The sequence below is a fragment of the Caldimonas caldifontis genome (genome assembly GCF_002930615.1).
Taxonomy (GTDB): domain Bacteria; phylum Pseudomonadota; class Gammaproteobacteria; order Burkholderiales; family Burkholderiaceae_C; genus Caldimonas; species Caldimonas caldifontis.
This window is the reverse complement of record NZ_PSNX01000011.1, coordinates 56,888-165,897: the sequence shown is the minus strand read 5'-3', so window position 1 is coordinate 165,897 and position 109,010 is coordinate 56,888. Positions and strand designations below refer to the sequence as shown.

Below are 109,010 nucleotides of genomic sequence, written 5' to 3'. Positions count from 1 at the left end.
CCTTTCGGGCGAGATCACCATTTCGGGCGCCAAGAATGCGGCCTTGCCCGAGCTCTGCGCGGCCCTGCTCACGGCGGAACCCGTCACGCTGGACAACGTGCCCGCGCTGCAGGACGTGGCCACCATGCTCAAGCTGCTGCGCAACATGGGCGCCAAGGCCGAGCGCGACGCTGACCGCCCCGACCGCATCCGGCTCGACGCCGGCAGCGTCACCTCGCCCGAAGCCCCCTACGACCTGGTCAAGACCATGAGAGCCTCCATCCTGGCTCTGGGGCCGCTGCTGGCGCGCTTCGGCGAGGCCACGGTGTCGCTGCCCGGTGGTTGCGCGATCGGCTCGCGCCCGGTGGACCAGCACATCAAGGGTTTGCAGGCCATGGGCGCCGACATCCGTGTCGAGCATGGCTACATCCTGGCCAAGGCGCCGACCGGCGGCCTGCGCGGTGCGCGCATCACCACCGACATGGTCACCGTCACTGGGACGGAGAACCTGATGATGGCCGCTGCATTGGCTCGCGGTGAGACGGTGCTGGAGAACGCCGCGCAGGAGCCCGAGATCCCCGACCTGGCCGAGATGCTGATCGCCATGGGCGCGAAGATCGAGGGCCATGGCACGAGCAAGATCCGCATCCAGGGCGTGGAGCGCCTGGGGGGCGTGAACCATCGCACCATTCCGGACCGCATCGAGACCGGCACCTTCCTGTGCGCGGTGGCGGCCACGGGGGGCGAGGTGCTGCTGCGCCATGCCCGCGCCGACCACCTCGACGCGGTGATCGACAAGCTGCGTGAGGCCGGCGCCCGCATCGAAGCCGGAACCGACTGGATCCGCGTGGCCGCCTCGGGGCGCCTGAAGGCCCAGTCCTTCCGCACCAGCGAGTACCCCGCCTTCCCCACCGACATGCAGGCCCAGTTCATGGCACTGGACTGCGTGGCCGAGGGCACGGCCAGGATCACCGAGACCATCTTCGAGAACCGCTTCATGCACGTCAACGAACTCGTGCGCCTGGGCGCGCGCATCGAGGTGGACGGCCACACGGCGGTCGTGCAGGGGGTCGAGAAGCTCTCGGGCGCCACCGTGATGGCCACCGACCTGCGCGCCTCGGCCAGCCTGGTGATCGCCGGCCTGGTGGCCGAGGGCGAAACGGTGGTCGACCGCATCTACCACCTCGACCGCGGTTATGACCACATGGAAGCCAAGCTGCGGGCCGTGGGCGCCGACATCGAAAGAATCAAATGACGCAGGACGCCTCCCTGATCACGCTGGCTCTCTCGAAGGGCCGCATCTTCGACGAGACCCTGCCGCTGCTGAAGGCTGCGGGCATCGAGGTCGCGGAAGACCCGGAGAAATCGCGCAAGCTCATCCTGGGCACCAACCGGCCTGACGTGCGCGTGGTGCTGGTGCGTGCCACCGACGTGCCCACCTATGTGCAGTACGGCGGTGCCGACCTGGGCGTGGCGGGCAAGGACGTGCTGCTCGAACATGGCGGCCAGGGCCTGTACCAGCCGCTGGACCTGAACATCGCCCGCTGCCGCATGAGCGTGGCCGTGCGCGACGACTTCGACTACGCCGCCGCCGTGAAGCAGGGCTCGCGCATCCGCGTGGCCACCAAGTACACCACGGTGGCGCGCCAGCACTTCGCCGACAAGGGCGTGCACGTCGACCTCATCAAGCTCTACGGCTCGATGGAGCTGGCGCCGCTCACCGGCCTGGCCGACGCCATCGTCGACCTGGTTTCCACCGGCAGCACCCTCAAGGCCAACCACCTCGTCGAGGTCGAGCACATCATGCCGATTGCCTCGCGCCTCGTGGTCAACCAGGCCGCGCTCAAGCTCAAGCGCGCCACCCTGCGCCCCCTCATCGACGCCTTTGCCACCGCCATCCCGAAGGAGTGAATGATGTCCGTCCAGATCCGCCAGCTCGCCACCACCACGCCGGACTTCGAAGCCGAGTTCCAGCGCGTGCTGCATTGGGCGGCGGAGACGGATCATGCGATCGAGACCCGCGTGGCCGAGATCCTGGCCGACGTGCGCGCGCGCGGTGACGCGGCCGTCCTGGAATACACCGCCCGATTCGACGGGCTGAACGCCGCGTCCGTGGCGGCCCTGGAGCTGAGCCCGGCCGAACTGAAGGCCGCCTTCGAGGCCATTCCGGCTTCGCAGCGCGAGGCCCTGCAGGCCGCCGCGCAGCGCGTGCGGGCCTATCACGAGCGCCAGCTCGAGGCCTGCGGCCGCTCATGGTCCTACCGCGACGAGGACGGCACCCTGCTGGGCCAGAAGGTCACGCCGCTCGACCGCGTCGGCATCTACGTGCCCGGCGGCAAGGCGGCCTATCCCTCATCGGTGTTGATGAACGCCATTCCCGCCCATGTGGCGGGAGTGAGCGAGATCATCATGGTGGTGCCCACGCCGAAAGGTGAAAAGAACCTGCTCGTGCTGGCCGCCGCCCACGTGGCCGGTGTGAGCCGTGCCTTCACCGTCGGCGGAGCCCAGGCCGTGGCCGCCCTGGCCTACGGCACGGCCACCATCCCGAAGGTGGACAAGATCACCGGCCCGGGCAACGCCTACGTGGCCAGCGCCAAGAAGCATGTCTTCGGCACCGTGGGCATCGACATGATCGCCGGGCCCAGCGAGATCCTGGTGCTGGCCGACGGCAGCACGCCGGCCGACTGGGTGGCCATGGACCTCTTCAGCCAGGCCGAACACGACGAGCTGGCCCAGAGCATCCTGCTCTGCCCCGACGCCGGCTACATCGCGCAGGTGAAGGCCGCGATCGACCGCCTGCTGCCCGACATGCCCCGCAAGGACGTCATCCGCGCCTCGCTGGAAGGCCGCGGCGCGCTGATCCTCACGCGCAGCATGGAAGAAGCCTGCGAGATCAGCAACCGCATCGCGCCCGAGCACCTGGAGGTGTCGTCGCAGGAGCCCAGCCGCTGGGAGCCGCTGCTGCGTCACGCCGGGGCCATCTTCCTGGGCGCCTACACCAGCGAAAGCCTGGGCGACTATTGCGCCGGCCCCAACCACGTCCTGCCCACCTCGGGCACCGCGCGTTTCTCGTCGCCGCTGGGCGTGTACGACTTCCAGAAACGTTCCAGCCTGATCGAGGTGAGCGAGCAGGGGGCCCAGGTGCTGGGCACCATCGCCGCCGAACTGGCCTATGGGGAGGGGCTGCAGGCCCACGCCCGAGCGGCCGAGTTCCGCCTGAAGGGAGGCACACGATGAGCCGCCTCGACACCGTGATGGCGCGCTGGCTGCGCCAGGACGTGCAGGGCATGCACGCCTATGCCGTGCAGGACAGCACCGGCATGATCAAGCTCGACGCGATGGAGAACCCGTTCCGTTTGCCGCCCGCGCTGCAGCAGGCCCTGGGCGAACGCCTGGGCGCCGTGGCGATCAACCGCTACCCCGGTGCACGCATCGACACGCTGCGAGAAGCGCTGGCGCGCCATGCCGGCCTGCCGGAAGGCCGTGCGCTGATGCTGGGCAATGGCTCCGATGAGCTCATCAGCCTGCTGGCCATGGCCTGCGACGTGCCGGGGGCCACCATCGTGGCGCCGTTGCCCGGCTTCGTGATGTACCAGATGTCGGCGCAGCTGCAAGGCCTGAATTTCGTGGGCGTGCCGCTCACGGCCGACTTCGAACTCGACGAGGCGGCCATGCTGGCCGCGCTGGAGGCGCATCAGCCGGCGCTGCTCTACATCGCCTACCCGAACAACCCCACGGCCAACCTCTTCGACGACCGCATCGTCGAGCGGTTGATCGAGGCCGCGCCGGGCCTGGTGGTGATCGACGAGGCCTACCAGCCCTTTGCCAGCCGCAGCTACATCGACCGCCTGGCCCGCCATGAGCACGTGCTGCTGATGCGCACGATGAGCAAGTTCGGCCTGGCCGGCGTGCGCATCGGCTACATGATGGGCGCCGAGCGCCTGATCGCCCAGATCGACAAGGTGCGTCCGCCCTACAACATCAGTGTGCTCAATGCCGAGGCGGCGCTGTTTGCGCTGGAGCACGCCGACGAGTTCGCCCGCCAGGCCGCCGTGCTGCGCGAGGAGCGCGCCCGGCTGATCGAGGCCCTGAAGGGCCTGCCCGGCGTGACCCCCTTCCCCAGCGAGGCCAACATGGTGCTCGTGCGTGTGCCCGATGCCGACCGGGCCTTTGCCGGCCTGAAGCAGCGCGGCGTGCTGGTGAAGAACGTTTCTAGAATGCATCCATTGCTCGCCGCCTGCCTGCGCCTGACCGTGGGCACACCCGACGAGAACCAGCGCATGATCGCCGCCCTGCGGGAAAGCCTCTGAACCATGAGCACCACTGCCACGCCGCGCGTCGCCGACGTCACGCGCAACACCAACGAAACGAAGATCCGCGTGGCCGTCAACCTTGACGGCTGCGGCCAGGCCAAGCTGAACACCGGCATCGGCTTCTTCGACCACATGCTCGACCAGATCGCCCGCCATGGGCTGATCGACCTCGAAATCGAGTGCCAGGGCGACCTGCACATCGACGGCCACCACACGGTGGAGGACGTGGGCATCACCCTGGGTCAGGCCTTCGCCAAGGCCGTGGGCGACAAGAAGGGCATCCGTCGCTACGGCCACGCCTATGTGCCGCTGGACGAGGCGCTGTCGCGCGTCGTGATCGACTTCTCCGGCCGGCCGGGGCTGCACATGGAGGTGCCCTTCACGGCCGGCATGATCGGCGGCTTCGACACCCAGCTCACCTTCGAGTTTTTCCAGGGCTTTGCCAACCATGCCCTGGTGACGCTGCACATCGACAACCTCAAGGGCGTGAACGCGCACCATCAGTGCGAGACGGTCTTCAAGGCCTTCGCGCGTGCCCTGCGCGCGGCGCTCGAACTCGACCCGCGCAGCGCCGGCGTCATCCCGTCCACCAAAGGCTCCCTCTGAGCACGCGCACCATGGCCACCGTTGCTGTCGTCGACTACGGCATGGGCAACCTGCGATCGGTGTCGCAGGCGGTGCTCCATGTGGCGCAGGGCTGCGGCCTGGAGGTGATCGTCACCTCGCGCCCCGAAGAGGTGTACGCCGCCGAGCGCGTCGTGCTGCCCGGCCAGGGCGCCATGCCCGACTGCATGCGCGAGCTGCGTGAGTCCGGCCTGCAGGAGGCCGTGCTGCACGCGGCCGCCCACAAGCCGCTGATGGGCGTGTGCGTGGGCATGCAGATGCTGCTGTCGCGCAGCGAGGAGGGGCCCACCGACGGCCTGGGATTGATTCCCGGCGAAGTGGTGCGCTTCCAGCTCGAGGGCCGGATCCAGCCCGATGGCAGCCGCTACAAGGTGCCGCAGATGGGCTGGAACCAGGTGCTGCAGGCCCGGCCCCACCCGATGTGGGCCGGCGTGCCCGACGGCGCCTGGTTCTACTTCGTGCACAGCTTCTATGCACGCCCGGCCGATGCGGCCCACAGCACCGGGGAAACCGAGTACGGGGTGCGCTTTACCTGTGCGGTGGCCCGGGATAATATTTTCGCGACGCAATTCCACCCCGAGAAAAGCGCCGACCACGGCCTGGCCCTGTACCGCAACTTCCTGAGCTGGAAGCCCTGACACCGCCCGAGACCGTTTCCGTCGCACGTGCATCCCCCCGGTGCCCGCGCCCTCATCCTCCCGCGCCATCCCGCCTCCACCCCACCCACTCGACCTCGGCTATGTTGCTGATCCCCGCCATCGATCTCAAAGACGGCCAGTGCGTGCGCCTCAAGCAAGGCGACATGAACGATTCCACCACCTTCGGCGAAGACCCGGCCGCGATGGCGCGCCGCTGGCTCGATGCCGGAGCGCGCCGCCTCCATCTGGTGGACCTGAACGGTGCCTTCGCCGGCAAGCCGGTCAACGAGCCCGCCATCAAGGCCATCCTGGCCGAGGTGGGGGACGAGATCCCCGTGCAACTGGGCGGCGGCATCCGCGACCTCGACACCATCGAGCGCTACCTCGACGACGGCCTGAGCTACGTCATCATCGGCACGGCCGCGGTGAAGAACCCCGGCTTCCTGAAGGACGCCTGCAGCGCCTTCGGTGGCCACATCATCGTGGGCCTGGACGCCAAGGACGGCAAGGTGGCCACCGACGGCTGGTCCAAGCTCTCGGGCCATGAGGTGATCGATCTGGCGAAGAAGTTCGAGGACTATGGTGTCGAGGCGGTGATCTACACCGATATCGGCCGCGACGGGATGCTCACCGGCATCAACATCGACGCCACCGTCAAGCTGGCCCAGGCCCTGAGCATCCCGGTGATCGCTTCGGGGGGGCTGAGCAACCTGGCCGACATCGAGAGGCTGTGCGCGGTCGAGGACGAGGGCGTCGAGGGGGTGATCTGCGGCCGGGCCATCTACAGCGGCGAGCTGGATTTTGCGCAGGCCCAGAAGCGCGCCGACGAACTCAACGGCGGCGCCTGAAGCACAGACCCATGCTGGCCAAACGCATCATCCCCTGCCTGGACGTCACCGGCGGGCGCGTCGTCAAGGGCGTCAATTTCGTCGAACTGCGCGATGCCGGCGACCCGGTCGAGATCGCGGCGCGCTACAACGAGCAGGGCGCCGACGAACTTACCTTCCTCGACATCACCGCCACCAGCGATGGCCGCGACCTCATCCTGCACATCATCGAGGCGGTGGCCGCCCAGGTCTTCATCCCGCTCACGGTGGGCGGCGGCGTGCGCACGGTGGACGATGTGCGCCGCCTGCTCAATGCCGGGGCCGACAAGGTCAGCTTCAACTCGGCGGCCGTGGCCAACCCCCAGGTCATCCGCGACGCCTCGGCCAAGTACGGGGCGCAGTGCATCGTGGTGGCCATCGATGCCAAGGCTCGGGCCGATGGCAACGGCTGGGACGTCTACACCCATGGCGGACGCAAGAACACCGGCCTGGACGCCGTGGCCTGGGCACGGCAGATGGCCGAGCACGGCGCTGGCGAGATCCTGCTCACCAGCATGGACCGCGACGGCACCAAGAGTGGCTTCGACCTCGCGCTGACGCGGGCCGTGAGCGACGCGGTGAGTGTGCCGGTGATCGCCTCGGGCGGCGTGGGCCATCTCGAGCACCTGGCCGACGGCATCCAGAAAGGCGGGGCCGACGCGGTGCTGGCGGCCAGCATCTTCCACTACGGCGAGTACACGGTGGGCCAGGCCAAGGCCCTGATGGCATCACGGGGAATCCCGGTCCGTCTCTAGGCTCGCACCGGTGTCATCCCCGGTTGCTACACTGTCCTGATGAACTGGCTCGACAACGTGAAATGGGACCGGGACGGCCTCGTGCCGGTGATCGCCCAGGAGGCGCACACCAAGGACGTCCTGATGTTCGCCTTCATGAACCGCGAGGCGCTGGCCGAGACGGCACGCCGCGGCGAGGCCGTCTACTGGAGCCGCTCGCGCGGGCGGCTGTGGCACAAGGGCGAGGAATCCGGCCACATCCAGAAGGTGCATGAGATCCGCCTGGACTGCGATGCCGATGTCGTGCTGCTCAGCGTCACCCAGCTGGGGCACGAGCCGGGCATCGCCTGCCATACCGGCCGGCACTCGTGCTTCTTCCAGGTTTTGCGCGACGATGCCTGGGTCAGCGTCGATCCGGTCTTGAAAGACCCGGCAAGCATCTACAAATGAGTGCGATGAACGCCCCGTCTGCCCCGGCCTCTGCCTTGTCCCAGGATGTGCTCGCGCGCCTGGCCGAAGTCATCGAGTCGCGCCGCGGCGGCGATCCCGACGCCTCGTATGTGGCGCGCCTGTTCCACAAGGGCACCGATGCCATCCTGAAGAAGGTGGGCGAGGAAGCGACCGAAACTGTGATGGCGGCCAAGGACGGCGATGCGCAGAAGATCGTCTACGAGGTGGCCGACCTGTGGTTCCACTCCATGGTGGCGCTGGCGCAGTTCGGACTCAAGCCGTCCGACGTGCTGGCCGAACTGCAGCGCCGCGAGGGCCTGTCGGGCCTGGAGGAATTCGCGGCGCGTCGTGCCCGCGAACGAGAGGAGTCCGGCACATGAGCTCCCCGTCCGACCCCCGCGAGCATTCACCCATGAGCGAGATCTTCGGCGTCGCTGACCGCAACGACGATTCGCTGCGCACCATCGGCCACATCAGCTACGCGCTGCACGCCATCGTGGCCGTGGGGGCAGTGATCCCGTCCTTCCAGCCCAGTGTGCTGCTGCTGGTGGCGGCTTTCATCCTCGACCTCATCAAGCGCAACGATGCGGCCGGCACCTGGCAGGCGTCGCATTTCCGCTGGCGCATCCGCAGCGTGCTGTGGGCGGCGGGCCTGTACCTCGTCACGGCGCCGCTGTGGTTGCTGTTCCTGGTGCCGGGCTGGATCGCCTGGTGCGTGATCTCCATCTGGTTCCTCTATCGCGTGGTGCGGGGCTGGCTGGCCCTGAACGACCGCAAGCCCATGCCCCTGCCGACCTGATCCCATGAGTCACGACCCCCACTGCATCTTCTGCAAGATCGTTGCCGGCCAGATCCCCTCGAAGAAGGTCTACGAGGACGAAGAGTTGCTGGCCTTCCACGACATCCGGCCGCATGCCCCCATCCATTTCCTGATCATCCCCAAGCTGCACGTGCCCTCGCTGTGGGAGGTGGGGCCCGAGCACCAGGCCCTGCTGGGCCGCATGCTGACGCTGGCGCCGCGCCTGGCCCAGGAACAAGGGGCCGGCAACGGGTTCAAAACCCTGATCAACACCGGCGCGGATGGCGGCCAGGAGGTTTATCACCTCCATGTCCATATCCTGGGCGGCCCTCGCCCATGGCGTACGGGCTGAGGCCGTAGAATCAAGTTTCCCCTCTAGGAGTACATCATGGGTACCTTCAGCATCTGGCACTGGTTGGTCGTGCTGTTGATCGTCGTGCTGGTGTTCGGCACCAAGAAGCTCAAGAACATCGGCTCTGACCTGGGCAGCGCGGTCAAGGGCTTCAAGGATGGCATGCGTGACGGCAGCAGCGGTGAGGCCGCCGCGCCGTCTCAGCAGGTCACGGCCGAAAAGACCCAGGACGCCGGCACCATCGACGTCGAAGCCAAGACCAAGTCCTGAAATCAGCCCCTGCGGGTGTCGTGACGGCTTGCGTCCATGATTGATTTCGGCTTCGACAAACTGGCCCTGATCGGGGCGGTGGCGCTCATCGTCATCGGCCCCGAGCGGCTGCCCAAGGTCGCCCGCACGGTGGGCCACCTGCTGGGCAAGGCGCAGCGCTATGTGGCCGATGTGAAAGCCGAGGTCAATCGCTCGATCGAGCTCGAAGAGCTCAAGAAGATGAAGACCGAGTTCGAGGACGCGGCCCGCAACATGGAGCAGACGGTCTCGCAGGAAGTCAATGCCGTCTCTGGCGAGTTTGACAAAGCCTGGTCCGAGGCCACGTCCGCGGCGGGTGGCAGTTCGTCCCCGGGCGTCGGCTGGGAAGCGCCGCCGCCGCAGTACAAGCATCCCGGCAAGAACTGGCGTGTCAAGCGCGGCGCCGTGCCTCAGTGGTACCGCCAGCGCCACGGCGTGCGCACCAGGGTACAGTCCGGCGCGGCGCGCGTGGCCCGCTTCCGGCCTCCGCGTGTTTCCTCCAAGGCAGGCCCGTGAGCCAGGATCCCAAGCAGGACCGTCCCGACGAACTGGACGGGACCGAGCAACCGTTTGTTTCCCACCTGATCGAGCTGCGCGACCGACTGATCCGTTCGCTCATCGCGGTGGGCATCGTGTTCGGCGTGCTCTTTTTCTGGCCCAGCCCTTCGGGCCTGTACGACATGCTCGCCGCCCCGCTGGTGGCGCATCTGCCCCAGGGCTCGACGATGATCGCCACCAACGTGATCTCGCCGTTCATCGTGCCGCTGAAGATCACGATGATGACGGCCTTCCTGATCGCGCTGCCGTACGTCCTCTATCAGGTCTGGGCCTTCGTGGCGCCGGGGCTGTACTCGCACGAGAAGAAGCTCGTGCTGCCGCTGGTGGTCTCCAGCACCTTGCTTTTCCTGCTGGGTGTGGCCTTTTGCTACTTCTTCGTGTTCGGGCAGGTCTTCAGCTTCATCCAGAGCTTTGCGCCCAAGAGCATCACGGCGGCGCCCGACATCGAGGCCTATCTGAGCTTCGTGCTGACGATGTTCCTGGCCTTCGGTTTGACCTTCGAGGTGCCTATCGTCGTGGTGGTGCTGGTGCGCATGGGCGTGGTCTCGATCGAGAAGCTCAGGAGCTTCCGCAGCTACTTCATCGTGCTGGCCTTCATCATCGCGGCCATCGTCACGCCACCTGATGTGATTTCTCAGCTGGCTCTGGCCATCCCGATGTGCCTGCTTTACGAGGCCGGGCTGTGGGCGGCTCAGTTCTTTGCCAAGCACACCCGCGCGCCCGACGCGGAAGAAGACCTCGCCGCCAAATAGCGTGCGTCAGCGGGAGCCGCGGGTGCGTTGCAAGGCCGGCCGCTGCGCCACCTGCACCTGCAGCTCGAGGCGCTCGTTGGCGCGCTGCACCGTGATCGTGGCCGTGCTTTCCGGACGCAGGGCCGCCACGGCATTGAGCAGCTGCGCGGTGTTGGCCACCGCCTGACCCGCCACGGCCACCACCACATCGCCCGGACGCACCCCTGCCTGCTGGGCCGGTCCTCCCTGCAGCACGCCGGTGATGAGCACGCCTTCGCGGATCGGCAGATTGAACGTCTGCGCAAGCTCTGCCGTGAGATCCTGGGGTTCCACCCCGATCCAGCCCCGCGTGACGCGTCCATCGCGGATCAGGCTTTCCATCACTTGCCGCGCCGTGGTGGCAGGGATGGCGAAGCCAATGCCCATGCTGCCGCCGGAGCGTGAGTAGATGGCCGTGTTGATGCCCATCAGGTTGCCTGCCACATCCACCAGGGCACCGCCGGAGTTGCCGGGGTTGATGGCGGCGTCGGTCTGGATGAAGTTCTCGAAGGTGTTGATGCCCAGCTGGTTGCGCCCCAGGGCACTGACGATGCCCGAGGTGACCGTCTGGCCCACGCCGAAGGGGTTGCCGATGGCCAAGACCACGTCACCCACTTGCAGGGCCGAGGCATCTCCGAAACTGATGGCCGGCAGGTCCGGCAGGTCGATCTTGAGCACCGCCAGATCCGTGTCCGGGTCGGTGCCCACGACCTGGGCGCTGGCCTTGCGGCCATCGGCCAGGCTCACCTCGATGTCATCGGCGCCTTCGACCACGTGGTTGTTGGTGAGCAGGTAGCCCTCGGGGGCGACGATCACGCCCGAGCCCAGGCCCGTCTGGGGCTGGTTGTCGGCCTGGTCGCCGAAGAAGAAGCGGAACCACGGGTCGTTGAAGTGCGGATTGCGCGTCGGTGCCTTGCTCGTGGCAATGTTGACCACCGAGGGCGAGGCACGCTTGGCTGCGGGTGCCAGGCTGCCAGGGGCGTGATCCTGGCCCAGGATGACCGGGGTCTCGGTGATGGTGATGGTGGGGATGACACTGCCAGGGGATCGCCGCAGCCATTCAGGCTTGAGGGTGGCCACGACGAAGAGCACGGCCACCGCGACCGTGACGGCTTGCGAGAAAATCAGCCAGGTTCTGCGCATACAGTGAGTGAAGGACACCCCGGGGCCCCGGGGTGGGAAGGGGAGGCCAGCGAGATGATCCACCGCGACGAGTTGAGCACACAGCTTCAGGTCCTGCTGGAGGCGGATCGCTTCCGTGATTATGGGCCGAACGGTCTCCAAGTTGAGGGCCGCAGCGAGATTCGCAAGATCGTCAGCGGCGTGACCGCCAGCCTGGCACTGATCGAAGCGGCCGCCGAGGCTGGGGCCGATGCCATCCTCGTGCATCACGGCCTGTTCTGGCGCGGTCAGGACGGGCGCGTCACCGGCTGGATGAAGCGCCGCCTGCAACGGCTGCTGGCCCAGGAGATCAACCTCTATGCCTACCACCTGCCGCTGGATGCCCATCCCGAATGGGGCAACAACGCCCAGCTGGGGCTGAAGCTCAAGCTCACACCGGACGGCCGCTTCGGCGACCAGGATCTGGGCTTCCTGGGCGCACCCGCCCAGCCGCTCACGGTCGCGGCGCTCACGGCCTTGCTGCAATACCGCCTGGGCCGCGCGCCGGTGGTGGTGGAAGGGGATGGGCGACCCATCCGCCGCGTGGCCTGGTGCACCGGCGGGGCCCAGGGCTTCTTCGAGGCGGCCATCGCAGCCGGTGCCGATGCCTTCCTCACCGGCGAGATTTCGGAACCCCAGGCCCACTACGCCCGGGAAACCGGGGTGGCTTATTTCGCCTGCGGCCACCACGCCACCGAGCGCTATGGCGTGGCGGCCCTCGGGGCTGCGGTGGCCGAACGCTTTGCGCTGGACCATCAGTTCATCGACATCGACAACCCGGCTTGAATCAGGGTTTTCCGAACGAATGTGCGTTTGACGCACCGATCGGCGGGGGAACCTGTGAACTGGCGCACACCTTCGCCCCTGATTCTTGGGGGTGCGTCCTGGGTTCGCACAGAACCCAAGGGTTAACCCTGATCTCCTCCTAGAATCCGCGCGCTTTGCCGGCACGACTGGCGGGCGTGTTGTGGTTCCTCACCCGGGAGAGTTTCAGATGAGCAGCAAGCGTTGGATGGTGCGCGGCCTGGCCGCGCTGGGTCTGTGGGCGGCCGCAGCGGCCAGCCAGGCCCAGATCGTGGTAGGCCAGGTGGCCCCGTTCAGTGGGCCGCAGGCCGTCACCGGCCGGGCGATTCATGCCGGAGCCAAGCTCTACATCGATGCGGTCAACGCGCGTGGGGGCGTCAAGGGCCAGCGCATCCGCTTCGTGACCCGTGACGACGCCCAGAAGGCCGAGGACACGGTGCGCCTGGTCAAGGCGATGATCGCCGAAGATGCGCCGGTGGCCCTGCTGGGCACGGTGGGAACGACCAACCTGGAGGCCCTGGCGAAGGATGGGGTGCTCGTGCGCAGCCGCACCGCCATGGTGGGTGGCGTGTCAGGCGCCGCATCGGTGGCCCAGGCCCAGGGCATCCATGTGGTGAAGGCCAGCTACCACGATGAGATCGGCCGGCTGTTCCGCCAGCTGTCTCAGGTGGGCGTGAGCCGCGTGGGCCTGGTTTATCAGGACGACGGCCTGGGCCAGGACGTGCTGACGGGCGCACAGGCCGCAGCTCGCACGCATGGCATCACCCTCGTGGCGCAGGCGTCCTACCCGCGCAACACCACGGACGTGGGCGCGGCGGTGCAGCAGCTGGTCAAGGCCAATCCTCAGGCGATCTTTCTGGGGGCGACGACGGCTGCGGCCATCCAGTTCGTCAAGCAGTATGGCGAGGCAGGAGGGCAGGGCACGATGTACGGCATGTCCATCATCGACACCGATGCGCTGCTGAAGGCCCTGGGGCCGGATCGCGCGCGCGGCTACGCGTTCTCGGTCGTGCTGCCACTGGTCAGCCGCAATGACCGCGCGGTGGTGCGCGAGTACCTGAGCCTGCGCGAAGCGTCGAAGGACCCGGATCTCTCGGCCCGCTCCATCGAAGGGTTCATTGCCGCCAAGGCCCTGGTGCGTGCCTTGGAGCGCAGCCCCCGCCTGACAGCCGAGGCCGTGAGCGCCACGCTGGCCAGCCTGAACGACCTGGACGTGGGGGGCTATGTGCTCGATTTCAGCCAGGACGGGCGCACCGGCTCACGCTATGTGGACTTCGCGATGATCGGAGCCGGCGGGAAGCTGGTGCAGTGAGGCAGCTCAGAGGCGCCCGACGCAATTCGGTGCGCCACATCGGCACACCATGCCACCCGCATGGTGGGTCTCGACATAGTTGGCGGTGAGTTCCTCGCCTGGGGCAATGGCCCGCAGCGCGTAGAACTCGACCCGGCCCTGACGGATGCGCAGCACCGTGTTGGGCTGGCAGGAGTGGTTGGTGAAGCGCATCGGGTCGCTGGAGGTCGAGGCGTCGATCGCCTTGCGGTCCGACACCTCCACCATCATGATGCGCTGCAGGCCGCGCACGCGGCGCCGCGCTTCCGACACGCTGATCGACTCACCGCGCAGCTCCCCGATCTTCTTGTAGGGTGGGATGGGCTCGGCGGCAAAGACACCGCGACCGTCGATGCGGCTGGCCGCGACGATCACGGCGTACTTCTGGGCGTTGTGCATGGCTCAGTGGGGTTCCAGGGTCTCGGCGATGCGTCGTGTGACCCGTGGGGGCTGATCACCAAGATGGAAAGCCAGGCGCCGCTCGCGCAGATGCACATCTGCCGCCGTGACGCGGTCAAAACGGCGCAGATGTTCCACCCAGGACTCGTCGATGAAGTACTCCGTATAGCGGCCCGGATCGTTCACGTCACGGAACAGCTCCCAGGCCAGGGCCCCATGGCGCAGGCGGCTGCGGCGGCTTTCCTGCATCACCGCACGGAAGGCCTCGGCCCGGGCGGGGTCGATCTGGTATTCGATGGTCACGAGCACCGGCCCGGCATCGGGATCGATGGGCGTGGCGGTCACCGGGGGCTTCCAGGCCTGCGAGGGGGTGAGGTCCTCCTCGGCGCCGCCTTCGATGAGCATGCGCCGCGCCCAGACCAGCAGGGCCTGCCCGATGACGGCCGCCGCGATCAGGCTGATGGGCACGCTGGTCCAGCTGGCCACCTGGCCCCACAAGGCGGCCGAGGCGCCGGCGCTGCCCATCAAGGCCATCTGGTAGATCGACATGCCACGGGCGCGCACCCAGTCGGGCAAGGCGAGCTGCGCGGCCACGGTGAGGGTGTTGGCCACGGTGATCCAGGCCATGCCACTGATGAACATCGCGGGCACGGCCACCCAGACGTTGGGCGCGAACGCGAGGATCACGGTCGCCGCAGCCTGCACCACCGAGCCACGGTTGACGAGCTGGTCGCGGTTGAAACGGGCGCGCAGCCGGGGCAGCTGGGCGGCCGCCACCACCGCGCCGCTGCCCATGGCGGCCAGCAGCAGGGTGAAGGTGCCTGCCCCGCCGTCGTCGAGGCCACGCGCCACGAGGGGCAGCAGGGCCAGCACCGCGGTGGACTGCAGGAAGAACAGGGCGATGCGCACCAGCACCGCATGCATGCGGGTGGACTGGCGCACGTACTGCCAGCCCACGCGGATGGCACCCACGAAGCGCTCGCCGGGCAGGGCGCTGACGGTGCGCTCGCGCTTCCACTTGAAGATCACGAAACCCGCGGCCACGGACAGCAGCGCATTGAGCACGAACACATAGGCGCTGCCCAGGCTTGCGATGATGGCCCCGGCCAGCAGCGGGCCGATGATGCGCGAGCCGTTCATCGCGATCCCGTTGAGCGCCAGGGCCGCCGGCAGCTGCAGGCGCGGCACCAGCTCGGGCACGATGGCCGCGAACACCGGCCAGCGCATCGCCAGGCCGATGCCGTTGGCGAAGGTGAGCGCCAGCAGCAAGGCCGGTGTCATCCCGCCGCCCAGCACCAGCAGGCAGGTGACCACCGCCACGCCGGCCACCCAGAACTGGGTGACCATGAAAAAGAGCCGCCGATCGAGGATGTCGGCCAGCGCCCCGCTGGGCAGCCCCAGCAGGAAGACGGGCAGCATGGACGCCGTCTGCACCAGGGCCACCAGCGCAGGCGAGGTTGTGAGCGTGGTCATCAGCCAGGCCGCGGCCACGTCGTTCATCCACATGCAGGTGTTGGCCACCAGCCAGGTGACCCACAGCATGCGAAAGACGGGCTGGGACAGGGGGGCCCAGGCGGAGGCCGACACCACGGGTGTGGCCGGGGCAGCAGGCGGAGGAGGGGCGTTGGGCGGATTCAAGGCAAACCCGATGATGCCCCAATCCGGCCCGGCGTGCGTGGCCCGGGCCGGAGCCTCGCACAAGGGCGGTCGGTCTTTCAGCCGGTGCGTGCGTTGGCGTCGGCCACCGCGAGCGCGGTGATGTTGACGATGCGGCGCACCGTGGCCGAGGGCGTGAGGATGTGGGCCGGCGCGGCGGCACCCAGCAGGATGGGGCCCACCGTCACGCCCTGGCCGCCGGTCATCTTCAGCACGTTGAAGAGGATGTTGGCGGCATCGAGGTTGGGCAGCACCAGCACGTTGGCTGCACCGTGCAGCGTGGAGCCGGGCAGGTAGCCCTCGCGCACCGACTCGCTCAGGGCGGCGTCGCCATGCATCTCGCCGTCGGCTTCCACGTCCGGGCGGCGCTGCACGAAGAGGTCGCGTGCCGCGCGCATCTTGCGGGCCGAGGGGCGCGTGCTGGAGCCGAACATCGAGTGCGACAGGAAGGCCACACGCGGCGGCAGGCCGAAGCGGCGCACGGCATCGGCGGCCTGCACGGCGATGTCGGCCAGCGTGGCGGCGTCCGGGTCCTCGTTGACGAAGGTGTCAGCGATGAACAGGGTGTGCTTGTCCAGCATCAGCGCATTCATCGCGGCAAAGCCGCTGGCGCCGGGTTTCAGGCCGATGAGGTCGCGCACGTGCTCCAGGTGGGCCTCGTAGCGGCCCACCAGGCCGCAGACCATGCCGTCGGCATCGCCCAGGTGCACCATCATGGCCGAGATCAGCGTGTTGGAGCGCCGCAGGGCCACCTTGGCCATCTCGGGCGTCACACCGTCGCGCGCCTTGAGGCGGTGGTAGGTCTCCCAGTACTGGCGGAAGCGGGGGTCGTCCTCGGGGTTGACCACCTCGAAGTCGCGGCCGGCCTGCAGGCGCAGGCCCGCGCGCTCCAGGCGCATCTGGATCACGTGCGGTCGGCCCACGAGGATGGGCTGCACCAGCCTTTCGTCCAGCGCCACCTGCACCGCGCGCAGCACCCGCTCGTCTTCGCCTTCGGCGTAGGCGATGCGCCGGGGCGCGGCCTTGGCGGCCTGGAAGACGGGGCGCATGAAGAGCCCGGTGTGGGTCACGAAGCGCGTGAGCGATTCGCGGTAGGCGTCCAGGTCGGTGATGGGGCGGGTGGCCACGCCGGAGTCGGCCGCCGCCTGGGCCACTGCCGGCGCGATGCGCAGGATGAGGCGGGCATCGAAGGGGGTGGGGATGAGGTAGTCGGGCCCGAAGCGCAGCTCACGCCCGGCATAGGCCGAGGCCACCTCGTCGCTGATCTCGGCCTTGGCCAGGTCGGCGATCTGGCGCACGCAGGCCACCTTCATCGCCTCGGTGATGCGCGTGGCGCCGCTGTCGAGCGCGCCGCGGAAGATGTAGGGGAAGCACAGGACGTTGTTGACCTGATTGGGGTAGTCCGAGCGCCCTGTTGCGATGATGCAGTCGGGCCGCGCCGCCTTGGCCACTTCCGGGCGGATCTCGGGCTCGGGGTTGGCCAGGGCCAGGATGATGGGCTTGTCGGCCATGGTCTTCACCATCTCGGCCGTGAGCACGCCGGGGGCCGAGCAGCCGAGGAAGACGTCGGCACCCCGCACCGCATCGGCCAGGGTGCGCGCCTCGGTCTTCTGCACGTAGCGCTGCTTGGACGCGTCGAGCTTGTCTTCGCGCCGGTCATGGATCACGCCCTTAGAGTCGCACACGAAGATGTGCTCGCGCTTCACGCCCAGTTCCACCATCAGGTCCAGGCAGGCGATGGCCGCCGCCCCTGCGCCCGAGACGGCCAGCTTCACCTCGCCGATGCGCTTGCCCACCAGCTCCAGGCCGTTGAGCAGGGCAGCGGCCGAGATGATGGCCGTGCCATGCTGGTCGTCGTGGAAGACGGGGATGTTCATGCGTTCGCGCAGCTTCTTCTCGATGTAGAAGCACTCGGGCGCCTTGATGTCCTCAAGGTTGACACCACCCAGCGTGGGCTCGAGCGCGGCGATGATGTCCACCAGCTTGTCCGGGTCGCGCTCGGCCAGCTCGATGTCGAAGACGTCGATGCCGGCGAACTTCTTGAACAGGCAGCCCTTGCCTTCCATCACCGGCTTGCCTGCCAGCGGGCCGATGTCGCCCAGGCCCAGCACCGCGGTGCCGTTGGTGACCACGCCGACGAGGTTGCCGCGCGAGGTGTACTCGGCGGCCAGTGTCGGGTCCTCCTCGATGGCCAGGCAGGCATAGGCCACGCCGGGCGAGTAGGCGAGCGACAGGTCGCGCTGGTTGGACAGCGGCTTGGTGGGCGCGACGGCAATCTTGCCGCGCACCGGGCTGCGGTGGTATTCCAGCGCGGCGTCGCGCAGGGCCTGTTCAGCGGGCGACAGCGGGGTCTTGGGCGCCATGAGGTTCTCCTTCGTTCGGGTGCATGCATCGATGCACCGGGGGCGTGAGCGTACGCCGGTGGCGGGCGGCCATCCCTGCAAAAAAAGTTGCAGGTGTTTTGCAGCCCGGCTGTCCACTCAGCGGTTGACGTCCACCACCGTGCGGCCGCGCACCTGACCCTCCAGCAAGCGAGGGCAGAAGTCGATCACCTCGGACAGGCCGATCTCCTGCGTCATCCCTTCGAGCCGTTCGGCCGGCACATGGTTCGCCAGCAAAGCCCAGGCCTGGCGGCGGGTGTCGTTGTCGATGAAGACGCTGTTGATGCCGTACAGCGTCACGCCCCGCAGGATGAAGGGCATCACCGTGCCGGCAAAGTCGGCGCCCTGGGCCAGGCCGCAGGCGGCCACGGCGCCATGGAAGCGGGTCGAGGCGCAGGCATTCACCAGCGTGTGGCTGCCCACGGTGTCGACCACGCCGGCCCAGCGTTCGCTCTGCAGCGGCTTGCCGGGCTGGGTGAACTCTTGGCGATCGACGCAGCGTGCGGCGCCCAGGCCGAGCAGGTAGTCGGCTTCCTGGGGGCGGCCGGTCGAGGCGACCACGGTGTAGCCCAGGCTGCCCAGCAGGGCCACCGCCACCGAGCCCACGCCGCCGGCCGCGCCCGTGACCAGCACCTCGCCGTCACCGGGCCGCAGGCCATGGCGTTGCAGGGCCATCACGCACAGCGCGGCGGTGAAGCCGGCGGTGGCGATCGCCATCGACTGCCGCGCGGTGTAGGCCTCGGGACGACGCAGCAGCCAGCCGGCCTTCAGTCGGGCCATCTGCGCCAGGCCACCCCAGTGGGTCTCGCCCAGCCCCCAGCCGGTCACGACGACCGGATCCCCGGGCTTCCAGGCGGGGTTGCTGCTGGCCTCTACCGTGCCGGCCAGGTCGATGCCGGGCACCATGGGCCAGGTGCGCACGATGGCGCCACGGCCGGTCACGGCCAGGGCGTCCTTGTAGTTCAGGGTCGAGTACTCGATGCGGACGGTGACCTCGCCCTCGGGCAGTTGCGAGTCGTCCAGATCGGTCAGCGCAGCACGGGTCTGCTTGTTCTCCTGGGTCAGCAGCAGGGCCTTGAACATCGGGGGTCTCCTCGTGTGGAGTCCCGATCTTCGCCCAAACCGTGGCTCAGTGCGTCACGGGCTCGAGCACCCCCACCAGGGCCAGGCGGTAGCGGTCGGCATGCGAGCGCCAGGCGGCACCGCAGGCGGGCACCTCCACCTGCACGGGTTCGGTGTGCTCCTGCCACTCCAGCGCTTCTTCCAGCAGACTCTGGCCGCCCTGGCCCAAGGCCATGGCACCTTGCCACAGCCGCGCCATGCGCTCGGACGGCGCGCAGCCATGCTGGGCGCGATGGGCGCGTTCGTAGCGGTCGCGGCAGCCCGGTCCCTGGACGTGGCAGTGCTCCCAGTCGCCAGTGATCTCCGGCATGGGACGCACCAGAGAAGGCATGACGCTGTCGGCACGGGCGTCGTACAGGCCCAGCAGGGTCAGGCCATCCGGGAAGCGGATGCGGGCAAGGTGGCTGTGGTCAGGCATGGTCGGAACATCGTGGACAGGAGAACGCCTTGCGGCGATCAGGCGCCGCTGGCATGGGCGTCAGACGGAAGTGCAGATGGGACCACAAAACCCCCTGTCAAGTTGCTCCCCCCTAAGGGGGGGGCGGCGTGCTGCATCGCACAACTCCCATGCTGTTTCCGGCGGCGGTTCACAATGCGGACATGTCCAGCCGTGATCTCCACCCCCTGCGACCCCTGGCCCTGACGCTGGGCGACCCCTGTGGTATCGGCCCGGAGATCCTGGCCATGGCGTTGACGCGTGGTGCCGTGCCTGGCGGCTTCGTGGTGGGGGATGTGGCGGTGATGCGCCGGGCCCTGGCGTGCATCGGATGCAGCGTGCCCGTGGTGCAGATCGAGCGTCCGGGCGAAGCGGTCACGATGCCACCCGGGGGGGTGCCCGTGCTGCAGCCCCAGGGGCTGCCCGAGGGCCTGGCGAGCCTGCCGATGGGGCGTGTGGATGCGAAAGCTGGCGCTGCGGCTGCGCGATGCGTGCGCGAAGCCATGGCCTGGGCTCGGCGCGGCGAGGTGGTGGCCCTGGTGACCGCCCCTTTGCACAAGGAGGCGCTGGCGGCGGCCGGCGAACCCTATCCCGGGCACACCGAGCTTCTGCAGGCCGAAGCGGCCGGCCCCGGCGAGCCGCCGCCCCCCGTGCGCATGATGCTCGCCAACGACGAAATCAGGACCGTGCTCGTGAGCATCCATGTGCCCCTGCGCGAGGCCATCGAGCGGGTCACGATGCCATCGGTGCTGGAGACGATCCGCATCGCGCATCGCAGCGCGGCGCTGTGGGGGCAACCGCAGCCTCGCATCGCCGTGGCTGGCCTCAACCCGCACGCCGGCGAGGGGGGGCTGTTCGGCGACGAGGAGATCCGCCACATCGCGCCGGCCATCGAGGCGGCGCGCGCCGAAGGCATCGATGCCCGCGGCCCCTGCGCGCCCGACACGGTCTTCATGCGGGCCCGCCATGCACCGGGGCATCCGGGCGAGTTCGATGTCGTGGTGGCGATGTACCACGACCAGGGCCTGATCCCGGTGAAGTATCTCGGGGTGGAGCAGGGCGTGAACGTGACGCTGGGCCTGCCCTTCATCCGCACCAGCCCCGACCATGGCACGGCCTTCGATCTGGCCGGCACGGGGCGGGCCGACCCCTCCAGCCTGATCGCGGCGGCCCGGATGGCGCGCCGGCTCAGCGCTGGCTGTTCGCGGTGAGTTCGGCGAGCTGCTTGCGCGCGCGCGCCACGGCGCGCTCGATCAGATAGGCCTGCTCAAAGGCGCGGAAGCGGCCCGTCTCGCACATCTTGGTCAGCATGCGCCCGGTCATCGAGACGATGGTCTGGTGCTTTTTCCCGTGGCTGAAGATGAAGAAGGTCCGTCCCGGGCTCACCCAGTTCAGGCGCACCTTCTTCCACTGGCCGTCCATGTGCATCTGGTAGGCCACGCCGGCCTGCACATGCTGCACCAGCGCGATGCCCTGGGTGGGCTGCTCGGGACGCATCTCGGGCTCCAGGCCATCGAGATTGATGTCCAGGTCGGACTGGGCGGCGGGGTCGCTCCCGGCGGCGCTCAGGTCGATGTCGATCTTTCCGTCCCAGTCGATGGCCTCTTCGGCCACCAGACCGATCTGCTGGGCCTCGGCGGGTGAGAAATTCGTTTCCGGGGCTGCCACGGCAGCCGGCATCTCGGTGGCCGGCACGTCCTCCGCGGTAGGCACCACCAGCTTGTCCAGCGCCTGCAGGTGCGTGTCGAGCTGGCGCATCTGGAAGTCGGTGAGGGGCTGGCCCTTGAGCGACTGGGCATGCAGCGGCAGCAGCTCGCCGAAGAAGGCCTTCTTCTGATCCTCGGGATGGTGGATCAGCGCCAGGCCCTCGTTCAGCGTCTTCATCATCTGGGGCAGGGCCAGGATGAACTGCTTGCGATCGGCCGGTGTGGCCTTGGGCTGCACCGACATCACCAGCTCGCGCCCGGCGCGGCGGATGCGCTTGGTGGTGTCGGCCTGGGCGCCGTAGCGCATCGTCGCCTCCACCTCCACCTGGCTCCACACCTTCACGAGGAAGTCGCGGATGAAGTCGTGCACGCCGATGGATGCGAGGGCCCCCTGAACCTGCATCTCGTGCCGGTGCACGATGCGCAGCTGGGCTTCCTTGTTGGCCAGCAGTGCGACGGCTTCGGCATGGGCCTGGGCTTCGTCCTGAGCCTGTTCCTGCACGAAGGCTTCGAGGGCTCGCAGCTTGCCCTCGTAGAGATCCATCTGATCGAAGTCACCTTCGACGATCTGCTGCACGAGCTCGCGCACCAGGCTCATGAAGCGCTTGCCGGAGCCTTCGTCGAAGTCGTCGAAGGCACAGGCCACCGAGGCCATGCGGTTGACGAACTTGCGCACCGGGTGGCTGCGCGAGGAGAAGAACTGCACGTCCTTCAGCGCCACCCGCAGCACCGGCAGCTGCAGGCGAGCGATCTGGCGCGCCATCTGCGGCGGCACCTTCGGGTCCGACAGAATCTGGTCGAACAGCGAGGCCACGATGTCGATCACCATGTGATCGAGCGCCCCGGTGCTGGCACGCATCAATTCGTCGCGATGCGCGCGGATCAGATTCACCGCCATCAAGCCGCTCAGACCCGAATGCAGCCCGCCCGGCGCCGTTGAAGTCCCCATGCCGCCGGCCGCTCCCGCCGGCATCCCGCTGGCACTCCAGCCCCCGGGGCCTGAGGCGGGGCCCTCCAACCCCCCCGGGCCGCTGGTGAGGTAGGCCAGGCGCCGGATCACGTCGAGCATCTGCGCATCGGCGGCGGGTGACGCCGGTGCCGGGCGGCCGCCCGGCGCGGGGGCGCGGCTTAACTGGTCGAGCGTGCTGGCCAGCCCGCCGGCTCCGCTGCCCAGCGATCCCGGGCCGCTGGGGCCGAAGCCTGCGGGCGTGGGCATGCCGAACAGGGCGCTCAGCGCCTGGGCGGCCTGTCGCTGGTCGGTCAGAGCCCCGGGCCCGGTGTTGCGCAGTGGGACCCCGGGAGACGTCACGCCACCCGTGCCCGAGATGGCATGGCTGCGGACGGCCAGACCGACCGGCTGGATGCCCCGTGCGCTGAAATCGGCCACGATGGCTCCGTAGCACTGACGCATGGACTTGGCCAAGCCGTGCCCGAGTTCACCAGCCAGCGTCTTGCGCACGGCGGCCTCGGGGGTCACCGCCTCGATGCTGCGGAACAGGGCCTTGCCGATGATGTCCGGGCGGATGGGATTGCGCTCCGGATCGGGCCGGCCCAGACCGAGCAGCGATCCCATGTAGGCATCCAGCTCGCGCAACTCCCACTCGCATTCGTGCTCGATCTCCAGGCCGAGGCGGTGGGCCGTGACCTCCTCCTCGACCTCGCTGTCACCCACCAGGCTCAGCGTGGACCAGTCGGTGCTCGCCAGACTGCGCCCGCTCACCCGCGGGGTGATTTCCTGCGCCACCTTTTCATTGAGGACCGACGTGAAGGTCATGTTGAAGGCCGAGAGCTTGCGCTGCAGGTCGAACTGCGCCGACATGTAGGCCTGACGTTGCGCATTGCTCTTGGCCGACAGCGCGAGCATGCCCAACGCGTCGACCACCCGGCTGGCGGTGGACGACGCGGTGTTGAGAATCCTCTGGACAGCCGCCTGCATGGCGGCGTGGAGTCGCGGGTCGGGCAGAGTCATGGGGCCTGCTGTTGCACGTGGAAACAGTATGGCCCGAAAACCGCCTCCCAAGGCCAGGCCGTGGGCCGGGAGTCGCCCGGACCGGGCCCGCGCCGGGAGGGCGTGCGGAAAAAAGCACAGGCGCCGCCCCGGCGCCTGGATTTCGAGCCAACGCGCCCGCAACGGCGCGTAACTTTTGGTTACTTCTTCAACGCGTCCCGGATCTCACGCAGCAACACGATGTCCTCGGGCGGGGCGGCCGGTGCTGGGGGCGGGGGTGGGCTTTGGCGCTTGAGGCGATTGATCTGTTTGATCATCAAAAAGATGATGAAGGCCAGGATCAGAAAGTTCAGCGCCACCGTGATGAAGCTGCCATAGGCAAAGACGGCGCCGGCCTTCTTGGCCTCGACCAGTGTTTCGGCTGTCTGGCCTGCCAGAGGGATGAAGTAGTTGGAGAAGTCCAGGCCGCCGAAGACGGTGCTCACCACAGGCATGATGATGTCGCTCACGATGGAATCGACGATCTTGCCGAAGGCCCCTCCGATGATCACCCCGACGGCCAGATCGATGACATTGCCCTTGACGGCAAACTCCCTGAACTCAGACATGAACCCCATGTGTGTCTCCCGGTTGGGTGTGCGCTCAGACCCAGTATGCCTTTGACCCCCTCAAAGGCCAAGTGTGCGGCCGCTTCAATCGGCCTGCGCGGCTGGCGCACGCCGGCGCGGCCCTGGGGGCTGGCTGGGGCGCAGTCCAGTCCGCTAGAATCGCGGGTTGCCCCCAACCAAGAAGTGCTATCCGAGGATCCCCCATGAGTGATCAGCAAGTGGACAAAAGCCGCCGCACCTGGGTTGCCATTGCCTGTGGCGCCGGTGCCGTCGGTGGTGTGGCCACCGCCATCCCGTTCGTCAGCACCTTCCAGCCGTCCGAGCGCGCGCGCGCCGCTGGCGCTGCGGTGGAAGTGGACATCAGCACCCTGCAGCCGGGCGAGATGATCACCGTGGAATGGCGCGGCAAGCCGGTGTGGATCATGCGTCGCACGCCTGAGCAGCTGGCCTCCCTGGACCACACGGAGAGCCAGGTGGCTGATCCGCAGTCGCTTCGCACCCAGTACCCCACACCCGAGTACGCGCGCAACCAGCATCGCTCGATCAAGCCTGAGATCTTCGTGGGCGTGGGCATCTGCTCGCACCTGGGTTGCTCGCCCATCTCCAAGCTGACACCGGGTGCCCAGCCCTCGCTGCCTGACGACTGGCAGGGAGGCTTCCTGTGCCCTTGCCATGGCTCGACGTTCGACGTCGCCGGGCGTGTGTTCAAGAACAAACCCGCCCCGGACAACCTGGAAGTGCCGCCGCACATGTACCTGTCGGACTCCAAGCTGTTGATCGGCGAGGACAAGCAGGCCTGAGCCCCCGACGGACGTACAAGCACTAGGTGACACCCCATGGCTGAATACAAAGAAGCTCCCGCCGACGCCACCGCCGCCCAGAAGCTGCTGAACTGGGTCGACAACCGCTTCCCGCTCTCCAAGCTCTACAACGAGCACGTCGGGGAGTACTACGCGCCCAAGAACTTCAATTTCTGGTACGTGTTCGGTTCGCTGGCCCTCGTGGTGCTGGTGATCCAGATCGTCACCGGCATCTTCCTCGTGATGCACTACAAGCCCGATGCCGAACTCGCGTTCGCGTCGGTCGAGTACATCATGCGCGACGTGCCCTGGGGCTGGCTGATCCGCTACATGCACTCCACCGGGGCCTCGGCCTTCTTCGTGGTGGTGTACCTGCACATGTTTCGCGGCCTGCTCTACGGCTCTTACCGCAAGCCGCGCGAGCTGGTGTGGATCTTCGGCTGCGCGATCTTCCTGTGCCTGATGGCCGAGGCCTTCTTCGGCTACCTGCTGCCCTGGGGCCAGATGTCCTACTGGGGGGCTCAGGTCATCGTCAACCTGTTCGCCGCTGTGCCTTTCGTCGGTCCTGACCTGGCCCTGCTGATCCGCGGCGACTATGTCGTGTCCGATGCCACGCTGAACCGCTTCTTCAGCTTCCACGTCATCGCCATTCCGCTGGTGCTGCTGGGTCTGGTGGTGGCGCACATCATCGCGCTGCACGAAGTGGGCTCGAACAACCCCGATGGTGTCGAGATCAAGGCCAAGAAGGATGAGAAGGGGCGTCCGCTGGACGGCATTCCCTTCCACCCGTACTACACGGTCCATGACATCTACGCTCTGAGCGTCTTCCTGCTGCTGTTCTCGGCCGTGGTGTTCTTTGCGCCCGAGTTCGGTGGCTACTTCCTGGAGTACAACAACTTCATCCCGGCCGATCCGCTCAAGACGCCCGCGCACATCGCCCCGGTGTGGTATTTCACGCCCTACTACTCGATGCTGCGTGCCACCACCGATGTGATGGTGAACGTGCTGGTTGGTCTGATCGCCATCGGTGCCATCCTGGCCGTGCTCAAGGGGGGCTTGAGCGGCAAGGGCAAGCTGGCGGTGATCGTCGGCGCGCTGGTGGCCGCCGGCCTGCTCAAGGCTTTCGACGCCAAGTTCTGGGGCGTGGTCGTGATGGGTGGCGCGGTGGTCATCATGTTCTTCCTGCCCTGGCTCGACCGCAGCCCGGCCAAGTCCATCCGCTACCGTCCCGACTGGCACAAGTACGTCTACGGCTTCTTCGTGTTCGGCTTCCTGGTCCTGGGCTACCTCGGCGTGAAGCCGCCCGGTGTGTGGGGCACGCCCCAGGTCATGGGCATGGCGGTCGACATCGCGGCCGTCACGTCGCAGATCCTCACGCTGAGCTACTTCGCCTTCTTCCTGCTCATGCCTTGGTGGTCGCGCATGGGTGAGTTCAAGCCGGTGCCTGAGCGTGTGACCTTCGCCGCCCACTGAGCCCGCTGGAGTCCGCCAACATGAAAAAGATGATCCAAACGCTGCTGGCTGCGCTGGCTCTGAGCTTCGGTCTGTCCTCGGCCCATGCGGCCGGTGGCGGCATCCCCTGGGACAAGTTCCCCAAGGAACGTGTCACGGACATGGCCGCACTGCAGAATGGCGCCAAGCTCTTCGTGAACTACTGCCTGAACTGCCACTCGGCGGCCTTCATGCGCTACAACCGACTGCGCGACATCGGCCTCACCGAAGAGCAGATCAAGAACAACCTGATGTTCACCACCGATCGGGTGGGCGACACCATGAAGGCCGCCATCGACCCCAAGCTGGCCAAGGAGTGGTTCGGTGCCAACCCGCCGGACCTGACCCTGATCGCCCGCTCACGTTCGGCGCCTGGTCAGGGCAGCGGGGCTGACTACCTCTACACCTACCTGCGCACCTACTACCGCGACGAGACCAAGGCCACCGGCTGGAACAACCTCGCCTTCCCCAGTGTGGGCATGCCCCACGCGATGTGGGAGCTGCAGGGCCAGCGTGCCGCTCGCTACACCGAGCAGCCCGACCCGCACGATCCCACCAAGACCGTGCAGGTCTTTGCCGGTTTCGAGCAGATCACGCCGGGCAAGATGACCGAGGCCGAGTTCAACGTGGCCATCGCCGATCTCGTGGCCTTCCTGCAATGGATGGGGGAGCCCGTGCAGAACCAGCGCGTCCGTCTCGGCGTGTGGGTGCTCATTTTCCTGGCAGGCTTCACCTTCATTGCCTGGCGCCTGAACGCTGCGTACTGGAAAGACGTGAAATGACCCTGGGGTGAGACGCTGGCCGCCGCAGCGGCCCGTCACATCCACCGGAGTGGGCCCGCCAATGCGTCCCACTCCTTTCGTTTTTTATCTCTCGACCCACGAGGAGCTCACCACCATGATGGTGCTTTACTCCGGAACGACCTGCCCCTACTCCCACCGCTGCCGCTTCGTGCTGTTCGAGAAGGGGATGGATTTCGAGATCCGCGATGTCGACCTCTTTGCCAAGCCCGAAGACATCGCGCTGATGAACCCGTACAACGAGGTGCCCATCCTGGTGGAGCGCGACCTCATCCTGTACGAGTCGAACATCATCAACGAGTACATCGACGAGCGCTTCCCCCACCCGCAGCTCATGCCCGGGGATCCGGTGGCACGCGCCCGCGTGCGCCTGTTCCTGCTCAACTTCGAGAAGGAACTGTTCGCCCACGTCAACGTGCTGGAGTCGCGTGGCATCAAGCCCACCGACAAGCAGCTCGAGCGCGCGCGTGCCCAGATCCGCGACCGACTGACCCAGCTGGCCCCCATCTTCCTGAAGAACAAGTACATGCTGGGCGAGGACTTCTCCATGCTCGACGTGGCCATTGCGCCCCTGCTGTGGCGCCTGGACTATTACGGCATCGACCTGTCCAAGAACGCCATGCCGCTGCTCAAGTACGCCGAGCGCATCTTCTCGCGTCCGGCCTACATCGAGGCGCTGACCCCGTCCGAGAAGGTCATGCGCAAGTGATGACGCGATGAGCGATCCGACCCCGCCCGACAGCACCGAGGTCGCCTCGACGCGGCCCTACCTGATCCGTGCCCTGCACGACTGGTGCACCGACAACGGCTTCACGCCCTACCTGGCGGTGTATGTGGACGAGTCGGTGCAGGTCCCGCGCGAGTATGTGAAGAACCACGAGATCGTGCTCAACGTCAGCTTCGACGCGACCAGCGGCCTGAAGCTCGGCAATGACCTGATCGAGTTCCGGGCCCGCTTTGGCGGCGTCTCGCGCGACATCCTGCTCCCGGTGGATCACGTGATCGCCATCTATGCCCGCGAAAACGGCCAGGGCATGGCCTTCCCCGTGCCGCTGGCGACAGGCGCCGGTGCGGCGGATGCTGGTGAAGCCGAACCGTCCACCCGGCCTGCGACCTCCTCTCGTGCGGCACCCGGCACCCTGAAGCTCGCCCCTGGCCCCGCGGGCAGCGAATCCACGACGGCGCCTCCCACCGAGGAGCCCCCTGAGCCCACACCGCCCGCAGGGGGGCGCCCCGCCCTCAAGCGGGTGAAGTGAGCGCCTTAGAATCTGTACCCGATGCCGCCCCGGCGGCCTCGCCGGCTTAGCTCAGTTGGTAGAGCAACCGCCTTGTAAGCGGTAGGTCATCCGTTCGAGTCGGATAGCCGGCACCACCCCTCTGAAACCCCCAGACAGGGATGGAAGCTGGCCTGCATGGCAGAACAAGAGGCCCTCGGTGTGACACGTGCACGCCGCGTTACCCCCGGTTGCCGTTCCCTGGGTCAGGCCGATTGAACCTTCACCCTGATTGCGCTAACCTGCCACCCCTGTTGGCGTAAGGCCGCTTCCAGGCGGGGTTGCAGCTGTCGCAGCTTGGCCGCCGCCGCCGCGTTCGGTGCCAGCAGAGTCCACCCCTGTTCATCGACAGGCCCAGCTTTGACATGGGCCGCGAGCGCGGGGGGCAGGAGGGGGCGAATACCGTCGAGGCGCGACTGCGAGTCGCGCAACAGGAGTTGTAGCCGCTCCAGCATGCTGTGGCGGCTCATGGCCTCGTGGATGGGCAGGGTCCGGTCCGCGCGGGGCTTCATGGGCAGGAGTGTAGCGATGCAGATCATGATCACCCACAGCCGGTTCACGCGAACGCGTGTGCTGACGCTCAGCCGTTGGCAGCTGGCCGCGCTGATGTCGGGTGGTCTGAGCCTCCTGCTGGTGCTGTCGGGCCTGATCTACCACTTCATCTTCCTGAAAGCCGCCCGTGAGGGCTGGCCGGTCGTCAGCCAGATCGTGCGCCTGGTCGTGAAGGACGAGTTCGCGCAGCGCGACCGCTTCCTGCGCGAGAACCTCGATGCCATGGCCCGCAAGGTGGGCGAGATGCAGGCCCGGCTCGTGCAGCTCGAGGCCGTGGGTGAGCGGGTGTCGGACATGGTGGGTCTCAAGCCCGACGAGATCAAGGCCGCGGTCCCCGACGGACCCAAGGGCGGCCCGTATGTGCCCACGGGGCAACCCTCGTTCGAGCAGCTCAATCGCCTCATGGACGAGCTCGACCAGGCGGCGGCTCTGAACGCCGATATGTTCACCCTCATCGAGTCCCAGTTGTTCGAGCAGCGCGTGCAGGCGCTGATGATCCCGAACAGCCGCCCCGTGGACGCACCCACCAGTTCGGGCTTCGGTTTCCGGGAAGATCCGTTCTCTGGCCGCCAGGCCCTGCACACCGGTCTGGACTTTCCGGCGCCCACGGGCACGCCCATCCAGGCGGCGGCTGGGGGGGTGGTGATCGCTGCCGAGTACCACCCGGCTTACGGCCACATGGTGGACATCGACCACGGCAACCAGCTCGTCACCCGCTATGCCCATGCCTCGAAGCTGCTGGTCAAACAGGGCGATCTGGTCAAGCGAGGCCAGGTGATCGCCGAGGTGGGGTCCACCGGCCGCTCCACCGGGCCGCACCTGCATTTCGAGGTGCTGGTGGCAGGTGTCCCCCAGAACCCGGCCCGCTTCCTGGCCGGCCAGGCGCCCCGACGCTCGTCGGTGGCCCAGGCGACGGCGGCCCGCCCGGCGGCGCCCTGAACCGCTCCCGCCGCCCCTTGTGGCGGCCCCTGCAACGCCCGATGCCCCATGCATCCGGGCGCATGACCGGGTGCTAAACTCAAACGCTTTGGGGCGCTGGCTGCCTGCCAGGGCCCTTTCGCCTTGACGTGACGCCCCGACGTCCGCAGCCCCGAGGCTGCCCCTTCTTTCTATCCCTTCCCTTCGCGCATGTTGCCCAAGCTTCTCACCCAGATTTTCGGCAGTCGCAACGACCGGCTCCTCAAGCAATACCGGCGTGTGGTGGAGCGCATCAACGCGCTGGAACCCCAGTTCGAAACACTGGACGATGCCGCGCTGCGCGCCAAGACCGACGAGTTCCGTCAACGCCTGGCCCAGGGCGCGACGCTCGACGACTTGCTGCCCGAGGCCTTCGCCGTGGTGCGGGAGGCCAGCAAGCGCGTGCTGAAGATGCGCCATTTCGATGTGCAGATGATCGGTGGCATGGCGCTGCACAACGGCAAGATTGCCGAAATGCGCACTGGCGAAGGCAAGACGCTCACCGCCACGCTGCCGGTCTACCTCAACGCCCTGGCAGCCAAAGGTGTGCATGTGGTGACGGTGAACGACTACCTCGCCCGCCGGGACGCCGAATGGATGGGCCGGCTGTACGGCTTCCTGGGCCTGAGCGTGGGGGTGAACCTGCCCCTGATGTCTCGCGCCGACAAGCAAGCTGCCTATGCGGCGGACGTCACCTACGGGACGAACAACGAATTTGGCTTCGATTACCTGCGCGACAACATGGTCTATGAGACCGCCGATCGCGTGCAGCGGGGGCTGAATTACGCCATCGTTGACGAGGTGGACTCCATCCTGATCGACGAGGCGCGCACGCCGCTCATCATCAGTGGCCAGGCGGAGGACCACACCGAGCTGTACATGCGCATCAATCAGGTGGTGCCGCATCTCAAGCGCCAGATCGGCGAAGCCGACCCGCGCACCGGCGAAGGCGTGATCGAGCCGGGCGACTTCACGCTTGACGAAAAGAGCCGCCAGGTCTTCCTCACCGAGCAGGGCCATGAAAACGCCGAACGGGTGCTGACCCAGGCGGGCCTGCTGGCCGAGGGGGCGAGCCTTTACGATCCGGCGCACATCGCCTTGGTGCACCACCTCTACGCCGCACTGCGTGCCCACCACCTCTTTCATCGCGATCAGCACTACGTGGTGCAGAACGGCGAGGTGATCATCGTGGACGAGTTCACCGGCCGCCTGATGGCCGGGCGCCGCTGGTCCGATGGTCTGCACCAGGCGGTGGAAGCGAAAGAGGGGGTGGCCATCCAGGCGGAGAACCAGACCCTGGCGTCCATCACGTTCCAGAACTACTTCCGCATGTACGGCAAGCTGGCCGGCATGACCGGCACGGCCGACACCGAAGCCTATGAATTCCAGGAGATCTACGGGCTGGAGACGGTGGTCATCCCGCCGAACAAGCCGACGCAGCGCAAGGATGACCTGGACCGCGTCTACAAGACCAGCCGTGAGCGCTACGACGCGGTGATTGCCGACATCCGCGACTGCTACGAACGCGGTCAACCGGTGCTGGTGGGTACCACCTCGATCGAGAACTCCGAGCTCATCTCTGAACTGCTGACCAAGGCCAAGTTGCCGCACCAGGTGCTCAATGCCAAGCAGCACGCCAGGGAAGCGGAGATCATCGCCCAGGCGGGCCGTCCGGGCATGATCACGATTGCGACCAACATGGCCGGCCGCGGCACCGACATCGTGCTGGGCGGCAATGTCGAGAAGCAGGTGCAGCTCATCGAAGCCGACGAGACCCTGAGCGAGACCGAGAAGCAGCTGCGCATCGACAAGCTCAAGTCGGAGTGGCAAGGCCTGCACGAGCAGGTCAAGGCATTGGGCGGGCTGCGCATCATTGCCACCGAGCGCCACGAGTCGCGCCGCATCGACAACCAGCTGCGGGGGCGCTCCGGCCGTCAGGGCGACCCGGGTTCCTCGCGCTTTTACCTCTCGCTCGAAGACCCGCTGATGCGCATCTTCGCCGGCGACCGCGTCAAGGCGATCATGGACCGCCTGAAGATGCCCGATGGCGAAGCCATCGAGGCAGGGATCGTCACGCGTTCGATCGAGAGCGCGCAGCGCAAGGTCGAGGCCCGCAACTTCGACATCCGCAAGCAGCTGCTCGAGTACGACGACGTGTCGAATGACCAGCGCAAGGTCATCTACCAGCAGCGCAACGACATCCTGGATGCCACCGAGATCAGTGCCCAGATCGCGCATCTGCGCGAAGGCGCTCTGACCGACGTCGTGCGCAACCATGTGCCGGCAGACAGCGTCGAGGAGCAATGGGACCTCGCCGCCCTCGAGACGACGCTGCGCGAGGAGTTCCAGCTGGACGTGGACCTGCGGCAGTGGGTGGAGGCCAGCGAGGCCGTCACCGACGAAGACATCGTCGAGCGGGTTGTGAAGGCCGGCCACGCCGCCTACGAGGCCAAGGTCGAGCGGGTGGGCAAGGAGCAGTTCGCGCAGTTCGAGCGCATGGTGCTGCTGCAGTCCATCGACACCCATTGGCGGGAGCATCTGGCGGCCTTGGACTACCTGCGCCAGGGCATCCACCTGCGCGGCTACGCGCAGAAGAATCCGAAGCAGGAATACAAGCGCGAGGCCTTCGAGCTCTTCTCGCAACTGCTGGACGTGGTGAAGCTGGAGGTCACGCGTATCCTCCTGACGGTGCGCATCCAGACCCAGGAGCAGGTGGCCCAGGCGGCCGAAGCCATCGAGGACAAGGCCGAGCACATCAGCAACGTGACCTACACCCATCCGAACGAGGATGGTTCGGTGGCGAGCGAAACCGACCCACGCACAGCGGCCGTGCAGGTGCCCAAAGTCGGCCGCAACGACCCCTGCCCCTGCGGCAGTGGCAAGAAGTACAAGCATTGCCACGGCAAGCTGGCCTGAAACCGGGAGCGCTTCGATGCCTGTGAATCTCTTGGCCCCTGATCCCCAGTCGCTGCATGCCGTGCCCGGCGTGCGCATCGGCATCGCGATGGCGGGTGTACGCAAGGCCAACCGCAAGGACGTTTGTGTCTTCGTGCTCGACGAAGGTGCGGCGGTGGCTGGCGTCTTCACCCAGAACCGCTTCTGTGCCGCGCCGGTGCAGGTGGCGCGGGAGCACCTTGCAGCGGGTGCGGGCGTGCGGGCCTTCGTGATCAACACCGGCAATGCCAATGCGGGCACCGGCGAGGACGGGCTGGCGCGTGCGCGCGCCACCTGCGAGGCGCTGGCGAAGCAGCTCGGTGTGTCGCCTGCCCAGGTTCTGCCCTTTTCCACCGGCGTGATCATGGAGCCGTTGCCGGTGGATCGCATCGTCACGGGCCTGCCGGCCGCCGTGGGCGACCTGAAGCCCGACAACTGGGCGAACGCCGCCGAAGCCATCATGACGACCGACACCGTGCCCAAGGCCGTGTCGCGCCAGGTGAGCATCGGTGGCAAGACGGTCACGATCACCGGAATCGCCAAGGGTGCCGGCATGATCCGGCCCAACATGGCCACGATGCTGGGCTTCCTGGCCACCGACGCCAGCATCGACGCGGCCTTGCTGCCGACCCTGGTGCGCGAGGCGGCGGACCAGTCTTTCAACCGCATCACCATCGATGGCGACACCTCCACCAACGACGCTTTCGTGGTGGTGGCGACGCACCAGGCGGGTCATGCGCCGATCACCCAGCTGGAGTCCCCCGAGGGGGCCGCACTGCGTGAGGCCGTGATCGACGTGGCGCAGCAGCTCGCCCAGGCCATCGTGCGTGACGGCGAAGGGGCGACGAAGTTCATCACCGTGCGTGTGGAAGGTGGCGCCACGAAGGACGAGTGCCGCAAGGTGGCCTACGCCATCGCCCATTCGCCCCTCGTGAAGACGGCCTTCTACGCCAGCGACCCCAACCTCGGCCGCATCCTGGCGGCGGTGGGCTATGCCGGCATCACCGACCTCGACCAGACCAAGATCGATCTCTATCTGGATGATGTGCATGTGGCTCGCCAGGGCGGGCGTCATCCCGATTACCGGGAAGAGGACGGCCAGCGTGTGATGAAGCAGGCGGAAATCACCGTGAAGGTCTTGCTCGGGCGCGGCAACGCGCGGGCCACGGTGTGGACCTGCGACTTCTCGCACGACTACGTCAGCATCAACGCTGACTACCGCAGCTGAGGCCGTCCCGGGCGGGCTCACGCCTGGGCGAGGTGCTGCTCCAGGCGGTCAAGGGTGTGCTGCAGGGATGTGAGCGACCGGCTGACTCGCTCACGACGACCGGCGGCGCGCGCGTCGAGCAGGGTGCGCGTGGTGTCGGCCAGCGCGGCTTCGTTCAGCGCCAGACCGTGCCGAGCCAGGCGGGGGGCCAACTCACCGAAGCGGGTGCGCAAGGCCTGACGCGTGCTCTGGTAGGCATGCTCGGCCAGGCGACGCCGCTGCGAATAGCTGAAGGTGTTGGCCAGGAACATCTCGGCATCGTGGGCCTCGGGCTCGAAGAGCACGATGTCGGTGCCGGGATAGGCGCGCTCGTAGCTGCGCAGGCCGAGCTCCAGGCGCGAATGGATCATCGAGCGGAAGGTCTGCGACAGCACCACCGGCAGGCCGCCATCGGCAATGCGCGGGATGCGGTGCGGCCCACCTTCTCCGTCTTCGCGGGCCTCGAAGGGCACCAGCGGGTTCAGGCAGATCATCAGGTCCAGGCCCTGCTCCAGCAGCACCGAGGCGTGGACCGTCTTCTTCAGCGCGCCGTCCACGTAGTGCCGCCCGTCGATCTCGACGGGCGGGAACAGACCGGGCAGCGCGGCGCTGGCCTGCACGGCGCGTGAGATGGGCACATGGTCCCAGCCGGGCTGGCCGAAAGGCGCGGCCGATCCGCTGTCGAGATCGGTGGCCACGAGCACGAGCTTGCGGCCCAGGGTTCGGAAGTCATTGCTGCGCCCGGGCTCCGAGAAAAGCTGGGCCAGCCGGGTGTGGATCTGCTCGTTCGAGAACAGGCCGGTGGGCAGGGCACGGCCCAGCCGCTCCACGGCACTCATCAGCGAGCGTCGGCCGAAAGCGTAGTGCCAGGCGGCCGAGCCGAGCAGGCCGGGCAGCGCGGCCCCGCGACGCAGGAACTCGCCCACGGCCGGGCGCACGAGCAGCGAAGGCTCGAAGACTTCGCTGGCAGGGCCCAGGTTCTCGATGAACGCGCGGCAGAGCTCGCGAGGGGTGTAGCCATTGGCCAGGCCGGCCGCAATGAAGCCGCCGGCCGAGACGCCCACATAGCCGTCGCACTGGGTGAGCGTGACGCCCTGGAGCACCTCGTCCAGCGCGCACAGCGCCCCGATCTCATAGATCGCGCCCAGCGGCCCGCCACCGGCCAGGGCCAGGCCGATGCGGGCGGCGGTGGGGCGGGAGGGCATCCTCAGGCAGCAGCCTTGCGGGCCGGCGAGCGTTTGGCAGCGGGCTTGGCGGATGCCGTCTTGCGGGCGGTCTTGGCCGCCGGCTTGCCCGACCCCTTGGCCGCCCCATTGACCGCCTTGGCCGGTGTCTTCGACAGCTTGGCCACCGCCTGGCTGAGTTCGTCGATGCGCGCGATCAGGGCATCGACATCCTTGTGGCTGGGCACCCCCAGCTTGTTCAGGGCACGGGAGACGCGCTCCTCGAAGATGGTTTCGAGCTTGTCCCAGTGCTGACCGGCACGGCCCGAGATCTCACCGGCCATGGCACTCATCCTGCCCGTGACTTCGCCGATCTTGTCCTCGGCCACGGCCTGGGTCTTGCGCTGCAGCGACACCCCTTCCTTCACCAGCGCCTCGAAGACCTTGCCGCCCTCGGCCTGTGCCTTGGAGAACGCGCCCAGACCTGCCAGCCAGATCTGCTGGGCCGAGTCGCGGACGGTGGCAGCCAGCTGCGAGTCGAACAGGCCGGCAGGGGAGGCGGCCTTCTTCTCGGCCATCTTCTGAAGCTTCTTGACCATCGGTCTTCCTTCCAGGTTGCGTGGAGACAGACTCACTATAGGCGGGGGGGCTAGGCGCGACAGCCTAATTCTCTAGTGAGCGGTCTCTACGGGCCCCTGGGGAAATCGCGCAGCAGGCAGTGCGCGGGCTTGGTCAAGAATCGGGACCATCGTCATCAGGAGGGCAGTCATGCACTATTTCGTCACCGGCGCCACCGGCTTCATCGGCAAACGTCTCGTCAAGAAGCTGCTGGAGCGCCGCGGCGCGGTCGTGCACTTCCTGCTGCGCAAGGAAAGCCAGGCCAAGGTGCCCGAACTGCTCGAGTTCTGGGGCGTGAGCAAGGCGCGCGCGATCCCGGTCTATGGCGACCTCACCCAGCGCAAGCTCGGGGTGTCGGCCGAGGATGTGAAGGCCCTGAAGGGCCAGATCGATCACTTCTATCACCTGGCCGCGGTGTACGACCTGGCGGCGGCGTCCGAGACCCAGGTGGCCGTGAACATCGACGGCACCCGCCACACCGTGGAGTTTGCGAAGGCCATCGAGGCCGCGCACTTCCACCATGTGTCGTCGATCGCCGCGGCGGGCTTGTACGAGGGTGTGTTTCGCGAGGACATGTTCGAGGAGGCCGAGAACCTCGACCATCCCTACTTCCACACCAAGCACGAGAGCGAGAAGGTCGTGCGCAAGGAGTGCAAGCTGCCCTGGACGGTCTACCGCCCGGCGATGGTGGTGGGCGACTCGCAGACCGGCGAGATGGACAAGATCGATGGGCCCTATTACTTCTTCAAGCTCATCCAGCGCCTGCGCCAGCTGCTGCCGCCCTGGATGCCGATGGTGGGCCTCGAAGGCGGGCGCGTGAACATCGTGCCGGTGGACTTCGTGGTCGATGCCATCGATCACATCAGCCATGCCAAGACCCCGCCGACCGGCAAGTGCTTCCACCTCGTCGATCCCAAGGGCTACCGCGTGGGCGATGTGCTGGACATTTTCAGCAAGGCCGCGCATGCACCGAAGATGAACGTCTTCGTGAACGCCGCCCTGCTGGGCTTCATCCCCAAGGCGGTGAAGAAGGGGATGATGGCGCTGGCGCCGGTGCGCCGCGTGCGCAACGCGGTGATGAAGGACCTGGGCCTGCCCGAGGACATCCTCACCTTCGTCAACTACCCCACGCGCTTCGACTGTCGGGAGACGCTGGCGGCCTTGAAAGGCAGCGGCATCGCCTGCCCCAATCTGCACGACTACGCCTGGGTGCTGTGGGACTACTGGGAGCGCCATCTCGACCCCGACCTCTTCATCGACCGCTCGCTGCAGGGGGCCGTGGGCGGCAAGGTGGTGCTGGTCACCGGCGGCTCCTCAGGGATCGGCCTGGCCGCGGCCAAGAAGTTTGCCGAGGCGGGGGCGATCACCGTGATCTGCGCACGCGACGAAGCCAAGCTCGCGGAGGCGAAGAAGGAGATCGTCGAGTTTGCCGGTGCCGATGCGCAGGTGCATGTGTATTCGGCGGACATTGCCGACGAGGCCAGCTGCACCCAACTGGTGGCCTGGCTGAACGACGAGTTCGGTGGGGTGGATGTGCTGATCAACAACGCCGGACGCTCCATCCGTCGCGCGATCGAGAACAGCTACGACCGCTTCCACGACTTCGAGCGCACGATGCAGCTCAACTATTTCGGCTGCCTGCGCATCACCATGGGCCTGCTGCCCGGCATGGTGGCGAAGAAGAAGGGCCATGTGGTCAACATCAGCTCGATCGGCGTGCTGACCAATGCGCCGCGCTTTTCGGCCTATGTGGCCAGCAAGGCGGCGCTCGATGCCTGGACGCGCTGCGCCTCCAGCGAGTTCGCGGACGTGGGCGTGACCTTCACCACCATCAACATGCCGCTCGTGCGCACGCCGATGATCGCGCCGACCAAGATCTACAACAACGTGCCGACGCTGGCACCGGAAGAAGCCGCCGACATGATTGCGCAGGCGGTGGTGCACAAGCCGGTGCGCATCGCCACGCGCCTGGGCATCCTCGGCCAGGTGCTGCACGCCCTGGTGCCGCGTGTGGCGCAGATCATCATGAACACGAGCTTCCGCATGTTCCCCGACAGCGAGGCGGCCAAGGGCGAGAAAGGCGGCAAGCCGCAGTTGTCAGCCGAGGCCATCGCCCTGCAGCAGATGATGCGGGGCATCCATTTCTGACCCGACGGGGATCACTTCTTGTCGATTGCGGTGACCGTGTAGGTGCCGCCCACCTTGGCGGCCTGGAAGCTGACCTTGTCGCCCACCTGCACCTTGTCGAGCAGGCTGGGCGGATCGGCGCGGAAAACCATGGTCATCGGGGGCATGTCCAGGCTCTTGATCTCGCCGTGCTTGAGCGTGATCTTGCCCGCAGCCTTGTCGATCTTGCGCACTTCGCCCTCGGCGGCCTGGCCGAAGGCAAGCGTGGCGAAGGTGACCAGGGCGAGTGTCGTGAGCAGGCGCTTCATGGGGGTGCCTTTCAGGTCCGGGTGCCGGTGATGGCGGTGTAGTGCTGGTAGACGCGGCCTTTGCGGTCACGGCCGACCAGGACCACGTCATAGGCATCGCGGCGGTCGCCCACTTCCATGCCGGGCGAGCCGATGGGCATCCCGGGCACGGCCAGTCCGATGGCGGCCGGGCGCTCGGCCAGCAGTCGATGGATCTCGCGCGCGGGCACGTGGCCTTCCAGCACGTAGCCCTGCACCTGGGCCGTGTGGCAGGAGCCGAACTCGTCGGGCATGCCCAGCTTCTCCCGGTACTCGGCCGGGCCGCGCACGTTGTGGACCTTCACCTGGAAGCCGTTGGCCTCCAGATGCTCGACCCAGGCGCCGCAGCAGCCACAGCTTTCGGACTTCCAGACCTCAACCAGGGGCTTGCGCGCGGCGAAAGCCGGGACGCTCGCGGCTGCAGCGGTGGCGCCGATCCAGCCCAGGAGCTGGCGGCGGGACAGGGTGGGGGACATGGACACCTCTCGAGAGAACGGCGGGTTCTTGATGTGATGGTACTGCGCCTTTCGAGTGCGTCCTGGCGCCAGGGTTCCTGTGCTTTGTTCATCAAGCGAACAAACGGTGGACTGCCAGTGTGCTGCGCTGCACCAGCCACCGCCCTAGAATCCGGGCACCCATCCAATGTCTGCGTCCGCCTGCGCCACGGAGCCTTTCCACATGACCACCCCTGCATCCGCGCCCGATCACGACCTCCAGCACATCGCCCCGCGCGACCAGGCCGAGATCCTGGCCCAGGCCCTGCCCTACATCCGCAAATTCCACGGCAAGACCATCGTCATCAAGTACGGCGGCAACGCCATGACCGATCCGGCCCTGCAGCAGGACTTCGCCGAGGACGTGGTGCTGCTCAAGCTCGTGGGCATGAACCCGGTGGTGGTGCACGGCGGTGGGCCGCAGATCGATGAGGCGCTGGCCAAGATCGGCAAGAAGGGCACCTTCGTGCAGGGCATGCGCGTGACCGACGAAGAGACCATGGAGGTGGTCGAGTGGGTGCTGGCCGGCCAGGTGCAGCAGGACATCGTGGGCCTGATCAATGCCGCTGGTGGCAAGGCCGTGGGCCTGACCGGGCGTGACGGCGGCCTGATCCGCGCACGCAAGCTGCGCATGAAGGACAAGGCCGACCCCAACAAGGAACACGACGTCGGCCAGGTGGGCGACATCGTCGCGATCGATCCCAGCGTGGTCAAGGCTCTGCAGGACGACCAGTTCATCCCGGTGATCTCGCCGCTGGGCTTCGGCGAACACAACGAGAACTACAACATCAATGCCGACGTGGTGGCCGGCAAGCTGGCCGAGGTGCTCAAGGCCGAGAAGCTGATGCTGCTGACCAACACCCCGGGCGTGCTGGACAAGAACGGCCAGTTGCTGACCGACCTGACCGCACGCGAGATCGACGAGCTGTTTGCCGACGGCACCATCTCGGGCGGCATGCTGCCCAAGATCGCTTCGGCACTGGATGCGGCCAAGAGCGGCGTGAACGCGGTGCACATCATCGACGGTCGTGTGCCCCACGCGATGCTGCTGGAGGTCCTCACCGATCAGGCCTTCGGCACGATGATCCGGTCTCACTGACCCCTCCGGGCGCCGCATGCAGCGCCGCGAGCGGGTCTGGCTGTTCGACCTGGACAACACGCTGCACGATGCGTCCAGCGCGGTGTTCCGGCACATCGACGGGTCGATGACCGACTACATCGTCCGTGCGCTGGACGTGCCGCATGAGCAGGCGGACTTCCTGCGTCGTGACTACTGGCGGCGTTACGGTGCGACCCTGCTGGGGCTGATCCATCACCATGGCATCCGGCCCGCGCACTTCCTGGAACACACCCACGGACTGCCCGGGCTGGAGGACAGGCTCTTCGCCCATGCCCATGACAAGGCGGCCGTCAAGCGCTTGCGAGGGCGGAAGTACGTGCTGACCAACGCCCCCCGGGGCTACACCCGGCGGGTGCTGGGCGCGCTGGGCCTGGAGTCGGTGTTCGACGGCATCATCCCCATCGAGGGCATGCGCATGTTCGGCCAGTGGCGACCCAAGCCCGACCGGCGCATGCTGCGACACGTCGCCGCCCGGCTCAAGGTGCCGCCCCACCGTTGCACGCTGGTCGAGGACACGCTCGCCCATCAGAAGGCGGCCCGTTCGCTGGGCATGCACACGGTGTGGATGCAACGATATCTGAGACGCAATGCACACGGGCCGGAAGTTGGTGTTTACCTGCACCGCAAGCCCGTCTACGTGTGTGCGAGAATCTGCTCGCTACAAAAGTTACATTTTTGCTGAGCACACGATGGCCGATCTGCCCGTTCCTGCCACGCCGTCTTCCACTCCTGCCGAGGCCGCGGGCGAGCCGACCGGGCGCAAGCGGCCCAAGCCGGGGGAGCGGCGCATCCAGATCCTTCAGACCCTGGCGTCCATGCTCGAGCAGCCCGGCGCCGAACGGGTCACCACCGCGGCCCTGGCCGGCCGGCTGGAAGTGAGCGAGGCGGCGCTCTACCGCCACTTCGCGAGCAAGGCCCAGATGTTCGAGGGCCTGATCGACTTCATCGAACAGAGCATTTTCACCCTGGTCAACCAGATCACCGAGCGCGAGCCCGCCGGTCAGGCCCAGGCGCACAAGATCGTCGCCGTGGTGCTGCAGTTCGCCGAGAAGAACCCCGGCATGACCCGCGTGATGGTGGGCGATGCGCTGGTGTTCGAGAACGAGCGCCTGCTGGTGCGCATGAACCAGTTCTTCGACCGCGTCGAGGCCCAGTTGCGCCAGAGTCTGCGCCAGGCGGCCGACGCCAACGGCTCGATCACCCCCACGGTCGATGCCCAGGCCCAGGCCTCGGTGCTGACAGCCTTCGTGGTGGGGCGTCTGCATCGCTACGCCCGCTCGGGCTTCAAGCGCACGCCCACCGAGTTCCTCGACACGAGCCTGCGCCTGCTGTCGGCCTGATCGCTTGGCTCGGCCATGCTGAGCATCACCCTGGCCGGCGAGCAAGCCGTGCTCCTGCCCGAAAAAGCCCTGTGGCTGCCCGAACATGGCTGCCTGCTGGTGGCCGACGTGCACCTGGGCAAGGCGGCGAGCTTCCGCAAGCGGGGCGTGCCGGTGCCTCGCGGCAGCAGCAGTGCGGCGCTGCAGGGGCTGAGCGGCCTGATCGAGCGGCTGGCACCCCACCGGCTCGTGTTCCTGGGGGACTTCCTGCATGCCGCCGAGGCCCACAACCCGGCCACGCTTGAGGCGTTGTCCCGCTGGCGGGATCGGCACCCCGGGCTGGACCTGGTGCTGGTGCGCGGCAACCACGACGACCGCGCGGGCGACCCGCCGGCCGACCTGCAGGTGCAGTGCGTGGACGAGCCCTGGCCGCTGGGGGCCTTGGCCCTGTGCCATCACCCGACCCCGCAGGGCGAAGCCTATGTGCTGGCCGGACACTGGCACCCTTGTGTGAGCCTGCAGGGCCGAGCACGCGACCGCCTGCGCCTGCCCTGCTTCTGGTTCTCGGCCCAGGTGGGAGTGCTGCCCGCCTACGGGCATTTCACCGGCATGCACCCCATCGAGCCGGCAGCGGCAGACCGGATCTACGCCGTGGCCGCCGGCGAAGTCGTGGCCGTGCCCACGCCGGGCTGAGGCCGCCGCTACACTGCTGCGCTCCGACGTCCTGTTCCTGCCGTCTTCTTCCATGTCTGCTGCCCTCGAAGCCCTGCTGCTCCGCGCCGAAGCCCTGCTGGCCCGGCTGGAGAAGGTGCTGCCCCAGTCGCTCAGCGAGCCCGACTGGTCGGCCTCCATCGCCTTCCGCTACCGTCGCCGGGGCCAGGCCGGCCGGCTGGAGCCGGTGCGCCATGTGTCCACCATCCGGCTGTCGGACCTGCAGGAGGTGGACGGCCAGAAGGAGCGCCTGCTGCGCAACACGGCGCAGTTCGTGGCGGGCCAGGAGGCCAACAACGTGCTGCTCACGGGTGCACGGGGCACCGGCAAGTCCTCGCTGGTGAAGGCCTGCCTGAACGAGTTCGCCGACCGTGGCCTGCGGCTCATCGAGGTGGACAAAGCCGATCTGGTGGATTTGCCGGACCTCATCGATCTGGTGGCCGAGCGTCCCGAGCGCTTCATCGTCTTCTGCGACGACCTGAGCTTCGACGAGGGGGAACTGGGCTACAAGGAACTGAAGTCCATCCTCGACGGCTCGGTGGCCGCGGCCACCCCCAACGTGCTGATCTACGCCACGTCCAATCGCCGCCACCTGCTGCCCGAGTACATGAAGGAGAACCTCACCTACACCCACACGGAGGATGGCGAGGTGCACCCCGGCGAGGTGGTGGAGGAGAAGATCTCGCTGTCCGAGCGCTTCGGCCTGTGGATCAGCTTCTACCCCTTCAGCCAGGCCGAGTACCTGGCCATCGTGGCCCAGTGGCTGCGCAGCTTTGGCGTGGACGAGTCGGCCATCGAGGCGGCGCGGCAGGAGTCGCTGGTGTGGGCGCTGGAGCGCGGCTCGCGCTCCGGCCGGGTGGCCTACCAGTTTGCCCGTGACTATGCCGGCCGCCACGGCCTGCATCACGCATGAGAACGCCGGTGGACGTGGCCGTGGGCGTGCTGGTCGAGCGCACGCCGGCAGGTGAGGGCCGCTTCCTGTTGACCTCGCGCCCAGACGGCAAGGTCTATGCGGGCTACTGGGAGTTCCCGGGCGGCAAACTGGAGGCGGGCGAGTCGGTGGAAGAGGCCCTGCGCCGGGAACTGCACGAGGAGCTGGGCATCACCATCGGGGCCGTGCACCCGTGGAAGGTGGAGCTGGTGGACTATCCGCATGCCCTGGTGCGGCTGCATTTCTGCAAGGTTTATGACTGGGTCGGCGAATTCGAGATGCGCGAGGGGCAGTCCATGGCTTGGCAGGATCTGCCGGTGCAAGTGCACCCGGTGCTGCCGGGAACAGTCCCGGTGCTTCAATGGTTTGCGGCCGAGCGTCGCTTCGACGGAGCGACCCACCGCGGCTGAGCCAGCCTCAATGCACGGGCGGCGTGTCCGGGTCCTCGGCGCCGGCGCTGTCGGGTCGCGCTGGCACGCGGTAGCTCTCGCTGGCCCAGGCCCCGAAGTCCAGGTTCTTGCAGCGTTCGCTGCAGAAGGGGCGATAGGGATTCTGCGCCGCATAGAGGCTCGGGCCGCCACAGGCCGGGCAGCGTACGGTGCGGGGCTTGGAGGCGGTGGAGTTCATCCCGTGCACAGGGTCAGCTCGAACCCCAGCTCTTCGGTGGCGGGGCGCAGGCGCCCTTCTTCTTCCTGGCGCATGAAGCGGATGGACACCATGAGCCGATGGCCGCTGATCTCGGGCACGAGGCCGAGAGCAGGATCGAGCCGTACACGCAGGAGCTGGTAGCTGCGCCCGGCCGGCAGGCTCTGCTGGTACTGGCCTGCGGTGGCCATCACCTTGTGAGGCACGCCCGACTCGCGCAGCAGGCCCAGCAGCACGCGCAAGGCCTCGGCGAGCGGCATCAGGGTGCCCACCCAGCGCTGCAGGTCGGCCTGGCGACGGGCCGCGGGCTGGTTCTGCCAGGCGTAATAGGCTGGGAGGTCGAACTCGCAGGTGCCGCCCGGGATGCTGATGCGGCTGCGCACGCTCATCAGCCATTCGTTGTTGGTCAGGGTCTGGCCCGCCTTGCCGGGCAGTTGATTGAGGCGCTGGAAGGCGTGGTCGATCCGCCCGATCACCTCGTTCAGCGCGTCCTCGGAGATCGACGGGTTGCCACGGTAGCCATTGAGGATGGAGCGCTGGCGCTCCAGGTCCTTGAGCAGGTCGGACTTGAGATCCGCTCGCGAGGCCACATCGATGATCTCGAAGATGGTGGCCAACGCGAAGTGGTGATCGACCGCCTCCTCACGCGGCATCAGCTGCCCCAGCCGGTCGAACAGCTGTTCGAGCCGCAGCATGGTGCGAATGCTCTCGTTGAAGGGGTACTCGTAGAGGATCAAGACTGGGGCGCGATGCAGAAGGTGGATGCCGGGCATTGTTCCACAGCCCGGCAAGGGGGGCCACCGCCCCCGGGGACATTCCCGTGTCAGCGAATGTGTCTGCCGGTGCTCAGACCGGGTGCCACTGCGCCCACAAAGCCGCCAGAGCCTCGTGCAGCGGTGCGAGGGTGTCCTTGTCGTTGGAGATCACCACGTCGGCCGCCGCCAGGCGCAGGCTGCGGGGCGCCTGCTGGGCCATGATGGCCCGCACCGCCTCGTCACTCAGCCCTGAACGCTGCATCACGCGGGCCACCTGCCGTTCAGGGGTGCAATCGACGACGAGGACCTGGTCCACCCGTGTGCGCCACAGGCGCGATTCCACGAGCAGCGGCACGTCGAACACCACCATCTGCCCCGGCGTCGCCTGCGCCGCACGTCGAGCGGCTTCCTGGCCGATCAGGGGATGGAGGAGGGCTTCGAGCCGACGTTTGGCGTCGGGGTCGCCGAAGACGAGTTCACGCATCTTCTGGCGGTCCAAGGCCCCGTCTGGGCCGATGGCCTGGTCGCCGAAGGCTCGACGCAGCGGTTCGATGGCCCCGCCACCGGCCTGGGTGAGTTCGCGCGAGATGGCATCGGTGTCGACCAGGTGAGCGCCCTGCGCCGCCAGCCAGGCTGACACCGTGCTCTTGCCGCTGCCAATGCCGCCGGTCAGGCCGAGTCGGCCTGGGCGAGGCAGGGTCCTGCCGCGCATGTCGTCAATACCAGCCGATCCAGCCCAGCACGGTGTCCACGCCCACGAAGTAGACGAAGACGCCGGCACCGGCCAGGAAGGGGCCGAAGGGCACATAGCGGCCTTCGCGCAGGCTGCTGACCATCTTCATGCCGATGCCCACGATGGCTCCGATCACCGAGGCGATGAGGGCAATGGGCAGCAGGGTGTTCCAGCCCAGCCAGGCGCCCAGGGCGGCCAGCAACTTGAAGTCTCCGAAGCCCATGCCTTCCTTGCCCGTGGTGAGCTTGAAGAGCCAGTAGACCGACCACAACGACAGGTAGCCGCCCACGGCGCCCCACAGGGCGGTGGGCAGGGGAATCGTCCAGCCCAGCGCCGCGGCGATCAGCCCGCCCCACAGCAAAGGCTGCGTGAGCTGGTCGGGCAGCAGGGTCGTGTCCCAGTCGATGAAGGTCAGGGCGACCAGCGTGGCCATCACGGCACACCAGGCCAGAGCCACGGGCTCGGGGCCGACCTTCCAGCCCACGCCCGCAAAGAGCGCGGCGGTCAGAACCTCCACGCCGGGATAGCGTGCCGAAATGGGGGTCTTGCACGCTGAGCAGCGGGCGCGCAGCGCGATCCAGCTGATCACCGGGATGTTCTCGTACCAGCGGATCAAGTGCCCGCACTGGGGGCAGCGCGACCGTGGGCGGACCAGAGACAGTGGTGACCCCTCGTCGGGCAGGGCCACTTCGAGCAGTTCAGCACTGTCGCGCCGCCACTGCCGCTCGAGCATGAGCGGCAGGCGGTGGATGACCACATTGAGAAAACTGCCCACACACAGGCCGAGAATTCCCAGGGCGGCCGGCGAGAGCCACCAGGCAAGCACGTCAGGAGACATCGAGACGACGGCTGTTGTGCGTCAGACCACCTGACCCAGTTTGAAGATCGGCAGGTACATCGACACCACGATGCCGCCGATCAGGGTGCCCAGCACGACGATGATCACCGGCTCCATCAGGCTGGACAGCCCCTTGACGGCTTCGTCCACCTCGTCCTCGAAGAACTCGGCGGCCTTGTTCAGCATGTGGTCGAGCGAGCCCGACTCCTCGCCGATCGCGCACATCTGCAGCACCATCACCGGAAAGATGCCGGTGGACTGCATGGAGGCCGTGAGGCTCGTGCCGGTGGAGACATCCTTCTGGATCTTCTCGGTGGCTTCGGCGAAGACGGCATTGCCCGAGGCCCCGCCGACGGAATCGAGCGCTTCCACCAGCGGCACGCCCGCGGCGAACATGGTTGCCAGGGTGCGTGTCCAGCGGGCCACCGCCGATTTGTAGACCAACTGCCCAAACACGGGTACCTTGAGCAGCAGGCGGTCCATGGTCTTTTGCATCTTCTCCGATCGCTTCCACGATTCGAAGAAGAAGTAGGTCCCGCCGATGACCACACCGAAGATGATGTACCAATAGGACACGAACACATCGGATATGGCCATCACCAGCAGCGTGGGCGCTGGCAGATCGGCGCCAAAGGACGTGAAGATGTCCTTGAAGGCCGGGATCACGAAGATCATGATGATGGCCACCACCACGAAGGCCACCACCAGCACGGCCACCGGATAGATCAGGGCCGACTTGATCTTGGCTTTGATGGCCTCGGTCTTCTCCTTGTAGGTCGCCAGCCGCTCCAGCAGGGTTTCGAGGATACCGCCGGCCTCGCCGGCTTCGACCAGGTTGCAGTAGAGCGCATCGAAGTACAAGGGATGCTTGCGCAGGGCCGCCGACAGGCTGGTGCCGGTTTCGACATCCATGCGGATTTCGTTCAGCAGCTTGGTCAGGCGTGGGTTGGTGCTGCCGCGGCCCACGATGTCGAAGGACTGCAGCAAGGGCACGCCGGCACGCATCATCGTGGCCAGCTGGCGCGTGAAGATGGCGATGTCCTTGGGCTTGATGGCCTTGCCGCCGCTCATGCGGCGCTTCTTCACCTTCGTGACCAGCACCCCCTGGCGGCGCAGGCTGGCGCTGACCATGGCTTCGCCGCCGGCGCGCATCTCGCCGCGCACGGCCTTGCCGTTGCGGTCCTTGCCTTCCCATTCGAAGACAAATTCCTGGCCCTTTTTTGCTGCTGCTGCGACTGCCATAGTCCCTCCAGGGCCTGAACCCTGTTCCAAAACTTATTCGTTCGTAACCGAAATGACCTCGTCCAGCGTGGTCACCCCGAGCTTCACTTTGTGCAGGCCGGCCTGACGCAGATCCCGCACGCCTTCCTTCTGCGCCTGTGCCGCGATGTCCATCGCCGACCCGTCAGCCAGGATGATGCGCTGAATCTCTTCCGTGATGGGCATCACTTGGTAAATGCCGACACGCCCTTTGTAGCCGTTGTTACAACTTGAGCACCCCACGGCCCGGTAAGGCTTCCAGCTGTTGTCGAGCTCCGTCTCCTTGAAGCCCGCCTTGAGCATGGCTTCACGCGGATAGGTGGCGGGTTGCTTGCAGTTTTCGCACAGGCGCCGCGCCAGACGCTGGGCTGTGATCAAAATCACGCTGGAGGCGATGTTGAAAGGCGCCACCCCCATGTTGCGCAGGCGCGTCAGTGTGGTGGGGGCGTCGTTGGTGTGCAGCGTGGACATCACCATGTGGCCGGTCTGGGCGGCCTTGATCGCGATGTCGGCGGTTTCCAGGTCGCGGATCTCACCGACCATGATCACATCCGGATCCTGGCGCAGGAAGGCCTTCAAGGCCGAGGCGAAGGTCAGCCCGGCCTTGTCGTTGACGTTGACCTGGTTGATGCCCGGCAGGTTGATTTCCGCCGGATCTTCCACCGTCGAAATGTTCACCCCGGGCTGGTTCAGGATGTTCAGGCAGGTGTAGAGCGACACGGTCTTGCCGCTGCCGGTCGGGCCGGTGACGAGCACCATGCCGTAAGGCCGCTGGATCGCGGCCATCAGGCGGTCTTTCTCGGCTTTCTCGTAGCCCAGGGCCTCGATGCCCAGTTTGGCGCTGGACGGGTCGAGGATACGGATCACGATCTTCTCGCCGAAGAGCGTGGGCAGGGTGCTGACCCGGAAGTCAATGGCCTTGTTGCCGAACTTCAGCTTCATGCGCCCGTCCTGGGGCACACGCTTTTCGGCGATGTCCAGGCGCGAGATCACCTTGATGCGCGAGGCGAGCTTGTCCTTGATGGCGATGGGCGGCTGGGTGATCTCGCGCAACTCGCCATCCACGCGGAAGCGCACCCGGTAGTTCAGTTCGTAGGGTTCGAAGTGCAGGTCGGACGCGCGCATGTTGATGGCGTCGATCAGCATCTTCTGCAAGAAGCGCACGACCGGGGCGTCTTCGACGTCGGCGGTGACGTCGGCGCTTTCCTGGGCGGCGGTGTCTTCCTCGGAGACGTCGAACTCAAAGTCGCCCCCGACGATGTTCTCGAGGGCTTCGCTCGCGGAGGCGCCAATGCCCTCGAGCACTTTGAGCAGTTTGTCGTGCTCGACCAGCACCCATTCCGGGGTGAGCTGGGTGGCGAACTTGATGCGCTCCAGCGCTTCCTGGTCGGTCGGATCGGCGCCGGCAATGAAAAGGCGGCTGCCCCGCTTGCCCAGCGGGACGACCTGGTACTGCGCCGACAGCTTGGCGTCGATCACGCCTTTGGGCAGGCGCTGGGCATCCACCGCCGACAGATCGAGCAGCGGCAGCGAAAAGGCGGTGCACAGGGTGTGGGCCAGATCCGAGGGAGACACAGCGCCGGCGGCAATCACCGCGGAGATGAAGCTGCTGCGCTTTTCCTTGGCCTGCTTGGCCAGATCCTCGGCGGTTTTGGCGTTGAGCTTGCCGGCATTGACCAGCACGCGCGCCACGCCGGACAGCGTGGTATTCGGGGCCTCAGCCAGGGTATCCATGCAAGTGGGGCAGATCGTTCGGGAAAGTGAGTGGTTGCACAGCGCTTGAGGCGTTGCGCAAGGCCGGCGAATGATCGCTGATCCGATTCACACTGTAAACCTTGCAAGCCCGTGCACCTAGGCTCGCCGTCCCGGGTTCATGGTGAACAAATGCACGTGCCGGCTCGAAACATGCGCGTTGCCGCAGCCCGGAGGCAGGCGGGGCAAGGGCGCCGATTTATCAATCCTATCGGATAGTGAATCGAAAATTTCAGATTCACAGATAGCGATGGCCAGCCCAGACTGTGGGTCGTTTCACTTGGCATGCACGGAATCCCTCAGATGACGCTCTTCAAGACAGATCGCCCTCCCCACCCATCGTCTTCGCAAGCCGTGGTGGTGGGCGGGGGCACCATGGGTGCCGACGTGGCCGTCGTCCTGTTGCGAGGGGGGTGTGCGACCCTGATCGTGGAGCCTTCGTCGGCACGCCGCGAGCGTCTGGCGGAGCTGGTCGGCGCCGGGCTGCGCCAGTTCGGCCGTGAGGCCCACATCGATCGCTTGCGCGTGGTGGCCTCTCTTGATGACATTCACTGGCCCGGTGTCGATCTCGTCATCGAATGCATCCCCGAGGAGCTCGCGCCCAAACAGGCGCTCTTTGCCGACCTGGTGGCGCGTGCGCGCCCCGACGCGTTGTTGACGAGCAACAGTTCGAGCTTTCCGATCTCGGCCATCGGCGAGGGCCTGCCCACCCCTGAGCGGCTGCTGGGCCTGCACTTCTTCATGCCCGCGCACCTGGTGCCTCTGGTCGAGGTGGTGATGGCCGAACGCAGCGGCCTGGCCCAGGCCGAGGCCCTCCAGACCTTCATGCGTGCCTGCGCGATGGTGCCGGTGCTGGTGCGCAAGGACCTGCCAGGCTTCCTGGCCAACCGGCTGCAGCATGCGCTGGCCCGCGAGGCCTTCGCGCTCATCGACGCGGGCATCGCCAGTCCCGAGGACGTGGATGCTGCTGTGCGCTTCGGCTTCGGCTTCCGCTTCCTGGCGGCCGGCCCGGTGCTGCAGCGCGACCACGCGGGCCTGGACGTGCACTGTGCCGCGGCGGCCACGATGTATCCCTCGCTGGCAGCGAACACCGAGCCGGCACGCGCCCTGTCCGAGCGCGTGGCCGCCGGTCAGCTGGGCATGAAGACCGGCCAGGGCTTTTTCCCCTGGACGCCCGAGGCCATCGCCGCCGAGCGCGAGCGCTACGACCGCCTGCTGCTGGCCGGCCTGCGGCTGCTGGCGGACGAACTGCCGCCCCTGGATGCCGGTGCACCACCCTCCTGAAGGACTTTGCCATGACCCCCTCGATCGCAACCGAGCCCCTCATCGTCACCGTGGCCCCGAATGGGGCCTACAAGACCCACGAACAGCACCCCGCGGTGCCACTGACCGCGGCGTCCCTCGCCGACACGGCCAAGGCCTGCCTGCAGGCGGGTGCCGCGATGCTGCACATGCATGTGCGCCGCCCGGACGGGCGTCACCTCCTGGATGCCCAGGCCTACCGGGACGCCACCGAGGCGGTGCGCAAAGCGGTGGGCTCGCAGCTGGTGGTGCAGATCACCACCGAGGCCGCCAAGATCTATGAGCCGGCTGCCCAGATGGCCGTGGTGCGGGAGGTGGTGCCCGAGGCCGTGTCGGTGGGCCTGCGCGAACTGCATGTGCCGGGCGTGAGCGAGGTCGAGCTGGGCCGCTTCTTCCAGTGGCTGGTCGAACAGCACGTGATGACGCAGGTGATCCTCTATGACGAGGCCGATGTGCGCGACTGGCAGGACCTGCGCCGACGCGGCGTCATCCCCGAGGGGCCGTGGTTCCTGCTCTTCGTGCTGGGACGCTACAGCGCCGGCCAGACCTCCTCGCCCAGCGACCTCCTGCCTTTCCTGCAGGCCCACGACGGGGTGCACCCCTGGGCCATGTGCGCCTTCGGCGCCCAGGAGCACGCCTGCGCGCTGGCAGCTGCCGCGCTGGGTGGGCATGTGCGGGTGGGCTTCGAGAACAACCTGCTGCTGCGCGACGGCCGGGTCGCACCCGACAACGCGGCACTCGTCGCCCAGGTGGCGCAGGGCGCCCACGTGCTGGGTCGCCCGCTCGCCACGGCCGATCAGGTCCGCGCGCGCTTCGGGCGCGGCTGACGGGCCGGTTCAGCCCAGGGTGTCCGGATGGGCCTGCAGGTAGGCGTCGCGCGAAGGCAGGAGATGGCGACGGCACAGGCTAACGAGGGTGTCACGGTCGCCATCACGCAGGGCGTGGATCATCTGCCAGTGCTCGCCCCGCGCGCGTTCGCGGTAATCGGGCGAGACCAGGGTGCTGAAGCGGATGGCGTGCGTGCGCCGCGCGTACTCTTCGATGGCCTGGGTCAGCACCTCGTTGCCGGCCAGCGAGAAAAGCCGCTGGTGGAAGTCGAGGTTGGCGCGGAACACGGCGCGCGGATCACCCGCTCTCACGGCGGCGTCGTGGCGTTCCTGGATGTCGATGAGGGGCTGCAGCGCCAGCGCGTCCAGTGGCAGCGGGATGCGGCGTGCGGCCTCGGTCTCGAGGAGCTCTCGCATCTCGTACAGCTCGATCACCCCGCGACGGCTGAAGGCGCGCACGAAGGCGCCGATGTTGCGCCGCCGCTCCACCAGTCCCATCTGCTCCAGCCGGGCCAGCGCGTCGCGCACCACATGGCGCTTGGCGCCGAACCGCTCGATCAGGTCGTCTTCCACCAGGCGCTCGCGCGGCAGCAGGCGGGCCATCACGATGTCCTCCTCCAGCACCGCAACCAAGGTCGCGAGCGTGGGCTCCGGCCGTGCGGCGAGGCCGTCGTGGGGCAGAACTGCGATGTGGACGGACATGGCGGTGGTTCAGCGGGGTCGGGGCACACGTCCCCGGGTCTCGGTGGCGCGCAGGAAATCGAAGTCGGCGCCCTGGTCGGCCTGGGTCACCGTGCGCAGGAAGAGCTGGCGGTAGCCTCGCTCGGCCTGGGGTTCCACCACCGGCTGCTCGGTGCGGCGGCGTGCGAGCTCGTCGTCCGACACCTGCCAATCGATGCGGCGCTCGGCCACCGACAGGCGGATGCGGTCGCCGCTGCGAACCCAGGCCAGCGGCCCACCGACGGCGGCCTCCGGCGTCACATGGAGCACGATGGTACCGAAGGCCGTGCCGCTCATGCGTCCGTCGGAGATGCGCACCATGTCCTTCACGCCCGCGCGCGCCAGCTTGGCGGGGATGGGCAGGTAGCCCGCCTCGGGCATGGCCGCGCCCTTGGGGCCGATGTGCTTGAGCACCAGGATGTCGTTCGCGTTCACATCCAGCGCCGGGTCGTCGATGCGCGCGGCCAGGTCGGCGGCGTTCTCGAACACCACGGCGCGGCCCTCATGTTCCATCAGTTGCGGGTTGGCGGCCGACTGCTTGATGATGGCTCCGCCCGGCGCCAGGTTGCCCCACAGCACGGCGATGCCGCCTTGCGGATACAGGGGCTGGCTCAGCGGGCGCACCACGTCCTGCGCAAAGCCCGGGCCGGCGGCCTCGATCTCTTCGCCCAGGGTGCGGCCGGTCACGGTCATCGCGCCCAGGTGCAGCAGGGGCTTGAGCTCGCGCAGCAGCGTGGCCATGCCGCCGGCGCGGTGGAAGTCTTCCATGTAGTGGTCGCCCGAGGGCTTGAGGTCGAGCAGCACCGGTGTCTCGCGGCTCATGCGGTCCAGGGCCTGCAGGTCGATCTCGTAGCCCATGCGGCCGGCTATGGCCGTGAGGTGCACGATGGCATTGGTCGAGCCCCCCATGGCCAGCAGCACGCGCATCGCGTTCTCGAAGGCCTCGGGCGTGAGGATCTGGTCGATGCGCCGGCCAGCGCGCGCCATCTCGACCGCCACCACGCCGCTGTGCTCGGCCACGCGGATGCGGTCGGCGGTGACGGCCGGCGGCGAGGCGGCCCCCGGCACGGACATCCCCAGCGCTTCGGTCAGGCACGCCATGGTGCTGGCCGTGCCGGCCACCGAGCAGGTGCCCACGCTGGGCACCAGGTGGTCGTTGACCTCGGCCACCTCGTCGGCGTCGATCTCCTGCGCGCGGAACTTGCCCCAGTAGCGGCGGCAGTCGGTGCAGGCGCCCACACGTTCGCTGCGGTGCGAGCCGGTCAGCATCGAGCCGGTCACCAGCTGGAGGGCCGGCAGGTTCACCGAGGCCGCGCCCATCAGTTGTGCCGGCACGGTCTTGTCGCAGCCGCCGATCAGCACCACCGCGTCCATCGGCTGCGCACGGATCATCTCCTCGGTGTCCATCGACATCAGGTTGCGCAGGTACATGCTGGTGGGCTGCGAGAAGCTCTCGTGCAGCGAGATGGTCGGGAAGTCCATGGGCAGCCCACCGGCCAGCATCACACCGCGCTTCACGGCCTCGATGAGCTGAGGCATGTTGCCGTGGCAGGGGTTGAAGGCGCTGCCGGTGTTCACGATGCCGATCACCGGGCGCGCCAGCGTCGCGTCGGTGTAGCCCGCGCCCTTGATGAAGGCCTTGCGCAGGAAGAGCGAAAAGCCCCGGTCCCCGTAATTGGTCAGCCCCTTGGACAGCCCCTGGGGAGATTGTGTGGCGGATTCGGGCTTCGGCTTGGATGGCGAGGACATGCGGACTCCGTTTGATTATCAATAATATTATTGACGATATGCCGACGCTTGCCTAGACTGACCCTTCAACCGGCCCGTGAATGGCCCCGAAACACAGTGGATCCATCCCGGATCCACTGCCAACCCAGGAGACATCTGTGACCCAAGGAAGTACCCCCACCCGTGCGCGCCGCGCCTTGTTGACCAGCCTCGGCCTGTGTGGCGCCCTTGTGCTGGCGCCCGCGGCCTGGGCCCAGGCCCAGGCCCAGGGCTACCCGGACAAGCCGGTGCGCCTGGTCGTGCCCTATCCGCCCGGAGGTGCCACCGACGTGATCGGCCGCGTGCTCGCCCAGCAGCTCAGCGAGAAGCTCGGCCAGCAGTTCATCGTCGACAACCGTGCTGGCGCCGGCGGCAGCCTCGGTGCCGGGCAGGTGGGCAAGTCGCCGGCCGACGGCTACACGCTGCTGATGGGGGCCTTCACGAGCCACTCCATCAATGCGGCCCTGCAGCCCCGCACGGTGCCCTTCGACATCGAGAAGAGCTTCTCGATGGTGTCCATCGTCGGCACCGTGCCGCTGGTCTTTGTCGTGAACCCCGAGGTGAAGGCCAACACCCTGGGCGAACTGATTGCCCTGGCCAAGGCCAAGCCCGGCTCGCTGGCGTTCGCCTCGGCCGGCAATGGCTCGCCCCAGCACCTGTCCACCGAGATGTTCAAGCGCATGGCGGGCGTGGACGTGCTGCACGTGCCCTACAAGGGCAGTGGCCCGGCCATGACCGACCTGATCGGGGGCCAGGTGCAGGCGATGATCGAGACCGCACCGGCGGCCCAGGGGCATGTGAAGGCCGGCAAGCTGCGTGCGCTGGCCACGACCACGACTGAGGCCGTGGCATCCCTGCCAGGCGTGCCCACGGCGGCCTCGGCCGGGCTGCCCGGCTTCACCGTGAGCTCGATGTTCGGCATCGCCGCGCCCGCGGGCACGCCGGCCGACATCGTCAACAAGCTCAACGCCGCGCTGAAGGACATCCTGGCCCGTGCGGACGTGAAGGATCAGTTGCTGGCCCAGGGCGCCATCGCCACCCACACCTCGCCTGCGGATGCCGCCAAGGCGGTCTCGGCCGAGTTCGCGAAGTGGGCCAAGGTGATCAAGGACGGCAACATCGTCGTCGAGTGAGCCGGATCGGCTCTTGAAGGGGCGCCGACACGGCGCCCCTTTTTCATTCGAACTCGATCTCCTCGGCCTGCAGGACGCCGTTGCGCAGCGTTCCCTTGACCTCCAGCCGCAGGCCATTGCCGAGCTCGCCGGCCGACCCGCCATCGAACTCGGTCTGGTCGTCGTAGACGACGCCCACACGCTGGCCGGCATCGGTGGTGAGCGTGAAGCGGCGCAAGCCCGCATCGAAGCCGGACACCGCGCCTTCCCACTCGCTGCGGCGCTCCTCCAGCTCGTCGTCGCTCTTGAGCTCCACCTCGCTGGCCTGCAAGGCGCCGTCGCGCCAACGCCCTTCCACTTCGACATAGCTGCCCTCGACCAGACCGGGTACCGTCGCGGCGGCCACGACGGGAAGGCCGTCCACGCTGAAGCGGTTGGCGTCGACCACGGCCGTCACCCGGCCCTCGATCTCCAGCTCGCGCCCTTCCTCGAAGCCCTGGCGCTCGATGCGTGCCCAGGCAACCACCTCCCAGGCGGGGTCGGGTTCGGCCGTCGCCACCCGCAGGCGCACGAAGTCGCCGACCGCCGGACGCCCGGCCACCGCGCTGAAATCGAAGAGTTCGTCGCCGAGTTGCACCACGTCGCCTTCGACGCCCCGCACGAAACCGCGCGCCTTGTAGAAGGCGGCGCCGTCGGCTGAGGCCACGAAGGTGGCGACGAATTCCGGCACGACGCTGGAGCGGTCCACGTAGCCCCAGATTTCCACCTCCTGCTCGCGCAACTGGCCGGACTCGCGGATCTGTTCGCGCAGGACCTCGTCGAACACCGTGGCGCCGTTGAAGCGCACCGGCAGGCCCAGCACGCGCAGCCGGCGCTGCAGCCACTGCACGTCGGTCACCGGGCCGCGCAGCGAGCCCGCCAGCACGAGGCGCTCGGCCACCGCCCGTCGCACGCCGGCCGCATCGGTCCGGATCGGTCCGGCTTCCACGGCGATCACCATGCCCGGTTGCAGTGCGCTCAGCAGCGGTGGGTCCTCGCCGTCCTCCCACTGCACCGAGGCGACACCGCGGGTGTCGAAGCGGATCCCGGAAACGTGCACCGAGCCGAAGCCGGAGATGGGGCCCGAGGCAAAGGACCCGGTGCCACCTTCGCCCACACCGCCGCCACCCCCGCAGGAGACAAGGAAGGCCGCCAGCGCGAGGGCCGAGAGCAGGGTGCGCCACAGGCTCGGCCCGGGGGCGCGCATCTTGGAGTTCATGACGAGTTTCTCCCGTTGGCGTCCTTGCGCGGACGCCCTCGCGGACGTTTGGCTGGCTCGGGCGCCGGCGAGGGGGCCGGGGTCTCGACCAGGTCATAGGTGTACAGGCCGATGCGAACGCGGTGCGCCTGGGCCTGGCCAGCCGCACGGTCGGCCTCGATCAGGTCGTGCAGCGCCGGCACCAGTGCCTGGCGCAGGGCCTGCCACTGCGTCTTCACCAGGGCCTGGAAGGCGGGCATCGATGCGTCGGACAGCCCGTCGGCAAAGAGGGCCTGCTCGAAATGCTGGGTGCCGTCGCCCAGCAGGTTGGCCACTGCACCCGAGAGATGGTCGCCCACGTTGTCGGCGAGGAAGCGGGCCATCCGCACGGCGTCGCCGCGCGGCACGAAAGCCTCACGCGCCAGGGTGACGGTGTCCTCGGCGTCATCCACACGGGCCATGTCCAGGCGCACCAGTTCCTCCAGCAGGCTGCGCGGGTGCACGTCCCGCGTGACCGAATGGGCCAGCGACTCGAAACTGGGCTGAGGCCCCAGGCGCGGCAGCACCCGCGGGCGGCCCGATGCATCGCGGTATTCGGGGGCCGTCATCCAGCGCGCAAACACCTCGCTGGCCGGCGAACGGGGCGGCCCCGGACGCTCGGGCGCCTGCACGATGCGCGTCACCTCGCGGCGCGACAGCCCGGTGGTCGTGCTGATGCGGCTGACCCGACGGTGGTCGGGCAGGTCCGGGTGGGCGGCGTGGGCGGCCCGCACGAAGGCCGACTTGGCCAGGTCCTCGAAGGCCGCGTAGGGGACACCACGCGCCACAGCGAGCCGCGCGAGGGGCTCCAGCACCGAAGACAGCGCGTCCAGCAGGGCTTGCTGCTCGGGCGTGATGTCGGCGGGGGTGGACGGGTCGTGGGTCATGGCGGCACGGGGCTGCCTCGATTCTGATGCAAATGGGCGGGATGCCCTTTTCGGCATCCCGCCCCGGGGGCCCCGTTGCTCAGTCTTCGAATTCCACCCGGGCCGCCTGCAGCACGCCGCCGAGCACGAACCGTCCGCGCACTTCGACCTCGGCACCCGGGACCAGGTCGGCCCGGGTGCCGTCCTCGTAGCGCAGGACGTTGCGGTAGGAGACCGAGATCTCGCCATGCACCTCGTGACGCAGCACGAAGGTCTCTGCGCTGGTGTCGACCGACACGATCGTGCCGTGCAGCTCGTTGCGCTCCAGGCTGTCGTCATCGTCTTCGCGCTCGACCACCGCGGCCCTCATCACGCCAGCTTCGATCTGGCCCTCGACCTCCACCTCGTCGCCGCAGGTGACGAAGCCGTCGCGGAAGACGGCCGTGCTGGCGTCCACGGGAATGCCGTTGACGCTGAACGACGTGTTCGAGGTGCAGGTGTCCACCACGCCCTCGATCTCGGACTCCACCCGATCCGGCGCGGGGCGGCGCACGCCATGCTTCACGCGCACCGCCACCCACTGGCCGGACGCATTCTGCTCGGTGAGCAGGCGCACGCGGACCCGCAAGCCGTCGGCGAGGTTGGCGGGCAGATCGGTCACGCCGCTGTAGTCGATCGTTTCCGTCCCCAGCCGGAAGGTGCGTGCCGTGGTGTCCAGTTCGCTGACGATGCCACGCAGCTTGTAGTGATCGGCATCGTCCTCGGCTTCCACCCGGGTGGCGACATAGCGGCTGGTGGCCGCGTTGAAGTAGCCGTGCACCTCCACCACGTCTCCCGGGGCCAGGCTGGCCAGCCCGGCCGGCAGGTCCTCGAACTGGGTGGCAGGGCGCACTTCGATGGTCTGGCCGAACAGCACGAAGGTGCTGGCGCCCGCATCGACCGAGCTCACCGGGCCGACGAATTCATTCGCCCAGCGCACGCGCAGCGCACGGCCCACGCCACGATCGCGGTCGACCTCGCTGGCCTCCACCTCGACCCACATGCCGATCTTCAAGTCGTCGCGCAGGCCTTCACGGTCGTCATCGTCGACGACGACGGCATGGCGATCGTCGAAGCGCACCCCATTGACGATGATCGACCCGTACCCGGTGATCTGGCCCTGGGTGTAAGAGGTGGGCGTCTCCGAAGGGGCGCCACCGCCTCCGCCGCAGGCCGCCAGCAGGACCGAAGCAGCGATCGGGATGCCGTAACGCAGGCGCGCAAGGCGCTGGGAAAGGGCTTTCAGCATGGAAGTCTCCTGGCCGTGACATGAAGAAGCGGCTCACGGGATGCCGCGGTAATTCCATAATAAATGTGCTACAAGCACATTTCAAGTGATTTTTTGTGACGGCCGGGCAAACGCGCGCGAGGGCTGTCTACACTGGCGCCGTGGACTTCAATCTCTCCGCCAAAGACCTGCGGGCCTTCCTGGCCGTGGCACGCACCTGCAGCTTCAGCCAGGCCGCTCAGCAGGTGCACCTGTCCCAATCGGCGTTATCGACGCTGATCCAGCGGCTGGAGGATGGGGTGGGCGCGCGGCTGTTCGAGCGCACGACGCGATCCGTGGGGCTCACGGCGGCCGGCGAGGCCTTTGCCGAGCGGGCGCAGCGGCTGCTCGGCGAGATCGAACACACCCTGGCCGACGTGCGCGATGTCGTCAGTCTGCGCCGGGGCCAGGTCGCCGTGGCGGCACTGCCGTCACTGGCGGCAGGGGTGGTGCCGCGGCTCTTCCAGGCCTTTCAGGCGCGATACCCGGCGATCCGCCTGCACCTCATCGACACGCTGTCGGGGCCGGCCTTCGATCTGGTGCGACAAGGACGTGTGGACTTCGCCCTCACGGCGGCCGACCCGGCCCACGAGGACCTGCTCTATGAACCGCTCACGGCCGACGCCTTCGTGCTGCTGTGTCCGACCTCCCACCCGCTCGCACGCCGCCGCTCTCGCCTGGGCTTCACCGACACCCTGGTGTGGCCGCATGTGTCGATGCCTCGCACGGCCAGCGTGCGTCAGTATCTGGACGCGGCTGCGCTCGAAAAGGGGGTGAGCTTCCTGCCGCGCTATGAGGTGGACCACATCGCCACGATCGGGGCCATGGTGGCCTGCGGTCTGGGTGTCACGGCCTTGCCGTCGATGGCGGCCGAACTCATCGCCCACCATGGCCTGGCCGTGCGCGAACTGAGACCTCCCACCATCCGGCGATCGCTGGGGCTGGTGCGCCCGCGCGGCGGCGAGCTCTCGCCAGCGGCCCTGGCCTTGTGCGACATGGCGCGCGACAGCCTCGGGACGCAAATGCAGACCCGCTGACAGCGGCAAGGCGTGGTGGAGAAGAAGGAAGGAAACCTGGTCGGGGTGAGAGGATTCGAACCTCCGGCCTCTACGTCCCGAACGTAGCGCTCTACCAGGCTAAGCTACACCCCGAGGGTCACAGAAAGTGACTGTCATGATGGCTGCCATCATGACCGCCTGATGGATGATCCGGTCAAGCCGACCGGTCCACCGAGCGAACGCAAAATTCTAGCAGAGCTTCGCGGTACGGGGAAGCAGGCAGGTGTTCCAGGCATTGGCGGGCAATGCCGGCCTCGGCACGGGCGGCCTCGCGGGTGGCTTCCAGCGCGCCGGTGCGACGCACGATGGCGATGATCTCGTCCAGTCGTTCCTGTTCGCCGTGCTCGATGGCGTGGCGGATGAGCTGCCGCTCGTCGGTGCTGGCGCGTTCCATGGCGATGAGCAGCGGCATCGTGGGCTTGCCTTCGCGCAGGTCGTCGCCGACGTTCTTGCCCAGCGCGTCGGTGGAGCCTTCGTAGTCGAGCAGGTCATCGATCAGCTGGAAGGCCGTGCCCAGGTGGCGGCCATAGTCGGCGCTAGCCTGCTCGACCGTTGCGGGTGCGTTGGCCAGCACGGCACCCAGTCGGGCACTGGCTTCGAAGAGTTTGGCGGTCTTGTAGCGGATGACACGCAGATAGGCCTCGATGTCCGTGTCGGGGTCGTGCATGTTCATGAGCTGCAGGACCTCCCCTTCGGCAATGATGTTCGTCGCTTCCGCGAGCACATCGAGCACGCGCATGCGGTCGATGGAGACCATCATCTGGAAGGCGCGCGAGTAGAGGAAGTCGCCCACCAGCACGCTGGCAGCGTTGCCGAACACCGCATTGGCCGTGTCGCGGCCGCGGCGCAACTGCGATTCATCGACGACATCGTCGTGCAGCAGCGTGGCCGTGTGGATGAACTCGACCACCGCGGCCAGTTCGTGCCGCTGCGGGCCCTCGAAGCCCAGGGCCCGGGCAAAGAGGATCACGAGCTGGGGGCGGATGCGCTTGCCGCCTGCGCTGACGATGTAGTGCGAGATCTGGTTGATCAGCGCCACCTCAGAGGCCAGGCGTCGCCGGATGACGGCATCGACCTCGGCCATTTCGGCGGCCAGCAGCTGGGGGAGGGCGGCAGAGGAGGGAGCGGCGGACACGCGAGAGGCCCAGGGACGTGAATCCGGGGATTATAGGGAGGCGTGCTGACCTCCCGCGTGGGGCCAGGCGGGCTCGCAGGCCGGGACGCCGCGACGTGCTATACTTTTGGGCTCGGTCAATTTCAGGCCGGGTATGGGTCATGGAGCTTGCATCCATGACGATCGGTGCGAGCCTCGCGGGTGAGGCTCGCGTTTGTGAAAGGGCTGATATGTACGCGGTCATAAAAACCGGTGGCAAGCAATACAAGGTGGCTGCCGGCGAAAAGATCAAGGTAGAACAGATTGCTGCGGAAGTCGGCCAAGAGATCGTGATCGACCAGGTTCTCGCCGTGGGTGACGGCGCAGAGCTGAAGGTGGGCACGCCCTTGGTTGCCGGCGCAAGCGTCAAGGCCACGGTGGTGGCACATGGCAAGCACGACAAAGTGCGCATCTTCAAGCTGCGTCGTCGCAAGCACTACAAGAAGAGCCAGGGTCATCGCCAGACCTACACCGAGCTGCAGATCAGCGCGGTGGCCGCCTGATCCCCCTCCAGGAGTAAGCAACCATGGCACAGAAAAAAGGCGGCGGTTCCACCCGGAACGGCCGTGACTCCCAACCGAAGATGCTCGGCGTGAAGGTGTTCGGCGGCCAGGTCGTGCCGGCCGGCTCGATCATCGTGCGCCAGCGCGGCACCCGTTTCCACGCCGGCGTGAACGTCGGCACGGGCCGTGACCACACGCTGTTCTCCCTGGTCGATGGCCAGGTGTCCTTCGATGTGAAGGGCCCGCTGAACCGCAAGGTGGTGAACGTCACGCCGCTCTGACCGGCGCCGTTCCCCCGAAGCGAAGCCCCGGCCTGCCGGGGCTTCGTTGTTTGCACGGCACCGCCCTCGGGCGGCCGCTGCAGTACCATCGCCAACGGTTGCCGGCCCCTCGGGGGCTGTGGCCTTGGCGGGACAGGACATCATGAAATTCGTTGACGAAGCCTACATCGACGTGGCCGCCGGCAATGGCGGCAACGGCTGCGTGAGCTTCCGCCGCGAGAAGTTCATCCCCTTCGGCGGCCCCAATGGGGGCGACGGCGGGCGCGGCGGCAGTGTCTATGCCGTGGGCGACCGCAACCTCAACACCCTGGTGGATTTCCGTTATGCGCGCCGCCATGAGGCCCGCAACGGCGAACATGGCCGGGGGTCGGACCAGTTCGGCGCTGCCGCAGACGACATCGTGCTGCGCATGCCCGTGGGCACCATCATCACCGATGTTGACACCGGCGAGGTGGTGGCCGAGTTGCTCGTGCCAGGTGAGAAGGTGTTGCTGGCCAAGGGCGGCGACGGTGGGTTCGGCAACCTGCACTTCAAGTCGAGCACCAACCGCGCCCCGCGCCAGCGCACCATGGGCTGGCCCGGCGAGCAGCGCAAGTTGAAACTCGAGCTGCGCGTGCTGGCCGACGTGGGCCTGCTGGGCATGCCCAATGCAGGCAAGTCCACACTGATCGCAGCCATCTCCAACGCCCGCCCGAAGATCGCCGACTATCCCTTCACCACCCTGCACCCCAACCTGGGTGTGGTGCGCGTCGGGCCCGAGCAGAGCTTCGTCGTGGCCGATGTGCCGGGGCTGATCGAAGGTGCGGCCGAGGGCGCGGGCCTGGGCCACCAGTTCCTGCGCCACCTGCAACGCACCCGCTTGCTGCTGCATCTGGTGGACCTGGCGCCCTTCGACGACGGGACCGACCCGGTCGCCCAGGCCAAGGCCATCGTGGCCGAGCTGAAGAAGTACGACAAGACCCTGTACGAGAAGCCGCGCTGGCTGGTGCTGAACAAGCTGGACATGGTGCCCGAGGACGAGCGCGCGGCGCGCGTGAAGGATTTCGTCAAGCGCATGCGCTGGAAGGGGCCTGTCTTCGAGATCTCGGCGCTCACGCGAGAGGGCTGTGAGCCGCTGGTGCGGGCGATCTACGACCATGTGGCGGCCTTGCGCGAGCCCGACGTGGAAGTGCCCGACGTGCGGTTCGTGCCCGAAGCCGCTGCGCCTGCACCCAGCCATGACCCGGACGATCCGCGCTTTCGCTGAGTCCGTCGTCGCCCCTGTTCCTCCGCTCGCTTGCATCCATGAGTGACGTGCTCCGCAATGCTCGCCGTATCGTCGTGAAGGTGGGTTCCAGCCTGGTGACCAACGAGGGCCGCGGCCTGGATGCCCAGGCCATCGGCAACTGGTGTCGCCAGATGGCTGCGCTGGCCCGTGAGGGCCGTGAGGTGATCATGGTCTCCAGTGGGGCCATCGCCGAGGGCATGAAGCGCCTGGGCTGGGCGAGCCGGCCGACCGAACTGCACGAACTGCAGGCGGCCGCGGCCGTGGGCCAGATGGGCCTGGCCCACATCTACGAGACGCAGCTGCGCGCCCAGGGACTGGGCAGCGCGCAGGTGCTGCTCACGCACGCCGACCTGGCCGACCGCGAGCGCTATCTCAATGCCCGTTCCACCCTGCTGACCCTGCTGTCGTTGAAGGTGATCCCGGTCATCAACGAGAACGACACGGTCGTCACCGACGAGATCAAGTTCGGCGACAACGATACCCTGGGGGCGCTGGTGGCCAATCTGGTCGAGGCCGACGTGCTGGTGATCCTGACCGACCAGCGGGGCCTGTACTCGGCCGATCCGCGCAAGGACCCGAACGCCCGCTTCATCGATGAGGCGAAGGCGGGAGACCCTGAACTGGAGCGCATGGCCGGCGGCGCCGGCTCGAGCATCGGCAAGGGCGGGATGATCACCAAGATCCTGGCGGCCAAGCGGGCCGCCGGCAGCGGGGCTTCCACCGTGATCGCCTGGGGCCGCGAGGCCGATGTGCTGATCCGGCTGGCGCAAGGTGAAGCCATCGGCACGCTGCTGGTGGCCGGCACGGCCAAACAGGCCGCGCGCAAGCAGTGGATGGCCGATCATCTGCAGCTGCGCGGCGCGGTGGTGGTGGACGATGGCGCCGTGGCCAAGCTGCGCGAGGCGGGCAAGAGCCTGCTGCCCATCGGGGTGGTGCAGGTGACCGGCGACTTCGACCGGGGCGACGTGATCGCGGTGCGCGACGCGCAGGGGCGCGAGATCGCGCGGGGTTTGTCCAACTACGACAGCACCCAGACCCGGCTCATCGCCCGCAAGCCCTCCAGCGAGATCGAGCGGCTGCTGGGCTGCCCCGGCGAATCCGAGTTGATCCACCGGGACAATCTGGTCCTCGTGTAAGCCGGCCCCTTAGTCTTCGCCCGGCTCCTGCCGCGCGACCGCAGGTGCGACCGCGCCATCGCGCGCTTCATCGCGGCCATGCGGACGCAGCCCGGCGCGCAGGTAGCGGTTGTGGTGATGCGGCAGCCGCGGCAGGAAGCGGGCCAGTTCCGTCAGCGCCATCTGGTAGACGCCACGCTTGAACTCGATCACCGCCTCCAGCGGCACCCAGTAGTCGTTCCAGCGCCAGGCATCGAACTCCGGGTGGTCGGTGGCGCGCAGATTCATGTCGCTGTCGCGGCCGGTGAGCTGCAGCAGGAACCAGATCTGCTTCTGCCCCTTGTAGTGGCCGCGGGCGTCGCGCCGGATGTAGTGCTCGGGCACTTCGTAGCGCAGCCAGTCGCGCGTGCGTGCGACGATGCGCACGTGCTCAGGCCTCAGCCCCACTTCCTCGTGGAGCTCGCGGTACATCGCCTGCTCGGGGTTCTCGCCGTGTTTGATGCCGCCTTGGGGAAACTGCCACGAATGGGTTCGGATGCGTTTGCCCCAGAAGACCTGGTTCTTGTGGTTGAGCAGGATGATGCCGACGTTGGGCCGGAAGCCTTCACGGTCGAGCATAATCAGACCTCGAATTTTTCAGTTGAATCCATTATTGCACCGGCCTGCGCGGCTGACCATCCGGCCGCTCCCTGACAGGTCCGGTGTGATCTTCATCACGCCTGCCGGCCTCCATCCCGCCTCATGAAAGCCTCCCAGTTTTTCATCTCCACCCTCAAGGAAGCCCCGGCCGACGCCGAGATCGTGAGCCACAAGCTGATGATGCGGGCCGGCCTGATCAAGCGTCTGGGGGCCGGCATCTACAACTACATGCCCATGGGTCTGCGCACCATCCGCAAGGTGGAGGGCATCATCCGTGACGAGATGAACCGCGCCGGGGCCATCGAGCTCCTGATGCCGGTGGTGCAGCCGGCCGAGCTGTGGCAGGAGACCGGGCGCTGGGACAAGATGGGCCCGGAGTTGCTGCGCGTGAAGGACCGGCACGAGCGTGACTTCATCATCCAGCCCACCTCGGAGGAGGTCATCACCGACATCGCGCGCCAGGAACTGCGCAGCTACCGTCAGCTGCCGAAGAACTTCTATCACATCCAGACCAAGTTCCGCGACGAGCGGCGGCCTCGTTTCGGCATCATGCGCGGTCGCGAGTTCACGATGAAGGATGCTTATTCTTTCGACCGCGACCTGGCCTCGGCGCGTCTGAGCTATCAGCAGATGTACGACGCCTATGTGCGCATCTTCGAGCGGCTGGGCCTGCAGTTCCGGGCCGTGGCTGCCGACACCGGTGCGATCGGCGGCGATGCGTCACACGAGTTCCAGGTGATCGCCGACACGGGCGAGGACGCGATCGTCTATTGCCCGCAATCCGACTACGCCGCCAACATCGAGCTGGCCGAGGCGGTGGCCCTGACGGCTGAGCGCGCCGCTCCCACGCAGGCGCTGGCGAAGACGCCCACGCCGGGCAAGAGCACCTGCCCCGACGTGGCCGAACTGCTGGGCCTGGCGCTGTCGCGCACCGTGAAGTCGCTGGTGCTGGCCACTGACGAGAAGAACGAAGCCGGCGAGGTGGTGCGCAGCCAGGTGTGGCTGCTGCTGGTGCGCGGCGACCACGACCTGAACGAGGTCAAGGCGAGCAAGGTCGAAGGTCTCAAGGCGGGCTTCCGCTTCGCCACGGTCGCCGAGATCGAGGCGCACTTCGGCTGCAAGCCAGGCTACCTCGGCCCCATCGGGCTGAAGCAGCCGGTCAAGGTGGTGGCCGATCGCACCGTGGCAAACATGAGTGACTTCGTCTGCGGCGCCAACGAGGCCGATTTCCACTACACCGGTGTCAACTGGGGCCGCGACCTGCCTGAACCCGACCTGGTGGCCGACATCCGCAACGTGGTTGAAGGCGATCCGTCCCCTGATGGGAAAGGACCGCTTGCCATCCAGCGCGGTATCGAGGTGGGTCATGTGTTCCTGCTCGGCACCAAGTACAGCGCTGCGATGAACGCGACCTATCTCGATGAGAACGGCAAGCCCCAGCTGATGGTGATGGGCTGCTACGGTATCGGTGTGACCCGCATCCTCGGCGCGGCGATCGAGCAGAACCACGACGAGCGCGGCATCGTGTGGCCGGATGCGATCGCACCCTTCACGGTGGTGCTGTGTCCCATCGGCTACGACCGCTCGGCCGAGGTGAAGGCCGCGGCCGACCGCTTGCATGACGAGTTGCTTGCGCTGGGTGTGGACGTGATGCTCGACGATCGCGGCGAACGTCCCGGCGCGATGTTCGCCGACTGGGAGCTCATCGGGGTGCCTCATCGCGTGGTGCTGTCGGATCGTGGCCTCAAGGACGGCAAGGTGGAATACCAGGGGCGCCGGGATCCCCAGGCCACGGCAGTGGCGGCGTCCGAGGCGCTGGCCTTCCTGCGCCAGCGTCTGGGGGCATGACCTCAGGCTGCGGTGTCCATCCGGGGCGGCGCCGGCTGATGCTGGCCGGCGCGGCGGGTCTGCTGGTGCCTGCGAAGGCGGCGCGAGCCGGGGGGCAGGTGGAGGAGCCTCTGGCGGATTCGGTGCGCTCGGCGCTGTCGGCCGTGATCGCCAACAGCGCCCCGCCCAAGCCCAGTTTCCCCCGCATCGAGGATCGCCTGGTCTACCTGCGCTGGCTGGGCGAGATGAGCGACCGTCTGCGGCGGCGCAAGCCGGATCTGACCACGCGGCTGGAGTTCCTGGAGACCTTGTGGTACGAGACCACCCGCGCCGGCCTGGAGAAGGCGCTGGTGCTGGGCCTCATCCAGGTGGAAAGCGCGTTCCGCAAGCACGCGGTGAGCCGGGTGGGTGCGCGGGGCTACATGCAGGTGATGCCCTTCTGGAGCCGCCTGATCGGCGACGGCGACCCGGCCAAGCTCTTCCATATGCAGACCAACCTGCGCTTCGGCTGCGTGATCCTGCGCCACTACCTGGACATGGAAAAGGGCAACCTTTTCATGGCCCTGGGCCGCTACAACGGCAGCCGTGGGCGCTCCGAGTACCCGGACGCGGTATTCGCCGCGCGCAAGCTGTGGGTGTACGACCCGGCGCCAGGGCCCTCGGGCAGTCCGCAGGCCACGAGCGGCTGAGCCGCTAGAGCCCTTGCCAGGTGCGCGGCGCGGCGCCGCCGAAGCCCAGCAGCGCGAGCACGCGCTCGACGCTGTCGTTGACCAGGGCGTCGATGCTTTCAGGGCGGTGGTAGAAGGCGGGCAGCGGTGGGAAGACGATGCCACCCATCTCGGTGACGGCCGTCATGTTGCGCAGGTGGGCGAGGTTGAAGGGTGTTTCTCGCACCATCAGCACGAGACGTCGTCGTTCCTTGAGGGTGACGTCGGCCGCGCGGCTGAGCAGGTTGTCCGACAGCCCCAGCGCCACTGCGGCCAGCGTCTTCATCGAGCAGGGGGCGATCACCATGCCGGCCGTGGGGAAGCTGCCGCTGGCGATGGCCGCCCCCACGTCGCCGGGCGCGTAGGACACGTCGGCCAGGGCTTCGAGTGCACGGCGGTCCAGCCCGAGTTCGTGGTGCGCGTTGAGCACCCCGGCCGGCGAGACGACCAGGTGGGTGTGCGCGCCCAACTCACGCAGGCGCTGCAGCAGCCGCACGCCATAGACGGCACCCGTGGCCCCGGTGAGGCCGACGACGATCTGGGGTCTGGCCAAGGCGGCCTTACTGGGCCGTGCCCAGCACCTGCTGCAGTTCGCCGGACTGGTACATCTCCATCATGATGTCCGAGCCGCCGACGAATTCGCCGTTGACGTAGAGCTGGGGGATGGTGGGCCAGTTGGCGTATTCCTTGACGCCCTGACGGATGCCTTCGTCCTCCAGCACATTGACGGTGGTGAGGTCGTTCACGCCGCAGGCTTTGAGGATCTGCACGGCGCGGCCGGAGAAGCCGCACATCGGGAACTGGGCGGTCCCCTTCATGAAGAGCACCACGCGGTGGGATTTGACGAGATCGTCGATACGTTGCTGAACGTCGCTCATGGTGGGGCGGGCGGCTGCAGCCGCTTCGTGGAAATCCAGGTCACAGTGTATCGGGCCAGGCTCTTGCCGGGGTGCCGCGGGGCCATTGCCTTGCGGCGGCTCAAGGCGGGCTGGCGGCCGGTGCGGGCTGGTTGGCCAGGTGGGCGCGCGCCGCCTGGCAAGTGGCCAGGAGCGTGTCGTTGAGCCGGGTGAGCTCGTCCGGCGCGGGGATCTGGCCGGCCTTGCACTGGGCCTCGACGCGCGCGGCCAGGCGCTGCAGCCTCACCAGGCCGAGGCTGGCAGCCGCACCCTTGAGACTGTGAGCCTCGTGCTGCACGGCCTGCAGCGATTGCCCCGGTGAGAAGCGTCCGCCCGATTCATAGAGCTGGACGAAGTGCTGCAGGGCGCGGCGATGGATGTCATCACGTTGGGCGCAGAGCTGGATGCCCAGGGCCGCATCCAGCAGCGGGGGCGGTGCCTCGGCCTGCGTCGTGCGCAGCCGCGCCAGGGTCTGTCGCAGCACGGCGGTGTCGATGGGCTTGGACAGGTGCTCGTTCATGCCGACCGACAAGGAGCGCTCCCGGTCGCCGGACATGGCATTGGCCGTCATGGCCACAATGGGGAGTTGCCCTGCTGCACCACCCAGCGCCCGGATGCGGCGGGTGGCTTCGTAACCGTCCATCTCGGGCATCTGCACATCCATCAGAACAACGTCGAATCGCCCGCTCTGCACGGCGGCCACGGCCTGGGCGCCGGTGTCCACAGCGGTCACCTGCGCGCCGGCCCGCTCGAGCAGGGTCATGGCGAGCTCGCGGTTGAGCGGGTTGTCTTCGGCCAGGAGTACCCGCAGGCCGTCCAGCCGAGGCGAGGCGGGGTCTGCGGCTGCGTCTGCGCCTGCTCCGTCGCGTGTGTCGGCTTCGAGCGGCAACTGGAACCAGAACAGCGAACCCTGCCCGAGCACCGAGCGCACACCGATGCCGCCCCCCATCAGATCGAGCAGGCGACGGGAAATCACCAGCCCCAGGCCTGTGCCACCGAACCGGCGTGTGGTGGAGGCATCGGCCTGGGTGAAGGCCTCGAACAGGCGCGCCTGCTGTTCCTCGCTCAGACCGATGCCACTGTCTTCGATCTCGAAGCGCACGACGGGGTGTGCTCCGGAGTTGCCATCCGCGCGGCTGATGCGCAGGTGCACCCGCCCGCGCTCTGTGAACTTCACCGCGTTGGACAGCAGGTTGGTGAGCACCTGGGACAGCCGTATCGGATCGCCGATCACGCGCTCGGGGACGTCGGGCTGGAGCTCCACGTCCAGGTCCAAGCCCTTGGCGTGGGCCTGCAGGCGCACCATGTCGAGTGCACTGCCAATGAGCGCCGGCAGCGAGAAGGCCGTTCGGTCCACATCGAGCTTGCCAGCCTCGATCTTGGAGAAGTCCAGGATGTCGTTGAGCACGGCCAGCAGGTTGCGTGCTGCGGCGTTGGCCTTGGCGACCTGGTCGTGCTCGCGCGGTGGCAGCGTCCCGCCCAGGGCCAGCTCGGTCATGCCGATGATGGCGTTCATGGGCGTGCGGATCTCGTGGCTGACGTTGGCCAGGAACTCGCTCTTCAGACGGTTGGCTTCTTCGGCCGCGGCTCGGGCGCGCTGGATGGCTTGCGTGGCCTCATGTTCGGCCGTGATGTCGAAGGTGAGGCCGACCGTGCCGACGGGGTTGCCCGCCTCGTCACGCGTGCTGCGGGCCACGGCACGCAGATGGCGGATGTCCCCGTTGGGCCGCACGATGCGGAACTCGGAGGTGCTGCCGGCCGGGTACAGATGTACCGAGGCCACTTCCCGTGCCAGGCGCTCGCGGTCGTCGGGGTGCACGCGCTCCAGCCAGGCGGGCCTCGACACTTTGAATGTCAGGGGGTCGAGGCCGTAGATCTGGTACTGCTGTTCGTTCCATTCCACTGCGCCGTCGGACAGCCGGTTGCTCCACACGCCGATGCCGGCCGCCGTGATGGCCAGCTGCATGCGCTGGGCAAGCTCCTCGGCCCGGGCGGCCGTCTCCACCTGAGGCGTGATGTCCATGTCCAGGCCGACGGTGCGCACCAGGCGACCCTGGGCATCCCTTTCGTTGCGCGCGACCGAGCGGATGTGACGCCGCCCCCGCTCGGGGTGTTCGATGGTGTAGGTGAGGTCGAACTCCTGGCAGGCCGGGTCCTTGAGGTGGCCATAGATGCGCTGCCGCGTCTCGGCCGCCAGGTGGGGGCTCAGCACCTGCTCCCAGGCCTGACGATCCTTGTTCAGATCGATGCCATACAGATCCTGGCCCCGCTCGTCCCACTGCAGACGGCGGGTGCGGGCGTTGTATTCCCACACCGATGCATGCACCGCCAGCAGCGCGATGCGCAGGCGCTCGTTGACGTCCTGCAGTGCGCGCTGAGACTGGGCCTCATCCGTCACGTCGATGTTCATGCCGTAGGCGCGGCGGGCCCGTCCCTGGGCATCGCGCTCGACATGCGCGAGGCTGCGCAGGTGCCGGCGGCCCAGCGTGGGATGCAGCACCTGCAGCACTTGCTCGACCTGTGTGTCCGGCCCCTGACGCAGGCGTTCGACATAGGCCTTGAAGTCCTCCCGGCTCTCGGGGGCGATCAGGGACTCCATGGCCTCGAAGCTGATGCGCTGCTCGTTCAGAAGATCGCCGGGCCCGTCGGCTGCGCTCGGCGTGCGCCAGACGACGCCGGTGCGTGCGTCATACTCCCAGACCATGCCGCCGGCCGCCCGCACGGCCAGATCGTGGCGATGCAGCACCGACTGCAGCTGGGCCTGGGCCTGGGCATCGGCGGTCACGTCCTGGTCCAACCCGACCAGCCGCACGGCTCGGCCATCGGGCAGGCGCTCGACTTCGCCCACGGAGTGCACCCAACGCCACTGCCGATCGGCACGGACGATGCGGTAGCGGCACTCGTAGAACGATTCGCCCGAGAGGGTCTTCAGGAAGGCCTCGCGCACCCGGTCGAGATCATCCGTGTGCACGGCACGCAGCCACTGGTCCACCGAGGCCCGGTCCATGTCGGGCGGCAGCCCATAGAGTTCGCGTTCGCGGTCGTCGATCAGGAATTCGCCACGCTCGATGTCGTACTCCCAGACCCCGAAACGACCCACCCGGACCGCCATGGCCAGCCGGCTATGGACCCGGTGCATCGATGCTTCCTGCTCGCGCTGGAGCCGCTCGCGCGCGGTCTGCAGATACGAGCGCATCAACTGGCCCCGCAGCACCAGGGTGAGCAAGCAGGTGAGCACGATGAACTCGGCAAAGACCCAGGCCTGATTGGCCGGCGTCAACACACGGGGCGCTGCGCCGCTCCAGCCCTCCGCCTGGGCCCAGGCCATGAGCGTGACGATCAGCACGCACAGGCCGGCACTGGCCAGGCCGGGCAGGGCACCGAACAGGAAACTGATGAACATGACCGGCAACACCAGCACCATCAACTGCGTGGCCTGCACGTTGCCCGCATAGATCACCCACGCCAGCCCGCCAACCAGGGCCAGCGCGGCGGCCAGCATGGCCGACCGCACGCCCCGGCTGCGCAGCACCCACAGCCGCAGCGCAAACATCAAGGCCACCAGCGCGGTGGTGGAAACGATGGCCTGCACGGTGGCCGAGGCGATGAACAGCCAGGTGAGAGCGAGCAAAACGGCCCCGCCCCAGGCCATCAGTCCCAGGATGCTGGCGGTCAGGCGTCTCACATCCTCGCTGGGCAGCGGCGGCGCGGGCTCTCCGAGCCAGGCCCTCCAGCGCGATGGGCTCCCGGTGGGCATCGGCGGTGGAGCGGAAGGAGGCGAAGCCATGCGCAAACGTGTGACAGGATGTTTGAGAACCCTAGCATGCCCGCCGACACCTGGACCCGGGGAAAGCCCCGGGCCTGCATGGCGAATTGCCCAGAAGACGGGGTTGGGGCGTCATCCGGACGTCATCCCGGGGTCATGGCGGTGTCACCGTCCCGGCCTAGCCTTCACGGCCATGTCATGCCGGAGAACACCATGAGGGACTTGCCACTGCCGACGCTGCCCATCGCCGAGATCCGAGCCCCGCGGAGGTCGCTTCACCGCAGCGAGCCGGGGCGCGTCGTCGCTGAGGCACCTGCCCGTGCGCGGCTGGAGGTGGTTTGGGCGCGCCATGAAGACGAGGTTCGGGAGGCCCAGCGCCTGAGGTACCAGGTCTTTGCCGAAGAGATGGGAGCCCGGCTGTCGGTGCCCAAGGGGTCCCCGGCTGGCCATGACATCGACGTCTTCGATCCCTATTGCGAACACCTGCTGGTGCGCGCGGCAGGTCGCGATGGCGAGCCGGGACCGGTGATCGGCACCTATCGCGTGCTCACGCCCGAGGCGGCTCGCCGCGTCGGAGGGCTGTACAGCGAGACCGAGTTCGACCTCACCCGCCTGCGCCCCTTACGATCGCGCATGGTGGAGCTGGGGCGGTCCTGCGTGCACCCGGAGCATCGCAGCGGCGGCGCCATCCTGGCGCTGTGGGGGGCGCTGGCCGAATTCATGGTGCGCAACCGCCTGGACACCATGGTGGGCTGTGCCAGTGTGAGCATGCGCGACGGCGGCCACTATGCGGCCAGCCTGTGGGAGCAGTTGCGCCACACGCACCTGGCGCCCATCGAGTACCAGGTGCAGCCGCGCCTGCCGCTGCCGGTGGAGGAGCTCCAGCACGACCTCACGGTGGAGGCGCCGGCGCTGATCAAGGGCTATCTGCGCTGCGGCGCGAAGATCCTGGGCGCCCCGGCCTGGGACCCCGACTTCAACACCGCCGACCTGCCGATGCTCATGCGCATCGATGACCTGCCGGCGAAGTACCGCCGGCATTTCCTGGGCGCCTGACAAACAACCATCGTTGACGAGGGCGGGGCGAGCGCCGGGCCGCCCCAAGCCGGCCCGCATCCCCCCGGGGGATCGCCCGTGTACTCACGGGCGAGGGGTGGTCATCACTCGCCTTCCCCGAACTTGTCGTCGATGAGCGCGCGCAGCGCGTCCATGGCAGCTTGCTCATCCTCGCCTGACGTCTCGATCTCGACCTCGGCGCCCAGGCCGGCGGCCAGCATCATCACGCCCATGATGCTCTTGGCATTCACGCGCCGTCCGTTGCGGCTCAGGTGGATGTCGCTCTTGAAACTGCCGGCCAGCTTGGTGAGCTTGGCCGAGGCCCTGGCGTGCAGGCCGAGCTTATTGCTGATGGTGATGCGGGTCGTGAGCATGGGCAGGAGCTTGTGCCTGGTTCTGCGGGGCGGTGTGGCCCACTTGCATGATGCCTTGGTTGGCGCCGGCCACGGCCCGCGCCACGAGCACATCCAGGGGCTCGTGCTGGTAGCACAGGCTGCGCCACAGCATGGGCACGTTCACGCCGGCCACCACCTTGACCTGCACGCCGTCGGCCAGGCGCTGGGCCACGTTGCAGGGGGTTGCCCCGAAGACATCGGTGAGGATGAGTGCCTCGGGCATGCGCACACGCGCAAGCAGCGCGCGCGCGCGCGTCTCCACTTCGTCGACGCTCATCTGGGCTGGCACGTCCAGCGCCTCCAGCGTCGCGACGCAGTCGGGGAAGGTGTGCCGCGCGCAGGCCTTCAGGGCGCTGGCCAGCGGAGCATGGGCGATGATGAGAAAACCAGGCATGGGAAATACGGATGATCCATTATCGACCCATCCCGGCCGGCCAATGTGTCATTCAGCCGACACCTGAGCAGGGGGGCTGCAGGCCTCGCGAGCCGAGCGCCAATGACCCCAGTAAGCCCAGACCCCCAGCAGGCCGTAGAGCCCGAGCGCCAAACGATAGGCATTGAGCGTGTCCAGCCCCAGCGCATGGCCCAGGTCCACCGCCAGGCCGATGCCCCACTGCATCGCAAACACACCCGCAAAGATGACGAGGTTGTAGGCGGACAGTGCGCGCCCGGCCAGATGGGTGGGAAAGGCCTGCCCCACCAGCGGCTGGGCCAGGGCCATGAAGGTGCAGCTCACGCAGTACAGCGCCCAGGCCCAGGCGGTCGCGTGGACTCCCAGCAGCAGGTTCATGCCCAGTACGGCGAGGCTCCAGGGCGCGCCCACGGTGATCAGCCGTGCCGCGCTCCAGCCTCGCGCCTGGAGTCGAGGCATCACCAGGCCCCAGGTCAGGAAGGTCACCAGCATCGCGGCGTTGACGATGAACAATCCGCCGGCAGAGGCCGCGGGCGACCAGCCGGCCACATTCACCAGCCAGGGGCCGATCCACAAGGTCTGCAGGGCAATCATGCCGCCATAGTTGACGAATCCCAGCCCGGCATAGCGGCGGAAGTTCGGGTTGCGCCAGATCGCGGCGTACCCCTCCCGGGGGGCTGTGCCTTCGCCAGGTGGGGGCACCGCCACGGGTTCGTCGCGGGGAACGAGCCACCACAGCGCCACGATGCTCAGCACCAGGCACAGGCCCAACAGCCAGAACAGCCCGCGCCAGCCGGTCAGCGGCAGCAGCCATTGCACCGGCAGCGTCGAGGCCAGCATCCCCAGGGAGCCGGTCATCAGCATCCAGGAGTTGGCACGCAACTGCTGGGTGGGTGAGAACCAGCGCCGGAAGCCGGTGAGCGGCGCCATCAGGCAGGCACTGACGCCCGCCCCGATCAGGGCACGGGCCAGGGTGAGCCCGGCAAAGCCACCAGCCAGCGCAAAGGCGGCACAGCCGGCCACGGCCACCGCCAGGAAGGCCACCAGCACGCGGCGGGGCCCGAAGCGGTCGAGCCAGCGACCCAGCGGCAACTGCATCACCGCAAAACCAAAGAAGTAGGCTCCGGCCAGCAGGCCCAGGTCGCCGGGGCTCAGCCCCAGGTCGGTCGTGAGGGTGGGGGCCAGCGTGGCGGTCACCGCGCGCACCAGGGCCGACAGGAAATAGGCCCAGGCGAACACCAGGAAAAGCACCAGGGCCTGGCGCGTTCCCATCAGCCCAGGGGCCGTCGGGGCAGGATGTGTCATCGGAACTGCAGGCCGCCGAAGAAGGTGCGCACTGCGTCGTCCGGCGGTTGGGGGCCGACCACGTTGACCTGATAGACCATCGTGCCGTAGGCGAAGTAGCCCGCCACCTGCACCAGGGCCTGCCCATCGGGCAGCGTGCCAGTCACCCGGATGCGGGCCGCCTCGGTGTTCGGGGTCATGCCGGGCACCTGCAGCGACGTCACCTCCGGGTTGCGGGCTTCCAAGTTGCTGGCCGTGGCCTCGCGCAGGGCGCGCAGCGCCGGCGTCACCTGGGCCGGGTCGCCCATGTCGGCCAGACTCAGGGCATACGTGTGCCCCCCGGTCGAGCATGCGTACAGACTCATGCGCACCTGTGCGCCGGCCAGGGCCACGGTGCGGGCATGGGTCTTGGGTTTGCAGGGAAAGAGCGCCTGGAGCGGGCTGCCTTCAGGGCGCACCTGGCGCCAGTCGAGGGTGGGTGAGCACGCGCCCAGGGCCAGCAGGGCGGCCGCGGCCAGGGAGGAACGGAACAACATGCCGCGATTATCCGCCCGCGGCTTCCGGGAGGTTCGCGACCCCTGTTCAGGGGATCGACGCAATTTGTCACATTTCCAATACTGGGACGCCTGTCCCCTCATGCCGATCTCAAGCCGCTGGAGTGACCTCATGGATCTGTCCGAGCTCTCCGGCCCGACGCCTGCCGGGCGCCAGCGGCCGCACCCCCAGTCCATGCAAGAAACCTCTGCTGTGTCCTCCGAACGCTGGCATCAACTGGTCACCCAGATCGGCGAGGAAATCGCCGCGCCGCTGAGCGCGGCCCTTGAACGTGTGCATGGCCTGATTGCCACCGGCCAGATCGACCGCCGCAGCCTGCGCATGCTGCGCGATGAGCTGGAGCGGGCCCGTCGGGTGGGCATGACCAGCCAGCAGATCGTGCGCTTTGCCTCCGGCCGGGTGCGTCAGAGCGCCGAACGGCTGCACCTCACCCAGACGCTGCAGGGGGTGCTGGCGCACCGCAGCCGGGAGACGCAATCCCACGGCATCGAGATCCGTCAGGTGCTCAAGCCGGTGGAGGTGATCGTCGATCCCGCGCTGCTGTTCTCGCTGCTCAACACCTTGCTCGACTGGGCAGTGACACACGCCCGCGGCTCGATCGAGCTGCGGCTGGACACGAAGACCTGGCCGGTCCATGCGCGACTGGTCTGCCGCTTCCACCACACGCCGCCCGACGAAGAGGGGCGGCAGGCCTTCGTGAACACAGTGGCCCCGCAGGAGGGCCATGCGCTGGACGATGTCAGCTGGCGCCTCGTCGAGCAGGCGGCGACGGCCATGGGCCTGGAACTGGACCGCCAGGACGGCGAGGTCACGACGGCCGTGACGGTCGAGTTCCCCCGCACCATCCATGACGAGGTTCAGGGACTCACCGTCTCGGAGGAAGACACCGGCTTTGCGGTCTCATCTGCCAATTCCCGCCCCCTGGCCGGCAGTCACGTGCTGGTGGTGGCATCCCGGCGCGAGGTGCGCGTGCAGGTGCGCGAGGCGATCCGCCACATGGGCCTGGTGGTGGATTTCGTCGGCTCCATCGACGAGGCGTCGGCCTTCTGCCGCGAGGGCCTGCCGCATGCCATCATCTTCGAATCCATCCTGCGCGGAGAACGCTTCAACCAGTTGCGTGAAGACGTCACCCGCGAGGTTCCGGACTTCGTGTTCATCGAGATCGTCGAAGAGGGCGGCATGTTCGAGGTGTCAGGCTACGGGCATGCCGCGATGGCGCGTGTCGGCCGTGACGCCATCCTGACCTCCCTGCCATCGGCCCTGGTGTTCGAGCTGGCCAAGACCATGTGACCGGCGGCAGCCTCAGCGCAGGCTGCCGAACACCTTGCGCAGCAGATCACTGCCGGTTCCGACGGGATCCTTGCGGATCTTGCGCTCTTCTTCGCCGATCATGAAGTAAAGGCCATCAAGGGCCTTGGTCGTGACGTAGCCTTCGATCTGCGCGTTCTCTTCCCGCACCAGGCCGAATTTCGCGGCGCGCCCGGCCAGGTCGTTGTACTGGCGCGCCAGTCGCACTCGCTGCGTTTCGCGGGTGACGATGGGCAGGAAGCGCTCGCCCAGCGGCAAGCGGGTGCGATCGGCAAAGAAGTCCGTCACCGAGGCGTCGCCACCCGTGAGGATCTGCCGGGCGTCGGCCACGCTCATCGTCTTCACGGCATTCAGCAGCAAGGCCTTGGCCTCGGGCACGGCGGCTTCGGCGGCACGGTTCATCGAGGTGACCAGATCGTCCAGACGCCGTTGCTGGCCCAGGGCGCGCAGCATGCCGGCATAGGGGTCGAGCGCCGGCGGCAGGGGAATGCGAACTTTGGGGTCGCCCAGGAATCCATCCGGGCGGCCCAGCAAGGCCACGGCGGCGGTGGCGCCCCGCTCCAGGGCCAGCTTGAGCCCGGCGGTGGCGTCCTGGGGGCTGAGCTGGGCCAACAAGTTCTGTGACGAGCCCTGGGCACGCGCCCCAAGGGCCGCCGACAACCCCAGAAACAGGGCCGCCAGACCCTGGCCCGTAAACTTGCGTCTGCGCAACGGAGTCTCCCGATGAAAAAACCCGCCTATCTTGCCGCTGCAGTGGTGGCAGTGGCAATCGCCGTGACCGGTTTCCTGGCCTTTTCTCGCGATGAGGCGCCGCAGGTGGGGTATGTGCTGCTGGACGGCAGCCGCGAGAACTTCGCCGACCTGCGCGGCAAGGTCGTGGTGGTGAATTTCTGGGCCACGAGCTGCGTGACCTGCGTGAAGGAAATGCCCGACCTCGTGGACACCTACCGCAAGTACCACGAGCGCGGCTTCGACCTCGTGGCCGTGGCCATGAGCTACGACCCCCCGGCCTATGTGTCCAACTTTGCCGAGACGCGCCAGCTGCCCTTCAAGGTGGCCATCGACAACACCGGCGAGGTGGCGCGCCAGTTCGGCGACGTGAAGCTCACGCCCACCACCTACGTGGTCAACAAGCGCGGCCAGATCGTCAAGCGCTACGTGGGCGAACCCGACTTCGCCCAGCTGCACCAGCTCATCGAGCGCCTGCTGTCCGAGGCCTGATCAGGCCCGGGCGCGCACGCCCACCACCGCCGCGCCGATGATGAGCGCGGCCGCCGCCACGATCCAGCCCGAGAAGCTGCGCCCCGTGGCCAGCACCAGCAGCACTGTGCTGGCCAGGGGCGTGAGGTAGCTCAGGATGCCGATGCGCCGCGCGTCCCCGGTCTTGAGCGCCTTGTCCCACAGGAAGAAGGCGGCCCCCAGGGGCCCCAGCCCCATCAGCGCCAGCAGGCCCCAGTCCTGGGCCGAGAGTGCCACGCGCGGCTCCAGCGCCCAGTGGCTGAGCAGCGACAGCCCCCCCGACACCAGGCCGAAGAGCCCGATGGCCGCGGTGGGGAAGTGGGCGACGCGGCGCGTCCCCAGCGAATAGCTCGCCCAGATGAAGGCCGAGCCCAGCGCCGCCAGGTAGCCCCAGGACCATCCGCCCGCCAGCTCGCGGCCCCCGGCGATCGCCAGACCCGCCCCGGCAAAGCCCGCCAGCGCGGCCACCACATGCACCACGCGCAGGGTCATCCCCGGCAGGAACAGCGGCGCCATCACCACGATCAGCAGCGGCCAGAGGTAGTTCACCAGGTTGGCTTCCACGGCCGGCGCATGGCGCAGCGCGATGAAGAGCAGGAAGTGGAAACCGAAGAGCCCGTACACGCCCAGCGCCAGCGTGCGCAGCGGGATGCGCCACTGCCGCCACAGCGGCCAGGCCGGCACGCTGCCGATCACCAGCGCCGCACCCGTGAGCAGGAAGGGCGGCACATGCGACAGGGCCACACCCAGTGTGGCCAGCAGAGCCCACAGCGCAATCGCGCCGAGGGCGTAAAGGTGGGAGGAGGGGTGGCCGCTGCCGGCGGCCAGGGGCACGGAGCTCATGGCCGCAGAGCATAGTCGCTGAGCCACGCCCCGATCGTCGCGCGCCCTCGATCGATCGCCGCGAAACGCGGGTCAGTCCCTGGCACGACGCAGCGCCGCCGTCAGCGCCGACGGCGAACAGTAGCCGCAGCGCTGCGCCACCTGCTGCACCTGCAGACCCTGGGCGCGCAGCCGGCGGGCCGCGGCCAGGCGGCGCTCGCGCACGTAGGCCATCGGGGTCTGGCCGGTCTCGGCCAGACATCGGGCGGCGAACTGCGAGGGGCTCAGGCACACCTGCGCCGCCAGCTCGGTCACGCCGAGCGGTTCGCCCAGGTGGGCGTCGATCCAGGCGTCCAGCCGGCCCCAGTCGATGGGGCGTCGCGTGCTGCGCGGCAGGGTGACTTCGCCGGGCAGGGTGGACAGCAGCAGCGTGGTGGCCGGGCCCTGCAGGTCGGCCAGATCGTGGCGGCTGGCCAGGAAGCGCAGCAGGTGCAGGGCCGAGCCGTCGGCGTCCAGCACATGGCCGGCCAGGGCCGCGAGCACGGGGCTGGCGGTGTCGCTGGCATCGAGGACGAAACAGGTGCTGCCGCCAGCCGACCAGAAATCATGGCGATCCCCGGGGGCGATGACGGCCAGGCGGCCGGCGGTCATCCGCGTGCCACGGCCTTCGATCTCCAGTTCCAGGGCGCCTTGCCAGCCCCACAGGAGCTGGAAGTGATCGTGGGCATGGCTGCCCTTCGATTCGCCGTAGCGGCGCCGGCTGAGGCGGGCGACCGCGTCCATGCTCACACGGCGTTGGCCACGCCCGCTTCGTGCGCCTGCTGGTCGGCGTGGTAGCTCGAGCGCACCAGTGCGCCCACGGCGGCATGGGTGAAGCCCATCTCGTAGGCCTTCTCCTCGAACATCCTGAAGACGTCGGGGTGCACGTAGCGCCGCACCGGCAGGTGGTGGCCGCTGGGCGCGAGATACTGGCCGATGGTGAGCATGTCAATGTCGTGCTCGCGCATGTCGCGCATCACCTGCAGGATCTCTTCGTCGGTTTCGCCCAGGCCTACCATCAGGCCGCTCTTGGTCGGCACGTGGGGGGCAAAGGCCTTGAAGCGCTTGAGCAGGTTCAGGCTGTACTGGTAGTCGGAGCCCGGACGGGCTTCCTTGTACAGCCGCGGCACCGTCTCGAGGTTGTGGTTCATCACGTCGGGCGGCGCGGCCTTGAGGATCTCGAGCGCACGGTCCATGCGGCCGCGGAAATCGGGCGTGAGGATCTCGATCTTGGTCTCGGGCGAGAGTTCGCGCGTGCGGCGGATGCAGTCCACGAAGTGGGCCGCGCCACCGTCGCGCAGGTCGTCGCGGTCGACACTCGTGATCACCACGTACTTGAGCTTGAGTGCGGCAATCGTCCTGGCCAGGTTCAGCGGCTCGTTGGCATCGAGCGGGTCCGGGCGGCCGTGGCCGACGTCGCAGAAGGGGCAGCGGCGGGTGCACTTGTCACCCATGATCATGAAGGTGGCCGTGCCCTTGCCGAAGCATTCGCCGATGTTGGGGCAGGAGGCTTCCTCGCACACCGTGTGCAGCTTGTGCTCGCGCAGGATCTGCTTGATCTCGTAGAAGCGCGTGCTGGGCGAGCCGGCCTTCACGCGGATCCAGTCCGGCTTCTTGAGGGTTTCGGCCGGCACGATCTTGATGGGGATGCGCGCGGTCTTGGCCTGGGCCTTCTGCTTGGCCGTGGCGTCATAGGCACCGCTGGGCTGGGCCTCGTGGACGACGTTCGGGGTGGACATGCGCGGATGCTCCATCTCAGCCGGCAGGCTGGGGGTCAGGGACTCAGGTGGGCCTGCAGGCGTTCGCCCAGGCGGGCTGCGACCGTGTCCCAATCGGTGGAAACCCCGAGTGTAGCCAAGTCGATGCTGCGCAGGCCGGCGTAGCCGCAAGGATTGATGCCCTCGTAAGGGCTCAGGTCCATCGCCACGTTCAGGGCCACGCCGTGGTAGGTGCGGTGCTGGCTGACCTTGATCCCCAGGGCAGCGATCTTGCCCAGGCCGGCGAAGGGGTCGGCCCGGTCGGGGGCGAGCCGCGCGTGGCCGAAGGGGTCGGCCAGGTTCACATAGATGCCCGGCGCGCCTGTCACGCGGTGCCCCGTCACACCAAAGCCCGCCAGCGTCTGGATCACCGCCTGCTCCAGACGGTGCACATATTCCTTCACATAGATGCCCAGCCGGCGCAGATCCACCAGTGGGTAAGCGACCACTTGCCCGGGGCCGTGGTAGGTGACCTGGCCGCCCCGGTTGGTGGGCACCACGGGAATGTCGCGGGGGTTCAGCAGGTGTTCGGTCCGGCCGGCCAGGCCCAGGGTGTAGACGGGCGGGTGCTCGCACAGCCACAGCTCATCGGGGCTGTCGGGCGTGCGGGCTTCGGTGTAGGCCTGCATGGCCTGGACGGTGGGCGCATACTCGACGCGCCCGAGCCAACGGATCTCCATGCCCGCCAGTCTAGCGGGGGAGGGAAAGCCCCAGGGCGATCCGTGCGGCCCGGCGAAACTCGGAACGGCCGGCGCCACTCCAAGCGCGAGGCCGCCTCGCCGAGGTGGACTTCGGGAGCATGCCCATGCGAACCTGGCGACGTTGGATGCGCGGACGAGTACAGGGCCTGGCGGCCGCCGTGGGCCTGGGCCTGCTGGGCGGTGCCTGGGCGCAGCCGGCCCCCTTGCCTGGCGGGGTCTTCGTCACGCCCGAGGGACTGCAGCGCTACCTCCAGGAGCGGCGCGACATCGACCATGCTCTGGTCGAGCACCAGGCGGGCCGCTGGCCCGAGGCCGAGCGCCGCTTCACCGCCCTGGCCGAACAGGGCAGCCCGGTGGGCCGCTACAACCTGGCGATGATGCACGTGCGGCGCGAGGCGGCCCAGTCCAGCCTGAACAAGGCGCTGGAACTGCTGGAGGCGTCGGCCGCCCAGGGCTTCGTGCGCTCGGAGCATGCGCTGGGCGAGATCTATGAACGGGGCCTGACCGGGCGGCCCGACCACGTGCGCTCGGTGCAGTGGTACCTGAAGGCGGCCGAGCACGGTCACGTGGACGCCCAGGTGGCCGCCGGCACGGCCTACTATCTGGGCCGCGGCGTGCCGCAGGATCTGGCGTTGGCGGCCGAGTGGTACCGGCGCGCTGCCTTGCAGGGCGAGATGGGCGCCCAGTACCTGCTGGGCTCGATGTACGAAAAGGGCCTGGGCGTGCCCAAGGACGCTCGCCTGGCGCGCTACTGGTACGACGCCGCAGCCGCCAACGGCGACGAGGCCGCGCCCTACAAGGTGAAGGAGATGGATGAGATCCTGAAAGGGAAGGCGCTGTGAGTCGCTGCGGTGCTCACAGAACCACCTTCACCATCGGGTGCGAGGTCAGCGCGAGGTAGAGCGCATCGAGCTGCTCGCGGCTGGTGGCCGTGACCGTGAGCGTCAGGCCCAGGTAGTTGGCGCTTTTGCTGGGGCGCATTTCCATCGTGGCCGGATCGAAGCCCGGGTCGTACTGCAGGGCCAGTTCGGCGATCGCCGACGCGAATCCATCGACGTTGGCGCCCATCACCTTGATGGGGAAGGCGCTGGGGTATTCGATCAGGGATTGATCGGCAGGGATGTCCGGGAAACTCATATCGACTGCTCCACCTTGGCCCGCTGGTAGGCCTCGTACAGTCGTGCATAGATGGGGCCGGGTTTGCCTTTTCCAGCCCCATGGCCCACAGGCTCGCCGTCCAGGCGGGTGACCGGCAGCACTTCCTTGGTGGCCGAGGACAGCATGATCTCGTCGGCAGCGAACACCTCGGCCTCGCTGATGGGGCGCAGGTTGAAGCCGATGCCCAGTTCCTCGCACAGTTCGGCGATCAGGCCGTAGCGGATGCCTTCCAGCACATGCTCGCTCTTGGGCGCACCCAGCACCGCACCTTCGTGCACGATCCATACGTTGCTGGCCGAGGCCTCGGTCAGGTGGCCGTCACGGAACATGATGGTCTCGGCGGCCCCCTGGTCGGCCGACATCTGGCGGGCCAGCACGTTGCCCAGCAGCGAGATCGACTTGATGTCGCCTCGCTCCCAGCGGAAGTCACGCGCGGTCGTGCACGCCACCCCGGCATGGCGTTGCTCGGGCGTGGCCGGCTTCATCGTGCTGACCATCATGAAGACGGTGGGTGCGATGTCGGGCGGCATCACGTGGTCGCGCAGGGCGACGCCGCGCGTGAGCTGCAGGTAAACGAGCTGGTCGGTCGCGCCCGTCTGGGCATGGTGGTCGGCGATCAGCTTGCGCATGCGCTCCAGCCACTCCATGCGCGAGTGCGGATTGGGGATGCGCAGCTTGGCCAGCGAGCGCTCCAGCCGCGCCAGGTGCTCCTCGAAGCGGAACAGGCGCTGGCCGTAGACCGGCACCACCTCGTAGCAGCCATCGCCGAAGATGAAGCCACGGTCCAGCACCGAGACTTTGGCGTCGCACAGGCGCTGATACTCGCCGTTCAGGTAGCAGGGGGTGTCGGGCAGGGCGTGCATGGTCGGGTCTTTCGTCAAGGCGCGGAAGCAGGAGGGCAGCTTACTGGATCCACAGGCGGATGGCATCCCAGGCACGGCCGAGGAGGCCGGCCTCGGGCACGGCCTCCTGGACCACGAGCGGGGTCTCGGCGATCACGGTGTCACCCAGCGTGACCTTGATGCGGCCCACGGCCTGGCCCTGGGTGAGCGGCGCCACCAGCGGGTCCACACGTTCGATCTTGGTGGTGACCTTGTCACCTTCACCGCGCGGCACGGTCACGAACAGTGGGCCGGCCGCCCCCAGCTTGGCCTTGGCGGACTTGCCCTTCCACACCTGCGGTTCGACCACCGGCTGGCCGCCCTCGAAGAGGCGCAGGGTGTCGAAGGCCTGGAAGCCCCAGTTGAGCAGGCGCTGGCTTTCATTGGCGCGTGCCTCCATCGAGGTCGTGTTGAGCACCACGCTCAGCAGGCGGCGCTTGCCATTGGGGAAATCGCGCTGCGCCGAGGCGATCAGGCAGTAGCCTGCCGCCTCGGTGTAGCCGGTCTTGAGGCCGTCCACGCTGGGATCGCGGCGCAGCAGCAGGTTGCGGTTGGGCTGGGTGATGTTGTTGAAGCGGAACTCGCGCATCGAGTACATCGTGTAGTACTCGGGGAAGTCGGTGATCAGCCGCGAGGCCAGCACCGAGAGGTCGCGCGCCGTGCTGTGGTGGCCGGGCTCGGTCATGCCGGTCACGTTGGCGAAGCGGGTGTTCTTCAGGCCCATGCGCTGGGCCTCGCGGTTCATCAGCTCGACGAAGGCTTCCACGCTGCCGGCCACGCCTTCGGCCAGGGCGACCGATGCGTCGTTGCCCGACTGCACGATCATGCCCTTGAGCAGGTCTTCCACCTTCACACGCATGCGAGGCTCGATGAACATCACCGAGGCGCCGCCCTTGCGCTCGTTCCAGGCCCGCACCGAGACCGGCAGGTCCTGCTCCATCGCCAGGCGTTTGTCACGGATGGCGCCGAAGACCACGTAGGCCGTCATCAGCTTGGTCAGCGAGGCCGGGTCCGATGGGGCGTCGGGTTCGCGCGAGGCCAGGATCTGGTTGCTGTTCATGTCCAGCAGCACGTAGGACTTGGCGGCCACCTCGGGTGGCGGCAGCGGCTGGGCGGTGGCAGGCAGGGCGGACCAGGCCGTCGCGCAGGCGGCCAGCAGGGAAGCAAACAGTCGTTTCATCGATGCGGAATCGGTTGCGGGCAGGCGCCGTGGCTCAGGCCAGGGCGCGCAGCACCAGGGTCTTCAACAGCGGCAGCTGTCCATGGAAAAAATGCCCCACGCCGGGCACGACCACCACAGGCAGACCTTGAGGGCGGGCCCAGTCGAGTGTGGATTGCAACGGCACCACGTCGTCGTGCTCGCCATGGATCACCACGGTGTGGCCGGGCACACGGGCCACCTCGAAGTTGCCGGTGGCCGGCCCCACCAGCACCAGGTGCGCCAGGTCGCCGCCCAGTCGCTGCGCGGCGTGCGAGGCCACGAAGGCTCCAAAAGAGAATCCGGCCAGCGCCAAAGGTTCCCCATCCTGGCGGAAATGGGCCACCACGGCGAGCAGGTCGTCCACCTCGCCGCGGCCTGCATCCCAGACGCCCGCCGACTGACCCACGCCGCGGAAGTTGAAGCGCACGGCACGCCAGCCGCGCTGCACGAAGGCACGCGCGAGGGTCTGGACCACCTTGTTGTCCATCGTCCCGCCATGCAGTGGGTGCGGGTGGGCGATGACGGCCAGGCCCCGGCTGTCGCCGGCGGGCGCGTCCAGTGCGCATTCGAGCTCGCCGGCCGGGCCGGCGATCACGAGCTTCTCGGTCTGGGCGTTCATCGGCCGATATGGGGGGCCAGCAGCAGCCGATCGACGACTTCGCCCCGCTGCAGATGCGAGTCGACGATCTCGTCGATGTCGGCCTCGTCCACGAACGTGTACCAGACCGCCTCGGGATACACCACTGCCACGGGCCCGCCAGCGCAGCGGTCGAGGCAGCCGGCGCGGTTGACCCGCACCTTGCCCGGACCGGCCAGCCCGGCGGCCTTCACGCGCGACTTGCAGTGGTTGAAGGCCGCTTCGGCGCCCTGGCTGGCGCAGCAGGCCTCGCCGTTGTCGCGCTGATTCAGGCAGAAGAAGATGTGGCGCTCGTAATAGCTCATCGAGCGATTTTACGGCGCCCCCTGCGGTCGATCGCGCGAGGCCACGCGTGCGACGAGGTAGGCGAGCACCGCGTAGGGCCACAGCCAGCCCACCCATTGGGCCAGGCCGTGGAAGCGGATGAAGCGCCCCTGCTCCCAGGCGGCCAGGCTCTGGGCGTAGTAGGGGTCGGCGGGGGCATCGTTGACGAAACCGGCCAGGGCTGTGAGCGCCACCAGGCCGATCGCGGCGGCGGCACGCATGGGCAGGGGCGCGAGCACCACGGCCGTGATGACCCCCACGGCCAGGCCCAAGGGGGTGGCCGGCGTGATCCAGGCCAGGGCGTGCTGGGGGCCGTAGCTGAGCGCCGTGGACAGGGTGGTCGTGGCAAAGCCGAGCAGTGCCGCACCCGCCACCAGGACCAGGCGCGGCCAGCGGGGGGGGCTGATGGCGAACGCGAGCAGGCAGGGCGCCAGCACCCCCAGGGCCACCACCACCAGTTCGGTCACCGCCGGCAAACGGGCCACCGTGGCGGCCACCGGGGCCTGAATCCAGCCTTCGATGGCGGTGCCCTGAAGGAGCTGCTCGATGAAATCGTCCACCCGGTCGGCGACCTGGCCCACGCCCAGGGGCGCCGGCGTGGGAAAGAGCAGGGCGGCCGGCCACAGCAGCAGCAGCGTGAGGCCGACGGCGCTGCGGTCGATGAACCAGCGCTCGCGCAGCCACTGGGCTCGCGCCAGCAGCCCCAGTGCGTGCAGGCCGAGCATGAAGAGCGCCCCGCCGGCCGCGCCGAGCACGTTCAGCCCCCAGTCGAGGTTCGACGGCACCCGCGCGGGCAGAAAGTTCTGCAGCGTCTCCAGGGTGCCGGACAGCGCCGTGCCCACGGCCAGTGCGATCCCGAAGGCCCGCGAACGCGGCCAGTCGGCGCGCAGCGCGGCACCGGCGACCAGGGCCCCCAGCGGCATGTAGCCCAGCAGGTTCGAGATCAGGTCGAAGGCGGTCCACCACCGGGGCCAGGGCTCCAGCACGAAGGCCCACAGGGGCTGGCCGGACGGGGTCCAGCCCCGGAAGGGGTAGAGGCTCGCATAGACGATCAGGGCCCCGTACAGCAGGGCCAGTGGCACCAGCGAGCTGCGATGTCGGCCCATGCGGGGTCCGTGCCGCTCAGAACGGCTTGAGCACCACCAGCAGCACGGCCACCAGCAGGGCGATGACGGGCACCTCGTTGAACCAGCGATACCACACGTGGGAGCGGGCCGAGGCCTGCAGTTGCTCGAAGTCGCGCAGCAAGCGGCGACAGTGGTGGTGGTAGCCGATCAGGCCCACGACAATGGCCAGCTTGGCATGCATCCAGCCGCTGCCGGGGCCTCGCCCCACGCCATAGCCCAGCCACAGCCACAGCCCGAAGCCCAGTGCCGGAATCATCAGCAGCGACATGAAGCGGTAGAGCTTGCGTGCCATCAGCAGCAGGCGTTCGCGCTCGGCGTGGCTGTCGGGGCTCACCATCGCCAGGTTCACGAAGATGCGTGGCAGGTAGAACAGCCCGGCGAACCAGCTGACGACAAAGACGATGTGCAGGGACTTGATGACGGCGTAGAGCATGCGCGGCATGATAGCGACGCGGGCCGGGTGCCATGGCAGCGCCCAAAAGAAAGAGCCCCAGTCGGGGACTGGGGCTTCAAAGCCTTAACGCTGTCATCACGGTAAGGCACCTGCTCAGGGAGGAAAAGCAGGGAATGAACGCCTTGCGACGTATCATTCACATGTGAGCTTATCACAGATTCGTGACGGGCCGGACCGATCCGGTGTCCGCCGGGTCATGGAAAACACCAGCTTTTCACGTTTTCGAACGCTTGTTACGGGACATTCTCACCTTGGTCTTTCCTGCCTCCTTCCCAGCCGCCCGCCCCCGCCGCCTGCGCCGTGACGATGCCACCCGACGGCTGGTGCGTGAGCATGCGTTGAGCGCCGATGACCTGATCCTGCCGGTGTTCGTGCTCGACGGACAGGGGCAGACCCAGGACGTGGCATCGATGCCTGGCGTGCAGCGCCTCAGCCTGGACCGCCTGCTGCCGGTGGCCGAGCGCTGCCTGACGCTGGGCGTGCCGGCGATGGCGCTCTTTCCGGTGATCGATCCAGGCCTGAAGACGCCGGACGGTCGAGAGGCGCTGAACCCCGAAGGCCTCGTGCCTCGGGTGGTGCGTGAACTCAAGCGCCGCTTCCCGGAACTGGCCGTGATGACTGATGTGGCCCTCGACCCCTTCACCAGCCACGGCCAGGACGGCTTGCTCGACGACACCGGCTACATCCTCAACGACGAAACGGTCGAGGTCCTGGTCCGCCAAGCCCTGGTCCAGGCCGAGGCGGGCGTGGACATCGTGGCGCCCTCGGACATGATGGACGGGCGCATTGGCGCGATCCGCCAGGCACTGGAGGCGCGCGGGCTCATCCATACCCGCATCATGGCCTACAGCGCCAAGTACGCCTCGGCCTTCTACGGCCCCTTCCGCGATGCGGTGGGGTCGGCGGCCAACCTGGGCAAGAGCAACAAGAAGGTCTACCAGATGGACCCGGCCAACAGCGACGAGGCGCTGCGCGAGGTGGCGCTGGACATCGCCGAAGGCGCCGACATGGTGATGGTCAAGCCCGGCCTGCCCTACCTGGACATCGTGCGTCGGGTGAAGGACGAGTTCCGCGTGCCCACCTTTGCCTACCAGGTCAGCGGCGAGTACGCCATGCTCAAGGCGGCGGCCGCCAACGGCTGGCTCGACCATGACGCGGTGATGCTGGAGTCGCTGCTGGCCTTCAAGCGTGCGGGCGCCGACGGCGTGCTCAGCTACTTTGCGCTGGATGCCGCGGCGCTGATCAAGGGCTGATGCGCATCTTCCACGTCAGCCCCGAGGGCTTCGAGGAGCTGCCGGGCCTGCCGGCCGAATTGCCGGCGACGGGCTATCTCTGGGTGGGCGTGGCGCGAGGCGAGTTCGAGGCGGACCCCGCGCGGCTCCAGGGCTGCCTGCAGGCCTGGACGAGCGGGCAGCTGGTGGACCTGCACGTCTCGGACCTGCTCAACCCGCAGCTGCCTTCTCATTTCGAGGACACCTCCTGGTATGACGTGCTGGTGTTCCGTCGCCTGGCGGCTGGGGCGGGCTCGAGCGCGCTCTTCCTGGACGATGCGCATGGCGACCTGAGCTCGGCGCGGCGGGCTCTCGAGGCCATCGACACCAGCCCGGTGGGTTTTGTGGTGTTCGACCGCGTGCTGCTCACCGTGCATCCGGCCGACTGTCTGGTGCGCGAGCATTTCGCCCAGCGCTACACCCAGATCGCCCAAGGCCAGGCCGACCCGCGCGTCGAGGGGCGGCCCGTGAGCGTGCGGCTGCCTTCCAGTCCGGCCGACCAGATGCTGCGCATGGTCAACCACATCGTGGACGGCTATCTGGAGCTGCGGCGATTGCTGACGCGGCAGTTCGGTGTGCTCCAGCAGGCGCTGTTCAATCCGCGGGCGCGGTTTCGCAGCTGGCAGCTGCTGCTCGACTCGCGCAACACGCTGCACCTGCTGGAGGACATCTGCGAAGACCAGCGCAATGCGATCCAGGAGTGGATCGATGCCCTGCAGGAGTGGCCTCAGGAGAGCGCTCCCCAGGCCAGGCGGGAGCGCGAGCTGTTGCGTGTGCGTTCACGCGATGTCCTTGAGCACATCGAGCGTGTGCTGAGCCATGTGCGCCGGCTGGAGTCGTCGGCCGAGACGGCGGTGCAGATGCACTTCTCGGCGCAGAGCAACCGCACCAACGACATCATGCGCACGCTCACGGTGCTCACGGCCATCTTCCTGCCGCTGAACCTCATCACCGGCATCTTCGGCATGAACTTCGACACCCTGCCCCTCATCCACGAGGCCAAAGGCGTGTGGATCACGCTGGGCCTGATGGCCGCGCTGGGCCTGGGGCTGGGCCTGTTCTTCTGGCGCAAGCGCTACCTCGGCACCCGGCACTGAACCTGGCGCTCAGCGATGCGCTTCGAGCGTGTCCAGCGCGAGGCAGAGATCTTCCCAGGCCTTGGCCTTGTCGGGCAGGTTGCGCAGCAGGTAGGCCGGGTGGTAAGTGACGATGAGGGGCACCCCCTCGTAGTGGTGCACCTTGCCGCGCAGGCGGCCGATCGGCTCGCTGGTGCGCAGCAGCGATTGCACGGCGAAGCGACCCATGGCCAGGATGATGCGCGGCCGCACCAGCGCCACCTGGCGCTTCAGGAAGGGCTCGCACTGCGCGATTTCCTGAGGCTCGGGATTGCGGTTGCCCGGCGGGCGGCACTTGAGCACATTGCAGATGAAGACCTGCTGCTCGGGCGGGGCGGCTTCCCGTGTGAGGCCGATGGCGCGCAGCATGCTGTCCAGCAGGCGGCCAGCCTGGCCGACGAAGGGCTCGCCCTGGCGGTCCTCGTTTTCGCCGGGGGCCTCGCCCACCACCATCCAGTGCGCTTGCTCATGGCCCACGCCGAACACGGTGTTGCGCCGGCTCTCGCACAGCGCGCAGGCCCGGCAGGCGGCGACAGCCTCGCGCAGGGCCGGCCAGTCCATCTGCTCGACGCCCGTGGCACGGGCGCTGCGCGCCAGCGGGGCGGGTGAGTCGGCCAAGGGTTCAGCGCGGGCGGCGGCAGGCGCGGCGACGGCAGGGGCCACGATGGAAGGGGCCACCGCATCGCGCCGTGCCCAGGCCGTGAGACCCATCTCGCGCAGCATCGCCAGGCGGCGTTCGTCCAGGCTCATAGTGCCAGACTCATGACCAGGGCGTCCTCACGCTGTCCGCGCGCCGCGGGGTAGTAGCCCCGGCGCAGGCCGACCTCGGCAAAGCCGTAGCGTTCGTACAGGCGCCGGGCGCGTTCGTTGCTCGGCCGCACTTCCAGCCACAACTGCAGGGCCGCTTCACCGCGCGCGATGTCGCACAGGCGGTCGAGCATCCACACGGCGTGGCCGCAGCCTTGGTGCATCGGTGCCACCGTGAGGTTGAGCAGATGCATCTCCTCCACGCCGCTCATGGCCAGGAAGTAGCCCAGCATGGTGCCGTCACCCTGGTGCAGCCACCACGCCGCATGGCCGGCCGACAGGGAGTCGATGAAGTTGCCTCGTGTCCAGGGGAATTCGTAGGCCTGCACCTCGATGGCCATCAGCGCCGAGAGGTCTTCGACACGCAGGCGTTCGAGCCGGCGTGCGCCGGCGGGGGCACGGGCATGGACCTGGGCATTCATGGCGTTCTGAGCGCCTCGCGTTCTGCCGTGGTCTGGGCCACCTTGTCGCGCACATAAAGCGGCAGCGCCAGTGCGGCATCCACGGCTTCGCCACGCGACCAGGCCGCGGCGCCCAGGGCCAGCAGGGCCCTCGCCGTGGGCGCTGCTTGCGGGCGCAGCGTGAGATGCTCCAGTGCCAGGGCCGGCGCATGCACCGTCACGGCGTTGCCGGCCACCACGGCGCCATCGATGCCGGCCACGAGCCGGCCAAAGGCGGCGGGGTCGTACAGGGCCGGTGCATCCAGGGTGGCCCAATGCCCCGCCTGCCAGCGGTAGCGCGCAGCATAGAGCTGGTTCATGCGTGCGTCCTGGGCTGCCCACACGTCGGTGTCTCCGTGGGCCTGGCGGGCGGCCTCGGCCACCACCATCAGGGTGTCGATCGGGAGGACCGGGCAGCCGCGTCCCAGGGCCAGGCCCTGGGCCACGGAACAGGCGGTACGCAGGCCGGTGAAGGCGCCCGGTCCCCGGCCGAAGGCAATGGCTTGCACGTCGCGCATCGCGCACCCGGCCTGGGCCATGAGCGACCACAGGGCGGGAATCAGCGTGGCCGACGATTGCGCGCTGCCCGGGCCTTCGTGTTCGTAGACCCGGCCCTGGAAACACACGCCCAGGCGCAGGGTGTCCGTGGCCGTCTCCAGGGCCAGCAGGCAGGGCGCTTGTGCATCGTGTTGCATCCTGAAAGTGTAGCGGCCGGGATAATCGCAGCATGCTCTGCACCGTCTTTTCGAAACTCCGTGCCCGGCTGCGTGCGGCCGCGGCCCTGGCCTGGCTGGCCGCCCTGCCGGCGTGGGCGCAGTCCCCCGCGGCCCTGCCGGCCACCGTGGAGGCCGCCCTCGCCCAGGCGCGCGTGCCGCGCGAGGCGATCGTGGTCGAGATCGTCGAGGTCGGCCAGACGCAGCCGCGTCTGAGCCACCGGGCCGACGCCAGCGTCAACCCGGCGTCGCTGATGAAGCTCATCACCACCTATGCGGCCCTGGACCTGCTGGGCCCGTCCTACACCTGGGTCACCCCTGTGTATGCCGAGGGCGAGGTGGTCGAGGGGGTGCTGCGCGGCAACCTGTACCTGCAAGGCCGCGGTGATCCCAAGCTGGTGATGGAGCGGCTGTGGATGCTGCTGCGCCGGGTGCAGCAGCTGGGCATCCGTGAGATCCAGGGTGACATCGTGCTCGACCGAAGCGCCTTCGAGGTGCCGGCGACCGACCCCGGTGCGTTCGACGATGAGCCCTTGCGGCCTTACAACGTCTTGCCCGATGCCCTGCTGATCAACTACAAGTCGGTGGTGCTGGGATTTGTGCCCGAACCGGCGAGAGGGCGCGCCCGTGTCACGGTCGATCCACCCCTGCACGGGTTCCTCGTGGACGAGACGGTGCCCCTGGACCAGACGGCCGCCTGCGGCGACTGGCGCGGCGCCCTCAAGGCGGAGCTGGGCGATCCGGCGCGGCTGCGCTTTCGGGGGGCCTACCCTGCGCGGTGCGGAGAAGGTCAATGGCCCATGGCCTATGCCGACCCGCGGGGCTACAACGCGCAGGCCGTGCTGGGCATGTGGCGGGCTCTCGGGGGGCAACTGGCAGGCACGGTACGCGAAGGGGCCGTGCCGGCCGGCCTCACTCCGCTGGTGCAAGGCGTGTCGCCCACGCTGGCCGAAGTGGTGCGAGACATCAACAAGTTCAGCAACAACGTGATGGCCCGCCAGCTCTTTCTCACGCTGGGGCGGGAACGTCGTGGCCTGGGCAGTCTGGCCCAGTCGCGCGCGGCTGTGGAAGACTGGCTGCGTGAGCGTTTCGGCACGGTGGACGCAAGCCTGGTCCTGGACAACGGGGCGGGGCTGTCACGGGAGGCCCGTGCCAGCGCCGCCTTCTTCACACGGCTGCTGCAGCGTGCCTGGGCCGACCCGGTGATGCCTGAATTGATGGCCTCCCTGCCGGTGTCAGGCCGAGATGGCACGCTGCGCCGCTCGCGCGCCATGGCGGGGCAGGCCCATCTGAAAACCGGCTCGCTGCGGGATGTGGCGGGTCTGGCTGGCTACGTGCTGGGCGAGAGCGGCCGGCGCTACACCTTCGTGGCCATCGTCAACCATCCGAACGCTTCGGCCGCCCGACCAGCCCTGGACGCGCTCATCGACTGGGCCGCGCGCGATCGCAGCCGCGCTCAATAGGGGTGGCGCTCGGCGCGGTTCCAGGCGAGGTTGCCGATCAGGCGGTGCATCTGTGGCGAGAAGTAGAGACTGTCGGCATAGACGAAGCGGTTGTCGTTGACGTTCTCGCGGTAGTCAGCGTTCACGGTGGACAGGTTGCAGTCCAGCGAAGAAGCCACTGTGCAAGCCGGATCGGTCTCGTTGCGGAAGCGGGTGCCGGTGTTGCTGTCGTTGTCGGTCGCCAGTCGCACGAAATTATTGATCTGGGCGTAAGCGGCCTTGCGGCTGTTGCCGCCGAAGCTGTTGTAGAAGCCGGAGTTGTAGGCGTCGGTCAGGGCCTTCAGGAGGCGTTGACCCTGGGCCGACTCGGCCAGGCCACGTGGGGTCTTGCCCTGGTTGACCAGATCGATCGCCAGCACACGGGCATCACGGTCCGTGATCTGCTGGATGAGCCGACCCAGATCCGCGCCGCGCTCGCAAGCGGAACTCAGCGTGGCCGGCAGGTTGGCAGCGTCGCAGCCGGGGAAGGTCGCTGGCGCGTCGATGCCCGGATCCTGCTGGTACAGGGCCCAGACATCCTGGGTTCCGGCCTGGATCAGCACCATGTCGCCCGTCCCCAGCGTGGGCAGCTGTGCTTCCACCTGGGCGCGCACGTCGGCCAGCGTCCAGGTCTCGTCGGCATACAGCTGGGCCACACGGTTGCCAGTGAGGTTGCTGGGGTTGCAGGCTGCGAAGGCGAACCCGTAGTTCTCCACCACGATCTGGTTCCAGCTGCGGGCCGAGCGGCAGTTGGACAGATTGTTGACGGTGTACTTGCGCCCGTCGCCAGCCATGGCGCTGTGACCATCACCGAAGGAGATCACCCGCGTGGGCTCGAAGGCATTGAAGACATCACCGCCGCAGCCGACAAGGGCCAAAGCGGCCACCAGGCCGGCCAGGGACTTCAGGCAGCGATGGCCGCCGAAGGAACGCAAGGACATGCAGACTCCGTGATTCAAGGGAAGGCTCCGTCAGGCGGCCGCGCGTGTCAGTCGATCGCGCACGCCATCCCATTCGGGACCGGGGGGAGGGCTTTCGACCCAGATGAGCCGCACGCCCCTCGCATCGAGATCGCGCAGCACGGCAAAGAGTTCCTGTGCGGCACGGGCCGCATCATCGGGCATGGCCCGGTGCAGCATGCCGCGGGGCGGCCGCACCGAGCGCGAATACAGCGCAACGCCGTCCACGCCCGCACCCAGCACCTCCAGGGCGGTCTGCAGCACGTCAGCGCTCATGAGGCGCACCTTGGCGCGTGGGGCGTAGTGGCTTGCCAGCATGCCAGAAGCCCGCGGCGCCTGCGCGTCGCGGTCGTGCAGCGGTTCGCCCAAAGCCGCCTCGATCTGTGCGCGCGTGTGGGTGCCGGGGCGCAGCAGCACGGCCCGCCCACGCGAGCAATCGATGATGGTCGATTCGATGCCCACGGGGCAGGCGCCACCGTCGAGCACCAGCACATCGTCACCGAATTCGCCGGCCACGTGCGCAGCCGTGGTGGGGCTCACGCGTCCGAACTGGTTGGCGCTCGGTGCCGCCAGGCCGATCAGGCCCCGCTCGGCGCAGGCCTGCAGCAGGGCCTGCGCCACAGGATGAGCCGGGCAGCGCAGGCCCAGGGTGTCCTGCCCGCCGGCCGCTGCAGTGGCCACGCCGTCTCGCCGAGGGACGATGACCGTGAGGGGCCCGGGCCAGAAGGCGTCCATCAGCCGCTGGGCCGCGGGCGGGATGGCGCGTGCCAGCGTCAGGGCTGACGCCGCATTGGGCACATGCACGATGAGTGGATGGTTGGCCGGGCGGCCCTTGGCCGCAAAGATGCCGGCCACGGCCGCATCCTGGCCGGCGTCTGCGCCCAGGCCATAGACGGTTTCGGTGGGAAAGGCCACCAGCCGCCCGGCCGCGAGGGCATCGGCCGCCTGGGCGATGTGGCCGGGGTTGCCGCCGTCGAGGATGCGTGCCACGGTGTGCAATGCCCCCTCACCAGGCCGCCAGGCCCAGCAGTTCGGCGCAGCGTTGCGCCACGTCTTGCACCTGGGCGGGCGTGCTGCCGGTGACCGTGAGGTGCCCCATCTTGCGTCCGGCGCGGGCGTTGAGCTTGCCGTACAGATGCAGGTGCACGCCCGGCAGGGCCAGCACCTCGGCCCAGGCGGGCTCGCGCGTGCGGCCGGCGTCGTCGAACCAGAGGTCGCCCAGCAGGTTGAGCATCACCGCCGGCGAATGCAGCCGCGGCGAGACCAGCGGCAGGCCGGTCATGGCCCGCACCTGCAGCTCGAACTGCGACACGTCGCAGGCGTCCAGCGTGTAGTGGCCGGAGTTGTGCGGCCGCGGCGCCATCTCGTTGGCCACCAGGCGGCCATCGCGCAGCACGAAGAATTCCACGCACAGCACGCCCACGTAGTGCATCGAGGCGGCCAGGCTCTCGGCCGCGCCGACGGCCTGGGCCTGCAGTTCGGGGCCCACCTCCGGCGCGGGCACGGTGGTGACCGCAAGGATGCCGTCGCGGTGCAGGTTGCGCTGCACGGGGAAATGCACGACCTCGCCCTGGGCGTTGCGCGCCACGATCACGCTCACCTCGAAAGCCAGGTCCAGCCGTTGTTCCAGCACGCAGGGCACGCGGCCGAGCTGCGTCCAGGCGGCGGCCAGGTCCTCGGGGGTCTTCACCGTGACCTGGCCCTTGCCGTCGTAGCCCAGGCGCGCCGTCTTGAGGATGCCCGGCAGCAAGGCGGCATCGACCGCCGCGAGCTGTTCGGCGGTTTCGATCACGGCATGGGGCGCACAAGGCACGCCGCAGCGCCCGAAGTGGGCTTTCTCCAGGGCGCGGTCCTGGCAGATCGCCACGGCTTGCGCGCCCGGGGCCACCGGGCGATGGGCTTCCAGCGTGACCAATGCGGCGGCCGGGACGTTTTCGAATTCGGTGGTGATCGCAGCGCTGCGCTGCATCAGCTGCGCCAGGCCTTGTTCGTCCACATAGTCGGACTGGATGTGGTAGTGCGCCACCAGGCCGGCCGGGCTTGCCGTGTCAGGGTCGAGCACGGCGGTGAAATAGCCCATCTGCTGAGCGGCATGCACGAACATGCGGCCCAGCTGGCCGCCACCCATCACGCCCAGGGTGGCCCCGGGCAGCACCACGGCGCTCATCCGGCCACCCCCGGCAGCGTCATGGCGCGCGCCGCCTCGGTCTGGCGGGTGCGGTAGGCCAGCAGTTTCTCGCGCAGCGCGGGGTCTTCATTGGCCAGCAGGGCCACGGCGAAGAGAGCGGCATTGGCGGCGCCCGCCGCTCCGATGGCAAACGTGGCCACCGGGATGCCCTTGGGCATCTGCACAATGGAGTGCAGGGAATCGACGCCCTGCAGGTGCTTGCTGGGCACCGGCACACCCAGCACGGGCACCACCGTCTTGGCTGCCAGCATGCCTGGCAGGTGGGCGGCGCCGCCGGCGCCGGCGATGATGGCCTTGAGGCCGCGCGCTGCGGCCTGCTCGGCGTAGCGGAACATGTCGTCGGGCATGCGGTGGGCCGAAACCACCTGGGCTTCATGGGGCACGCCGAACTCGGCGAGAATCTGGGCGGCGTGTTGCATGACGTCCCAATCGCTGTTGGAACCCATGACCACACCGATGAGGGGCGAAGCGCTCGACAAGGACGGCTCCAGGCTGGGCAGAAAGCGCGATTTTAGGCGGGGCTGGAAAACCGGCCGGCAACCCCCAGCTTGACCAGGATACCCGGCCCCCACAGGACTGCATTCCCATGATCGACATCACCCTCCAGAACTTTGAAGCCGAGGTGCTGCAAGCCTCGATGTCCCGCCCCGTGCTGCTCGACATCTGGGCCCCCTGGTGCGGCCCCTGCCGCACCCTGGGGCCGATGCTGGAAAAGCTGGAGACCCAGTACGCCGGCCGCTTCACCTTGGCCAAGCTCAACTCCGACGAGCAGCCCGAGATCGCCGGGCAGCTCTCGCAGATGTTCGGCGTGCGCTCCATTCCGTTTTGCGTGATGTTCCGCGACGGACAGCCCGTGGATGGTTTCGTGGGCGCGCTGCCCCAGGCGCAGATCCAGGAGTTCCTGGACAAGCACGTGCCCAGCGCGGCCGAGATGGAGGCCGAGGAAGAGGCAGAGGCCGCCGAGGAACTGGCCGCCGAGGGCGACACCGATGCCGCCCTGGAGAAACTGCAACAGGCCGTGGCCATCGACCCGGCCAACGACACTGCGCGCTTCGACTACGTGAAGCTGCTGCTCGAGCGCGGCCGGGTGGCCGAGGCGCGCACCGCCTACGAGCCGGTGGCCTCCAAGGCCCTGGCCGATGCGCGCATCGCCGCCCTGGGGCTCTATCTGGAAGCCTGCGAGCGTGCCGCATCGGCGCGCCCGCCTGAAGCTCTGGCGGCGGCCATCGCGGCGAACAAGCGTGATTTCGAGGCCCGCCATGAATTGGCCCAGCAGCATTTCGCCGCCGGCCGGTTCACCGAGGCGATGGACGAGTTGCTCGAGATCCTGATGCGCGACAAGGCCTGGAACGAGGGCCTGGCGCGCAAGACCTACGTGGCCATCCTCGAGATGATGAGCAAGCCCGCGCCGAAGGCGGCCGCCACGCAAGCCAAGGGCACGCTGGAAGTCACCGGTAAAACTGCGGTAGCCCCGGCCGATCCGGTCGTGGACCAGTACCGCCGCAAGCTCAGCATGACGCTGTTCTGAGCGCTGAGCGGGGGGGGGGCGGCCTCACGCCCCCAGCAGCCGGTCGCGCGCCTCGCGGTACTTGGCGGCCGTCTTCTCGATCACCTCGGCCGGCAGCGCCGGTGCCGGCGCCTGCTTGTTCCAGGGCTGGCCGCCCACGGTGGCCTGCTCCAGCCAGTCGCGCACGAACTGCTTGTCGTAGCTGGGCGGGTTGGCACCTTCCACATAGCCCTCCACCGGCCAGAAGCGCGAGGAATCGGGCGTGAGCACCTCGTCCATCAGCGTGAGCGTGCCGTGTTCGTCCAGACCGAACTCGAACTTGGTGTCGGCGATGATGATGCCGCGCGACAGCGCATAGTCGGCCGCGGTGCGGTAGAGCTCGATCGACACGGCGCGCACGCGCTCGGCCAGATCCCGGCCGATGATCTCGCACATGCGATCGAAGGAGATGTTCTCATCGTGCTCACCCATCTCGGCCTTGGTGGCCGGGGTGAAGATGGGCTCGGGCAGCTTGCTGGCATTCTTCAGGCCCGCCGGCAGCTTCACGCCGCAGACCTCGCCGCTTTGCTGGTATTCCTTCCAGCCGCTGCCGGCCAGGTAGCCGCGCACCACAGCCTCCACCGGCAGGGGCTTGAGGCGCTTGACCAGCATCGCGCGGCCGCGCACCTGGGCGCGTTCGGCTTGCGTCACCACACTTTCAGGGTCCTCGCCGGTGAGGTGGTTGGGGACCACGTGCCGGAGCTTGTCGAACCAGAACAGCGCCACTTCGGTGAGCAGGGCTCCCTTGCCGGGGATGGGCTCGCCCATCACCACGTCGAAAGCCGACAGCCGGTCGCTGGCGATCATCAGGATGCGGTCGGTGCCCACCGCATAGTTGTCGCGCACCTTGCCACGCGCCAGCAGGGGCAGGGAAGTGATCGAGGAGTTGAGCAGGGCGGCGGTCACGAAGGTCTCCGGAAAAGAAACGAGCCCGCTGGTCCAGCGGGCTCGGCAGATGCGGGGCAGGCCGGGGCTTTACTGAACCACCTGGGCCAGCTCACCGGCCGCGTAGCGGCGCGCCATCTCGGACAGGGCAATCGGCTTGATTTTACCGGCCTGGCCTTCGCAGCCGAACTCCAAATAGCGCGCCTTGCAGATCTGCTTGGCCGCTTCGCGCGCGGGCTTCATCCACTCGCGCATGTCGAACTTGTCGGGATTCTCGGCCTGGAACTTGCGCACCGCGCCCGTCATCGCCAGGCGGATGTCGGTGTCGATGTTGATCTTGCGCACGCCATGCTTGATGGCCTCCTGGATTTCGGGCACCGGTACGCCGTAGGTCTGCTTCATCTTGCCGCCGTACTGGTTGATGAGGTCCAGCAGGTCCTGAGGCACGGAGGATGAGCCGTGCATCACCAGGTGGGTGTTGGGGATGCGCTTATGGATTTCCTTCACACGGCTGATGGCCAGGATGTCGCCGGTGGGCTTGCGGCTGAACTTGTAGGCGCCGTGGCTGGTGCCGATGGCGATGGCCAGGGCATCGAGCTGCGTGGCCTTCACGAAGACGGCGGCTTCCTCCGGGTCGGTCAGCAGCTGGCTGTGGTCGAGCTTGCCTTCGGCGCCGATGCCGTCTTCCTCGCCGGCCTCACCGGTTTCCAGGTTGCCCAGGCAGCCGAGTTCACCCTCCACGGTGACACCCACCTTGTGGGCCATCTCGACCACCTCACGCGTGACCCTGACGTTGTAGTCGAAGTCGGCCGGGGTCTTGCCGTCTTCCCTGAGCGAGCCGTCCATCATCACCGAGCCGAAACCCAGCTCGATGGCGCCCTGACACACCTTGGGCGAGGTGCCGTGGTCCTGGTGCATCACCAGCGGGATGTGCGGGTAGGCCTCGACGGCGGCCTGGATGAGGTGCTTGATGAAGCTCTCGCCGGCGTACTTGCGGGCGCCGGCGCTGGCTTGCAGGATCACCGGGGCGCCGACTTCGTCGGCAGCGGCCATCACGGCCTGCACCTGCTCGAGGTTGTTGACGTTGAAGGCCGGGATGCCGTAGTTGTTTTCGGCGGCATGGTCCAGCAGCTGGCGCATCGAGACGAGTGGCATGGTCGGGCCTCTTGGAAGTCTTGGAAGTCTTGGGAGTCGGGAAAGCAAAGCGGTGGTCGCGCGGCCGCATCATGAAACCGCGCTGTAATCTTCCACGGGATTCTATCGAGCCCGTGCGCGCTGGCGGCCCACACCCCCTGGGACCGGGGAGGATGCCGCAGCGCAACATGGGGTTACCACTCTGCCGGGTGGTCAGGGGGGCGGGCCCGGCCTAAAGTGTCGGATTTCGCCGATTTCCCGGAGTTCTTACCCGATGACACGACACCTGCCCCTCTTTCCCCCCATCGCTCACTGGACGGCCTGGTTGCTGGCCTGCGTGATCCTCGGGGTGGCGGGGCCGGTGCAGGCGCAGGTGACCACCCGACTGGACGGTCAGTGGCGACATCTGATCGGGGTGGGGGCCAGCGTGGCGTCGGGCAACACCCGCACGACCAGCGTCAACCTTTCGCTTGACAGCGTGCGTGCCACCGCCGAGGACAAGTGGGGCGTCACCGGCACGGCGCTGCAGTCGCGCACCGAAGGCAACACGGCGGCCCAGCGTGCGGAACTCAAGACCCAGTACGACCGCGACATCTCGCCGCTGTGGTTCGGCTTCGGCAGCGGTTCGGCCCTGCACGACGAGGCCGCCAACATCCAGTCGCGCCTGTCCGTGGCCTCGGGCCTGGGCTACCACCTGCTGCGCAACGAGGATGGCTACTGGAACGTCTCGGCCGGCCTGGGCTATTCGCGGGATCGCTACGAAACCCCCACGGTGATCGACGGCGAACTGCGTCGCAGTGACGGGCGGCTGGAACTGGTGCTGGCTCAGGAGTCGACCACCCACCTGAGCGACACGACGCGGCTGAAGCAGCAGTTGCGTCTGCTGCCCAATCTGCAGGAATCCGGCGAATACCGGGCCGAGTTCGATGCCAGCCTGTCGGTGGCCATCAATGCCCGCATCAGCCTGACCGCAGGGCTGACCTACCGCTACAGCAGCGATCCGGGCGAAGGGTTCAGCAAAGGCGACACCCTGTTCGTGACGGGCATCTCGCTGCGGCTGGACTGATCAGCCCGGATCAGCCGCCCACGCGGCACACTTTGAGCATGTTGGTGCCGCCGGGGTAGCCCATGGGTTCGCCGCAGGTGATGGCGTAGGTATCCCCCGGCTTGAGCACGCCGCGCTCGACGAGCAGGGCCTCGGCCTTGTGCAGCGCTTCGTCGCGGTCCTGGTAGGACGGCATCAGCAAAGGGCGCACGTTACGGTACAAGGCCATCTTGCGTTGCGACACCAGTTGCGAGGTGAGGCCGAAGATCGGCACATGGATCTTGTGCCGGCTCATCCACAGGGCGGTGGAGCCCGATTCGGTGAGCGCGATGATGGCCTTGCAGCCCAGGTGGTGCGCGGTGAAGAGGGCGCCCATGGCGATGGACTGGTCGATGCGGCCGAACCGCTTGTTGACGAAGTCGGAGTCCAGCTCGACGTCTTCGGCTCCCTCGGCGGCCAGGGCGATGTGGGCCATCTGCTCGACGGTCTCGATGGGGTACTTGCCGGCCGCCGTTTCGGCGCTGAGCATCACGGCATCGGTGCCATCCAGCACGGCATTGGCCACGTCGCTCACCTCGGCGCGGGTGGGCACCGGGTTCACGATCATCGACTCCATCATCTGGGTGGCGGTGATCACCACCTTGTCCATCTCGCGGGCCATGCGGATCATGCGCTTTTGCAGCGCCGGCACGGCGGCATTGCCCACCTCCACGGCGAGGTCGCCGCGCGCGACCATGATGCCGTCGCTCGCCTTGAGGATGGCCTCCAGGTGAGGAATGGCCTCGCTGCGCTCGATCTTGGCGATCAGCGAGGGTTTGTGGCGCCAGGGCTCGCCGGCCACATTGGCCAGCTGGCGCGCCATCTCCATGTCGGTGGCGTTCTTGGGAAAGCTCACGGCCAGGTACTCGCACTGGAAGCTCATCGCGGTCTTGATGTCTTCCATGTCCTTGGCGGTGAGCGCCGGCGCCGTGAGGCCACCGCCCTGCTTGTTGATGCCCTTGTTGTTGGACAGTTCGCCGCCGACCTTCACGTGGGTGAAGACCGCATCGCCACCCACGCGATCGACGGTGAGGACGATCAGACCGTCGTTGAGCAGCAGGGTGTCGCCCGGCTTCACGTCGCGCGGCAATTCCTTGTAGTCCAGGCCCACGCGCTCGTTGTTTCCGAGTTGCGTCCATCCCGCGTCCAGAATGAAGGACTGGCCCTGTTCGAGAAAGGTCTTGCCACCTTCGAACTTGCCGACGCGGATCTTCGGGCCCTGCAGGTCGGCCATGATGGCCACTTCCTTGCCGGCACGCTGGGCGGCCTCGCGCACCAGCGTGGCCCGGTCGATGTGGTCCTGGGCCGTGCCGTGCGAGAAGTTCAGCCGCACCACATCGACGCCGGTGCGGATCATGCGCTCCAGGATCTCGGGCGTCGACGAGGCGGGGCCCAGGGTGGCAACGATCTTGGTGGCGCGGTTCATGTCAGCTTTGTCTCCGGTGAGGCTGTAACTTTATTCCATTTCACGGCCCTGCAGAAGGCCTCTGGAGTTACAGCGCCACACCGGGTGAGGTTCAGCCGGCCGCGCGGCGCGACAGGATCTCGAAGGCCGGCAGGGTCTTGCCTTCCAGCACCTCCAGGAAGGCGCCGCCGCCGGTGGAGATGTAGCCCACGTCTTTCTCGATGCCGTACTTGGCGATGGCCGCCAGGGTGTCGCCGCCGCCGGCGATCGAGAAGGCGCTGGATTCGGCAATCGCTCGGGCCAGGGTTTCGGTGCCCTTGGAGAAGGCCTCGAACTCGAACACGCCCACCGGGCCGTTCCACACGATGGTGCCGGCGGCCTTGAGCTGGTCGGCCAGCATTGCGGCCGTCTTCGGGCCGATGTCCAGGATCAGGTCGTCCCCGGCCACGTCCGTGGCCGCCTTGACGGTGGCGGCAGCATCAGCCGCGAATGCCTTGGCCACGACCACGTCCACCGGGATGGGCACCGCCGCGCCGCGCGCCTTCATCGCATTCATCACGGCACGGGCCTCGTCCAGCAGGTCGGGCTCGGCCAGCGACTTGCCGATGGGCAGGCCCGCGGCCAGCATGAAGGTGTTGGCAATGCCACCGCCCACGATGAGCTGGTCGACGTTCCTGGCGAGGCTTTGCAGGATGGTGAGCTTGGTGCTGACCTTGGAGCCGGCCACGATGGCCGCCAGCGGACGCCTGGGGTTGGCCAGGGCCTTGGTGATGGCGTCGATCTCGGCGGCCAGCAGCGGGCCGGCGCAGGCCACCTTGGCGAACTGCGCGATGCCATAGGTGGAGGCTTCGGCGCGGTGGGCGGTGCCGAAGGCGTCGTGCACGAAGATGTCGCACAGCGCGGCCATCTTGCGTGCCAGGGCCTCGTCGTTCTTTTTCTCGCCCTTGTTGACGCGGCAGTTCTCGAGCAGCACGACCTGGCCGGGCTGCACCTCCACGCCATCCACCCAGTTCGAGCGCAGCGGCACCTCGCGGCCCAGCAGCTCACCCAGGCGCTGCGCCACCGGCGCCAGCGAATCCGCGGGCTTGAACTCCCCTTCGGTCGGGCGGCCCAGGTGGGAGGTCACCATCACGGCGGCACCGGCCTTCAGGGCCATCTCGATGCAGGGCACCGACGCGCGGATGCGGGTGTCCTCGGTGATGCGGCCCGCGTCGTCCTGCGGGACGTTGAGATCGGCACGGATGAAGACACGACGCCCAGCCACCTGGCCTTGGGCGATCAGATCGGAAAAGCGGAGCACGTTCATGGTCGGACGATGGCGGCCGGGGCGCCGCGGCAGTGGCTAGGAAAACTGCCGATTGTAGGAGCCCGGTGTGCGTTACCAGCCCAGCGCCAGGCGCAGCGGCAGGTAGATGGCCATGCCGGTGAGGATGGTGCCCAGGATGTCGCGCCGCCAGAAGTAGTAGGCCGTGGCCGCCGCCAGGCCGAAGATCCTTGCATCTTGCCAGGTGGTGATGAGCGTTCCCTGCGTCATCAGCACCTCAGGGGCGATGACGGCGGCCAGTGCGGCCAGCGGCGCGTACTTCAGGCCACGCTTGACGAGGCCGGGCATGTGCAGCTCACGCTCGGGCAGCAGGAAGAAGCTGCGCGTGAGGACGGTGATCACGGCCAGTCCGGCGATCGTGAGGATGGCCTCCCAGGTGCTCATGTGCCCGCTCCGGTCCGATGTGCCCGCTTCCATGCCCGCTCGGCAGTTTCCATCACGAGTCCGGCGGCCACTGCGGCGGCAATGGCCACCACGATGTTGAGCTTGAGGGGCAGGGCATAGGCCGCCACCGCGGCAGCGCCGGCCACGCCGGCAGCCACCCAGGTGGCGCGCTCTCCCAGCAGCGAACACATCACCCCCAGCAGGGCCAGCACACCGGCGAAGCCCAGCCCCCACGCGGTCGGGATGACGTTGGCCAGCAGGATGCCCAGCACCGAAGCGCTTTGCCAGGCGACCCAATTGGTGACCACCCCGCCCCAGTAGTAGGGCATCTGGTCGGGCACGCGATGCCCGGGGTCGGGAAAGCGCTTCATGAACATCACGTAGTTCAGGTCGCCGCTGAAGTAGCCCAGCACGCAGCGCTGGCGCAGCGGGAAGCGTGCGAAATAGGGCCGCCACATCGCGCTGAAGATCACGAAGCGCAGGTTCACGCAGGTGGCGGCCGCCCACACCACCCACATGGGCGCCCCCGCAGCCATCAGGGGCAGGGCGGCCAGCTGCGCGCTGCCGGCGAACACGAAGAAGGTCATGAACAGTGCCAGCGGCACCGACAGGCCTGTCTTCACCATGGCCACGCCGGTCACCAGGCCCCAGGCAGCGATGCCGAGCGCCAGGCTCACCATGTGGCGGGCGCCGAGGCGGAATTCCGGGTGGCGCCAGGTGGCGCGAAGCAGAGCGATGTTCATGGAAAGGACAGTCCCGCATTGTCGCCAAAACTGGCGTACAGCCACCTGAACATCGGATGATTGGACGGAACCGCCCAGCAGGCGACCGGGGGGAGCCAGTGGGGCCGGCCTCAGTCGGCAGCAGGGGGCGTGCCGGGAGGAACGGCGCGCAGCAGCAGGCCGGTGGTGGACACGCGCAGCTCCATTTCGCTCGCGCCGTTCACGGCCTTGAAGCTCGCCGAGCCGTAGTCGGTGTCGAGCAGGCCGGAGAGCCAGCCAAAGCGCTCGCGCAGGGTGAAGAGATCGACCGGCCGGTCCAGCCGCAGGCTGTGCACCGTGCGTTCGGCCGTGCGCTCCTGGTCCAGCGCAACGTAGCGGCCCGACACCCGGTCCAGTTCATAGGCCGTGTGCAGCCCGAGGAGATTGGCCGCAGGTTTCCATTTCAGCACATGCGCGTCCACGTAGAGGGCATCGCCGCGCAGCTCGAACGCCTTGCGGCTGCCGTCGGGCAGGGTGAAGTGGGCGCGGAAGTGCTGGGCGCCCAGCGGCTCGATGCGGATGTGCGCGGCCACCTGCTCGTGCGTGAGCGCGCGGTAGCCGTGCACCCCCAGCCCGATCAGGCTGATGGCGACCCCGCTCATCAGCAGCACGAGCCCCGTCAGGGTGTGCACCAGCAGGCCCAGCGGCCGGGCGCGCAGCAGGCTGCGGAAGGCGGCGGCCATGAAGAGCAGGCCCAGCAGCCACAGAGCGAGCGAGGCCCACCAGCCTGGGCCCAGCGTCAGGGGCATGTCCTCGAACCAGCTTTTCACCACGGAGGTGTCCATGGGCTCATCCTGCCACGGTCCGCAGCCCATGGCCGGGCAAGCCCGAGCGCGCGGGATGGCCTTGCCCGGGCACAATCCCCGGCATCCGCACGGGCCTGTGGCCCAGGAGACCGCCCCGATGAGCTCGCCCGATCAAGACCGCCGCGCCCTGCGCGATCGCCTGCTCGCTGCCCGTCAGGCCCTGCCCGACCGGCTGGAGCGCGCCGTGGGGCTGCAGACGGTGCTGCGCGGCTGGCTGGTGGGCCGGCGCGAGACGCGCATCGGCGCCTACTGGCCCATCAAGGGCGAGTTCGACCCGCTGCCGGCGCTCTACCGCTGGCAGGAGGGCGCCCCTGACGGCACGGCACGCCAGATCGGACTGCCCGTGGTGGACAAGGCCAGCGGCCAGCTGCGTTTCCATGTGTGGTTCCCGGGCTGCCCGATGGAGGAGGACGCCTACGGCATCCCCAAGCCCAAGGACACCGAGGCCTTCGAGCCCGAGCTGCTGCTGGTGCCCTGCGTGGGCTTCGGGCCGGCGGGCCTGCGCCTGGGCTACGGCGGCGGCTTCATCGACCGCACCCTGGCTGCGCTGAGCCCGCGCCCGTGGTCGGTGGGCCTGGGCTATGCGCACGGCTTCCTGCCCCTGCTCAAACCTCTGCCAGGCGAGGCCTGCCTCGACACCCTCCTCACCGAGGAGGGGGTGATGTGGGAGCGCGGCTGAACGCCTCCCGGTGCGTTCAGCGCAGCCCCAGCCGCTCGCAGATCTGCAGCGTGGCGTGGGCCTGGTTCATCGTGTAGAAGTGCAGCCCCGGCGCGCCAGCGACGCGCAGCTGGTCGCACAGGTCGCTCACCACGTCCAGGCCGAAGGCCTGGATCGAGGCCTTGTCGTCGCCGTAGGCCGCCAGGCGCATCCGGATCCAGCGCGGGATCTCGGCTCCGCAGGCATCCGAGAAGCGCATGAGCTGCGATGAATTGGTGATCGGCATGATGCCCGGGATGATGGGCACGTCCACGCCAAGCTTGTGCACATCGTCGACGAAGCGGAAGTAGGCGTCGCTGTTGAAGAAGTACTGCGTGATGGCCGCGTTGGCTCCGGCCCTGACCTTGGTGGCGAAGGCCTGGAGGTCGGCTTCGGGTGAGCGGGCCTGGGGGTGCACTTCGGGATACGCACCTACCTCGATATGGAAGTGATCGCCCGTGGTCTCGCGGATGAAGGCCACCAGGTCGCTGGCGTAGCGGAACTCGCCGAAGCCACCGTAGCCACTGGGCAGGTCACCGCGCAGGGCCACGAGGCGGCGGATCCCCATCTGCCGGAACTGTTCGAGCTGGGCCCGCACGCTGTCGCGTGTGGCGCCGATGCACGAGAAGTGCGGGGCGGCATCCACGCCCTCGGACAGGATGGACTGCACCGTCTGCAGGGTGCCGCCCTGCGTGGAACCGCCGGCGCCGTAGGTCACCGAGCAGTACTCGGGCCTGAGGGCGTAGAGCTGCGCGCGCACGGTGGTGAGCTTGTCCACGCCCTCGGGTGTCTTGGGCGGAAAGAACTCCAGGCTGACCGGCAGCCGGTCTGGGGTCGCTTGCATCGGATCCTCTCTTTTCCGTTCGATGGGGCCTTCAGCCCCGCGTTTGTGCCCAGATGAAGAACTCGCGGTTGCCATCGCCGCCGGTGACGGGGCTGTCCCACCAGCCTCGCACCGTCCAGCCCAGCGCATCGCAGGCGGCGCGCAGGCGCTGCTCCACCAGGGGGTAGAGACGGGCGTCTTTCACCAGTCCGCCCTTGCCCACCTGATCCGGGCTCAGCTCGAACTGGGGTTTCACCAGCATCAGCACCTGGGAGCCGGGCTTGAGCCAGGGCGCCAGCGCGGGCAGCACCAGCGTGAGCGAGATGAAGGACAGGTCGCCCACCATCAGGTCGAAACTGGCCGCAGGCTGGTCGCGCGCAAAGTCGCTGCCGTCGGGCGCCCGCGCGTTGAGGCCCTCGTAGGCCGTGACCCGCGCGTCGCTGCGCAGCCGCTCATGCAGCTGGTCATGGCCCACGTCCAGCCCCACCACCGCCGCCGCACCCGCCTGCAGCAGCACGTCGGTGAAACCGCCGGTGCTCTGACCCACATCCAGGCAGCGCCAGCCGCGCACGTCCAGGCCACTCTCGCGCAGGGCGCCTTCCAGCTTGAGCCCACCGCGCGAGGCGAAGCGCAGCTCGGCGTCGTCGGTGACCTCGAGCGTGCAGCCCTCGGGCAGGTCTTCGCCCGCCTTCTTCGGCACCTGCCAGCCCCGCGGCCCCTTCCAGCGCACGGCCCCGCGCTCGATCAGCCGCTGGGCCGCCGAACGCGACGGCGCCAGGCCCCGCTGCACCAGCAGTTGATCCACTCGCATCATCGAAGCCTCAGGAGTCCAGCGGACGCCGCGGATCCGGCTCGGCCGGTCCGCCAGCGTCGCCCCCTTGAGGGGGCGGCCGCAGGCCGTAGGGGGTGGTCAATCAGTACCTGTAGGTGTCGGGCTTGTAGGGGCCTTGCACCGGCACGCCGATGTAGGCGGCCTGCTCCTTGGTGAGCTTGGTCAGCTCGGCCCCCAGCTTCGACAGCTGCAGGCGCGCGACCTTCTCGTCCAGGTGCTTGGGCAGCACGTAGACCTGGCCCACCTTGTAGTCCTTGGCCTTGGTGAAGAGCTCGATCTGCGCGAGGGTCTGGTTGGCAAAGCTCGACGACATCACGTAGCTCGGATGGCCGGTGGCGCAGCCCAGGTTCACCAGACGGCCCTTGGCCAGCAGGATGATGCGCTTGGCAGGCTTCTTGCCCTGCTTGGGGAAGATCACGTGATCGACCTGCGGCTTGATCTCCTCCCACTTGCAGTGCTTTTCCAGCGAGGCGACATCGATCTCGTTGTCGAAGTGGCCGATGTTGCACACGATGGCCTGGTCCTTCATGGCCGCCATGTGCTCATAGGTGATCACGTCCCTGTTGCCGGTGGCGGTGACGAAGATGTCGGCCTTGTCGGCGGCGTAGTCCATCGTCACGACGCGGAAGCCTTCCATCGCGGCCTGCAGGGCGTTGATCGGGTCGATCTCGGTCACCCACACCTGGGCCGACAGGGCGCGCAGTGCCTGGGCCGAGCCCTTGCCCACGTCGCCGTAGCCGCACACCACAGCAATCTTGCCGGCGATCATCACGTCGGTGGCGCGCTTGATGCCGTCCACCAGCGATTCACGGCAACCGTAGAGGTTGTCGAACTTGCTCTTGGTGACCGAATCGTTCACGTTGATGGCGCGCAGCATCAGCTCGCCCTTGGCCGACATCTCCTGCAGGCGGTGCACGCCGGTGGTCGTCTCTTCGGTCACGCCGATGATGTTCTTGAGCCGGCGGCTGTACCAGGTGGGGTCTTCCTTGAGCTTGGCCTTGATGGTGGCGAACAGGATGCGCTCCTCCTCGCTCTTGGGCTTGCCCAGCACCTTCAGGTCCTTCTCGGCCCTGGCGCCCAGGTGCATCAGCAGCGTGGCATCGCCGCCGTCGTCCAGGATCATGTTCGGGCCTTCGGTCTTGCTGCCCTTGGGGCCGAACTCGAAGATGCGGTGGGTGTAGTCCCAGTAGTCCTCCAGCGTTTCGCCCTTGACGGCAAACACCGGGGTGCCGGCTGCGGCGATGGCGGCGGCAGCGTGGTCCTGGGTCGAGAAGATGTTGCACGAGGCCCAGCGCACCTCCGCGCCCAGGGCCTGCAGCGTCTCGATCAGCACGGCCGTCTGGATGGTCATGTGCAGCGAGCCGGCGATCCGCGCGCCCTTCAGTGGCTGGCTCTTGGCGAACTCCTCGCGGATGGCCATCAGGCCGGGCATTTCCGTCTCGGCGATCTGGATCTCCTTGCGGCCCCAGCTGGCAAGCGAGATGTCGGCCACGACGTGCTGGGAAGGCGGGACGGGCTTGAGGACAGCGTTCATGTGTTTCTCCTGGTGGAAAAACCGCTGTGCACTGAGGGATTTTGTGAGACTCACCCGGCAGGACACATGCGGGTGAGCGCCGTTGCAGATGAATTCCGAGCCTGGGGCCTGGGCGGCCTTGCAACGCTCCTCGGAGGACGTGAATTGTAGCCGTCCTGGCGAAGCGTTGGGGCCCGCTGCCGGCCGCGCGGCGGCAAAAACGGTAGCATTTGCGTTTTTGCGCACACCAAGGCGGTGTGCCGCGGTGCCGCCTGGCACCAGCCTGCCTGGCTCGAGCCGGGCCCCTGGAGTCTCTCGTGTCTTTCGCCTCCGAAA

The 109,010-nt window shown here is 67.9% G+C and carries 116 protein-coding genes, 2 tRNA genes and 1 riboswitch (2 of these 119 running past the window's edge); of the genes, 55 read left to right on the top strand and 63 right to left on the bottom strand.

The genetic code is table 11. The features are described 5' to 3' along the window. From murA to tatC, 15 genes are all read left to right on the top strand, one after another. Positions 1-1,234: the 3' portion of a UDP-N-acetylglucosamine 1-carboxyvinyltransferase gene (gene murA / locus C1704_RS13070; RefSeq protein WP_104303168.1), read on the top strand. The gene continues 32 nt to the left of window position 1, outside the view; the window shows 1,234 of its 1,266 coding nt (coding positions 33-1,266); its start codon lies beyond the left edge, outside the window; the stop codon is at positions 1,232-1,234. Continuing rightward, complete coding sequence (gene hisG / locus C1704_RS13065; RefSeq protein WP_104303167.1) at positions 1,231-1,890, top strand: ATP phosphoribosyltransferase; 660 nt, start codon at positions 1,231-1,233, stop codon at positions 1,888-1,890. The genes murA and hisG overlap by 4 nt, the downstream gene beginning before the upstream one ends. A gap of 3 nt (positions 1,891-1,893) precedes the next feature. Then, positions 1,894-3,216, top strand: coding sequence for a histidinol dehydrogenase (gene hisD, locus C1704_RS13060; protein WP_419186804.1), 1,323 nt, complete (start codon positions 1,894-1,896; stop codon positions 3,214-3,216). Further along, positions 3,213-4,289 carry a histidinol-phosphate transaminase gene (gene hisC / locus C1704_RS13055; protein ID WP_104303165.1) on the top strand — a complete coding sequence of 359 codons (1,077 nt, stop codon included), beginning with the start codon at positions 3,213-3,215 and terminating at the stop codon, positions 4,287-4,289. Before hisD ends, hisC begins: the two co-directional genes overlap by 4 nt. Before the next feature lie 3 nt (positions 4,290-4,292). After that, positions 4,293-4,898: an imidazoleglycerol-phosphate dehydratase HisB gene (hisB, locus tag C1704_RS13050; protein WP_104303164.1), complete on the top strand. Its 606-nt coding sequence runs from the start codon at positions 4,293-4,295 to the stop codon at positions 4,896-4,898. An 11-nt stretch (positions 4,899-4,909) separates the two neighbouring features. Further along, positions 4,910-5,554 carry an imidazole glycerol phosphate synthase subunit HisH gene (hisH, locus tag C1704_RS13045; protein WP_104303163.1) on the top strand — a complete coding sequence of 215 codons (645 nt, stop codon included), beginning with the start codon at positions 4,910-4,912 and terminating at the stop codon, positions 5,552-5,554. Positions 5,555-5,655: 101 nt separating this feature from the next. Further along, a complete protein-coding gene (gene hisA, locus C1704_RS13040; protein WP_104303162.1) occupies positions 5,656-6,402 on the top strand; it encodes a 1-(5-phosphoribosyl)-5-[(5-phosphoribosylamino)methylideneamino]imidazole-4-carboxamide isomerase in 747 nt (248 codons plus the stop codon). An 11-nt stretch (positions 6,403-6,413) separates the two neighbouring features. Next, positions 6,414-7,175, top strand: a complete 762-nt coding sequence (gene hisF, locus C1704_RS13035; protein ID WP_104303161.1) for an imidazole glycerol phosphate synthase subunit HisF — start codon at positions 6,414-6,416, stop codon at positions 7,173-7,175. Positions 7,176-7,214: 39 nt separating this feature from the next. After that, positions 7,215-7,604 carry a phosphoribosyl-AMP cyclohydrolase gene (gene hisI, locus C1704_RS13030; protein WP_104303160.1) on the top strand — a complete coding sequence of 130 codons (390 nt, stop codon included), beginning with the start codon at positions 7,215-7,217 and terminating at the stop codon, positions 7,602-7,604. Positions 7,605-7,609: 5 nt separating this feature from the next. Then, on the top strand, positions 7,610-7,984 hold the full coding sequence (locus tag C1704_RS13025; RefSeq protein WP_104303159.1) for a phosphoribosyl-ATP diphosphatase: 375 nt from the start codon (positions 7,610-7,612) through the stop codon (positions 7,982-7,984). A 32-nt stretch (positions 7,985-8,016) separates the two neighbouring features. Beyond that, positions 8,017-8,403 carry a DUF4870 family protein gene (locus tag C1704_RS13020; protein WP_104303158.1) on the top strand — a complete coding sequence of 129 codons (387 nt, stop codon included), beginning with the start codon at positions 8,017-8,019 and terminating at the stop codon, positions 8,401-8,403. A 4-nt stretch (positions 8,404-8,407) separates the two neighbouring features. After that, positions 8,408-8,755: a histidine triad nucleotide-binding protein gene (locus C1704_RS13015; RefSeq protein ID WP_104303157.1), complete on the top strand. Its 348-nt coding sequence runs from the start codon at positions 8,408-8,410 to the stop codon at positions 8,753-8,755. Between the two features lie 36 nt (positions 8,756-8,791). Next, positions 8,792-9,025: a Sec-independent protein translocase subunit TatA gene (gene tatA / locus C1704_RS13010; protein ID WP_104303156.1), complete on the top strand. Its 234-nt coding sequence runs from the start codon at positions 8,792-8,794 to the stop codon at positions 9,023-9,025. Positions 9,026-9,061: 36 nt separating this feature from the next. Then, on the top strand, positions 9,062-9,559 hold the full coding sequence (gene tatB, locus C1704_RS13005; protein WP_104303155.1) for a Sec-independent protein translocase protein TatB: 498 nt from the start codon (positions 9,062-9,064) through the stop codon (positions 9,557-9,559). Beyond that, complete coding sequence (tatC, locus tag C1704_RS13000; RefSeq protein WP_104303154.1) at positions 9,556-10,353, top strand: twin-arginine translocase subunit TatC; 798 nt, start codon at positions 9,556-9,558, stop codon at positions 10,351-10,353. The genes tatB and tatC overlap by 4 nt, the downstream gene beginning before the upstream one ends. A gap of 6 nt (positions 10,354-10,359) precedes the next feature. On the opposite strand, the gene C1704_RS12995 is transcribed toward tatC, so the two are convergent. After that, positions 10,360-11,514, bottom strand: a complete 1,155-nt coding sequence (locus C1704_RS12995) for a Do family serine endopeptidase (RefSeq protein ID WP_104303153.1) — start codon at positions 11,512-11,514, stop codon at positions 10,360-10,362. Between the two features lie 54 nt (positions 11,515-11,568). Here C1704_RS12995 and C1704_RS12990 point away from each other — a divergent pair, with 54 nt between their 5' ends. Then, positions 11,569-12,318: a Nif3-like dinuclear metal center hexameric protein gene (locus tag C1704_RS12990; protein WP_104303152.1), complete on the top strand. Its 750-nt coding sequence runs from the start codon at positions 11,569-11,571 to the stop codon at positions 12,316-12,318. A gap of 208 nt (positions 12,319-12,526) precedes the next feature. Then, complete coding sequence (locus C1704_RS12985; RefSeq protein ID WP_104303151.1) at positions 12,527-13,648, top strand: ABC transporter substrate-binding protein; 1,122 nt, start codon at positions 12,527-12,529, stop codon at positions 13,646-13,648. 6 nt (positions 13,649-13,654) lie between these two features. On the opposite strand, the gene C1704_RS12980 is transcribed toward C1704_RS12985, so the two are convergent. The 5 genes from C1704_RS12980 to C1704_RS12960 form a co-directional block, all read right to left on the bottom strand. Continuing rightward, complete coding sequence (locus tag C1704_RS12980) at positions 13,655-14,065, bottom strand: SET domain-containing protein (RefSeq protein ID WP_104303150.1); 411 nt, start codon at positions 14,063-14,065, stop codon at positions 13,655-13,657. 3 nt (positions 14,066-14,068) lie between these two features. Further along, positions 14,069-15,703 carry an MFS transporter gene (locus tag C1704_RS12975; RefSeq protein WP_419186803.1) on the bottom strand — a complete coding sequence of 545 codons (1,635 nt, stop codon included), beginning with the start codon at positions 15,701-15,703 and terminating at the stop codon, positions 14,069-14,071. 77 nt (positions 15,704-15,780) lie between these two features. Further along, a complete protein-coding gene (locus C1704_RS12970; RefSeq protein WP_104303148.1) occupies positions 15,781-18,084 on the bottom strand; it encodes an NADP-dependent malic enzyme in 2,304 nt (767 codons plus the stop codon). Between the two features lie 117 nt (positions 18,085-18,201). Further along, on the bottom strand, positions 18,202-19,185 hold the full coding sequence (gene acuI / locus C1704_RS12965; protein WP_104303147.1) for an acrylyl-CoA reductase (NADPH): 984 nt from the start codon (positions 19,183-19,185) through the stop codon (positions 18,202-18,204). A gap of 46 nt (positions 19,186-19,231) precedes the next feature. Beyond that, entirely contained in the window at positions 19,232-19,642 is a 411-nt protein-coding gene (locus tag C1704_RS12960) for a hypothetical protein (RefSeq protein ID WP_104303146.1), read from the bottom strand. A 182-nt stretch (positions 19,643-19,824) separates the two neighbouring features. Here C1704_RS12960 and pdxA point away from each other — a divergent pair, with 182 nt between their 5' ends. Beyond that, positions 19,825-20,871 carry a 4-hydroxythreonine-4-phosphate dehydrogenase PdxA gene (pdxA, locus tag C1704_RS12955; protein WP_104303193.1) on the top strand — a complete coding sequence of 349 codons (1,047 nt, stop codon included), beginning with the start codon at positions 19,825-19,827 and terminating at the stop codon, positions 20,869-20,871. Here the strand turns inward: pdxA and C1704_RS12950 are convergent. Continuing rightward, positions 20,849-23,335: a DUF1631 family protein gene (locus C1704_RS12950; RefSeq protein ID WP_104303145.1), complete on the bottom strand. Its 2,487-nt coding sequence runs from the start codon at positions 23,333-23,335 to the stop codon at positions 20,849-20,851. The genes pdxA and C1704_RS12950 overlap by 23 nt on opposite strands. A gap of 179 nt (positions 23,336-23,514) precedes the next feature. After that, positions 23,515-23,931 carry a large conductance mechanosensitive channel protein MscL gene (gene mscL / locus C1704_RS12945; RefSeq protein ID WP_104303144.1) on the bottom strand — a complete coding sequence of 139 codons (417 nt, stop codon included), beginning with the start codon at positions 23,929-23,931 and terminating at the stop codon, positions 23,515-23,517. Between the two features lie 194 nt (positions 23,932-24,125). Between mscL and petA the strand changes: the two genes are divergently transcribed. The 6 genes from petA to C1704_RS12915 all read left to right on the top strand — a co-directional run bounded on the left by petA (position 24,126) and on the right by C1704_RS12915 (position 28,385). Further along, complete coding sequence (gene petA / locus C1704_RS12940; RefSeq protein WP_104303143.1) at positions 24,126-24,722, top strand: ubiquinol-cytochrome c reductase iron-sulfur subunit; 597 nt, start codon at positions 24,126-24,128, stop codon at positions 24,720-24,722. 36 nt (positions 24,723-24,758) lie between these two features. Further along, positions 24,759-26,195 (top strand): cytochrome b, encoded by a 1,437-nt coding sequence (locus C1704_RS12935; protein WP_104303142.1) that lies wholly within the window; start codon positions 24,759-24,761, stop codon positions 26,193-26,195. Positions 26,196-26,215: 20 nt separating this feature from the next. Beyond that, positions 26,216-26,995: a cytochrome c1 gene (locus C1704_RS12930; protein WP_104303141.1), complete on the top strand. Its 780-nt coding sequence runs from the start codon at positions 26,216-26,218 to the stop codon at positions 26,993-26,995. 115 nt (positions 26,996-27,110) lie between these two features. Continuing rightward, positions 27,111-27,722, top strand: a complete 612-nt coding sequence (locus tag C1704_RS12925) for a glutathione S-transferase N-terminal domain-containing protein (RefSeq protein WP_104303140.1) — start codon at positions 27,111-27,113, stop codon at positions 27,720-27,722. Positions 27,723-27,729: 7 nt separating this feature from the next. Then, positions 27,730-28,269 (top strand): ClpXP protease specificity-enhancing factor, encoded by a 540-nt coding sequence (locus C1704_RS12920; protein WP_104303139.1) that lies wholly within the window; start codon positions 27,730-27,732, stop codon positions 28,267-28,269. Positions 28,270-28,309: 40 nt separating this feature from the next. Continuing rightward, a tRNA-Thr gene (locus tag C1704_RS12915) sits at positions 28,310-28,385 on the top strand. A 108-nt stretch (positions 28,386-28,493) separates the two neighbouring features. Here the strand turns inward: C1704_RS12915 and C1704_RS12910 are convergent. After that, positions 28,494-28,799, bottom strand: coding sequence for a DciA family protein (locus tag C1704_RS12910; RefSeq protein ID WP_104303138.1), 306 nt, complete (start codon positions 28,797-28,799; stop codon positions 28,494-28,496). A 16-nt stretch (positions 28,800-28,815) separates the two neighbouring features. Here C1704_RS12910 and C1704_RS12905 point away from each other — a divergent pair, with 16 nt between their 5' ends. The 3 genes from C1704_RS12905 to argJ all read left to right on the top strand — a co-directional run bounded on the left by C1704_RS12905 (position 28,816) and on the right by argJ (position 33,958). Further along, positions 28,816-29,778, top strand: coding sequence for a M23 family metallopeptidase (locus tag C1704_RS12905; RefSeq protein WP_104303137.1), 963 nt, complete (start codon positions 28,816-28,818; stop codon positions 29,776-29,778). Between the two features lie 189 nt (positions 29,779-29,967). Then, positions 29,968-32,712, top strand: coding sequence for a preprotein translocase subunit SecA (gene secA, locus C1704_RS12900; RefSeq protein ID WP_104303136.1), 2,745 nt, complete (start codon positions 29,968-29,970; stop codon positions 32,710-32,712). A 16-nt stretch (positions 32,713-32,728) separates the two neighbouring features. Continuing rightward, complete coding sequence (argJ, locus tag C1704_RS12895; protein ID WP_104303135.1) at positions 32,729-33,958, top strand: bifunctional glutamate N-acetyltransferase/amino-acid acetyltransferase ArgJ; 1,230 nt, start codon at positions 32,729-32,731, stop codon at positions 33,956-33,958. A 17-nt stretch (positions 33,959-33,975) separates the two neighbouring features. Here the strand turns inward: argJ and C1704_RS12890 are convergent, their stop codons facing one another. Together C1704_RS12890 and C1704_RS12885 are read right to left on the bottom strand one after the other, a co-directional pair. Further along, entirely contained in the window at positions 33,976-35,181 is a 1,206-nt protein-coding gene (locus C1704_RS12890) for a patatin-like phospholipase family protein (protein ID WP_104303134.1), read from the bottom strand. Between the two features lie 2 nt (positions 35,182-35,183). Beyond that, positions 35,184-35,738 (bottom strand): phasin family protein, encoded by a 555-nt coding sequence (locus C1704_RS12885; RefSeq protein ID WP_104303133.1) that lies wholly within the window; start codon positions 35,736-35,738, stop codon positions 35,184-35,186. A 169-nt stretch (positions 35,739-35,907) separates the two neighbouring features. On the opposite strand from C1704_RS12885, the gene C1704_RS12880 reads away from it, so the two are divergent. Beyond that, positions 35,908-37,905 carry an SDR family oxidoreductase gene (locus C1704_RS12880; protein WP_104303132.1) on the top strand — a complete coding sequence of 666 codons (1,998 nt, stop codon included), beginning with the start codon at positions 35,908-35,910 and terminating at the stop codon, positions 37,903-37,905. An 11-nt stretch (positions 37,906-37,916) separates the two neighbouring features. Here C1704_RS12880 and C1704_RS12875 read toward each other — a convergent pair whose 3' ends face one another. Next, positions 37,917-38,192 (bottom strand): copper-binding protein, encoded by a 276-nt coding sequence (locus tag C1704_RS12875; protein WP_104303131.1) that lies wholly within the window; start codon positions 38,190-38,192, stop codon positions 37,917-37,919. An 11-nt stretch (positions 38,193-38,203) separates the two neighbouring features. Next, positions 38,204-38,686, bottom strand: a complete 483-nt coding sequence (locus C1704_RS12870; protein ID WP_104303130.1) for a DUF411 domain-containing protein — start codon at positions 38,684-38,686, stop codon at positions 38,204-38,206. A gap of 202 nt (positions 38,687-38,888) precedes the next feature. On the opposite strand from C1704_RS12870, the gene argB reads away from it, so the two are divergent. Genes argB through C1704_RS12840 form a run of 6 tightly spaced genes read left to right on the top strand, consistent with a single transcriptional unit; the run spans position 38,889 to position 43,195 of the window. Beyond that, a complete protein-coding gene (gene argB, locus C1704_RS12865; protein ID WP_104303129.1) occupies positions 38,889-39,803 on the top strand; it encodes an acetylglutamate kinase in 915 nt (304 codons plus the stop codon). 16 nt (positions 39,804-39,819) lie between these two features. After that, on the top strand, positions 39,820-40,506 hold the full coding sequence (locus C1704_RS12860; RefSeq protein WP_104303128.1) for a pyrimidine 5'-nucleotidase: 687 nt from the start codon (positions 39,820-39,822) through the stop codon (positions 40,504-40,506). Positions 40,507-40,513: 7 nt separating this feature from the next. Continuing rightward, the gene (gene slmA / locus C1704_RS12855; RefSeq protein WP_104303127.1) at positions 40,514-41,164 is read left to right on the top strand and encodes a nucleoid occlusion factor SlmA; all 651 of its coding nucleotides are present in this window, start codon (positions 40,514-40,516) and stop codon (positions 41,162-41,164) included. Between the two features lie 15 nt (positions 41,165-41,179). Beyond that, on the top strand, positions 41,180-41,836 hold the full coding sequence (gene pdeM / locus C1704_RS12850; protein ID WP_104303126.1) for a ligase-associated DNA damage response endonuclease PdeM: 657 nt from the start codon (positions 41,180-41,182) through the stop codon (positions 41,834-41,836). 52 nt (positions 41,837-41,888) lie between these two features. Continuing rightward, positions 41,889-42,767, top strand: a complete 879-nt coding sequence (locus tag C1704_RS12845; protein ID WP_104303125.1) for an ATP-binding protein — start codon at positions 41,889-41,891, stop codon at positions 42,765-42,767. Further along, on the top strand, positions 42,764-43,195 hold the full coding sequence (locus tag C1704_RS12840) for an NUDIX domain-containing protein (protein WP_104303124.1): 432 nt from the start codon (positions 42,764-42,766) through the stop codon (positions 43,193-43,195). The genes C1704_RS12845 and C1704_RS12840 overlap by 4 nt, the downstream gene beginning before the upstream one ends. A 7-nt stretch (positions 43,196-43,202) precedes the next feature. On the opposite strand, the gene C1704_RS12835 is transcribed toward C1704_RS12840, so the two are convergent. From C1704_RS12835 to pilB, 6 genes are all read right to left on the bottom strand, one after another. Then, positions 43,203-43,412: a DNA gyrase inhibitor YacG gene (locus tag C1704_RS12835; RefSeq protein WP_104303123.1), complete on the bottom strand. Its 210-nt coding sequence runs from the start codon at positions 43,410-43,412 to the stop codon at positions 43,203-43,205. Beyond that, positions 43,409-44,167 carry a cell division protein ZapD gene (gene zapD, locus C1704_RS12830; RefSeq protein ID WP_104303192.1) on the bottom strand — a complete coding sequence of 253 codons (759 nt, stop codon included), beginning with the start codon at positions 44,165-44,167 and terminating at the stop codon, positions 43,409-43,411. The genes C1704_RS12835 and zapD overlap by 4 nt, the downstream gene beginning before the upstream one ends. 109 nt (positions 44,168-44,276) lie before the next feature. Further along, positions 44,277-44,897 carry a dephospho-CoA kinase gene (coaE, locus tag C1704_RS12825; RefSeq protein ID WP_104303122.1) on the bottom strand — a complete coding sequence of 207 codons (621 nt, stop codon included), beginning with the start codon at positions 44,895-44,897 and terminating at the stop codon, positions 44,277-44,279. A gap of 4 nt (positions 44,898-44,901) precedes the next feature. Next, entirely contained in the window at positions 44,902-45,756 is an 855-nt protein-coding gene (locus C1704_RS12820) for a prepilin peptidase (RefSeq protein ID WP_104303121.1), read from the bottom strand. A gap of 21 nt (positions 45,757-45,777) precedes the next feature. Further along, on the bottom strand, positions 45,778-46,998 hold the full coding sequence (locus C1704_RS12815; protein ID WP_104303120.1) for a type II secretion system F family protein: 1,221 nt from the start codon (positions 46,996-46,998) through the stop codon (positions 45,778-45,780). Positions 46,999-47,031: 33 nt separating this feature from the next. Beyond that, positions 47,032-48,750 (bottom strand): type IV-A pilus assembly ATPase PilB, encoded by a 1,719-nt coding sequence (gene pilB / locus C1704_RS12810; RefSeq protein ID WP_104303119.1) that lies wholly within the window; start codon positions 48,748-48,750, stop codon positions 47,032-47,034. A 321-nt stretch (positions 48,751-49,071) separates the two neighbouring features. Here pilB and C1704_RS12805 point away from each other — a divergent pair, with 321 nt between their 5' ends. Next, positions 49,072-50,052, top strand: a complete 981-nt coding sequence (locus tag C1704_RS12805) for a 3-hydroxyacyl-CoA dehydrogenase family protein (RefSeq protein ID WP_104303118.1) — start codon at positions 49,072-49,074, stop codon at positions 50,050-50,052. Between the two features lie 11 nt (positions 50,053-50,063). Next, positions 50,064-50,897: a beta-keto acid cleavage family enzyme gene (locus tag C1704_RS12800; RefSeq protein ID WP_104303117.1), complete on the top strand. Its 834-nt coding sequence runs from the start codon at positions 50,064-50,066 to the stop codon at positions 50,895-50,897. A gap of 9 nt (positions 50,898-50,906) precedes the next feature. Here the strand turns inward: C1704_RS12800 and C1704_RS12795 are convergent, their stop codons facing one another. Together C1704_RS12795 and C1704_RS12790 are read right to left on the bottom strand one after the other, a co-directional pair. Next, on the bottom strand, positions 50,907-51,599 hold the full coding sequence (locus tag C1704_RS12795) for a GntR family transcriptional regulator (protein WP_104303116.1): 693 nt from the start codon (positions 51,597-51,599) through the stop codon (positions 50,907-50,909). A 9-nt stretch (positions 51,600-51,608) separates the two neighbouring features. After that, complete coding sequence (locus C1704_RS12790; protein ID WP_104303115.1) at positions 51,609-53,366, bottom strand: IlvD/Edd family dehydratase; 1,758 nt, start codon at positions 53,364-53,366, stop codon at positions 51,609-51,611. A gap of 137 nt (positions 53,367-53,503) precedes the next feature. On the opposite strand from C1704_RS12790, the gene C1704_RS12785 reads away from it, so the two are divergent. Next, positions 53,504-54,517 carry a tripartite tricarboxylate transporter substrate binding protein gene (locus C1704_RS12785; protein ID WP_419186802.1) on the top strand — a complete coding sequence of 338 codons (1,014 nt, stop codon included), beginning with the start codon at positions 53,504-53,506 and terminating at the stop codon, positions 54,515-54,517. Between the two features lie 43 nt (positions 54,518-54,560). Here the strand turns inward: C1704_RS12785 and C1704_RS12780 are convergent, their stop codons facing one another. The 3 genes from C1704_RS12780 to C1704_RS12770 form a co-directional block, all read right to left on the bottom strand. After that, complete coding sequence (locus C1704_RS12780) at positions 54,561-55,754, bottom strand: DUF5666 domain-containing protein (protein WP_104303113.1); 1,194 nt, start codon at positions 55,752-55,754, stop codon at positions 54,561-54,563. Then, on the bottom strand, positions 55,751-56,659 hold the full coding sequence (locus C1704_RS12775) for a DUF6502 family protein (RefSeq protein WP_211286931.1): 909 nt from the start codon (positions 56,657-56,659) through the stop codon (positions 55,751-55,753). The genes C1704_RS12780 and C1704_RS12775 overlap by 4 nt, the downstream gene beginning before the upstream one ends. Before the next feature lie 79 nt (positions 56,660-56,738). After that, on the bottom strand, positions 56,739-57,926 hold the full coding sequence (locus tag C1704_RS12770; protein WP_104303112.1) for a DUF5666 domain-containing protein: 1,188 nt from the start codon (positions 57,924-57,926) through the stop codon (positions 56,739-56,741). Positions 57,927-58,066: 140 nt separating this feature from the next. Between C1704_RS12770 and C1704_RS12765 the strand changes: the two genes are divergently transcribed. Then, on the top strand, positions 58,067-58,981 hold the full coding sequence (locus C1704_RS12765; RefSeq protein WP_104303111.1) for a LysR family transcriptional regulator: 915 nt from the start codon (positions 58,067-58,069) through the stop codon (positions 58,979-58,981). Between the two features lie 37 nt (positions 58,982-59,018). Here the strand turns inward: C1704_RS12765 and C1704_RS12760 are convergent. Then, positions 59,019-59,095: transfer RNA gene (locus tag C1704_RS12760), tRNA-Pro, on the bottom strand. Between the two features lie 61 nt (positions 59,096-59,156). Further along, on the bottom strand, positions 59,157-60,137 hold the full coding sequence (ispB, locus tag C1704_RS12755) for an octaprenyl diphosphate synthase (RefSeq protein ID WP_259371319.1): 981 nt from the start codon (positions 60,135-60,137) through the stop codon (positions 59,157-59,159). A gap of 209 nt (positions 60,138-60,346) precedes the next feature. Between ispB and rplU the strand changes: the two genes are divergently transcribed. From rplU to proB, 4 genes are all read left to right on the top strand, one after another. Next, entirely contained in the window at positions 60,347-60,658 is a 312-nt protein-coding gene (gene rplU / locus C1704_RS12750; RefSeq protein WP_104303109.1) for a 50S ribosomal protein L21, read from the top strand. 23 nt (positions 60,659-60,681) lie between these two features. After that, the gene (rpmA, locus tag C1704_RS12745) at positions 60,682-60,939 is read left to right on the top strand and encodes a 50S ribosomal protein L27 (protein ID WP_104303108.1); all 258 of its coding nucleotides are present in this window, start codon (positions 60,682-60,684) and stop codon (positions 60,937-60,939) included. Between the two features lie 142 nt (positions 60,940-61,081). Then, positions 61,082-62,185 carry an Obg family GTPase CgtA gene (cgtA, locus tag C1704_RS12740; RefSeq protein WP_104303107.1) on the top strand — a complete coding sequence of 368 codons (1,104 nt, stop codon included), beginning with the start codon at positions 61,082-61,084 and terminating at the stop codon, positions 62,183-62,185. Between the two features lie 38 nt (positions 62,186-62,223). Continuing rightward, entirely contained in the window at positions 62,224-63,342 is a 1,119-nt protein-coding gene (proB, locus tag C1704_RS12735; RefSeq protein ID WP_104303106.1) for a glutamate 5-kinase, read from the top strand. 9 nt (positions 63,343-63,351) lie between these two features. Here the strand turns inward: proB and C1704_RS12730 are convergent, their stop codons facing one another. Further along, positions 63,352-63,939, bottom strand: a complete 588-nt coding sequence (locus tag C1704_RS12730; RefSeq protein WP_104303105.1) for an RNA pyrophosphohydrolase — start codon at positions 63,937-63,939, stop codon at positions 63,352-63,354. Between the two features lie 123 nt (positions 63,940-64,062). Between C1704_RS12730 and C1704_RS12725 the strand changes: the two genes are divergently transcribed. Both C1704_RS12725 and C1704_RS12720 read left to right on the top strand, forming a co-directional pair. Continuing rightward, positions 64,063-65,808 (top strand): proline--tRNA ligase, encoded by a 1,746-nt coding sequence (locus C1704_RS12725; RefSeq protein WP_104303104.1) that lies wholly within the window; start codon positions 64,063-64,065, stop codon positions 65,806-65,808. Continuing rightward, on the top strand, positions 65,805-66,476 hold the full coding sequence (locus tag C1704_RS12720) for a lytic transglycosylase domain-containing protein (protein WP_104303103.1): 672 nt from the start codon (positions 65,805-65,807) through the stop codon (positions 66,474-66,476). The genes C1704_RS12725 and C1704_RS12720 overlap by 4 nt, the downstream gene beginning before the upstream one ends. Before the next feature lie 4 nt (positions 66,477-66,480). On the opposite strand, the gene C1704_RS12715 is transcribed toward C1704_RS12720, so the two are convergent. The 3 genes from C1704_RS12715 to C1704_RS12705 form a co-directional block, all read right to left on the bottom strand. Then, the gene (locus tag C1704_RS12715) at positions 66,481-67,047 is read right to left on the bottom strand and encodes a UbiX family flavin prenyltransferase (protein WP_104303102.1); all 567 of its coding nucleotides are present in this window, start codon (positions 67,045-67,047) and stop codon (positions 66,481-66,483) included. 7 nt (positions 67,048-67,054) lie between these two features. After that, a complete protein-coding gene (grxD, locus tag C1704_RS12710; protein WP_104303101.1) occupies positions 67,055-67,372 on the bottom strand; it encodes a Grx4 family monothiol glutaredoxin in 318 nt (105 codons plus the stop codon). A gap of 100 nt (positions 67,373-67,472) precedes the next feature. After that, positions 67,473-71,075, bottom strand: a complete 3,603-nt coding sequence (locus C1704_RS12705) for a PAS domain-containing protein (RefSeq protein WP_170064692.1) — start codon at positions 71,073-71,075, stop codon at positions 67,473-67,475. A gap of 294 nt (positions 71,076-71,369) precedes the next feature. On the opposite strand from C1704_RS12705, the gene C1704_RS12700 reads away from it, so the two are divergent. After that, entirely contained in the window at positions 71,370-72,212 is an 843-nt protein-coding gene (locus tag C1704_RS12700) for a GNAT family N-acetyltransferase (RefSeq protein ID WP_104303099.1), read from the top strand. 104 nt (positions 72,213-72,316) lie between these two features. On the opposite strand, the gene C1704_RS12695 is transcribed toward C1704_RS12700, so the two are convergent. The 4 genes from C1704_RS12695 to C1704_RS12680 are packed head-to-tail and all read right to left on the bottom strand — an operon-like array spanning position 72,317 to position 74,839. Beyond that, the gene (locus C1704_RS12695; protein WP_104303098.1) at positions 72,317-72,586 is read right to left on the bottom strand and encodes an HPr family phosphocarrier protein; all 270 of its coding nucleotides are present in this window, start codon (positions 72,584-72,586) and stop codon (positions 72,317-72,319) included. Beyond that, entirely contained in the window at positions 72,555-73,001 is a 447-nt protein-coding gene (locus tag C1704_RS12690) for a PTS sugar transporter subunit IIA (protein WP_104303097.1), read from the bottom strand. The genes C1704_RS12695 and C1704_RS12690 overlap by 32 nt, the downstream gene beginning before the upstream one ends. A gap of 48 nt (positions 73,002-73,049) precedes the next feature. After that, the gene (locus C1704_RS12685) at positions 73,050-74,324 is read right to left on the bottom strand and encodes an MFS transporter (RefSeq protein WP_104303096.1); all 1,275 of its coding nucleotides are present in this window, start codon (positions 74,322-74,324) and stop codon (positions 73,050-73,052) included. Continuing rightward, on the bottom strand, positions 74,321-74,839 hold the full coding sequence (locus C1704_RS12680) for a hypothetical protein (protein ID WP_104303095.1): 519 nt from the start codon (positions 74,837-74,839) through the stop codon (positions 74,321-74,323). Before C1704_RS12680 ends, C1704_RS12685 begins: the two co-directional genes overlap by 4 nt. Before the next feature lie 130 nt (positions 74,840-74,969). Here C1704_RS12680 and C1704_RS12675 point away from each other — a divergent pair, with 130 nt between their 5' ends. Beyond that, positions 74,970-76,148, top strand: coding sequence for a hypothetical protein (locus C1704_RS12675; protein WP_104303094.1), 1,179 nt, complete (start codon positions 74,970-74,972; stop codon positions 76,146-76,148). Between the two features lie 12 nt (positions 76,149-76,160). On the opposite strand, the gene C1704_RS12670 is transcribed toward C1704_RS12675, so the two are convergent. Then, positions 76,161-76,877: a DUF4197 domain-containing protein gene (locus C1704_RS12670; protein WP_104303093.1), complete on the bottom strand. Its 717-nt coding sequence runs from the start codon at positions 76,875-76,877 to the stop codon at positions 76,161-76,163. 12 nt (positions 76,878-76,889) lie between these two features. Between C1704_RS12670 and C1704_RS12665 the strand changes: the two genes are divergently transcribed. Beyond that, the gene (locus tag C1704_RS12665) at positions 76,890-77,387 is read left to right on the top strand and encodes a TlpA family protein disulfide reductase (RefSeq protein ID WP_104303092.1); all 498 of its coding nucleotides are present in this window, start codon (positions 76,890-76,892) and stop codon (positions 77,385-77,387) included. Here C1704_RS12665 and C1704_RS12660 read toward each other — a convergent pair whose 3' ends face one another. From C1704_RS12660 to lipB, 4 genes are all read right to left on the bottom strand, one after another. Further along, positions 77,388-78,248, bottom strand: a complete 861-nt coding sequence (locus C1704_RS12660; protein ID WP_104303091.1) for a DMT family transporter — start codon at positions 78,246-78,248, stop codon at positions 77,388-77,390. Positions 78,249-78,320: 72 nt separating this feature from the next. After that, positions 78,321-79,010 (bottom strand): helix-turn-helix domain-containing protein, encoded by a 690-nt coding sequence (locus C1704_RS12655; protein WP_104303090.1) that lies wholly within the window; start codon positions 79,008-79,010, stop codon positions 78,321-78,323. Between the two features lie 2 nt (positions 79,011-79,012). After that, positions 79,013-80,005 (bottom strand): lipoyl synthase, encoded by a 993-nt coding sequence (gene lipA, locus C1704_RS12650; RefSeq protein WP_104303191.1) that lies wholly within the window; start codon positions 80,003-80,005, stop codon positions 79,013-79,015. Between the two features lie 35 nt (positions 80,006-80,040). Then, on the bottom strand, positions 80,041-80,703 hold the full coding sequence (lipB, locus tag C1704_RS12645) for a lipoyl(octanoyl) transferase LipB (RefSeq protein WP_104303089.1): 663 nt from the start codon (positions 80,701-80,703) through the stop codon (positions 80,041-80,043). A gap of 119 nt (positions 80,704-80,822) precedes the next feature. On the opposite strand from lipB, the gene C1704_RS12640 reads away from it, so the two are divergent. Next, complete coding sequence (locus tag C1704_RS12640; RefSeq protein ID WP_104303088.1) at positions 80,823-81,566, top strand: tetratricopeptide repeat protein; 744 nt, start codon at positions 80,823-80,825, stop codon at positions 81,564-81,566. 13 nt (positions 81,567-81,579) lie between these two features. Here the strand turns inward: C1704_RS12640 and C1704_RS12635 are convergent, their stop codons facing one another. From C1704_RS12635 to C1704_RS12605, 7 genes are read right to left on the bottom strand one after another with little or no spacing between them, the layout of a single operon-like run. Further along, positions 81,580-81,861, bottom strand: a complete 282-nt coding sequence (locus tag C1704_RS12635) for a DUF493 family protein (RefSeq protein WP_104303087.1) — start codon at positions 81,859-81,861, stop codon at positions 81,580-81,582. Continuing rightward, positions 81,858-82,745: a D-amino acid aminotransferase gene (locus tag C1704_RS12630; protein ID WP_104303086.1), complete on the bottom strand. Its 888-nt coding sequence runs from the start codon at positions 82,743-82,745 to the stop codon at positions 81,858-81,860. Before C1704_RS12630 ends, C1704_RS12635 begins: the two co-directional genes overlap by 4 nt. Before the next feature lie 40 nt (positions 82,746-82,785). Then, complete coding sequence (locus tag C1704_RS12625) at positions 82,786-83,943, bottom strand: D-alanyl-D-alanine carboxypeptidase family protein (RefSeq protein ID WP_104303085.1); 1,158 nt, start codon at positions 83,941-83,943, stop codon at positions 82,786-82,788. A gap of 34 nt (positions 83,944-83,977) precedes the next feature. Next, on the bottom strand, positions 83,978-84,583 hold the full coding sequence (locus tag C1704_RS12620) for an alpha/beta hydrolase (protein ID WP_104303084.1): 606 nt from the start codon (positions 84,581-84,583) through the stop codon (positions 83,978-83,980). After that, positions 84,580-84,906, bottom strand: a complete 327-nt coding sequence (locus C1704_RS12615) for a (2Fe-2S) ferredoxin domain-containing protein (protein WP_104303083.1) — start codon at positions 84,904-84,906, stop codon at positions 84,580-84,582. The genes C1704_RS12620 and C1704_RS12615 overlap by 4 nt, the downstream gene beginning before the upstream one ends. Positions 84,907-84,915: 9 nt before the next feature. Continuing rightward, entirely contained in the window at positions 84,916-86,031 is a 1,116-nt protein-coding gene (locus C1704_RS12610; protein WP_104303082.1) for a VanZ family protein, read from the bottom strand. Between the two features lie 16 nt (positions 86,032-86,047). Then, the gene (locus tag C1704_RS12605; RefSeq protein WP_104303190.1) at positions 86,048-86,485 is read right to left on the bottom strand and encodes a CopD family protein; all 438 of its coding nucleotides are present in this window, start codon (positions 86,483-86,485) and stop codon (positions 86,048-86,050) included. Positions 86,486-86,757: 272 nt separating this feature from the next. Here C1704_RS12605 and hemB point away from each other — a divergent pair, with 272 nt between their 5' ends. Together hemB and C1704_RS12595 are read left to right on the top strand one after the other, a co-directional pair. After that, entirely contained in the window at positions 86,758-87,759 is a 1,002-nt protein-coding gene (hemB, locus tag C1704_RS12600; protein WP_104303189.1) for a porphobilinogen synthase, read from the top strand. Then, entirely contained in the window at positions 87,759-88,874 is a 1,116-nt protein-coding gene (locus C1704_RS12595) for a magnesium transporter CorA family protein (RefSeq protein ID WP_104303081.1), read from the top strand. Before hemB ends, C1704_RS12595 begins: the two co-directional genes overlap by 1 nt. Before the next feature lie 9 nt (positions 88,875-88,883). Here the strand turns inward: C1704_RS12595 and C1704_RS12590 are convergent, their stop codons facing one another. The 3 genes from C1704_RS12590 to tsaB are packed head-to-tail and all read right to left on the bottom strand — an operon-like array spanning position 88,884 to position 90,834. Then, the gene (locus C1704_RS12590; protein WP_104303080.1) at positions 88,884-89,642 is read right to left on the bottom strand and encodes a uracil-DNA glycosylase; all 759 of its coding nucleotides are present in this window, start codon (positions 89,640-89,642) and stop codon (positions 88,884-88,886) included. Next, positions 89,639-90,121, bottom strand: a complete 483-nt coding sequence (rimI, locus tag C1704_RS12585) for a ribosomal protein S18-alanine N-acetyltransferase (RefSeq protein ID WP_104303079.1) — start codon at positions 90,119-90,121, stop codon at positions 89,639-89,641. Before rimI ends, C1704_RS12590 begins: the two co-directional genes overlap by 4 nt. Next, a complete protein-coding gene (gene tsaB / locus C1704_RS12580; RefSeq protein WP_104303078.1) occupies positions 90,118-90,834 on the bottom strand; it encodes a tRNA (adenosine(37)-N6)-threonylcarbamoyltransferase complex dimerization subunit type 1 TsaB in 717 nt (238 codons plus the stop codon). Before tsaB ends, rimI begins: the two co-directional genes overlap by 4 nt. A 32-nt stretch (positions 90,835-90,866) precedes the next feature. Here tsaB and dacB point away from each other — a divergent pair, with 32 nt between their 5' ends. Further along, complete coding sequence (gene dacB / locus C1704_RS12575) at positions 90,867-92,315, top strand: D-alanyl-D-alanine carboxypeptidase/D-alanyl-D-alanine endopeptidase (protein WP_104303077.1); 1,449 nt, start codon at positions 90,867-90,869, stop codon at positions 92,313-92,315. On the opposite strand, the gene C1704_RS12570 is transcribed toward dacB, so the two are convergent. Genes C1704_RS12570 through purE form a run of 4 tightly spaced genes read right to left on the bottom strand, consistent with a single transcriptional unit; the run spans position 92,309 to position 95,899 of the window. Continuing rightward, positions 92,309-93,274, bottom strand: coding sequence for an SGNH/GDSL hydrolase family protein (locus C1704_RS12570; RefSeq protein WP_104303076.1), 966 nt, complete (start codon positions 93,272-93,274; stop codon positions 92,309-92,311). The two genes, dacB and C1704_RS12570, sit on opposite strands and share 7 nt — an antisense overlap. Positions 93,275-93,304: 30 nt before the next feature. Further along, positions 93,305-94,282, bottom strand: coding sequence for an L-threonylcarbamoyladenylate synthase (locus C1704_RS12565; RefSeq protein WP_104303188.1), 978 nt, complete (start codon positions 94,280-94,282; stop codon positions 93,305-93,307). A gap of 16 nt (positions 94,283-94,298) precedes the next feature. Continuing rightward, complete coding sequence (locus tag C1704_RS12560) at positions 94,299-95,459, bottom strand: 5-(carboxyamino)imidazole ribonucleotide synthase (RefSeq protein ID WP_104303075.1); 1,161 nt, start codon at positions 95,457-95,459, stop codon at positions 94,299-94,301. Beyond that, positions 95,456-95,899 carry a 5-(carboxyamino)imidazole ribonucleotide mutase gene (purE, locus tag C1704_RS12555; protein ID WP_245876477.1) on the bottom strand — a complete coding sequence of 148 codons (444 nt, stop codon included), beginning with the start codon at positions 95,897-95,899 and terminating at the stop codon, positions 95,456-95,458. Before purE ends, C1704_RS12560 begins: the two co-directional genes overlap by 4 nt. Before the next feature lie 167 nt (positions 95,900-96,066). Here purE and C1704_RS12550 point away from each other — a divergent pair, with 167 nt between their 5' ends. After that, positions 96,067-97,008, top strand: coding sequence for a tetratricopeptide repeat protein (locus C1704_RS12550; RefSeq protein WP_104303074.1), 942 nt, complete (start codon positions 96,067-96,069; stop codon positions 97,006-97,008). Between the two features lie 24 nt (positions 97,009-97,032). Here C1704_RS12550 and C1704_RS12545 read toward each other — a convergent pair whose 3' ends face one another. After that, positions 97,033-97,932 (bottom strand): phosphoribosylaminoimidazolesuccinocarboxamide synthase, encoded by a 900-nt coding sequence (locus C1704_RS12545; protein WP_104303073.1) that lies wholly within the window; start codon positions 97,930-97,932, stop codon positions 97,033-97,035. Between the two features lie 69 nt (positions 97,933-98,001). Then, positions 98,002-99,066 (bottom strand): class II fructose-bisphosphate aldolase, encoded by a 1,065-nt coding sequence (fba, locus tag C1704_RS12540; protein WP_104303072.1) that lies wholly within the window; start codon positions 99,064-99,066, stop codon positions 98,002-98,004. 253 nt (positions 99,067-99,319) lie between these two features. Here fba and C1704_RS12535 point away from each other — a divergent pair, with 253 nt between their 5' ends. After that, positions 99,320-100,111: a DUF481 domain-containing protein gene (locus C1704_RS12535; RefSeq protein ID WP_104303071.1), complete on the top strand. Its 792-nt coding sequence runs from the start codon at positions 99,320-99,322 to the stop codon at positions 100,109-100,111. Positions 100,112-100,121: 10 nt separating this feature from the next. Here the strand turns inward: C1704_RS12535 and pyk are convergent, their stop codons facing one another. The 5 genes from pyk to C1704_RS12510 form a co-directional block, all read right to left on the bottom strand. Further along, the gene (gene pyk / locus C1704_RS12530) at positions 100,122-101,555 is read right to left on the bottom strand and encodes a pyruvate kinase (protein WP_104303070.1); all 1,434 of its coding nucleotides are present in this window, start codon (positions 101,553-101,555) and stop codon (positions 100,122-100,124) included. A 91-nt stretch (positions 101,556-101,646) separates the two neighbouring features. Further along, positions 101,647-102,840 carry a phosphoglycerate kinase gene (locus tag C1704_RS12525; protein WP_104303069.1) on the bottom strand — a complete coding sequence of 398 codons (1,194 nt, stop codon included), beginning with the start codon at positions 102,838-102,840 and terminating at the stop codon, positions 101,647-101,649. A gap of 72 nt (positions 102,841-102,912) precedes the next feature. Next, positions 102,913-103,242 carry an AzlD domain-containing protein gene (locus tag C1704_RS12520; RefSeq protein ID WP_104303068.1) on the bottom strand — a complete coding sequence of 110 codons (330 nt, stop codon included), beginning with the start codon at positions 103,240-103,242 and terminating at the stop codon, positions 102,913-102,915. Continuing rightward, complete coding sequence (locus C1704_RS12515; RefSeq protein WP_104303067.1) at positions 103,239-103,985, bottom strand: AzlC family ABC transporter permease; 747 nt, start codon at positions 103,983-103,985, stop codon at positions 103,239-103,241. The genes C1704_RS12520 and C1704_RS12515 overlap by 4 nt, the downstream gene beginning before the upstream one ends. A gap of 110 nt (positions 103,986-104,095) precedes the next feature. Next, positions 104,096-104,788 carry a hypothetical protein gene (locus C1704_RS12510; RefSeq protein ID WP_104303066.1) on the bottom strand — a complete coding sequence of 231 codons (693 nt, stop codon included), beginning with the start codon at positions 104,786-104,788 and terminating at the stop codon, positions 104,096-104,098. A gap of 118 nt (positions 104,789-104,906) precedes the next feature. Between C1704_RS12510 and C1704_RS12505 the strand changes: the two genes are divergently transcribed. Further along, on the top strand, positions 104,907-105,488 hold the full coding sequence (locus C1704_RS12505; protein ID WP_104303065.1) for a 5-formyltetrahydrofolate cyclo-ligase: 582 nt from the start codon (positions 104,907-104,909) through the stop codon (positions 105,486-105,488). 16 nt (positions 105,489-105,504) lie between these two features. Here the strand turns inward: C1704_RS12505 and metF are convergent, their stop codons facing one another. From metF to ahcY, 3 genes are all read right to left on the bottom strand, one after another. Beyond that, complete coding sequence (gene metF, locus C1704_RS12500; RefSeq protein WP_104303064.1) at positions 105,505-106,350, bottom strand: methylenetetrahydrofolate reductase [NAD(P)H]; 846 nt, start codon at positions 106,348-106,350, stop codon at positions 105,505-105,507. A gap of 31 nt (positions 106,351-106,381) precedes the next feature. After that, positions 106,382-107,140 (bottom strand): TlyA family RNA methyltransferase, encoded by a 759-nt coding sequence (locus C1704_RS12495; RefSeq protein WP_104303186.1) that lies wholly within the window; start codon positions 107,138-107,140, stop codon positions 106,382-106,384. A 103-nt stretch (positions 107,141-107,243) separates the two neighbouring features. After that, entirely contained in the window at positions 107,244-108,695 is a 1,452-nt protein-coding gene (ahcY, locus tag C1704_RS12490; RefSeq protein ID WP_104303063.1) for an adenosylhomocysteinase, read from the bottom strand. Between the two features lie 67 nt (positions 108,696-108,762). Continuing rightward, a riboswitch (S-adenosyl-L-homocysteine riboswitch) is annotated at positions 108,763-108,831 on the bottom strand. A 160-nt stretch (positions 108,832-108,991) separates the two neighbouring features. Between ahcY and C1704_RS12485 the strand changes: the two genes are divergently transcribed. Next, on the top strand, positions 108,992-109,010 hold the 5' portion of the coding sequence (locus C1704_RS12485; RefSeq protein WP_104303062.1) for a peptide chain release factor 3. The gene runs 1,583 nt beyond the window's last position; only the first 19 of its 1,602 coding nucleotides appear in the window; its start codon is at positions 108,992-108,994; its stop codon lies off the right edge, out of view.

Coding starts and splice junctions, on each gene's coding strand:
- hisG (WP_104303167.1), top strand. CDS start 1,231: ATGACGCAGGACGCCTCCCTGATCACGCTGGCTCTCTCGAAGGGCCGC.
- hisD (WP_419186804.1), top strand. CDS start 1,894: ATGTCCGTCCAGATCCGCCAGCTCGCCACCACCACGCCGGACTTCGAA.
- hisC (WP_104303165.1), top strand. CDS start 3,213: ATGAGCCGCCTCGACACCGTGATGGCGCGCTGGCTGCGCCAGGACGTG.
- hisB (WP_104303164.1), top strand. CDS start 4,293: ATGAGCACCACTGCCACGCCGCGCGTCGCCGACGTCACGCGCAACACC.
- hisH (WP_104303163.1), top strand. CDS start 4,910: ATGGCCACCGTTGCTGTCGTCGACTACGGCATGGGCAACCTGCGATCG.
- hisA (WP_104303162.1), top strand. CDS start 5,656: ATGTTGCTGATCCCCGCCATCGATCTCAAAGACGGCCAGTGCGTGCGC.
- hisF (WP_104303161.1), top strand. CDS start 6,414: ATGCTGGCCAAACGCATCATCCCCTGCCTGGACGTCACCGGCGGGCGC.
- hisI (WP_104303160.1), top strand. CDS start 7,215: ATGAACTGGCTCGACAACGTGAAATGGGACCGGGACGGCCTCGTGCCG.
- C1704_RS13025 (WP_104303159.1), top strand. CDS start 7,610: ATGAACGCCCCGTCTGCCCCGGCCTCTGCCTTGTCCCAGGATGTGCTC.
- C1704_RS13020 (WP_104303158.1), top strand. CDS start 8,017: ATGAGCGAGATCTTCGGCGTCGCTGACCGCAACGACGATTCGCTGCGC.
- C1704_RS13015 (WP_104303157.1), top strand. CDS start 8,408: ATGAGTCACGACCCCCACTGCATCTTCTGCAAGATCGTTGCCGGCCAG.
- tatA (WP_104303156.1), top strand. CDS start 8,792: ATGGGTACCTTCAGCATCTGGCACTGGTTGGTCGTGCTGTTGATCGTC.
- tatB (WP_104303155.1), top strand. CDS start 9,062: ATGATTGATTTCGGCTTCGACAAACTGGCCCTGATCGGGGCGGTGGCG.
- C1704_RS12995 (WP_104303153.1), bottom strand. CDS start 11,514: ATGCGCAGAACCTGGCTGATTTTCTCGCAAGCCGTCACGGTCGCGGTG.
- C1704_RS12990 (WP_104303152.1), top strand. CDS start 11,569: ATGATCCACCGCGACGAGTTGAGCACACAGCTTCAGGTCCTGCTGGAG.
- C1704_RS12985 (WP_104303151.1), top strand. CDS start 12,527: ATGAGCAGCAAGCGTTGGATGGTGCGCGGCCTGGCCGCGCTGGGTCTG.
- C1704_RS12980 (WP_104303150.1), bottom strand. CDS start 14,065: ATGCACAACGCCCAGAAGTACGCCGTGATCGTCGCGGCCAGCCGCATC.
- C1704_RS12970 (WP_104303148.1), bottom strand. CDS start 18,084: ATGGCGCCCAAGACCCCGCTGTCGCCCGCTGAACAGGCCCTGCGCGAC.
- acuI (WP_104303147.1), bottom strand. CDS start 19,185: ATGTTCAAGGCCCTGCTGCTGACCCAGGAGAACAAGCAGACCCGTGCT.
- C1704_RS12960 (WP_104303146.1), bottom strand. CDS start 19,642: ATGCCTGACCACAGCCACCTTGCCCGCATCCGCTTCCCGGATGGCCTG.
- pdxA (WP_104303193.1), top strand. CDS start 19,825: ATGTCCAGCCGTGATCTCCACCCCCTGCGACCCCTGGCCCTGACGCTG.
- C1704_RS12950 (WP_104303145.1), bottom strand. CDS start 23,335: ATGACTCTGCCCGACCCGCGACTCCACGCCGCCATGCAGGCGGCTGTC.
- mscL (WP_104303144.1), bottom strand. CDS start 23,931: ATGGGGTTCATGTCTGAGTTCAGGGAGTTTGCCGTCAAGGGCAATGTC.
- petA (WP_104303143.1), top strand. CDS start 24,126: ATGAGTGATCAGCAAGTGGACAAAAGCCGCCGCACCTGGGTTGCCATT.
- C1704_RS12935 (WP_104303142.1), top strand. CDS start 24,759: ATGGCTGAATACAAAGAAGCTCCCGCCGACGCCACCGCCGCCCAGAAG.
- C1704_RS12930 (WP_104303141.1), top strand. CDS start 26,216: ATGAAAAAGATGATCCAAACGCTGCTGGCTGCGCTGGCTCTGAGCTTC.
- C1704_RS12925 (WP_104303140.1), top strand. CDS start 27,111: ATGATGGTGCTTTACTCCGGAACGACCTGCCCCTACTCCCACCGCTGC.
- C1704_RS12920 (WP_104303139.1), top strand. CDS start 27,730: ATGAGCGATCCGACCCCGCCCGACAGCACCGAGGTCGCCTCGACGCGG.
- C1704_RS12910 (WP_104303138.1), bottom strand. CDS start 28,799: ATGAAGCCCCGCGCGGACCGGACCCTGCCCATCCACGAGGCCATGAGC.
- C1704_RS12905 (WP_104303137.1), top strand. CDS start 28,816: ATGCAGATCATGATCACCCACAGCCGGTTCACGCGAACGCGTGTGCTG.
- secA (WP_104303136.1), top strand. CDS start 29,968: ATGTTGCCCAAGCTTCTCACCCAGATTTTCGGCAGTCGCAACGACCGG.
- argJ (WP_104303135.1), top strand. CDS start 32,729: ATGCCTGTGAATCTCTTGGCCCCTGATCCCCAGTCGCTGCATGCCGTG.
- C1704_RS12890 (WP_104303134.1), bottom strand. CDS start 35,181: ATGCCCTCCCGCCCCACCGCCGCCCGCATCGGCCTGGCCCTGGCCGGT.
- C1704_RS12885 (WP_104303133.1), bottom strand. CDS start 35,738: ATGGTCAAGAAGCTTCAGAAGATGGCCGAGAAGAAGGCCGCCTCCCCT.
- C1704_RS12880 (WP_104303132.1), top strand. CDS start 35,908: ATGCACTATTTCGTCACCGGCGCCACCGGCTTCATCGGCAAACGTCTC.
- C1704_RS12875 (WP_104303131.1), bottom strand. CDS start 38,192: ATGAAGCGCCTGCTCACGACACTCGCCCTGGTCACCTTCGCCACGCTT.
- C1704_RS12870 (WP_104303130.1), bottom strand. CDS start 38,686: ATGTCCCCCACCCTGTCCCGCCGCCAGCTCCTGGGCTGGATCGGCGCC.
- argB (WP_104303129.1), top strand. CDS start 38,889: ATGACCACCCCTGCATCCGCGCCCGATCACGACCTCCAGCACATCGCC.
- C1704_RS12860 (WP_104303128.1), top strand. CDS start 39,820: ATGCAGCGCCGCGAGCGGGTCTGGCTGTTCGACCTGGACAACACGCTG.
- slmA (WP_104303127.1), top strand. CDS start 40,514: ATGGCCGATCTGCCCGTTCCTGCCACGCCGTCTTCCACTCCTGCCGAG.
- pdeM (WP_104303126.1), top strand. CDS start 41,180: ATGCTGAGCATCACCCTGGCCGGCGAGCAAGCCGTGCTCCTGCCCGAA.
- C1704_RS12845 (WP_104303125.1), top strand. CDS start 41,889: ATGTCTGCTGCCCTCGAAGCCCTGCTGCTCCGCGCCGAAGCCCTGCTG.
- C1704_RS12840 (WP_104303124.1), top strand. CDS start 42,764: ATGAGAACGCCGGTGGACGTGGCCGTGGGCGTGCTGGTCGAGCGCACG.
- C1704_RS12835 (WP_104303123.1), bottom strand. CDS start 43,412: ATGAACTCCACCGCCTCCAAGCCCCGCACCGTACGCTGCCCGGCCTGT.
- coaE (WP_104303122.1), bottom strand. CDS start 44,897: ATGCGCGGCAGGACCCTGCCTCGCCCAGGCCGACTCGGCCTGACCGGC.
- C1704_RS12820 (WP_104303121.1), bottom strand. CDS start 45,756: ATGTCTCCTGACGTGCTTGCCTGGTGGCTCTCGCCGGCCGCCCTGGGA.
- C1704_RS12815 (WP_104303120.1), bottom strand. CDS start 46,998: ATGGCAGTCGCAGCAGCAGCAAAAAAGGGCCAGGAATTTGTCTTCGAA.
- pilB (WP_104303119.1), bottom strand. CDS start 48,750: ATGGATACCCTGGCTGAGGCCCCGAATACCACGCTGTCCGGCGTGGCG.
- C1704_RS12805 (WP_104303118.1), top strand. CDS start 49,072: ATGACGCTCTTCAAGACAGATCGCCCTCCCCACCCATCGTCTTCGCAA.
- C1704_RS12800 (WP_104303117.1), top strand. CDS start 50,064: ATGACCCCCTCGATCGCAACCGAGCCCCTCATCGTCACCGTGGCCCCG.
- C1704_RS12795 (WP_104303116.1), bottom strand. CDS start 51,599: ATGTCCGTCCACATCGCAGTTCTGCCCCACGACGGCCTCGCCGCACGG.
- C1704_RS12790 (WP_104303115.1), bottom strand. CDS start 53,366: ATGTCCTCGCCATCCAAGCCGAAGCCCGAATCCGCCACACAATCTCCC.
- C1704_RS12780 (WP_104303113.1), bottom strand. CDS start 55,754: ATGAACTCCAAGATGCGCGCCCCCGGGCCGAGCCTGTGGCGCACCCTG.
- C1704_RS12775 (WP_211286931.1), bottom strand. CDS start 56,659: ATGACCCACGACCCGTCCACCCCCGCCGACATCACGCCCGAGCAGCAA.
- C1704_RS12770 (WP_104303112.1), bottom strand. CDS start 57,926: ATGCTGAAAGCCCTTTCCCAGCGCCTTGCGCGCCTGCGTTACGGCATC.
- rplU (WP_104303109.1), top strand. CDS start 60,347: ATGTACGCGGTCATAAAAACCGGTGGCAAGCAATACAAGGTGGCTGCC.
- rpmA (WP_104303108.1), top strand. CDS start 60,682: ATGGCACAGAAAAAAGGCGGCGGTTCCACCCGGAACGGCCGTGACTCC.
- cgtA (WP_104303107.1), top strand. CDS start 61,082: ATGAAATTCGTTGACGAAGCCTACATCGACGTGGCCGCCGGCAATGGC.
- proB (WP_104303106.1), top strand. CDS start 62,224: ATGAGTGACGTGCTCCGCAATGCTCGCCGTATCGTCGTGAAGGTGGGT.
- C1704_RS12730 (WP_104303105.1), bottom strand. CDS start 63,939: ATGCTCGACCGTGAAGGCTTCCGGCCCAACGTCGGCATCATCCTGCTC.
- C1704_RS12725 (WP_104303104.1), top strand. CDS start 64,063: ATGAAAGCCTCCCAGTTTTTCATCTCCACCCTCAAGGAAGCCCCGGCC.
- C1704_RS12720 (WP_104303103.1), top strand. CDS start 65,805: ATGACCTCAGGCTGCGGTGTCCATCCGGGGCGGCGCCGGCTGATGCTG.
- grxD (WP_104303101.1), bottom strand. CDS start 67,372: ATGAGCGACGTTCAGCAACGTATCGACGATCTCGTCAAATCCCACCGC.
- C1704_RS12700 (WP_104303099.1), top strand. CDS start 71,370: ATGAGGGACTTGCCACTGCCGACGCTGCCCATCGCCGAGATCCGAGCC.
- C1704_RS12695 (WP_104303098.1), bottom strand. CDS start 72,586: ATGCTCACGACCCGCATCACCATCAGCAATAAGCTCGGCCTGCACGCC.
- C1704_RS12690 (WP_104303097.1), bottom strand. CDS start 73,001: ATGCCTGGTTTTCTCATCATCGCCCATGCTCCGCTGGCCAGCGCCCTG.
- C1704_RS12685 (WP_104303096.1), bottom strand. CDS start 74,324: ATGACACATCCTGCCCCGACGGCCCCTGGGCTGATGGGAACGCGCCAG.
- C1704_RS12680 (WP_104303095.1), bottom strand. CDS start 74,839: ATGTTGTTCCGTTCCTCCCTGGCCGCGGCCGCCCTGCTGGCCCTGGGC.
- C1704_RS12675 (WP_104303094.1), top strand. CDS start 74,970: ATGGATCTGTCCGAGCTCTCCGGCCCGACGCCTGCCGGGCGCCAGCGG.
- C1704_RS12665 (WP_104303092.1), top strand. CDS start 76,890: ATGAAAAAACCCGCCTATCTTGCCGCTGCAGTGGTGGCAGTGGCAATC.
- C1704_RS12660 (WP_104303091.1), bottom strand. CDS start 78,248: ATGAGCTCCGTGCCCCTGGCCGCCGGCAGCGGCCACCCCTCCTCCCAC.
- C1704_RS12655 (WP_104303090.1), bottom strand. CDS start 79,010: ATGGACGCGGTCGCCCGCCTCAGCCGGCGCCGCTACGGCGAATCGAAG.
- lipA (WP_104303191.1), bottom strand. CDS start 80,005: ATGTCCACCCCGAACGTCGTCCACGAGGCCCAGCCCAGCGGTGCCTAT.
- lipB (WP_104303089.1), bottom strand. CDS start 80,703: ATGGAGATCCGTTGGCTCGGGCGCGTCGAGTATGCGCCCACCGTCCAG.
- C1704_RS12640 (WP_104303088.1), top strand. CDS start 80,823: ATGCCCATGCGAACCTGGCGACGTTGGATGCGCGGACGAGTACAGGGC.
- C1704_RS12635 (WP_104303087.1), bottom strand. CDS start 81,861: ATGAGTTTCCCGGACATCCCTGCCGATCAATCCCTGATCGAATACCCC.
- C1704_RS12630 (WP_104303086.1), bottom strand. CDS start 82,745: ATGCACGCCCTGCCCGACACCCCCTGCTACCTGAACGGCGAGTATCAG.
- C1704_RS12625 (WP_104303085.1), bottom strand. CDS start 83,943: ATGAAACGACTGTTTGCTTCCCTGCTGGCCGCCTGCGCGACGGCCTGG.
- C1704_RS12620 (WP_104303084.1), bottom strand. CDS start 84,583: ATGAACGCCCAGACCGAGAAGCTCGTGATCGCCGGCCCGGCCGGCGAG.
- C1704_RS12615 (WP_104303083.1), bottom strand. CDS start 84,906: ATGAGCTATTACGAGCGCCACATCTTCTTCTGCCTGAATCAGCGCGAC.
- C1704_RS12610 (WP_104303082.1), bottom strand. CDS start 86,031: ATGGGCCGACATCGCAGCTCGCTGGTGCCACTGGCCCTGCTGTACGGG.
- C1704_RS12605 (WP_104303190.1), bottom strand. CDS start 86,485: ATGCTCTACGCCGTCATCAAGTCCCTGCACATCGTCTTTGTCGTCAGC.
- C1704_RS12595 (WP_104303081.1), top strand. CDS start 87,759: ATGCGCATCTTCCACGTCAGCCCCGAGGGCTTCGAGGAGCTGCCGGGC.
- C1704_RS12590 (WP_104303080.1), bottom strand. CDS start 89,642: ATGAGCCTGGACGAACGCCGCCTGGCGATGCTGCGCGAGATGGGTCTC.
- rimI (WP_104303079.1), bottom strand. CDS start 90,121: ATGAATGCCCAGGTCCATGCCCGTGCCCCCGCCGGCGCACGCCGGCTC.
- tsaB (WP_104303078.1), bottom strand. CDS start 90,834: ATGCAACACGATGCACAAGCGCCCTGCCTGCTGGCCCTGGAGACGGCC.
- dacB (WP_104303077.1), top strand. CDS start 90,867: ATGCTCTGCACCGTCTTTTCGAAACTCCGTGCCCGGCTGCGTGCGGCC.
- C1704_RS12570 (WP_104303076.1), bottom strand. CDS start 93,274: ATGTCCTTGCGTTCCTTCGGCGGCCATCGCTGCCTGAAGTCCCTGGCC.
- C1704_RS12560 (WP_104303075.1), bottom strand. CDS start 95,459: ATGAGCGCCGTGGTGCTGCCCGGGGCCACCCTGGGCGTGATGGGTGGC.
- purE (WP_245876477.1), bottom strand. CDS start 95,899: ATGCAACACGCCGCCCAGATTCTCGCCGAGTTCGGCGTGCCCCATGAA.
- C1704_RS12550 (WP_104303074.1), top strand. CDS start 96,067: ATGATCGACATCACCCTCCAGAACTTTGAAGCCGAGGTGCTGCAAGCC.
- fba (WP_104303072.1), bottom strand. CDS start 99,066: ATGCCACTCGTCTCGATGCGCCAGCTGCTGGACCATGCCGCCGAAAAC.
- C1704_RS12535 (WP_104303071.1), top strand. CDS start 99,320: ATGACACGACACCTGCCCCTCTTTCCCCCCATCGCTCACTGGACGGCC.
- pyk (WP_104303070.1), bottom strand. CDS start 101,555: ATGAACCGCGCCACCAAGATCGTTGCCACCCTGGGCCCCGCCTCGTCG.
- C1704_RS12525 (WP_104303069.1), bottom strand. CDS start 102,840: ATGAACGTGCTCCGCTTTTCCGATCTGATCGCCCAAGGCCAGGTGGCT.
- C1704_RS12520 (WP_104303068.1), bottom strand. CDS start 103,242: ATGAGCACCTGGGAGGCCATCCTCACGATCGCCGGACTGGCCGTGATC.
- C1704_RS12515 (WP_104303067.1), bottom strand. CDS start 103,985: ATGAACATCGCTCTGCTTCGCGCCACCTGGCGCCACCCGGAATTCCGC.
- C1704_RS12510 (WP_104303066.1), bottom strand. CDS start 104,788: ATGGACACCTCCGTGGTGAAAAGCTGGTTCGAGGACATGCCCCTGACG.
- C1704_RS12505 (WP_104303065.1), top strand. CDS start 104,907: ATGAGCTCGCCCGATCAAGACCGCCGCGCCCTGCGCGATCGCCTGCTC.
- metF (WP_104303064.1), bottom strand. CDS start 106,350: ATGCAAGCGACCCCAGACCGGCTGCCGGTCAGCCTGGAGTTCTTTCCG.
- C1704_RS12495 (WP_104303186.1), bottom strand. CDS start 107,140: ATGCGAGTGGATCAACTGCTGGTGCAGCGGGGCCTGGCGCCGTCGCGT.
- ahcY (WP_104303063.1), bottom strand. CDS start 108,695: ATGAACGCTGTCCTCAAGCCCGTCCCGCCTTCCCAGCACGTCGTGGCC.